The organism is Enterococcus sp. JM9B, from assembly GCF_009933265.1.
Classification (GTDB): Bacteria; Bacillota; Bacilli; order Lactobacillales; family Enterococcaceae; genus Enterococcus_C; species Enterococcus_C songbeiensis.
In genome coordinates, this window is sequence record NZ_MAEK01000038.1 from 1 (window position 1) to 85,864 (window position 85,864).

An 85,864-nucleotide genomic window follows, 5' to 3' on the forward strand; every position below is an offset into this window, starting at 1 on the left:
CCAACTTTCAAGTTTTAGTTACTGTATAGTTTAAACCGGAAACTTGCAGGAAGTAAGCACGTCCACCTTCCAGCTTTGTTCCAAAAGTTTGCTGATTCAAAACGGTTCGAATTTGAGCACCAGTCATTTCAACGATTTGCATGATATTACCAAAAGGTTGAACCGTTTGTGCCGCTCCCCAAGTAATTGAGCGGTCAGCATCGACAGCTAAATCTGCACGGACACCGCCATTATTTGTCATTGCAAAATCTGCATCAATACCATTTAATTTTGCCATAAAGACTTGACCATCTGTAATCAAATTTCCAACTGGTGATTCACCTAATTCATTTGTTGAACGAGAAATATCCTCAGCAGTTGCTGCTGTACCGATTTTTTGCTCAGTTACTTGAGCAACGATTTCATCTGCCTCTGCTACGATTGCTTCAACTTCTGCATCCGGTTCTATGGTAGGCATTACTGGATCAACTGTCGCCGTTGGTACGTCAGTAAAATCGCCCGTTTCAAGATTGATTTCTCCCTGCAGATCAATAAACGCTTTTCCTTGCGAGGTCGATTGAACGATTCGTGTTTGATCGACAACTCCATTTGTATACACATGATTATGTCCGGCAAAAAATGCATCCACACTATTTCCTGGATAAATATTTTTTACCTTCTGCATAATCGTTGCGGCTTCACCAACCACACCGTTTTCGCCAGATTGTTCAGAAGCAGTATGAGAAAGGACAACGATTGCATCTATATTTTTTTCTTCTTGCAATTCTTTCGCATATTTAGCGATTGTCTCCGCTGGATCAAGGAAGTCATAATTTATGTGGTGCTCCCGCAAAACTAAATTTGGAATCTCCGTTGTTACCACACCGATAAAAGCAATTTCAGCACTTTCATCCCCAGTACCCACGGTTTTAATACTATAAGGTTGCCAACCAAAAGGAATCGCCCCAGTATTTTTTTCAACAACATTGGCAATAGCCAAATCGAAGCCGCCCTTTAAAATTTCAGGCCCATGCTCCTCATTATAATCGTAGACGATCGGATAAAAATTATCCTCTGCTGTGGGAGCTTGTCCCAATAAAATTCGATTGAATTCAGCTAGGCCTTCATCAAATTCATGGTTTCCCAGTGTCCCAACATCAAAATTCATTTGATTCAAGATTCGCATCGTTGGTTGGTCCTGCAATAGACCTGAGTTGGCAGGACTTGCGCCCACCATATCACCGGATTGAACTCTCAGTGTTGTAGCATTTGTTTTATCTGTTTGAAAGGCAGTTTCTGCAGCCTTTAAATGGCTAGCTAACAACGCTGCGGTTCCAGCACCAGAATGGCTTCCAGAACCTAGATGAGCTGTACCTGTCGTGCTTAACGCACCATGAAAATCATTGATTCCTAAAAGTTGTACTGGAATCGTCGTTTCCTCAGCACGTTTTTCTTTCTCAATATTTCCTGTTTCTGCTTGAGAAATTGATTCTTCAGTTGTTTCTTCTGTACTCGTTGATTCAACAGTTGTATTTTCACTTATACTCGTATCTGTTGATTCTGTTGGAACATCTGTCGCAATTTCACTTGTTGCGGTTTCCCCCGTCTCACTTGTCGCAACTGTTGCAACCGTGGAGTCAACCGTCTCAGCTATGGCGATCGTATTAGGAACCGTAACTCCTGCTAAGATGACTAGTGTTAACAAACTTCTACCAATCAGACGAATCTTTTTCATTTCATTACCTACCTTCCATTATTTTAACCCCCTATTGAAAAGGCTATCAATAATTTCATATAAGGTCAATATAATTATTAAAAACGATAAAACTTTTATTTTTATGTCCATTTTATAAACAAAAAAAACAGTCTGAAATAAATCAGACTGTTTAATCTTTGTTATATTTACGCAATAATCGCTCCGTTAGGCATCCCTTTTGGTGCTTCGACGATTGCTAAATTTCCTGCTTCATCTTCGGCGGATAAAATCATGCCTTGGCTGACTTGTCCTCGCATTTTTCGTGGTTTCAAGTTGGCAACAATCACGACCTTTTTACCAATCAATGCAGCTGGATCACTATAAAATTCAGCGATTCCCGATAGAATTTGGCGATCTTGTTTATCTCCGGCATTTAAACGGAATTGCAGCAGCTTATCTGCACCTTTGACTTTTTGGCAGTCAATGACTTCTGCAACTTTTAATTCGATTTTGTCAAAATCATCGTATTTGATTTCTTTTTTGGTTGAAACCAGTTCAGTTTCTTCAGGGTTCCACTTCACAGTGGCTTCCTCGGTTTGAACACCTTCAGACATTTTTTTCTGAATAAATTCTACTTCCGTCTCGATATCAAGACGAGGGAAAATCGGCGTTCCTTTACCTACGACTTTGGTTCCACTTGGGAATTCGCCAAAATGCAGTTCTTGCAAATTCATTGCTTCCACATCTAGTCCCAGTTGTTCAAAGATTTTCGCCGGTGTTTCTGTCATGATTGGTTGCAATAAAATCGCAACGATCCGTAAGCTTTCTGCTAAATGGACCATCACACTGTTTAACTCTCCGCGTTTTTCTTCGTCTTTTGCAAGAATCCAAGGTTGTGTTTCATCAATGTATTTATTGGCTCTGGAAATCAACGTCCAAACCTCGCTTAAAGCTGTATTGAACTCCATTTTTTCCATTGCTTGGTGGTAACGTCCGATCACGTTAGCGGCAGTTGTCGATAATTCACTATCAAATGCCGTCACTTTTGATGCATAATCCGGCACGGTGCCTTCACAATATTTGTTAATCATGGCAATCGTTCGGTTTAGAAGATTTCCTAAATCATTTGCCAAATCATAATTTACCCGGGAAACAAAATCTTCAGGGGTAAACACGCCATCACTGCCAAAAGGAACTGCCCGTAAAAGATAATAACGTAACGCATCAAGTCCGTAGCGTTCTACCAACATTTCAGGATAGACAACGTTACCTTTTGATTTCGACATTTTGCCGTCTTTCATCAATAACCAGCCATGACCGTAAATTTTCTTTGGCAATGGCAAGTCTAATGCCATTAGCATGATTGGCCAATAAATCGTGTGGAAACGCACAATTTCTTTTCCGACCATATGCACATCTGCCGGCCAATATTTCTGGAACAGGCTATCGTCATCCGAGCCGTAGCCCAATGCTGTAATATAGTTGGATAACGCATCGATCCATACATAAACGATATGTCGTGGATCAGATTTTACCGGGATTCCCCATGTAAAGGTCGTCCGAGAAACGGCTAAATCTTCTAATCCAGGTTTGATAAAATTATTGATCATTTCATTCTTGCGGGATTCTGGTTGAATGAATTCTGGGTGTTCGTCATAATAGGCCAGTAAACGATCTGCATATTTGCTCATACGGAAGAAATAGGATTCTTCTTTGACTAATTCTACTTCATGTCCACTTGGCGCTTTTCCGCCGATTACGTTGCCTTCTTCGTCTCGATAAACTTCAGCCAATTGGGTTTCAGTGAAAAATTCTTCATCTGATACAGAGTACCAGCCTTCGTATTCCCCAAGATAAATGTCCCCTTGTTCCAATAACTGGTCAAAAATCTTTTGAACTGCTTTTTGGTGGTAATCATCCGTCGTGCGAATAAATTTATCATAGCTGATATCAAGGGTTTTCCATAATTTTTGAATATCGGCAGCCATTTTATCCACGTATTCTTGTGGTTTGACCCCTAATTCCTCAGATTTTTTTTCGATTTTTTGGCCGTGTTCGTCGACCCCTGTTAAATAAAATACATCAAAGCCCATTAAACGCTTATACCGAGCAACTGCATCACAGGCAATCGTTGTATAAGAGTTTCCAATGTGTAATTTGCCACTTGGATAGTAAATCGGCGTCGTAATATAAAAAGTATCTTTTTCAGCCACGGGCGTGTTTCCTCCTTCTCACTACTGTGAATATGTTCTTTGATAGTATACCATAAATTAGGTTTTGTTTAAGAATTTTCCGCCAAATTGCGAATTCTTTCCCCTTTGTTTCCTGCATGCCGCTAGATATTTGGTATAATAAAAAAAGATCAAAACAAAGGAAGTTGTCTATGACAAAAAAACATCGAAATTTTCTTATCGGCATTCTGATTCTTTCTATTCTCCACCTGATTTTTTGTACTTTTTATCAGCGACTCTACGGCTACTTTAATCTTCATCAAGGTGTGCAAGGCTTTGTCACACTCACACAGATTCTTCGAGTTCTTTTTTTGGGAGCTATCGGTATCGGCGGCTTTCTCAGCTTGCGGGAACAAGTGAAAAAAGCGATTCCTTTTTATTTGGCATTTTTTCTCTTTAACTTGATTTTGCCATTTATTTTTCGCTGAACGGTTTGTTTTTTTTCTATGCGTGCTACAATAAGAATGAGCAATCAAAACAAGCGAGGTGCCATTTATGAAACACTTTTCTTCCAAAGCTGAAGAAAAAATATATTTTGAACAACAGGCAAGCGAAGAAGAGTTTCTTCGCTGGTACAAGCAGCAAGAACAGCCAGAATATGAAAAACCTGCCTTAACGGTAGATATGGTATTGATGTGTTACAACAAGGAAGAAGATCAGATCAAAACCTTGTTGATTCAACGAAAAAGTCATCCATATAAAAACTCATGGGCTTTGCCGGGGGGCTTTGTCGAAGCAAATGAATCGACTGGCGAAAGCGTCATTCGGGAAACCAAAGAAGAAACCGGCGTGGTGATTTCCAATCATAATATCGAACAACTGCACACCTTCAGTCGACCAGACCGTGACCCTCGTGGTTGGGTGGTGACCGTCAGCTATTTGGCTTTCATTGGAGAAGAGCCTTTGAGTGCCGGTGACGATGCCGCAGAAGTCCGTTGGTTTACGTTGGAACGCAAACGCAACAATATCCATTTGACTAACGGAGATGTCGAGATTATCTTGGATCTGCAAACCGGGACCTCTTATGGTCGTGACACACTGGCTTTTGACCACAGCGAGATTATCTTGAAGGCCTTCAACCGGATTGCAAACAAGATGGAGCATGAACCCCTTGTGCTGCAAGTTTTGGGAGATTCTTTCACCATCACCGAAGCACGGAAAGTTTTTGCTAAATTTTTAGGTATGGATTTCAAAACCATTGACCATTCCAACTTTAAAAAAGCAATGCTGCAATATTTTGATGAAATTGGTGAACGTCCGGTGGGAATTGGTCGTCCTTCCAAAATTTATCGTCTAAAAGAATCGATTATTCCTGAAGAGGGATAAAAGAAACCCAGAGTCATCCATTGGCTTTTCAGCCTTGGAACGCTGGGTTTGTTTTTGGTTTATCATAATTAGTGAGCAATGATTCCTAGAAACAAAAATTTTTGCAAATTTTTTCTATGGCCTAGGCGATCCCTGGAGCCCCTTCCAGTTCTTACTTTCTTTTCTTCAACTGCTTGGTCCTTCACTGAGGAGCATTGTTTTGCCATACCACGTGCTTTTGTACTTTATTTTTTGGATAAAGTGCAGCCAGTCTGATTCGCTAAAAAGGCCTTTTTCTTCCATCTGACAAAGATTAGTCACGTGAATCACATCATATTGCCGAATAATGCCAATCGATAATTCATCAAGATAGGCTTTTTTTCGATCATAATAACGAGTATAAAGAGTGGCAACTTTGTGTTTTTGCTTTTGATAATTCTTTGCATCAGACAAATGGACCTTTCGCTTCTGAGCAGCCTTTGCCCGAGTAGCCAATTTCTTCTCTGCTTTTTTCAAACGAATCTGATCATTTTCTGATAAGAAAATAGGAACATCAAAGGAAAGCTCAGAGGATTCAACCAGTGTTTCCGGTGAAAAGTGCAGCTGGATGACTTGATTGGTTTGAGGCAGTGGTTCGATTTTTTCTTCGCAGAGGATCGACACATAAAATTCCTGACCATTTTTAGCAGAAATGGTGGCAGACTTGATATGACCGTAGACCCTTCGATGGATATTGACAGGAATTAAGGTTTTTAGCTTAGGGAGCTTTAGTTTTCCTTCCTGAAAATAAATCGTGTGCTGCTGATTATTTGTTCGATACGACTGCCAAACGCTTCTTTTGGTTTTCAGCTTGGGATAGCCGGCACGCCCCTCATAATAATTACGAAAGGCTCGCTCCAAATTCATCTGAGCATTTGCCAAGGCAAGGCTATCGGTCTTCTTTAAAAAAGGAAAGTCTTCTTTTAATTTAGCCGGCGTTAATTTCCCGGAGGACTGCTCAATATGCCGCTGCTTTAATAGCATGTTATAAGTAAAGCGAACACAGCCAAAAGTTTCAATAAAAAATTGTCGCTGTTCGTCCGTTGGGTAGAGTCGAAATTTATAAGCTTTTAAAACGCACATCTATCCAAACACCCCTTTAACTTGCGACAGAACTGCCTTCTTTCTTTTTCTGTAATTTCTTTTGGTAGAAGGCGATTTCGTCTTCTGTACAATAAATGTAGTGTCCCTCTTCGATCTCATGCATTCCACGAACCCGTCCATCCTCTGGTTCTGACTGATATTTGATTCGTGTGCGAGTGCGTTCATACTCAGGATCAGGCAATGGAATCGCAGATAATAGACTTTCTGTATAAGGATGGACACCGTGATGGTAGATGGCATCACTCGTACCGACTTCCAATAATTTGCCATGGTGCATCACGCCGATTCGATCACTAATGTGTTTCACCATGGATAAATCATGGGCGATAAACAGATAGGTCAAATTTTGTTCTGCTTGCAAATCCTGCAGTAGATTTACCACTTGGGCTTGGATTGATACGTCCAAAGCCGAAATAGGTTCGTCACAGATAATGAATTTGGGTTTGACAGCTAACGCCCGAGCAATGCCGATCCGTTGCCGTTGCCCGCCAGAAAATTCATGGGGGTAACGGGTACCGTGACTGGGATTTAAGCCCACAATCTTCAACAGTTCATCTACGCGGTTATTTCGTTCCGTGTCAGAGGCTGCCAACCCATTGATGTCGATTCCTTCTGCAATGATATCGCGAACCTTCATCCGAGGATTCAGTGAAGCATAGGGATCTTGGAAAATCATCTGCACGTCTCGACGAAATTCTTTCAACGCCGCTTTGCCTTTGATTTTAGTGACATCCACACCGTCAAAATCAACTTCACCGCCTGTAGGTTCGTTCAGTCGAATGATTGTGCGTCCAGTCGTTGATTTTCCACTACCGGATTCACCCACCAAACCAAACGTTTCTCCTTCATAAATATGGAAGCTGATATCATCAACGGCTTTTACTTCGTCTTTGCGACCAACGTTAAAATATTGTTTCAGGCCGTCCACTTTTAATAAGACTTTTTTCACCGGGCTTCCCTCCTTTATTTCTATTTAATGTCCTTAATTTACTTTGTTCCATTAGATGATTGGAATGACGGCTTAAGCTGTTTCATTGGCTTGCTTGGAACGGAATTTTTCCCAACGAATTTGGATTTCTTTTGGTGGCACTACTTTTGGTGCTTGTGGTGCCAAAAGCCACGTTGCCGCTTTATGGGTCGGTGATACCTCAAAAAATGGTGGCGCTTGCTGGGTATCAATTTTCAACGCATATTCGTTCCGAGGATAAAATGCATCCCCTGTTGGCGGCTTCAATAAATCTGGCGGAGAACCGGGAATGGCATACAATCGATCGCCGGTTCCTTCCAACGTTGGCATGGAACCTAAAAGTCCCCATGTATACGGATGTTGCGGATTATAGAAGATTTCTTCTGCTGTTCCAACTTCAATGATTCTTCCCCCATACATAACTGCCACCCGATCAGCCACATTTGCCACAACACCAAGGTCATGGGTGATAAAAATAATTGAGGTATTGATTTTTTGTTGGATATCCTTCAATAATTCTAAAATTTGAGCCTGAATCGTTACATCTAGTGCTGTAGTTGGCTCATCGGCAATCAGAACTTTCGGGTAACAAATCAGCGCAATGGCAATCACAATCCGTTGTCGTTGTCCACCAGAGAATTGGTGGGGATAATTCTTTAACCGTTTTTCTGCATCTGGAATTCCGACAAGTTTCAATAGTTCCAGCGCTGAAGCCATCGCTTCTTTTTTCGATACTTTGTTGTGGATTCGCAAAGACTCTGCCACTTGTTTGCCGATTGTCATAGTCGGATCAAGAGAAGTCATTGGATCTTGAAAAATCATCGCGATCTCTTTTCCGCGGATTTTTTGCATTTCCTTTTCAGACTTATGCACCAAGTCTTCTCCTTCAAATAAGATCGACCCATTATCAATGTTGGCGTTGCTTGCCAACAAACGCATGATCGTCCGTGTTGTCACGGACTTGCCGCTACCGGATTCTCCAACGATTGCTAAGGTCTCTCCTTCATTCAAATCAAAACTGACGTTACGAATCGCCCGAACTTTTCCGGCGTAAGTATCAAATGAAATTTCTAAATCTTTTACTTCTAGTGCTTTTTTCATAGTCCTCACTCCTTCATTTTCGGATCAAAGGCATCCCGCAAGCCATCAGCCAACAGGTTAAAACCAATCATGATCACAGACAGTGTCACTGCCGGAATCCATAATAGATAAGGTAAATATTGGAAGGTTTTGTAGCCATCACTCAACATCATTCCTAGAGAAGCTGAAGGTGGTGTCAAACCTAAACCGATAAAACTTAGGAAAGCTTCAAAGAAAATCGCTGTCGGAATACTGAACATCATCTGAACGATGATCACGCTGGAAATATTAGGCAGAATATGTTTAAAGGCAATTTTGACATTGCTTTCTCCCAGTGTTTTTGCTGCTAAAACAAATTCCTGATCCTTCAGCTTCATGGTCTGTGCCCGTACAATCCGTGCCATAGGAATCCAGTTGGTGATTGCCATTGCCGCTACAATCGACATGAACCCCGGTTTGAACATAACCAGCATCAAAATCATTACAACCAGATTAGGAATCCCGGAAAGGACTTCAAGGAAACGTTGCATCAAGTTGTCTGTAGTGCCGCCTTTTAATCCAGAAATCAAACCGTAGCTGACACCAATCACGATATCAAACATTGCCGCTACAAAAGCAATCAACAATGAAATTCGTGTTCCCATGAATAAGCGACTCAAAACGTCCCGACCTAAACCATCTGTACCAAAAAAGAAATTTACATTGTCCGGTACTTTCGCTTGCGCATATTTGTCGACTAATTCTCCGCCCACCATTGCTTTTCCGTTCAAACCATCAATATCGATTCCCGGAATTCGAGGGGGCAAATTAATATAGCTCACATTTTGCTTCGTCGGATTGTGGGGAGAAACAAAAATTGTTACAAAAGCGATCAGAATAATGATGCCAAGTAGCGACATGGAGAAAACAGCCGCTTTGTTTTTTCTCAAACGCCGCCATGAATCCTGTAAAAAGGTCAATGAAGGAGCCGCGATCGCTTCCCGTTCTTTTACGGTATCTTTTTGCAACAATTCAAAGTCTGTTGCGGGAATTTTTGCGATTTCCGAGTAGTTTTTTGATACTTCCATCAGCCTCTGCTCCCTTCTGAAACGCGGATCCGTGGATCAACGATGCCATATAAAATATCGACGATTAAAATGACTACGATTAACATACCAGAATACATTAGTGTAACTGCCATAATCGTTGGGTAATCATTCGTGGTGATCGATTTTACAAATTGTTCTCCGATTCCCGGAATAGCAAAGATGTTTTCAACAACCAAAGAACCAGTCATCAAACCAACTGCCAAAGGTCCTAATAATGTCAGTAATGGAATTAAACTATTCCGCAAGCCATGCTTGAAGGCAATTTCCCAACGCCCCAGCCCTTTCGCGCGAGCCAATTCGACGAAGTCACTGTGCATAACTTCCACCATTTCTGTTCGAATAAAGCGGGCAGAATCGGCTAATGGCGACATGGCTAACGCGATGGTTGGTAAAATCGTATAGGCAAAGCCTTCCCATTTTGCGATTGGCAACATATGCAACTGAATTGCAAACACATATTGTAATAAAACTGCAAATACGAAGTTTGGAATCGAACGACCCAAAATTGCCACTAGGGTTGCTAACGTATCTGCCCAGGAATTTTGTTTCATTGCTGAAATCGTTCCTAAAATAATACCGAACAATGTTCCAAAGATGATGGCCTGCATCCCTAATTGCAAGGAAGGTCCAATTCGATTAGCCAATAAAGCGGCAACCGGTTGATTTTTAAATTGGAAGGAAATACCAAAATCAAATTGCACCAAATTTTGTAAATAAATGCCATATTGAACCAATACTGGTTTGTCTAAACCAACTTGCTTATTCAGCAACTCGATGGTCTCAGGGCTTAACCGTTCCGCATTGGTATACGGTGTGCCCGGCAGTAATTTCATTAAGAAAAAAGTTACTGTTGCAATCAGCCACAAGGTGATCACACCGAAAAGCAGACGTTTTAGAAAGTATTTAATAAAACTGTTCACTATTTTTCCCCCTACTCTTTCTTGTCTTTGACTTTCTTTGCTGGTTTCGCTACATTATATAAGAATAAACTTTAAGGAGCCTATTTATGAATAAACGCAACTTACCCTATATTCTATCCCTTTTAGGAATCGCCGCCATCTTATTGTGGCATTTTCTTCAAAAAAGTTTTACGCTTATCCAGCTTTCTGATTCTCTCTTTTTAGTGGGACTGCCTTTTTTGATTGTCGGCAGTTTGTTATGGGTTTTTTCTTCTGGCTTCTTCGACACCTTTCAACGCTCGATGCATGAAGCCTTTGGAAGAAGACAAAAGAAAAAATCTAACTTCATGCCGCTTTCACAAGTCGGCGCTCATGCCTATCGTTTTTGGCTGATTATCGCAGGGAGTTTAATTGGACTTTCCATTCTCCTGCTTTTAATCCATTATTTATAGGTTGAACAAAACAAAGTCCGGGGCATTAATCGATCGTTGATTAATGTCCCGACTTTTTTTCAAGTTCAAACTCTTACTTTTATTCTTCTACATAAGTCCATTTGTAATCCCATGAAGCGCCGGCACCGTGGTGAACGATTCCTTTGATTTTCGGATTAACCAAGTGTCCTTCTGCTTTTTGATAAACTGGAAGTACGCCCATTTCATCCATGATGATTTGGTTTGCATCCAGCATATTTTGCCAACGTTTTGCTGGATCTCCCGCATTTGTTGAAGAGGATTCTTTGACAGCGGCATCGTATTTTGCGTTGCTCCATTGGCCACGGTTGTATGAATTTCCCGTTACGAACAAGTCAGTAAAGCTGCTTGGATCAGAATAATCAGCTGCCCAACCACCTAATACGACATCGAAATCACCAGAATTTGAACGATCCAATCGAACAGAGAACGGTACAGGTGTTGGTGTGACTTTGACACCATCCAATGTTTCTTCCCATACATTTTGTAGGTATTCGATTACTTTCTTCGATGAATCATCATCAGAAGCCATCAATTCGAATTCTAAGGAGTCGATTCCTAATTCTTTTTTCGCTTTTTCCCAATATTCTTTGGCTTTGTCAGCATCAAAGGAAACCAATGTACCGGCATCTTCGGTGAAGTCTTTCCCGGTTTCAGGATTTTTAGCCAAGTCTACCGGAATCAAACTAGTGGAAACAACAGAACCGTCACCCAAGACTTTGTCCACCAATGCATCACGATCGATTGCATAAGAGAACGCTTTTCTCAAGTTCGCATTGTTGAATGGGGAATCTTCATCCCGTTGATTGAATTCCGCATATGTTGTACGTGCTTCTTTTGCTGAATAGAACGCTTCGTCATTTGCATTTTGTTGTGCTAATTCACCAGTCAAGATAACGTCATCTGCTTGACCATCTTTAAATAGGTTCAAGCTAGTGGAAGATTCTTTCACAACACTGACGTTGATTTGATCTAATTTTACAGAATCTTTATCCCAATAATGATCGTTCTTCTTGTAAACCCAATCCGTATCAGAACCCGGACCATCAAATTCTTCTAAAGTAAATGGACCATTATAAACTGCTTTGTCACTGGCAGAAGCATATTCTTTGCCGTTTTCTTCTACAACCGCTTGGCTTTGTGGGAAGAAAGAAGCAAAGGCCAACAAGTAATCAAAGTAAGGTGTGGTTTTTGCCAAAGTGATTTCCAATTCATAGTCACTTACAGCTTTGATTCCTAATTCAGATGGGTCTTTCTTGCCGGCTGTGATTTCTGCCGCATTTTTTACAGGTTCGTAAAGATACGCATATTCAGAGGCGGTTTTGGGATCAACTGTCCGTTGCCAGCCATAGACGTAATCTGCTGCGGTAACGTTCTCGCCATTAGACCATTTAGCGTCTTCACGCAATTTTACTTTGTACGTTAAACCGTCTTCGCTGACTTCTGCCAGTTCGGTTGCCCCGGCAGGAATGGGTTGATTGTCTTCATCAATACGGTAAAGACCTTCATACACATTGTTCAACGCGGTAAAACTAATTGTGTCAGTAGCTACTGATAAATCAGCGGTAGGCATTTCTTGTGGTACGACCAAGTTAAAAACTTGTTTACTGCCTCCTTTGCCTGAATCGCCCGCTGCTGCACTGTCATCTGTGGATTTGCCGCCACCATAACATCCAGCAAGAACGAAACCGCAGACTGCTACGATGCCCAATAACGATTTCTTTTTCATTTGCGTTACCCCTTTAGTTTGTAATTTTCAGAAAATTTAGCAACTTCTGAAGTTGAATAGAATTTTAATTAATAATTATTAAAAAAGCAATAGCAATTTCATCATTTTCGCATAAAAAAACAGTAAATTATCATTATTCTGATAATTTACACACCTTTAGAAAGCGCTCTTATTGGTGATATATCTCAACTTCTTTATTCAAGTGATTTCTTTTTAAATAATTTCACTTTTTTTGAAAAAATCGCCAGATTTCAGAATTTTTCTCATTTAATTAGATAATCATGGCAGAATTTAATTAAATTCAAAAAACAAAAAAATCCTTTATCCGCAAAGCAGATAAAGGATTTTTTCACTCAATCTTGTTTTTATCAACAAACAAAAATGAGATAACTTTCATTGTAAGTGTAACTTTCTGAGAACTACCAGATAAGAAACAGTTCTATTTCTTTTCAAATTTCATTTCCTTGATTTTATGAGGGAGAATTTTCATTTTCCGGTTCGGCAATTCGTTTTGCCATTAAAATATCTGGTTTGTTCCAGCCATTGGCATCTGGGATAACACCCACAATCTGATAGCCTTGTTTTTCATAAAATTCAAAGGGATGATTTTTTAAATTTTTGATTTGACTGAGGGCTTGAAACGTATCTTGATACAAATCCAGCTCACTCAATGAAGTGGCATGATTTTCATCATCTGTTCCCAGATACATCGTGATACCACCATGAGAAGCAACTTCTTTTTCTAAGAAATCCACCAAACGCATACCGATTTTTCGTCGACGATAGGCATCTCCAACGACTAACGGATGCAGCTCCCATCCTGTATGATCGTATTGTGGAATTGCGCCGATAAAGCCAATCAACATATCCTCTTCCAGCGCCGCGACTGCCAAACGTTCTTCTGCTAACAAGGCGTTGATCTGCGATTCCTCCCTATATTCCTCCGGCCAAGTTTTTTTCAACAGGTCCGCCAACTGATCCCGCATGACCACATCTTCTCGATCAAATTCTGTAATAATCAAAGCAATCGCCTCCCGTTCTTATCGATTCTACCAGTCATTCAAAAAAAATGTTACTGATTTGCTTTTTGAAAAAACAGCAGGCACAAAAAAACAATCCCACCCCATGAAAAGGGGCGGATTGCTCAGATTGACTTTGGGTTATACAGCAGCTTCTTTTTTCATCTGTTTGCTGCGTAATTGTCCGCAGGCAGCATCGATGTCTGTCCCATGTTCCTTACGAATAACACAGTTGATCCCATTCTTTTTAAGAATGTCATAAAACTTCAGCACGTCCGCTTTTTTACTGCGGGAATACTGATCGTGCTCACTGACTGGATTATACGGAATCAGATTGACGTAAACCAGTTTTTTCTTGTCTCTTAGCAAGTTTGCTAATTGTTGGGCATGATCTGGTCGGTCGTTCACATTTTGTAACATGATGTATTCAAAGGTGATTCGACGATTGGTTTTTGCCAAATAGAAATCAACGGCTTCCATCAATTTTTCAATTGGAAAACTGCGATTGATCCGCATCATAGAAGTCCGCACTTCATTGTTTGGTGCATGAAGTGAAATCGCCAAGTTGACCTGCAACCCGTTTTCAGCAAATTCTTTGATTTTTGGTGCTAAACCGCTGGTAGAAACTGTGATATGCCGTGCACCGATTGCTAAGCCTTTCGCATCATTGATGATGTGCAGGAACTTCATTACGTTGTCGTAATTGTCAAAAGGTTCTCCGATTCCCATCACAACAACATGAGAAACTCGATTTTCTGATTCCTGTAAATCAAAATAATGCTGTACCATCATGACTTGCGCCACGATTTCACCAGCAGTTAAATCTCGTTGCTTTTTCAGCAGACCACTGGCACAAAACGTACAGCCGATATTGCAGCCAACTTGTGTGGTCACACAAACAGACATCCCGTATTCTTGTCGCATCAGCACGGTTTCGATCATGTGTTTGTCTTGCAATTCAAAAAGGTATTTGACAGTCCCGTCTTTTGCTTCTTGAACGATGGTTTGATTTAATGGATTAATGACAAAATTATCCGTCAGTTTTTGAATCAAATCTTTAGAAAGATTCGTCATTTCTGAGAAATCCATCACGCGTTTTTCATAGAGCCATTCCCATAACTGATTGCCGCGGAATTTCTTTTCTTGGTTTTCCTCCAGCCATTGGATCACTTCTTCTTTTGTCAGACCATAGATTGATGGTTTATTCACAAATTGTCCCTCATTTCACGAACTTCGCTACATACTATACCTGATTCCCTCAGTGATTGCAACCGGTCAAAAACGACAAAAACTCCTTTGAACCAATAAAATACGGCTCAAAGGAGTTTTCTTAGTGTTGGACACTTGCATAAACTTTTTTAAAGTAAAAATGACGGGCAAACAGGTAATAAATCAGCTGAATGACGATAAACAGTCCTAAGACCATCAGTCCTTCTTTTTGCATCCCCATATTAAAAATGTGGTACATCGCAGTCAGAGCCACACCGCCATGAATAACCGACACAATAATCGGCGTAAAGAACAAAATTCCCACCTGTTGGCTGATCATCTTCTTTAATTCTTTTTTCGTCAAACCGATTTTATAAATCATCGCAAATTTTTCGGTATCTTTTGCTAAATCACTATATAGTCGGAAATACAAAAAGCTGCCGGCAGAAATGAAGAAAATCACTCCGATAAACACGCCCACAAACAAAATAGGTGCGTAGGAATCGATCACGGTTTGTACGATATAGGTTTTTGCCATCACATAAGTTTCCGATTCCTTTGTCAACGCTTCTCCGAACTTGATCAGAGCTTCACGGGAGGTGTTTTTCGGTTGCCAAACGATCCGTTTTGTTTCTTCCATTTTACTAAAGTTTGTTCCATCTGGTACGACATACGTTGGGAGATAGGTCGCCACCAAATTGGTTTTCTCTTTTCTCTCAACTTGCAGCTTTTGCGTGCCGATCGTCACCGTTTTCGCTGTGGTTGTTTGAGCATCCATTTGCGCTTGTTGACTTGCCGGTGTGAGAGAAACTGCTTTTTTTACAGAAATGGTCTCTTCATCCAGCAACGTTGCTAATTTATTGTAATCCGTCTCCGTTAAAAACTGTTTGTCATCCATCGAATAAATCGTGGTTTCCACTTTATCAGCGGTGATTTTTTTCTCAGAAAGTAGAGTGTCAATTTTTTCGGCTTGTTTTTGTACTACTGGGGCTTTGTCCATTACTTCCAATTCATAGGGCTGCTCTTCAATAGCGCCCAACAAAATCTTTTCTACCCCATAGAGTGTGCCAATTGCAGCAAAGGCTACTGTTGAGATCATGGCAACTAAAATAAAAGAGCGGGCATTATCTTTCATCCGAAAAGACAAGTCAGAAAAGACAATCATATTGGTTTTCTTCCAAAATAATTTCGTGTTCTTCTTTAATCCTTCAATAATCATGACACTGGCTTGATTGAAAAAGAGACTGGTTCCCACAATAACCACTGCCACAACCGGCAATGTCGCCATGATTACTCCGACACCCGGTACCAACAAGGCTACGGCATAACCGATTCCAATCAGTAGAAGACCAAGAATCGCTTTAATTTTTGAAAATTTGATCACACCTTTGCCCAAATCTCCCGCCTGTAACAGCTCTTGCACGCTCATTTTTGGCAAGCGTGTCCGAATCAAGAAAGAGATCACAACGAACAAAAGGGCAAATGCCGCAACGGTAATTAAAATCGACTGCGTTGGAAAATATAAACTAAAATCCAGATGCATCATTTTATTTGCCAATAAAATAATAAGTTGGGTAAAGCCGATTCCAATAAGACTTCCAAAAATCGTGGCAAAAAAACCAATCACTAAATTCTCAATAAAGATCATGTTCTTCAACTGCTTGGGACTCATCCCTTGAATCATCATCAGACCAAACTCTTTTTTCCGAGACTGAATGAACACATCCATCGAGTAGAAAACAAAGAGAAAAGCAAAAAGATAGATAATGATGGCCGCCGTCAACATCCCCATGTCTGCCCGTTTGTCTAACGAACCGTTAACAATGGCGGGATGATTTGCCAAGGCAGTAAAAGCAAAGAAGACCATCACCGATACAGTGGTACTTAAAAAATAGGCCAAATATAAATGCTTGTTGCGAATCGTATTGCGAAAGACAAATTGATTAAAATTCATTTTCGACCTCCTCCACATGGGCCAGGTCGGCAATGATGCGGTCATAAAAATTCTTCTGCTGATCGTCGTTGCGAATTTCTCGTACGAGTCCGCCATCCTTGATGAAAATGATTCGCTTGCAATAGCTGGCTGCCAATGGATCATGGGTCACCATCAAAATCGTTGCTTTTTCTTTTTCATTTAATTGTCGCAGCAAACGCATCACATCTTTTGAAGATTTTGTATCAAGATTTCCCGTTGGTTCATCGGCTAAAACTAGATTAGGTCGATGAATCATCGCCCGTGCGACGGCGACCCGCTGTTGTTGTCCGCCAGAAATTTCCGGGATTCGTTTTTTCAATAAATCAGAAATTCCTAAACGCTGTGCGACTTCTTGCGCAGCCCGCTGCATTACCGCAACCTTTTCACCATCTAATGTTAAAGGCAGCACAATGTTTTCTTCTACGGTTAACGTCGGCATCAAATTGAAATTTTGGAAAACAAAGCCCAACTCTTTTCGGCGAAATTTTGCAATTTGCTCTTGATTCATCTCATGGGGATTCTTGCCGTTCAATTCAATACTTCCAGAAGTTGGATTATCGATTGTTGCCAACAGGTTCAATAAGGTGGATTTTCCCGATCCGGAGGGTCCCATGATTCCTACGAATTCGCCATCTTCAACCGTTAAGTCAATTCCTTTTAATGCTTCATATTTTATGGAGGTGCCATAAACTTTTCTCAGATTTTTTACTTGTAACATATCGTCGCTCCTATTCCTTATTTGACTCTAGTCTACCGAAAAGATTAACTACTGACCATTCATCCAGATAACAACGGTCTAACAATTTTGTTATATCCTTTTATAGTGACTTAAAATGTCTGCTTCTCTTATCCTATCCTGTCTTTTCATTAAAAACATCCGACTTTCGTCTGAAAAAAAGACGTTGCCATTTTTGACAACGTCTTGCAGTATTTGCGATTTACTGTGGTTCCAAAGGATCGGTACTTTCTTCCAGTTCTGGTTCAAGCAAAACTTTTCGAGGTTTACTACCTTCTGAAGGACCAACCACACCATGAGCTTCTAATTCATCCACCAACCGAGCTGCACGGTTGTAGCCCACTCGAAAGCGTCGTTGCAGCAAAGAAACGCTGGCAGTCTGCATATCCACTACTAGAGCTTTTGCCTGATTGTAGAGTTCATCTTGAGGTTGTTGATTTGGACCGGCTGATTCTTCCGTAATCATCATTTTTTCTTCATAGTTTGCCCCTTGCTGATTGGTGATGAATTCAACCACTCGTTCCACCTCGTGATCAGAAATAAAGGCGCCCTGTACCCGAATCGGTTTATTTTCTCCCATCGGCAGATACAGCATGTCTCCACGACCAAGTAATTTTTCCGCACCGTTGCTGTCGATAATCGTTCGAGAATCAACACCGCTGGAAACAGCAAAAGCGATTCGCGAGGGAACATTGGCTTTGATGATTCCCGTAATAACGTCGACACTTGGACGTTGCGTTGCTAAAATCATGTGGATACCCGCCGCCCGTGCCATTTGTGCCAAACGAATAATTGCATCTTCCACTTCATTGCTGGCAACCATCATCAAATCTGCCAATTCATCAACGATGACAACAATAAAAGGTAGAATTGGACGATTTTCGCCATCTTCAAGATTTTTTTCAATGACCAATTCATTGTATCCAGTAATGTTTCGGACGCCCGTAGCTGCAAATTTTTCGTAACGTTCTTCCATTTCTTTTACGACTTTTTGCAATGCTTGTGCCGCTTTCCGAGGATTCGTCACAACCGGAGTCAATAAATGGGGGATGCCATTGTAAACATTCAGTTCCACCATTTTAGGGTCGATCATCATCAATTTCACTTCATGGGGTTTTGCCTGCATCAAAATACTGGTGATAATTCCGTTGATTGCGACTGACTTCCCGCTCCCAGTTGATCCGGCAATCAGCAAGTGAGGCATTTTCGTCAGATCGGCTGTTTGTACTCGCCCGGAAATATCCCTACCCAATGGAACTTCCAACAATTTATCTGGATGTAGCGGTTGAGCATCAATAACTTCTCTAAAGGAAACCGTGCTGACAGTACTGTTTGGTACTTCAATCCCAATCAATGATTTTCCGGGAATTGGCGCTTCCATCCGCACATCTTTTGCCGCCAGTGCTAATGCGATATCATCTGTTAAACTGACAATTTTGCTGACTTTTACCCCGACAGCCGGTTGTACTTCAAATTTTGTTACGGCTGGGCCCAAGCTGGCTTTGACAACTTTGGCATCCACGCCAAAACTTTTGAAGGTTGTTTCCAACACACCGATATTGCGTTCGATTTTTGAATATTCATCACTTTGATCAGTGGCAGGGATTGTATCCAACAAGACTGCTGTCGGCAACTCATAATCCTGATCTTCTGCCTCTTCAGAAATTTCAAAATCCAAATCTTCTCCGTCATCTTCCGGAACTTCAGTTGTCGGCTCTGCTTTTGTTTCTGCTTTCGTTTCTGCCGGAATATTTTGCTGAAAGCTGTCGATGGGAACAAAACTTAATTGCTCCGGTTCAGCAAGTGGTTCACTTTCTTCCGGCTCCTCCGCCAATGGACGGACTTGATTTTTTTCGTTTTCTTTCATTTCAGCGAGAACTTTTTCCCGCTCTGCCGCAATTTTGGCTTCTTTTTCTGCTTTCTTAGCCGCTTTTTTCTCTTCTCGTTGAGCTTTTTTCTCCGGGTCCTCTGCTAAAAGCTGTTGCAACCGGTCGCTTAACCCTTGCAAGCCATCAATAACTTGATGACCGCTCATCATACTGAATAAGAACCCGCCGACCGCTAGTAAAATCACTGCAATCAGATAGCTTCCCACTTGCGAGACCAAAAAATAGCTACCTTGATATAAAAGAGCCCCAACCAGTCCACCGCCAACATTTTGGCTTACTTGATTGATTCGCAAGTCACTGAGCAATGCCTGCCAAGTCGTTTGAAAAATATTTGGGTCACTGCTTTGTAATTTACTGAATAGATGGGCATGTAAAAGAAGCAAAATGCCCAAATAAAAAACCACTCCCCCAAAAAAGCGCCGATAATTCGTAATCTTTGCTTCCGTCGTTCGCAACATCAACCATACCCCATACCCTGCCAACGCAAGGCATAACAATGGATACGTATTGCCACCAATCAACCGAAACCCGTTTGCGACCAATGTCCCTAAAAATCCTAATTTAAATAAACCAAAGCCAGCCAACAGAACAAAGACCAGACCTAGTAAAATCATAATCAACTTTTCCTGCTGCTGCATTTGCTTTTTCGTTTTTCTTTTTTTCTGGCGTTTCTTTTGTGCCATTTCACCGATCCCTCATTTCATCACTTCCCATTATACAAAAAAAAAGAGGCGAACAAAAGTTTTGTTTTTTGATTTGAGCCGTTTGAAATGCAGACACTATTCAATAAGAAGAAAAAAGAAGACAGCTTTCACTGCCTCCTGTCTATTCCTATTGCTCACTTCACCGAAACATCTTCTCCAAACCATTTTTCAGAAATTTTGGCAAATTCGCCATTTTCCTGTAATTCCTTGAGCCCTTCGTTGACTTTATCTGCAAGTTTTTTGTCATCCTTACGCATACCGACTGCAAAATCTTCGCTTTCAAATGGTCCTTCTGTGATGGTGTAGTCTTCTAATTGGTCCTTTTGTGTCAGGTAATAATTTGCATAGACTTTATCAATCAACAAGCCATCAATTCGTCCAGTTTCCAAATCGATGAAGGCTTCATTAAAGCTTGCATAAAGGACTGCATCGTTGTCTTTCACCAAATCTTTCAAGACTTCTGGTTGATCTGTAAACAAGCTATAACCGGAAGAACCTTCCTGTGCACCTAAAGTTTTGTCTTTCATTCCGTCAAAAGTTGTGATGTTGCTTTTCTTTGGAGTGACCAGTACTTGGTCATTTTCCATATACGGATCAGAAAATAGTACTTTCTTTTCTCGTTCGGCTGTTTTACTGTAACCGTTCCAAATGAGATCAATAGTGCCATTGGATAATTCGGTTTCTTTCATCGACCAATCGATTGGTTGAAAAGTGACCTTCATATCTTCTGCTTCAAAAACGGCTTTTGCCAAATCAATATCAAAACCGACTAATTCCCCATCCTCATCTTTAAATCCCATTGGTACAAAGGTATCATCCAACCCCACAATAACTTCTTTTGAGGTATCTTTGGCTTCTTCTTTGCCTTTCCCACAGGCTGCCAAACTCAACAGACTTAACCCGACAACCAACCAGCTTGCTGCTTTACTCATTTTTTTCATTTTGTTTCCTCCTTTGTATTTGGGTTTACTTGCAATAAATTGTCTGCGATATTTTCCGCAAACGTCAAATCATGGGTTACCACGATTTGTGTCACACCTTGTTTTTTCAAATCTAAAATCAATCGTTCCACCTGTTGCCGCAGTTCAGGATCTAAGGCACTGGTGGGTTCATCGTAAGCCAATACTTTAGGGTTCATCGCCATTGCTCGTGCGATGGCTACCCGTTGCTTTTGACCGCCGGAAAGTTGAAAAGGATATTGTTCCAATAATTCTTCCAATCCTAACTGTTTTGCTAAATGCCGCGCTTTTTCGGTGTATGCTTCTTTGCTTTCCTTTAAAACCATTTTTGGTGCCAACGTGATATTTTCAACGACACTCAAATGGGGAAATAATTGAAAATCTTGAAAAACGACGCCGACAACTTGCTCCTGTTCGTTCAAAGCTGTCGGGTCAAATGCTTTGCCATCCAATAAAAACTCCCCATTATCTACCGTTTCCAAACCGGCTAATGTTCGCAGCAATGTCGTTTTTCCACCGCCGGAAGGTCCGACGATTGCGAGGATACTGCCATCGGGAATCGTCAAATTTAATTGTTCAATCACTTTTTTATTGCCAAATGCCTTTGAAATATTTTTAAGCTCTAACATGATTTTCCTCCTAACATCCTGACCGACTAACGGTAGTAATCCATTTTATTCTCAATTGTTTTCAATAATACGGTAAATACTCCGGTCATTACTAAGTAAACCAAACCAACACCTACTAAAGGCAGTAACGTGGAATCTCGTTCCATTGCGATTTTTCCCAAACGCATGACATCGGATAAGCCAAGAATATAAACCAAGGAAGTGTCTTTGACCAAATTAATAATTTCATTTCCTACTGAAGGAAACGTGATCTTTACTACTTGTGGAATGATGATTTTGGTAATGGTTTGTCCTTTGCTCAAGCGTAAAACCTGTGCGGCTTCGTATTGCCCTTTCGCAATCGACTGAATTCCCCCACGGAAAATTTCTGCAAAGTAAGCGGCATAGTTGATAACGAAAGCCAACACTGCTGCATCGAATCGATCAAAAACGATTCCCACTAATGGCAACCCGTAAAAAACAAAAATTAGTTGCAACAAAAGAGGGGTTCCCCGCATCAACCAGACATAAAGTTGTACGATAAATTTGAACGGCTGCAAATGACTCGCTAAAACAAATGCGAGAATGATCCCGATCGGAATGGCTCCTAAAAGTGTAAAAGCAAATAATTTAATGGTGATTCCTGCTCCATTTAAAATTTGCGGCATAACTGAAATTAAATACTCCATGATTTTCCCTCCAAAATTTTGCGTTTTTCCTACATTCGAAAATAAAAAAAGTCCTCTGGCATTGTGCCAGAGGACGTTCACTACGTGGTTCCACCTCAGTTCCTTCTCTTTTCGCAAAGAGAAGCTCCTGCAGTCACTGCATCACTAGTTTTGAACCCATAAAAATAAAAAATCCTTTAGTCATAAGACTAAAGGACGTAAATTACGCGGTTCCACCTTTTTTTATCAACGCTTCGCAGCGATTGATCTCAACTAGTCATCCAACAATGACTGCGGCTATAACGGGCCAACCCGGAAATTCCTACTCTTTTCAGAAATTCGACTCCAAGATGTGTTTCGCAGGAACTGTTATCTCTTTTCACCAACCAGAGACTCTCTAAAAACAAATTTACTTGCTACTCTTCTTTTCGATGTCGTATTATTAAGTTGTTAACAATTTACCTGTATTTAACCAAAATGTCAACTGTTTTTAATTTTTTTTTTGGAGGAATGTGTATGACTGCTACTGAAAAAGAAGCTTATGATTTGTTGAATCAGCTATCTATCAACTATCTTCGGGTGGATCATCCGGCAATCACCTCAGTTAAAAATGTTCCCTTTGAGCTTCCCGGACCGCAAGTCAAAAATCTTGTGCTGAAAGCAAAAAAGGGTAAAGGAGTCTATCTGGTCATTTTGCCAGATGAAAAACAAGCAAATCTGGCATTGATTGCAGAAGAATTATCTGAAAAACGTCTGTCATTTCTTTCAGAGTCAGATCTCTTCAATTTATTGAAAATTCCGGCAGGTACGGTCACCCCGTTAGCCTTGCCCCATGATCACGAACATCGCATCACCGTCGTAATTGACCGTGAGATCGACCGAGAAGATACAGTGGGGTTTCATCCAAATATCAATACCACGACATTGATGATCCAGTTTCATGATTTCGAAAAAATGCTCACTCATCTTGGCTATGAGCCGCTTTTTATCACTGTCTAAAAAATAACGCTGCACCGGTAATTGGTGCAGCGTTTTTGAATTAGTGCTTGTAGCTTAAATAATAAAATGCCGAAACAAAAATTGAACCGCCAATGATGTTTCCAAGATAAACTGGAATAAAATTACGGATGAAATCCATCCATGTTGCATGACCTTCAAAGATTGCAGCCGGAATCACAAAACAGTTTGCGACACTATGCTGAAAGCCGATCGCAACAAAAATCATTACTGGAAACCAAATCGTCAATACTTTTCCAGCAGCATCTTTGGCACCATAAGACAACCATAAAGCCAAGCCGACAAACCAGTTACAGCCAATTCCTGAGCCGATTGCTTGAATCGTTGTGACATTGATTTTGTGGTGAGCAAGATCAATTAATTGTTCTAAATAGGGACCAGAATGCGTCAGTGCCACGACATGTCCAAAGAAATAAGCAACAAAAATTCCGCCAATGACATTCGCAAAGGTGATGATCAGCCAATTTTTCAATAAATCCGCCAACCGAATTTTTTTATCCATAAAAGCGATTGCAACTGCCATCATATTCCCCGTAATCAGTTCCCCACCGCCAAGAAGTATCACCAACAACCCAATTGGAAATACCGAAGCGCCAACTAAACTTGTTAAACTGCCTAAACTTTCAGGAATTGATGCGGAAACGCGAATATATGCCAAGTACCCCAAGGAAATCATTGCGCCCCCGATAAATCCTAAAATCAGCTTTGCCCGCAATGGCTTGTGAATTTTTTTCTGTCCGTACTGAATACTCAATTCCATAATTTCTTCTGGTGTGTGCATTTGTTCATCTCTCTCCTTTATCCGTGCTTTTTTTACTTTACGATATTTGAAAAAAAAAGCAATCCCTATTTCGAAAAAACTAGTGAATTTTGTCACAATTCTCATTTTTTTTGCCCTTTATTTTTTTAAGTAAGAAATGATTGACATCCCTACCACAATTTCCGATAATGGGCTGTATTGAGAGACGCCACTTCTCGTCAATTTTCTGCTATTTATTGAAAACAAATGAACCAATAGGAAGGTTAAAATTTATTTTCACCTTCTCCACGTTGTCTAGTGGAAGGTGGATACGGCGTGAAATCAAATGAATTTTTCTGCTAAGAACAAATTCATACATTCATACGAATAAGGATGTCAGTTCCACTTTTTACAAGTGCTCTAGTGGAATGATATACGGCATGAGAATCAAATGGATTTTTCTGCTAAGAAAAATTCATACATTCATACGAATAAGGATGTCAGTTCCACTTTTTCCAAGTACTCTAGTGGAATGATATACGGCGTGAGAATCAAATGAATTTTTCTGCTAAGAAAAATTCATACATTCATACGAACAAGGATGTCAGTTCCACTTTTTCCAAGTGCTCTAGTGGAATGATATACGGCATGAGAATCAAATGAAATTTTCTGCTAAGAAAAATTCATACATTCATACGAATAAGGATGTCAGTTCCACTTTTTCCAAGTACTCTAGTGGAATGATATACGGTATGAGAATCAAATGAATTTTTCTGCTAAGAAAAATTCATACATTCATACGAATAAGGAGATGTCGGGATGACAAAAAAAATGAACAAAGCATCCTTTGCTGGCCTTTTGGTAGCAATGGGCGTGGTTTATGGGGATATTGGGACGAGTCCGTTATATGTAATGAAGGCCATCGTGGAAGAAAACGGCGGCTTGAAAAGCATTAATCCTGATTTTATTTTGGGGGCAGTTTCACTGATCTTTTGGACTCTTACACTGCTGACAACGATTAAATATGTCTTGATTGCGCTAAATGCGGATAATCATGGGGAAGGTGGGATCTTCTCTCTTTACACATTGGTACGAAAAAGCGGTAAATACATCATTGTTCCAGCCATGATCGGTGGCGCGGCGCTTTTGGCTGACGGAGTATTGACACCTGCTGTGACCGTGACAACAGCTATCGAAGGTTTGCGTGGGATTCCAAGCTTTGTCGATCGCTTTGGTATGGATCAAAATATCATCGTAATCATCACCTTGGTCATCATTCTTGTTTTGTTTGCGATTCAACGCTTTGGTACCGACTTTGTAGGAAAAGCGTTTGGTCCCATCATGTTTTTATGGTTCACGTTTCTAGGATTGGTAGGAATTATCAATTTCAGCGGAGATCTTTCAGTCATTCGGGCACTAAATCCGATTTATGCACTACGTTTGTTAACCAGTCCTGAAAATAAATTAGGGTTGTTTATTCTTGGAAATATTTTTCTGGCAACTACCGGAGCAGAGGCGTTGTACTCTGATATGGGCCATGTCGGCAAAAAAAATATTCGCATCAGTTGGCCTTACGTAAAAATTTGTCTGGTTCTGAATTATTTTGGTCAAGCGGCTTGGTTGATGAAGGCATATCAAAATCCTGAAATGCAGGCAATCGAACATCTGAATCCTTTTTTCCAAATCTTGCCTGCCGGCTGGATGGTTTTCGGCGTAATTTTTGCTACATTGGCTGCGGTCATTGCTTCTCAAGCGCTGCTTTCCGGCTCCTTTACCTTGGTATCTGAAGCCATCAAATTAAAATTATTGCCACGATTGAAAATCATGTATCCCGGAAAATCAATCGGTCAAATGTACATTCCAGCGGTCAATTTAATTTTGTGGATTGCCTGTTCCTTGATTGTTTTGACCTTCCGCACCTCTTCTCATATGGAGGCAGCCTACGGACTTTCAATTACTGTGACCATGCTGATGACGACAATTCTTTTGTATTTCTATTTGGTTCAAAGTGGTCGTTCCCGCATCTTGTCACTACTAACGACATTATTTTTCGGTTTGATTGAATCGATTTTCTTCCTATCCAGCGTGGCAAAATTTTTCCGTGGTGGTTTTGTCGCAGTTGCCATCGCCCTTGTCATTTTGGTCTTAATGACGATTTGGGAACGAGGAAATATCATTCAAGAAAAAGTTGCCGAAGAGGTCGATTTAAAAGAGTATCTTCCGCAGCTTGCGGCATTAAAGGATGACAATAGTATCCCGATTTATCAAACGAATGTCGTCTTTTTAGTGCCACGTATTGAAGGAGACATGGTGGGTCGACAATTTGTCTATTCAATTTTAGATAAGCAACCAAAACGTGCCAATGTCTATTGGTTCGTCAACGTGGAAGTCACGGATGAACCCTTTACTCAAGAATTTGAAGTTGATACAATGGGAACTGATTTTATCGTGAAGGTCAAATTTTTCCTAGGCTTTCGTAGCAAACAGGAAGTCAACGTCTATATCCGCCAGATTATCCATGATTTAATGAAAGATGGACGCTTACCAAAACAACCCCAACGTTACTCCCTGACCCCAGGTCGTGAAGTGGGTGATTTCCAATTTGTGCTGATTCAAGAAGAATTATCCAACAACACAGTGCTGGACCACTGGGAACGGCAGATCATGCAGGCAAAATTATTCATTAAAAGCCATGCCATCAGTCCCCAAAAATGGTTTGGACTTGAGTACAGTGAAGTAAAATATGAAACCATTCCATTAGTGATTGGAAAAACCCGCAAGACTCGATTAAAAGAACGAAAAGAAAAAATCTAAACAAAAAACTTCTGTCAAAAAATCTCAAAGATTTTTTAGCAGAAGTTTTTTTCTCCCTCTTCCAATCAACCCCCGTTCCTTGCAACGGGAGATTAAAGGACTATAATCGGTGACGAGGAGATGGGTTTATGTTTACCAAATTTATTGGTGCAGCATTTTTAGTTTTGGCTGTTTGGCAACTTTGGGCAACCAAACAAACGCTAGACAACACAAAGAAACAAGGAAATGAGGCAACTTCTTCCTTTTTGCTGGTCAGTCTGTGGTCAAGCATCGTCTTTGCACTTGCCGTTGCAGTTGTCGCTCTAATCACTCTCTTTGGTGGTTGGAGTTGATACAGTAAAATGACGCACAGTGCCAACGAATTTTTTCAGAAATACACCATAAAAGCGGGCCCTTATCCATTATCGATAGGAGCCCGCTTCTATTTTTTTATTGGCTTCGCAAATTACCAGAGCTATTCCTTATTTCAACTGCCATTGCCACTCATTGACTTCAGGAAGATCAACGCCATACGTCCGGATGTAATCATGATGTTTGTTCAATTGATCGGTCATTTTTTGAGCAAACTCGCCAGCCTTTTCTCCGTAGACAGCGGTTGCCGCATCTTGTGCAAGGTGGAAACGATCCAATTCAGAAAGGACCCGCATATCAAATGGTGTGGTAATATCCCCATTCTCACGATATCCGTGAATATGCACACGATGATTGTGGCGATCAAAGAATAGATCACGAATCATGCCTTCATAACCATGATAGCCAAAAATAATCGGTTTGTCTTTCGTAAAGTAGGTATCAAACGTTTCATCAGATAAGCCCCGCGGATCAATTGATGGATGACGTAATTTCAAAATGTCGACAATATTGATAAAACGAATTTTCAACGCTGGATATTCTGCATGCAAGAGAGTAATTGCTGCTAAAATTTCCAAATTAGGTTCAGTTCCAGCAGCAGCCATCACGATATCCGGCTCACTGTCTCCGTCCGTTGATGCCCAATCAATAATTTTCAAGCCATCTCGGACCAAAACCTCTGCCTCTTCCGCCGAATAAAACTGTGGACGAGGGTGTTTTGAAGAAACCACCAAATTGATTTTTTCTTCGCTGCTCAAAACTTCCGCCATCACCGCCATCAAACTATTTGCATCTGCTGGCAAATATTCTCGAACAAATTCTGCTTTCTTTTCAGCTAAATGGGTCAAAATCCCTGGATCTTGATGAGTATAGCCGTTATGATCCTGTTGAAAAACGGTTGACGTTGCTATCAAGTTCAAGGAAGGATAATGGTTTCGCCACGTTTGCTCTTTGGCTTTTCGCAACCATTTGAAATGTTGGGTAATCATGGAATCTACCACTCGCAAAAAGGCTTCATAACTAGCAAAGAATCCGTGCCGCCCGGTTAGAACGTACCCTTCCAAAAAGCCTTCTGCTTGATGTTCGGATAATTGCGAATCAATTACTCGACCAACAGGAGAAATCCATTCATCATAAGCATCGTTTTTTGCTTCCAGCCATTGGCGGTTGGTCACTTCAAAAATTTTGTTCAAACGATTGGATTTGGCTTCATCTGGCCCAAAAATCCGAAAATTATCCGGATTGGCAACAATCAAATCTTTCGCAAATTTACCAAATTCAATCATATCTTGTGCAGTGACCGCTCCCGGTGTGCGGGTATCAATGGCATGCTTTTTCCAATCCGTCACTTTCAACGGACGAGGATTTAATCCGCCATTCGTAATTGGATTCATCGCCATCCGGTAATTACCTTTTGGTGCCAATTCTTTAAGTTCTGGTTTTAATTTTCCTTCTGGTGTAAATAATTCTTCTGGTCGATAAGACTTCAGCCAATCAGTCAATGCATCAACATGTTCCATGTGTTCGGCATCAACCGGAATCGGTACTTGATGAGCACGAAAACCACCTTCGATGGGTTCGCCATCCCATTCTTTTGGTCCTGACCAGCCTTTTGGTGTTCGGACGATCAGCACAGGCCATTGAGGCATTTCTGCTTTTTCCGCCACACTGGAGCGGGCAAATTCTTGAATTTTTTTGATTTTTTCAATGGCTTTGTCTAATTTTTCTGCCATGATCGGATGAACTTTCTCCGGATCTGTTCCTTCAACAAAAAGTGGATCCCAACCCATTCCTTCAAAATATTTCCGTAAATCTGTATCTGACTTACGAGCTAAAATCGTAGGATTGGAAATTTTTCCACCATTGAGGTAAAGAATCGGCAAAATTGCCCCGTCATTCACTGGGTTGATGAATGTATTGGAAAACCAGCTTGTCGCCAACGGCCCAGTTTCTGACTCCCCGTCCCCTACGACAACTGCTGCAATAACATCAGGATTATCCAAAATTGCTCCGACACCATGAGAAATTGAATAACCTAATTCGCCACCTTCATGAATGGATCCAGGAGTTTCTGGTGCCGCATGAGATGCTACCCCACCCGGAAAGGAAAATTGTTTAAAAAGTTTCGCCAACCCTGCTTCATCTTCGGTGATTTCAGGATAAATTTCAGTGTAACTACCATCTAAATAAGCATTTGAAACCATCACTTGTCCGCCGTGTCCCGGTCCTTCGATGTAAAACATATTCAGTTTGTATTTATTGATAACTCGGTTCAAGTGGGCATAAATAAAATTTTGACCAGCAATCGTTCCCCAGTGTCCAATAGGATGGACTTTTAAATCGTCTTTTTCTACAGGACGCTTCAATAAAGGATTATCTTTCAAATATAATTGACCAACTGAAATGAAATTGGCTGCACGCCACCAAGCATCGATTTTTTCTAAATACGCGTTTGAATCATAGATCGTCGTCATAAGAAAACTCCTTCTTTCAATAAAAGTAAATTAGACTTAAACTCACAGCTATCCTACTGCTATTTTTATTAATAGTCAAATATACTTTTATTAATTATTTTCAAGTCCTTCTTTTATTATCAATGATATCCGCAGGTGTGGCAACTAATTGACTCACCGCTGATTAATTGTATGAGATGGATTTTTTCCATTTCATTTCTTTTTGTATTTTTAGATAAAAGGCTTTCAACAAACTGCACAAGAATTTCTTTTGGTTTTTGTGCACTTTGCCACTTACCTTGTGGAGCGCTTTCATTTATAGTTAACCCATAAGAAAAAGAAAAGAGGAATTTTTTATGGTACAAATGGCATTGAATCACGTGTATAAAAAATATGACAACGCAGAAAACTATTCTGTTACCGATTTCAATTTAAACATCCAAGATCGCGAATTCATCGTTTTCGTTGGTCCTTCCGGTTGTGGAAAATCAACAACTTTGCGGATGATCGCTGGATTGGAAGATATCACAGAAGGTGAATTAAGTATCGGTGAAATAGTCATGAACGATGTGGCTCCAAAAGACCGCGACATCGCCATGGTATTCCAAAACTACGCATTATATCCACATATGACCGTGTATGATAACATGGCTTTCGGACTTAAATTGCGTAAATACGACAAAGCAAATATCAAAAAACGGGTAGAAAATGCCGCTGAAATTTTAGGCTTGACTGAATATCTAGATCGTAAACCCGCAGCTTTATCTGGTGGACAACGACAACGGGTAGCTCTTGGACGTGCCATCGTGCGTGATGCAAAAGTCTTCTTGATGGATGAACCTTTATCTAACTTGGATGCAAAATTGCGTGTGGCGATGCGTGCTGAAATCGCTAAATTACACCAACGTTTGGAAACAACAACAATTTACGTTACCCATGACCAAACAGAAGCAATGACCATGGCTGACCGGATTGTTATCATGAAAGACGGCTTTATCCAACAAATCGGCACACCACAACAAGTTTACGATACACCAGTAAATGTTTTCGTTGCCGGCTTTATCGGATCACCTGCAATGAACTTCTTTAACGTAACACTAAATCAAGGCGTTATCACAGACGGTTTTGGTTTGAAATTACGTATTCCTGAAGGAAAAAATAAAGTCCTAGTTGAAAAAGGCTATGAAGGCAAACAAATTATCTTTGGTATTCGTCCAGAAGATATCCATAGCGAACAAATCGCTATTGAAGCTTCACCAGAAGCAACAGTAAACGCTCAAGTCGTCGTTTCTGAATTGCTTGGTGCTGAATCCATGTTGTATACAAAAACTGGCGAAACAGAGTTTGTTTCTAAAGTTGACGCTCGAGATTTCCATAAACCAGGCGAAAACATCAACTTGGCATTCAATATTAGTAAAGGTCACTTCTTCGACAAAGAAACAGAACTAGTGATCAAGCTTCCTTAATCCGCTCCCCCTTTTTTCCATATATATCCTAGTAAGAAAGCCCAATGCTAATTCAGCATTGGGCTTTCTCTCTTTGTATAATTGATTCATTCTAATATTCCAACTGTTTCAAGCGGACCAAAGCAATTTTAGGCTGCTTTCTTTTCAATTTATACAAAGTGAGTAGCTGTTTATTTATCGCTGTGTCTTCCTTTGTTACACCTTTAAAACTTCCAAGCAAGTGATTCAACACCGGCTCAACAAGTGTCGCGCTTCCCTGAGTGCCTAATTCTACTCCCATACGTGCCTCATCACTTAACTGTTGCTGGAATAATTGATGGATCCTATCGGCTAAATCTCCGGTAATTAAGATCTCATCTGATTGTCTCCTTAACGCCTGCAACAGCTCATCATTTTTACTAACAACCACTTGTTCCATTGCCAGCACCTCCCATAAAAACAGCTTCTTTTACGCTAGTATACTCTATGTACTAAACGCTTTCAAAGCGTAGAAAAAAACGTCAGCAAGTTCGCTGACGTTTAAGAAAAATCGATTATTTACTTTCTTTGTAGCTTTCAGTGAATTCTTTAATCATTGTGTCGCCACCGCTGTTGCGGAAGTTTTCAACCGCCTTGTCGAAACCGTCCATGTCGATGTCACCCATCATATATTTATAGTAGGCATCTTCTATTCCTTCGATCAGGGTTGACCATTGTGTATCATAAGTTTCTGAAGTCAATGGTTGTGCTGGATTCGTAATAGCAAATTCTTCGTTTTCGGCAATTTTTTTGTTTGCTAAGTTGGCATAAGAATCGGTTGATTTAAAGGTCGTTACCAATTCAGACGGGCGAGAAGAAGAAAATGGTTGTACTTCTTGTTGCCATTTCGTCGTATCGATTTGCTCGTAGGCTTCATCATCGGTAATTTGGAAATGTTCCCCTTCAACCCCTTGTGTCATCAGCGTATAAGGCTCTTCATCCATCAAATCGTTGATGAACTGCAAAACAACTTTTAAATCTTCTTCTGATTTTACTTGTTGTTTTGGAATTGATAGCCATCCGCCCATACCATCGTTGGTATCAGATAGAATTCGACGTTCTACGTCACCATACGTCATGTCATTGATCAATTCCCATTCCATATGTTCTTGATCGGTTCCTTTAGCATCGTTTACATAGTTGCGGACTTCCTGCAATCCGGAAATAACGATTCCGCCTTTTCCTTGAACAATATAATCTTTTTGATCATTTTTCGCCATAACGGTAAAGTCAGAGTTCATCCAGCCGTTTTCATAAATATCACGGAACCATTCCATCGATTCTTTGTATTCAGGTTGCATGAAGGATGGAATGACTTCTTCCTCTTCTGTCACAGTGAAATGATTGCCGGCGCCAAAGTACCCAGTCAATGAACGGAAACCAACATTGAAGGATTCATTTCGCTCAACAAAACCGACAGTATCTTTTTGTCCGTTACCATCAGGATCGTTTTCGGTGAAGGCTTGCGCCACTTCCCGCAATTCATCCAATGTTTTTGGTGTTTCCAAACCTAAGTTTTCCAACCAGTCTTTTCTTACTAAAACTCCATAACGGGCAATCGGTTTTTGGAAAGGCACACCGTAAATATGTCCCTTGATTCGTGATGCTTCCAATCGATCTTCAGAAATATTTGCTAAATTCGGATAATCTTTCAAATAAGGTTCAACATCCCAGAACATGCCGGAACCTAACGCATTTCGAACAGTAGTACTAGAGATTTGTGTTAATGAAACAATGTCTGATAAGGAATTAGATGCTAAGGCTGCATTGATTCGTTCATCTTTTGATGCATCTGGAACCCAGTTAAATTCAATATCTACGCCGGTATATTCCTCCAATTTATTTTCGATATCACCGGCCGGAGGTGTTGGTGTATGTAGCATGGCCATCCATGAAACAGAATCTTTTGTGCTTCCTTCCGAATCTTTTCCACTTGCTTCATTTCCTGAATTTCCGCTGCAGCCTGCTAAAACTAGACTAGCTAGAAGTAACCCGCCCAAAGCTTTGCCCCAATTTTTTTTCTTTAACATATTTCTTCGCTCCTTTAGAATGAATTATTATTTCGAACACCTTTGACAGCGCATTCAATTACACTAAAAATGGTACACTTCTATTTAGAATAAGTCGATAATCAATTCTTAACATGATGAAATCGCTTTATTCATTGGTTTATTCCCTGTTCTATGTGCTCAATGATAAGAATTGATTATCCTTTTCCATCCGATTAAAATAACTATTTATTCGCTGTCATTCCCGTGATAGTCAAAAAAGTCAAAGTCAGCAAAACAACCAGCTTTTTTGTCCATATCATGAACAGCAATTCCTACAAAATTTCCGGTAAACCCACCGGCAAGAAATAACAAGTCCTGTACTTCATTAAGAGGCAGCCAATTATTTTTCTGATTTTCCCGATAATAGAATTTTCCGGTCGGACCATTGACGGATACTTTTAAGCAAGTTGTTGCCTCTGTTAATGGTATAGCTGTTTCAGATACATGGCATTCGCCATTTTCACAACGCATGAAACGCAACACTTTCCCCTGATTCTCCTCGTAAGTCACATACGCATATAAATAGTTGGTATCATTTAAATAAAGGAGCAAGCCTGCCATTTGATTGAAAGTTTGCGGCTCGAAATCGACTCGGGTCTTTGCTTCGAAGGCAAAATCTTTTTGTCGAATTGCTAAAATATGGTGGTCAAATAACGATTGTGGCGATTCGCCGGCAGATAGGCGTAAATAACCTGGTCGGCTTTGAAGGTCACACCATGTCTCTTCCGCCAAAATCCGTAAAGTGTTCCACTCTTTTTTTAATTTTCCGCTAAAATTATCAGAAAAATCCGTTTGAATTTTTTGCGTGACGGGTTCTGCTGTTTCGATTGTAGTGGTAAGCTCTGGTGCATTTTTCCCACTGGCTAAACGTAACCAACCCTCTTTTGTCCAAACGACTTCTTGGATTGCTGTCTCTCTGCCAAGAATCGCCGCACCCAGCAGTGGACGGGTAGTCAAGTAAGCCATGTACCATTTTCCTTGGGGCGTTTGGATGATACTGCCGTGTCCAGAACATTGTAACGGTGAATCCGGTTTGTCGCTGGCTGTCAGCATGGGATAGTCAGGATCAACTTCATACGGACCTGTGAGTGTTTTCGAACGACATACTGTAACAGAATGATCTTTCCCGGTTCCGCCTTCTGCTGTAATCAAATAATAATAGTCGCCGTAACGATAAAGATGCGGTGCCTCTGTTTTTGCCAATGGTGTCCCATCAAAAATTTTGTGTACGGGACCAACTAGACAAGCTTTTTTTGCATCGTATTCTTGTAAAACAATCCCCGCTGATTTATTCCCAGTGGTCATTCGATAATCCCAAATTTCATTTAACAGCCATTTTTTCCCGTTATTATCATGAAACAAGGAAGGATCAAATCCGCTGCTGTTTAAATAAATTGGTGTCTGCCAAGGACCATGGATACTGGGTGCGGTAATCAAATAATTATGGCAATCTTTGAAGGGGCGACGGGTACTTTTGACATCCGTATAAATACAATAAAACAGTCCATCGCAATAACTGATCTGCGGTGCCCAAATGCTGCCGTTTTGCGGATTGCCCTGCAACTCCACCTGGTCGGTCAAAATATCTGTTTCATGTTCCCAATTAACCAGATCTTTAGAAGTGTACACTCGAATTCCCGGCAGCCATTCGAAAGATGAAACGGCTAAATAATACGTGTCCTCCACCCGTAAAATATTCGGATCAGGATTGAACCCACGCAGAATGGGGTTCTTGATTGTTGTTTGTACCATTGAGAGTATCCTTTCTGAAAAAACATAATATTGAACTTACAAAGAATAAAAAGGCAAAAGGAAAAGCCAGTAATTGACTCCCAATCAATGCGGCAAGTCCTGCAATGAAATAGCAAATTCCCGCTAATTTCGGGTATTTATTTTTTGTGATGAACAAACTGGCTGCCGCTCCTACGAATAGGACTACGACAATGGTTATGGCAAACCAGGCTCCCAGCGTTTTAAATAATAGAATGCCCTCATCGACAGAAAGATTTTTTACTACCTCACTGAAAACCGGTTGAAAAATTTTTTGATAGCTTTCTGTGGATAACTGGTTCATGACGACGGAAAATCCTCCCAGAAAAAGTGTCACTAACACCATCCCGACGATTCCCAATCCCTTTTCGATTTTACGATTCATCTTGTTTGTCCTCCTTAGATTTGAAGGTAATCCATGCTGCTCTTTTCGGGGAAGCTTCATACCAGCAATTTTCTTCTGCATAACGACTGGTCAGCCGTTGTTCCGGTTTGTTCCAGTCCTCCCACCCCTCTTGCGCTAATTTTTTATCAAAAAAACAATGGGAAAAGCGGGTTGCTGCGTGCGGCCGCCACGGACGACCTAAAAAGTAAGGTTGCTCACCCACTACAACGCAGTTTTCAAAAACAAATCCCGGTTGTCCTTTACAAGTGGAAGCTGCGGTCAAATAATTGGACGTGTCGGAATCCACACGTTTCAGCGATTTTAACAGGCAGTGCATAAACTGTCCGTTGCCACCGCCAAAAATAAAATCAACTGTGCCCTCAATCTCACACTGGATAAACCGCGTCTGTTGCTGCTCATAAATTTTTTCTCGCCATGGACTTTGAAGTGGTCGTCCATGTTTATCGCTTTCCGGCAAGGGGCCTAGACAAAGGGTGTCCTGATGTCCTTGCAGGTGACAATTTTCCACCGTGATTTTCGTGCCTTCAAGATAAAGAGCAACGGCTTGTCCGACACATTCACCGGGACCTGCGGCATTTCGAATCGTCAAATTTTTTAGAAGAATTTCTTCCCCATTTACGAAAAAAGTTGCTGTTTGAAAAGTACCTAACGGCTTATCGTTTGCATCTTTTTGCCTTGCGGAAAGTTTGCCTTCAATGATGACTTCCCCCAAACCGATCACCTGGATTTCTTTCCCATACAGTCGTGGTGTTTCCTGATAAATTCCCGGCAATAGATAAAAAATCGTATGGGAATGTGCTTTTTGAAAAGCTGCTGTGATTGTTGGATAATCACAAAAAGCTGCTGATCCAATATATTTCGTTGTTACAGCCATTTTCGGAAAAAGTGCTTCCATGCTTCTCGCATCTCCTTTGTTTCCTGATGTCCTCCCGTTAACTGCAAGGATTGCCAATTTGGCAGCACGCCATTGGCAGCATAGGCTTCCTTCAACTGGTCATCTAAAAATGCGACTCCTTTTGCCGGACACATGCGATCTTCCCGCCCCACGATGCTTAATCGCGGACGGGGAAGGATCAGCCGTTGAATATCAATCGTTTGAAAGGCCGTTAAAATTCCCGGCAAATAATAATAAAAGCCATGATGATCCAATCCCCGCTGCTCGATCAATGCCACCAAATCAACCTGTCCAGCAAGATCCACGCAACAGGTGATTCGCTGATCAATTGCACTCAACCACCAGCTCATTAATCCCCCCATCGACAGCCCAATCGTGCCGACCCGGGTTTCATCAACTTCCGGTCGTTGCAGCAAATACGTCAAAAACTGTTGGTTATCAAACAGGCGCATGCCCCAGAGTGTGTGACCTTTGACCAGAAATTCCTTGAACCATTCACTTTCTTTTTTTCCTTGTCGCTCACCAAACCCCCACATATCAATGCACCCTACGGCATAACCTTCGTCAATCAAGGTTTCCAAAAAAGAAGTCGGTTGCAGATACGCACTACTGTGAAGCAGCTCGTTTTTTCCCCGTGTAAAATCTCCTCCATGAGAATGGTTGAACAGTACAAGAGGTGCCGCTTTTTTCTGATTAGGATAGGCGAAATAGGCAGGTACGGTCTCTACTGTATTCAACGTCAGTTGCAGTGTTTCTAACGTATACGTTTCAAAAACCTGTTTTTCCAATCGTTGCGCTTTAGGTTCTACCGTCAGCGGTGTTCCCAAAAATGCCACGAGTTTTTCTCTAGTTGTCAACCGTCACGCCTTCTTCATAAACGATTGGTTCGCCGTTTTCACGGCAATGAACAATTTCGATTTCCTGACTGTTTTCGATGTGGAATGCCGGACCTTCACAGCCCTCCATCGTTACTCGGTCAAACAAAATATTTTTGCTGCAACCAAGGTAAAAGCCTTGTTTCGTCATATCCTCAATTCCCGTCATCATCGCCGGACGGCCTGGAATTGCTTGTTGCGCCATAGACAAATGAATGTTGTGGAAAGTAATGTCTTCAATAAATTGTTCAGCCAGTCCATAGATAAATCCAGCGGAAGCGTGAACATTTCTTGCAGTGATATCGGCAAAATGAATTCGACGGAACATGGGTGTTTCTTCCGTGATTGGATACGGATTTTTATCCCATACATATTTTTCTTTGCCTCGAGGACCGCAGAAATAATACAAGTTCAAAATAAAAGGACAGATGACATTGTCCATGACAATATTGCTTACTTGGATATCTTCAACGATTCCCCCACGACCCCGTCGAGATTTTAACCGTATGCCACGATCGGTTTCTTGAAACACACAATTACTGATGGTGACATTGCGGATATCTCCGCTCATTTCACTACCTAAAACCACACCGCCATGACCATGGACCATCGTACAGTTTGTGATAGTGATGTTTTCACAGGAAACCCGTTGTGCCGTATCCTCGGTCCCTGCCTTGATCGCAATACAATCGTCACCGACATCGATGCTGCAATTGCTGATGCGGACATTTTTGCAAGATTCCGGATCGATTCCATCTGTATTCGAGGAATCAGCTGGATTTTTGATGCTGAGGTTGTCAATGGTGATATTTTCCGAAAGAATCGGATTGATCGTCCAGCTTGGTGAATCGATTGCTTGAAAATCCTTCAAGGTAATTCGTTCACAGGAATCAAAACTAATCAGTTTTGGACGAGGATAGCGCAGACTTTCCCGCTCATTTCGAAACACGTGCCACCATTTCTGTCCATTACCATCTAAAGTTCCAAAGCCAGTGACCGCAATATTGCGGGCATTTTCTGCATAAAGACAAGAAGCATATACTTCCTGCTTCACGCCTTCCCATCGAGAAGTTACTACTGGATAATCTGCTTGATCGTCCGAAAATACCAGCACTGCACCGTTCATCAAATGCAGCTCGATATTGTCTTTTAAGAAAAGAGCACCGGTATAAAATCTTCCCGCCGGTACACTGACCCGACCGCCACCTTGTGCGGCAGTGTGATCAATTGCCTGCTGGATTGCTTTTGTGACCAGCGTTCCATCTGTTGTTGCACCAAAATCTGTAATCTTTGTTTGTACCATTTTTCAAGCCTCCAATTATTGATTCAATGGTTCCATAACTACTGTTGCTTGTAAGAATGCCCCATAGCCTTTGAAATCGTTGGTGATGATCGGTTCACTGATGTAATAGACGAAAGAACCATCTCGTTTGTCCTCGCCTCCTAAACCGGCGACTTCACAATTGCGGATCAAATTAATCCAGCCTTCTTCCGTATAAAAAACAAATTCATCCACTAGACCTTGATAACTTTTTTCAACAAAGTCCCGCCAGTTTTCTTCAAGCAAGCCAGCCTTCAATGCTTTTGCTGCTGCATAAACAATCATGCTGGAAGCAGAGGCTTCTAAATAATTGCCGTGTCGTGCTCCTTGATCCAAAACCTGATACCACGTATGGGTTTGTTTGTCCTGTACTTTTTGCAATGCAGTCAAACAATCAATAAACATGGTTTGCAGTTTTGCTTGTTGTTCTCCTTCTAAAAGAGTCATCGTATCTGCTAGCGCCATCATGAACCAACCCATTGAACGTCCCCAGAAATTCGGTGATACACCAGTTTTGGGATCTGCCCAAAATTGTTCTTTCTTTTCATCCCAGGCATGATAAAGCAGCCCGGAGGTTTCATCTAGTGTGTGGCGATAGCACAGCTCAAACTGCTTGATAACATCTTCCATACCTTCTCCATTTTTAAAGGTCAGTAGATATTCTGCGTAAAAAGGGGCTCCCATGTATAAACCATCTAACCACATTTGGTATGGATAGATTTTTTTATGCCAAAATCCTCCCTCTGAGGTACGAGGCATATGTTGCAATTGGTCAAATAAGGTATCCAATGCTTTTTTGTACTTTTCTGCTCCGGTTTCTTGATACAGCAGGAACAATAATTTGCCGTTATTGACGTAATCAATATTCATAGATTCATAGGAATAGTTTTTGATGCTGCCATCTTCCTGGATGAAAAAATCCATGGTCTCTTGAATGTAGTTAAAATACTTTTCCTCTTTAGTTTGCTGATAGGCCGCCTGAATCCCTTTTAAGACAACCCCAAAGTCATAAGACCATTTACCGTGATAGCGTTTGACCTCCGGCAGTGATGGATAGCGTTCCATGGTTGTTTTTAGTGCAACTTCTGATAATTTCACCTTGTTCCCTCCATTAATAAATCTGTGTGCTTTGTTTATATTTCTGTTGGTACTTCCTCTGGTTCCATGAATCCTTCCAAAATCAATTTTCCGGCTATGCCTAAAATAAAGCCTGCTCCACCTACACCAAAAAGAAAAACGACTGCCGGTGCGGTTCTTGCTAAAAGTACATACCCACCAAGAATAACGGTCCAGCTGATGATGGTGTAATGCAAATACCCCAATCCCAACAAAGCTGCTCCCCGCAAAACTTCCCAAATCTTTTTAAAACTTGTCGCTGCCATGACAGTAAAAACATGCGTCAGTGAAAATAAAACCACCACCAGAATCACAACATTTGCCGCCTGCAAGTACCACTGAGTCAATGAAAACAAATTGACCCACAAAATACCGAATACAGCTAAATAGATCCAACTGATTACCACGGATTGACGAAAGCGTTCTTTGTAAAAACGCCAGAAACTTTTTGTTACCGGCAAAGCTTCTTTCAACCGCAACCAGCGGTCATAGTATTTCATCATGGCATAGGTTGCCGGACCAATGCCGAAAAAAAACAATCCCAGTAAAGTAAACACCAGCCACAATAGATTCAAATAGGCAACTTTTAAAATCCCGATTAACACATCGTTCATTTTATTGATTTTTTCGAGGGTCATTTTGTGTCACCTTTCTTAATAAACGCCGTCTTCGCCGACTTTTTTCGCTAATTTATTTGCCATAACTACGAGGAGCAGTCCGACTAAACCTTTAAACAAACCAACTGCTGTGGAATAGCTCAGCTGTCCATTTTGAATACCGGCTGTGTACACATAGGTATCAAAAATTTGTGCTACTTCTCTGTTCATTGAATTCATTAATAGGAACATATGCTCAAATCCAAGCTCCAGCACATCTCCGATTTTTAGAATCAGCAAGGTAACAATTGTTGGTCGGATACAAGGCAATGTGATGTGCCACATTTTCCGTAATTTTCCGGCACCGTCCATTTCAGCTGCTTCATACAATTGTTCATCTACATTTGTGATGGCTGCTAAGTACACGATTGTCCCCCAACCAGCGCCCTTCCACATTTGTTGGAAGATATACATCGGCCGCAACCACGTTTGGCTTGTTAGGAAGGAAATTCGTTCGCCGCCAAGTGCTTCAATTAAGTTGTTGATCACGCCGCCTTCAGTTGTCAGTAACACATAAAAAATCGAAACAACGATTACCCATGACATAAAATGAGGCAAATAGATGATTGTTTGAATGCCTTTTTTCAATTTTTCTTGGCGCAATTCATTCAACATCAATGCCAAAATGATAGGGAAAGGAAAAGAAAATGCGATATTCAAACCAAAGACAGCCAGCGTGTTTTGCATCAGTAAACGGAAAGTGTCTTCCGTGAATAACCGCATAAAATGTTTAACACCGACAAAAGGACTCCCCATGACTCCTAAAAATGGTTGATAATCTTGAAAAGCAATGACAAGTCCGGTCATAGGAATATATTTGAAAATAACAAAATATAACACACCGGGTAGGACCATCGCATACAACCATTTATTGGTTCGTATCTGCGCCCATTTCTTTTTTCGTGCACGAATTTTTTCTTGTTTTTTTGTTTGTTCAATCACAACGGATGTTTCCACAATGATTTCCTCCATTTCTTTCTTTATTGATAGTCCTAGCATACGTTGTGATGGTTCATTACGTATATAATCATCTCATTACAAATGTAACCGCATTCACTCTTTTTCCAAAAGAAACCTTGTTATAACACAGATTTTTCGTGTTTTTTTCTTTCGGCTGAAAACTGACGGTCTTTTCTTCATTTCAGCATCTGTAAAGGTGATTATATACGTCATGAAAGGGGGATGCTAAAGTCAATTTGTAAACGTTTTATTACTTTAAAAAGAATTTGGAGGTTCTTAATATGGAAACAACAATAAAAAAGAAGATTCGCGTTTCAACTAGTGAAAAAATCGTGCAGGGCTTAATTATCGCCTTCCTAGTTATTTTTTCTCTTATGTGTTTACTGCCCTTTTTGAACATCTTGGCTAGTTCTTTCGCAACAGCAGGAGAAATCTCAACTCGTCCTTTCATCCTGATCCCGCGAACCTTTACCTTGGATGCCTATCGCTACATTCTTTCTACACCTACGATTTTTAAAAGTATCGGCGTATCCCTTTTCGTCACAGTGGTGGGGACTTTTGTCAGCATGGTTCTAACTTCATTTATGGCCTATGCACTCTCTCGTAGATACCTGCACGGCAGAAAAATTATCAACTTTATGGTAGTCTTCACGATGCTTTTCAGCGGTGGTATGATTCCGATGTTTATTTTGGTGCAACAATTAGGATTGATTGATTCTCTGTGGTCCTTGATTTTACCGGGAGCAATTAGTGCCTACAACATGATTATCATGCGAAACTTCTTCCAAGGAATTCCAGACAGTTTGGAAGAATCCGCAAAAATGGACGGCTGTACCGACTGGGGCGTGTTCTTCCGAATCATTTTGCCTTTATCTCTGCCATCTATTGCTACTATCTCTTTGTTTTACGCAGTCACTTACTGGAACACCTATCAAGGAGCCATTCTCTACATCACCAGCTCTGACAAATGGCCGATCCAAGTATTGTTGCGACAGATTGTCATCGTCTCTAGCGGAATGAACGCCGATGCTTCCGGCTTTGATGTCGTTCCTCCTGCACAATCCGTAAAAATGGCTGTCATCATGCTGGCTACTTTGCCAATGCTGATCGTTTATCCTTTTGTACAACGCTATTTTGTCAAAGGAGTAATGATCGGTTCCGTCAAAGGATAAATCAATTGAAAAGGTTGTGGTGTCACGCGGGTGACATCACAACCTTTTTTATGCTTTAAACTGTTTGCGATACTCGCCTGGCGTCATACATTCCCGTTTTTTAAAGAAACGGATAAAGTTTTGCGGATTGTTGTATTGGAGTTTCTCGGATAATTCTTTGATGGTGTAATTCGTGTTGATAAGCCAATCCTTAGCAACAGATAGCCGATAATTTTGCAAGTAATCCCCGAAGTTGGACTGCATTTCTTTTTTAAACACACTGCTTAAATAATTGGGATTGTAATGAAGCTGATCGGCAATGATGTCTAAAGATATTTCTTGATCATATTGCTGATGAACGATGTGAACCATTTTTTGCGACAGGGAACGAATCTCCCGGTCTGTCTTATCCTGAATTGTTGACACGATAGGCAAAATCAATGCGTGGTAAATCAATCCTTTGATTTTTTCAGGATTGTCATTATTCAGCACATCTAAGTAAATCCGATGATTATTTTGGAAAACTTCGGCATCTGCGCCTAAAAGCTGTCCTAGTTGAATGATATTGTTTACCAATCGTAACAAGGCCGTCTCAATAGTAATAGGTGTATGATTGGCAGAAAAAATACTGGTAATCACGGTTGAAAATGCCTGATCGATCCCTGTCTGGTCACCGGCCCGCATCGCATCGTTTAGCAGCAATTCTTCGTCCACCGGATATTTCACAACCGAGTTTGCATCCAACTGTGGAGCAATCTCATCATAAAAAATCAATGCCTCTGCTCCCAGATTGATTCGAAAATGCAGTGCCTCCTTCGCATTGTCGACTGCTTGTTTGCTTTCTTCCAATGACGCATAAACCTGTGAAATACCAAAACTGATTTTTATTTTCAGGTAGTCTTTGGCGGCTTTTCGAATCGCCTGACAGTAAGTGATAATCTGACGCTTCCACTGCTCTTCTGAAATTTGTAAAATCGTTGCTTGAGTGTCATTATTCAACACAATGGGCAAAAAGCGCTCGGATGCCGGTAGAATTTCTCCTACGACTTTTTCCAAAGCTAAAAGTAGAATATCTCTTGTGCTTTCTTGTCGTCCACCCAAATCATCGATTTGAATCAGCAACGTGACAAATTCTTTTCCCTCCGAATAACCAAATTGTGCCAAACGTCGAGGAATATCCGCCACCGCCACTTGATTACGAAATAGGTTGAGGATAAATAGAGTTTCCAGCTCGGGTTGTTGGGTCTTGAGTTTGTTGGTCATGCCTTCGTTTTGCACGACAATTTCTTCAATCCCTCCAAGAATCTGATTGATTTCTGCTTTTCGTCCGCCGGGTGTTCGCGGGACTTCCAAACGATCCCGAATTTCCCGCAAAGGTCGAGCTGCTTGGTTAGCTACCAGATAGGAAACAAACACCAGCAAAATGAGAACCACAAAAGTAATTGCAACTAAACCAATCACCAGATTTCTAATTGCGCCTGTCACCTGCTGATGGGTCAGTCGGGAAACATAGACCCACTGGTTGTAATCAGATTTGCTGTACAGGTAAATATCTCCGGCTTCATCACTAAAAGTTCCATTTTTATCCGTTGTCTGATTAAGAATCTGCTGCTGTTTTTTCGACAGACTTTCTTTATTGGCAAATAACTGCTGCCCATCATACGTGTAAATATCAAGCAGCTGTTCCTGTGAGCCTGTCAGTAATTGATTGATGGTCGTTTTAGGAATTGTCACTCGTCCCACCGCAGAACGGCTGGTTTTAAAAATCGGCAAAGAAATAAACATCTGAATACTTTTTTTCTTCGGCTGCCAAAAAAGATAGGAAGAACTGTCCCGCGTCATTTGATCGATTTCATTTTTTTCTTCCTCCGTCAAAAATGCCAGCGAGCCATTGGCGATCCGCCAAGATTGTTCAAGACTGATCAATTCATAGGAGGCGTTTTCAATTCCCATCACACTAATATAGGCAAGCTGAGAAGTGACTTCACGAACATCTGTGTAGCTGCGGTAAGTGAGGGGTTTGGCGATAATTTTTTGAAAATTGCTGGTGGTACTATATGTAGAGAAAGAATATTCAACGGTTTTTACCTTTTGTTCTATGTTGTTTTTGATTTGCTGAAGGTTACTGGCTCGATCTTCAATTAAATTTTCTTGAATTGTCTGGTAGGTTTTCTGGTAGGTGTAAATACTGAAGCTGATGATCATCAACATTCCTACAAGAAAAACCGGGATAAAAATACTATAAAAAAAACCGGAATGATTAAATCTTTGCCTTATTTTCATCGACAGACTCCTTTACTTTTTACTGGGAATTAAATAATCATTTTCTCATCTCATTCATTCTATCATATTGAAACAATATCACAAGGTCTTTTTTATATAATCATTTTAACGTGTGCATCATTGTTGTATTGACATTTTACTCATTTCACTATATGCTATTTTTGTACAGAGAGGAGCGTCACAAAATGGTTACTATCAAAGATATCGCAAAAATTGCCGGCGTTTCTCACACGACCGTTTCACGAGCATTAAATAACAGTTCGTTGATTCGTCCCGAAACGAAAGAAAAAATACATAAAATCGCAGAGGAATTAAATTATGTGCCCAACGTCAATGCAAAAAGTTTGGTGACGCAGCGTTCCTTTATGATTGGGCTGTTTTTTTCCTCTCTGGAACATGGAACCAGTGATAGTTTTTTAGTAGAAGTTATTAAAGGCATCAATTCCGTTTTGCCGGATCAATACAATCTTTCCGTCAAAGGGATCGATACCCTTAAAAATTTTGATTTTCTTTCACTGCAACGTTTTGACGGGGTCATCGTTATGAGCCAAACTGATCAAGATGATCAATTTATTACGGCACTGCAAACAGCCGCAATTCCGTTTGTCATTTTGAACCGTCAGGCAGACCCGAAAGATTTTGTTAGTGTCACCAGCAACGATCGCCAAGGAGTCCTCCAAGGAATGGAGTATGCCATTGCTCGAGGAATTCGTGAAATTGGTTTTATCGAAGGCAAAAAAGGCTTTCGTTCCACCATTGAACGAAAAAAAGGCTATCTTGATAGTTTAGCGGCACACATGATTCCGTTTCGTCCAGAATGGGTTGCAGTCGGTGATTACAGTATCGAAAGCGGACGCATCGCCTGCGAAAAGCTGCTGCAGCTTTCTCAAGTACCAAAATTAATTTTTTGCTCCAATGATGATATGGCCATCGGGGCTCTAAAAGCTTGCCATGCCCATGGATTACATGTACCGGAGGATATTTCCTTGATGGGATTTGATGGGATTCCTTTTACCCACTACACCTCTCCGGCACTGACAACCATTCGCAAACCAGTGATGAAAATCAGTCAGGCGGGCACTCAAGCGTTGTTGCATTTGATCCAAAAAGAAGTCGTTCAAGAAAAACAAATTTTGATTGACACCTCATTAGAAATACGTGATTCCGTTATTTAGCCCCTTCGAACTTGGAAGGGGAAAAAATATAAATTTGATGTTAACGTGTGCAGACAGGAGGAACTTATGAAACAATTAAACAAGCAGTATCAAGAATTTACTTTTTATCCAGAAAAGGTCATTCAATTTGGTGAAGGCAACTTTATGCGGGGCTTTTTTGATTGGCAATTGCAGCAAATGAACAAAGCCGGACACTTCAACGGGAGTGCCGTTGTGGTTCAGCCTATCAATCAGGGATTAGGTACTCTGCTGGAAAAACAAGACAATTTGTATACGGTCATTTTGGAAGGGCTTTTAGAAGGAGAAATTGTTAATACATCTGAGATTATTACCACCGTTAATCGGGTCATCAATCCTTACCAAGAATGGCAAGCTTATTTAGATCTTGCGGAAAATGATGCATTGGAATTTATCGTTTCTAATACAACTGAAGCGGGAATTGCTTTTGACGAAACCGATCAGTTGACGGATCAGCCGCCAAAAAGTTTCCCGGCAAAATTAACTGCCCTGCTTTTCCGCCGCTACCAGTTAGGAAAAAAAGGGTTTACGATTATTCCTTGCGAGTTGATCAACCGTAACGGAGAAAAATTACGACAAATCATTCAACAATATATCGCTTTGTGGGAGTTGGAAAAAGATTTTTCTGAATGGTTGGAAAATGAAAATACTTTTTGCTGCAGCTTAGTGGATCGAATCGTTCCCGGTTATCCTCGTGATCGAGCGGCAGAATTAAATGCACAGCATGGCTACGAAGACCAGCTGATGGTCAAAGCAGAACCCTTTTTGTTATGGGTAATCGAAGGTCCTGCCTCCTTAAAGGAATCCCTGCCATTAGCTAAGGCGGGCTTAAATGTTGTCGTTACGGAAGACATGACGCCTTATCGGGAAAGAAAAGTCCATTTGCTGAACGGTCCTCACACTGCAATGGTGCCTCTTGGGTTATTGGCAGGTTTGGAAACCGTTGAAGAAGTGATGCAGGATGCTGATTTCTCCGTTTTTATCGATCAGCTTTTTGACACACAACTGATTCCAATGTTGGATTTACCTAAAGAAGAATTGGAAGTTTATGCAGCACAAATCAAAGAACGCTTTAAAAATCCTTTTGTCCGTCATGAACTGACTTCAATTGCGTTAAACAGCGTTTCAAAATTTACTGCACGACTGTTGCCAATCCTGCTTCGTTACCAAAAACAAACACAAACCTTGCCAACTGGAATCGTGGCGGCTTTAAGCGCCCTGTTCGTTTGCTACCGAGGAGATGGTCCAAAGCCTCAAGACGATGCCCATGTTTTAGCATTGTTTAAACAGGCCTTTAGTGAAGCCTCCGATCCAGTCGAATTTTTATTGCAGCAATCTGATTTATGGCAGCAGGATTTAAGCCAAGTTCCTGCATTGTCTGAAACGATTCGTCAAATGATGACCGTCATTGATACTTCCGGCAGTCGAGTTTTAGTTCAGGAATTAAATAAAAATGTAGGAGAAAACGTATGGAAACAACCTCAGTTTCAACATTAACCCAAAAAGCCGATCTGCTAAAACTGCATGATCGGGACAATGTGGCCGTTGCTTTACATCCCATCGAAAAAGGCAGCGAAATGACCATCAATCAACAGACTCTCATTGCCAACCAAGATATCCCTCAAGGGCATAAAATCGCACTAAATGTCATCCAGCCCAATGAAAATATCGTAAAGTACGGCTACCCAATCGGGCACGCCACGGAATTAATCCAACAAGGCGATTGGTTGCATACTCACAATGTTAAAACCAATCTTTCCGGTGAGCTGGACTATTACTATGAACCAGATTTGCATCCAACTACCTATCCCAAAAAAAATTTAACCTTTAAAGGGTATCGGCGGGCAAATGGAAAAGTTGGTATTCGTAATGATTTGCTGATTGTTCCCACTGTTGGCTGTATCAATGGCATGGCAGAATTGATTTTGCAGGAATTCAAACGGCGGCATTCGGATTTTGGTCCATTTGATAATCTGACAATTTTAAAACACCCCTATGGCTGTTCCCAACTTGGACAGGACCATCAAAATACCCGGACTGTTTTGATTGATGCCGTGAAGCACCCTAACGCCGGCGCTGTTTTAGTGTTTGGTTTGGGCTGTGAAAACAATACGATTCCTGAATTTAAGAAAAAATTAGGCGCTTTTGATCCTGCCCGTGTAAAATTTTTAGTCGCCCAAGAAGTCGAAGATGAAATTGAAGCCGGTGTGGTGTTATTAGAAGAATTATTACTGGCTTGCAGTGACGATCACCGAGAAGAAATTTCTTTAAGTGAATTGAATGTCGGCTTAAAATGCGGCGGTTCTGACGGCTTCTCTGGAATCACCGCCAATCCGTTGCTGGGAGCTTTTTCTGATTTTCTAGTGACACAAGGCGGCAGTACCGTCTTGACGGAAGTACCGGAAATGTTTGGTGCTGAGCAAGTCTTAATGGCTCGAGCAGAAAACCAAGAAGTTTTTGATCAGATTGTTCATTTGATTAACGACTTTAAGAGCTATTTTCTTTCTTATGGCGAACCTGTTTACGAAAATCCGTCACCAGGAAACAAAGCTGGGGGAATCACGACATTGGAAGATAAATCGCTGGGCTGTACGCAAAAATCCGGTACTTCCGCTGTTGTGGATGTTCTGCATTATGGCGACAAAATTAAAAAAAGCGGCTTAAGTTTATTGGAAGGTCCCGGCAATGATTTGGTTGCGGCTTCCGCTTTGGCTTCTGCCGACTGTCATCTTGTTTTGTTTACCACGGGTCGGGGCACTCCTTTTGGTGCCTATGTCCCAACGATGAAAATCGCCACCAACACCGATATTTATCAACGTAAAACCCATTGGATGGACTTCAATGCTGGTCAGCTTTTGGAAAAACCGATGACTGAAGTTTTAGATGACTTTATCGCAAAAATCATTGCGGTAGCCAGTGGCGAAACTACCCGAAACGAAGAGAATGATGTCCGGGAAGTCGCAATTTTCAAAAACGGCGTTACCTTATAATCACCAACTGGCTTCCCCCAGTCCTACATTTTCACAGACAAAAAAATAGTCCGACTATTTTTATCAGAAAGAAGGAAAAAACATGTTTTTAGCAGATGATTTTTTATTAAGTACCGATTGGGCAAAGAAATTGTTTCACGATCACGCAAAAAAAATGCCGATCATTGATTACCATTGCCATTTAGAACCAAAAGAAATTTATGAAAACCAAAATTTCAAAAATCTGACAGAAGCCTGGCTTGGTGGCGATCACTACAAATGGCGGCTCATGCGGGCTTGCGGCGTCAGCGAACACTTAATCACCGGTAACGCCACCGATTACGAAAAATTCATGGCGTGGTGTCAAACCGTGCCAAAAATTATCGGCAATCCTCTGTACAGTTGGACCCACTTGGAGCTGAAACGCTTTTTTGGAATCGATTTGCTGGTCAATGAAAAAAATGCCCCGGAAATTTGGGAAAAGGCCAATGAACAACTGGCATCCCCTGCCTTTCGACGTCGCAACATCATCGCCAACAGTCAGGTAAAAATCGTTTGTACCACAGATGATCCCGTTGACGATCTAGTTTTTCATAAAAAGCTGGCTGAAGAAGAAAATCGTTTCACGGTTTTACCGACCTTCCGACCAGATAAAGCCTTAAATATCACCAAACCAGATTTTGCTGAGTATATTCAACGATTAGCCGATGTTTGTGCTGCCGAAATCACAACCTTTAGTGAACTAATCACTTGCTTAATTAAACGAATCGATTATTTTCACGAATTTGGCTGTCGGTTGTCGGATCATGCGTTGGACGTGCTGACTTATCAGCAGGCAGATGAAGACACGTTGACAAAAATTTTGCAAAAAGCTTTGAGACACAAACAATTAACGCCGGAAGAAGAAGCTTGTTATCGGACAGAAACGCTGGTTCGTCTATTCCAAGCCTACCATCAACATGGTTGGACCATGCAACTACATATTCATGCGTACCGTAATTGCAATACAGCGATGCTTGCCCAATTAGGGCCGGATACCGGTTATGATGGCATCAACGATCTTTCCCTAACCATTCCGTTGCAAAAATTATTGGACCGTGCGGAACAGACAGATCAATTGCCACAAACGATTTTGTATTCCTTAAATCCAAATGATTACCCTGTACTGGTGGCATTAATGGGCTGCTTCCAAAAAGAAACTGCCGGCAAACTGCAGCTGGGCTCCGGCTGGTGGTACAATGACACCAGAGCTGGTATGCGGGACCAATTGACCCAATTTGCTGATGGCAGTGCGCTACAAAACTTTGTAGGTATGCTGACAGACTCCCGTAGTTTTCTTTCCTATACCCGTCATGAATATTTCCGTCGGGTCCTTTGTGAATTTATCGGTGAAATCGTCACTCGTGGTGAAGCACCGGAAGATGAAGAACTTTTAGGAAACTTAGTGGAAGCCATCAGTTACCACAACGCTGCCAACTACTTTCATTTTTAATCGAAGAAGGCGAAGCAATGAAATTGTTTATTGACCACTTAGAAAAAGACCCAAGCTTTCAAAAGCCCAAAGAAACCAGTTTGCATTTGTGCTACCACGACGAAGAAAAACGCAACTGTCTGTTGATTTTCCCCGGTGGTGGTTACGAGCATCTTGCAATCAAAAAAGAAGGCACCACCATTAGTAAATGGGGACAAACGCAGGAATGGCATACCGCAATCTTGACCTATCAGCTTGATCCTTTCATTCCCAGCCACGTAGTAGAGGAAGTGGCTGATGTGATGGCACAATTACGTACTGATCCAAAAATCGACAAGATTGTCGCCGTTGGCTTTTCTGCCGGCGGCCATCTTGCTGGTCTCATAGGAATGATTGGAGAGAAAAAACCTGATGGACTGCTTTTGGCCTATCCGGTTACCTTTGTCAACGGCTCTTTTGCCCACGAAGGAAGTGCCCGGCAATTTTATGGTGATCCTCTGATGAAAAAAGATTACTCCTTGAATCAGTTAGTTACCTCAAAGACGCCCCCTTGCTTTATTTGGCACACGGTCACCGACCAAGCCGTTCCAGTAGAAAACAGTTTGTCTCTTGCCACTGCGTTAAGCAACCACAACATTTCTTACGAGCTGCATTTATTTCCAACCGGTCCCCATGGATTAGGGATGGATGATCCTACCCACCCTTCCTATCAATGGGTACATCTAGCCGAAACATGGCTGCGACAATTCTAGTCTTTTCTTAAAACATTTTCTAGGGAGGAACCCATGACTCAAATTTTTATTGCTGGTGATTCCACCGCAGCACAAAAAATCCCCGAAAAGCGACCGGAAACCGGTTGGGGAGAAAAACTGGGCGATTTTTTCACCTCTGAAATAACTATCAAAAACCATGCCCAAAACGGACGGAGTACCAAATCATTTCTTGCTGAAGGACGCTTGAAAACCATTGAAAAAGAAATTCAGACAGGTGACTATCTCTTGATTCAATTTGGACATAATGATCAAAAAGAGGATCCCACTCGAGGAACGAACCCTTTCGATACGTATCAGAAAAATTTACAGCTTTTTGCCGATGTTACCCGAAAAAAACGGGCAACACCGATTTTTTTGACTTCGATTACCCGCCGAATGTATCTGCCAAATGGCACACTTGATCCACTGACACTTGGTGATTACCCGGAAGCCATGAAACAACTAGCGCTGGAACAAAGAATTTTATTGTTGGATCTTTTTACTAAATCTCAAGAAAGTCTCCGGCAAAAAAAACAAGATGAAACAAAGAAACTTTATCTTCACGGTACACCTGGTGAATTTTCGACTTATCCAGAAGGTGTTCAGGACAATACCCATTTAAACGAAGCCGGAGCAGAATGGATTGCTCAGTTGGTGGTCGATGAGTTACAAAAAACGGATTGTCCCTTAAAAGAAAGTCTAAAAAGGAGAAGCCATGTCTACATTTAATCTGGGGATTCGTGCCCATGATCTTGTTGCATCAACCCCTGCGGAACTGGTCACTAAATTAAAAACGTATCAACTAAAAAATATCCACTTTGCCCCAAAGAAATCCTTTCCCAATTTAGTGCCTGATTTATCCAAACTTACCGAAGAAACTGCCCGCTTTTTAGGAGATACCTTTGCACAAGAAGAAGTCAAACTTTCCGTTTTAGGCTGTTACGTCAATATTTCTTCCCGTGATAAAAAAATTCGGCAACAGGCAGTTGACCAATTCAAGCACCACCTGCAATTGGCAGCAGCCTTTCATGCACCTTTGGTTGGGACAGAAACCGGTAGTGTCACACAAGGCTATACTGTAGAAAATTTTACCGAAGAAGCCTACGTTGCTGCTCGAGAATCTGTGATTGAAATGGTCAAAACGGCAGAAAATCTCCAAGTGATGGTGGGAATCGAAGCCGGACTAAACCATCCATTATACACCAGTCAATTAGCAAAACGCTTAGTGGAGGAAGTGCAATCTCCCAACCTGCGAATCATTTTCGATCCGGCTAATTTGATGCGTCCAGATAATTACTTGCAACAGGAACGGGTGATTGCCGAGGCATTGGAAGATTTACAGGATGTCATCGAAGTTGTCCACTTAAAAGATTTTCAAGCCATAGACAATAAAATCAAGATTGTACCAGTGGGAACCGGGCGCATGGATTATACAGAAGTCCTGCGGTTTTTAAAACATCAGCGTCCTGCTATGTTTGCCAGTTTGGAAGCAACCACAGAAGATCATCTCCCCTATGCGCTGGAAATACTGCGACGACACTATGATGTTTTATAAGAGGGCTTTCGTCTGATGAATCCTGTTCAAAAAAGTTTCGAAAATAATACTGCTGATCCTTTTAAAACACTCCTTTACCTTTATAAAGGAAACTATCCTAAATTAGCGCTGTCCGGCGGATTGTTTCTAATCAAACACATTCCAGCTTGGGTGATGCCTCTTGCCATCGCCAATGTAATCAATGCCGCAATTGCTCCAGACGGCAAGTTGCAAACCATCTACATCAATGCCTTGGTAATGCTTTTTTTAGTCGGGCAAAATATTTTTTCGAATTATTTTCATATCAAATTTCAAAGCCTCTCCATTCGGCAAGTGGAGGCAAATTTGCGGGCAGCCTTGATCGAAAAATTGCAGGAATTGTCGATTATTTACCAAAAGGAGCTCCAATCCGGTCAGCTGCAGTCAAAAATCATGCGGGATGTCGAAGCGGTCCAAACCCTCTCCTCCCAAATTTTTTCCAGTAGTCTGAATATCTTGATCAATTTAGTGGTGGCATTGGCGATTACTTTGTACAAAAGCCCCATCGTTTTTCTCTTCTTTTTATTGACCGTACCGATTGCAGCATTAATTATTGTTTTTTTTCGTAAGCGAATTAAAAAACAAAATAGTGACTTTCGACAGGAAATGGAACACACCTCTGCTAAAGTAGTCGAAGCCATCGAATTAGCGCCAATCGTGCGGGCACACGCCTTAGAGACTACTGAAATGCAACGCTTGGGAAATCATTTTCAAGCAATTTATCAAAAAGGATTCTCTCTGGATATTTTGCAATCGACATTTGGTTCTGTCAGTTGGGCAAGTTTTCAGGCCTTCCAACTGCTCTGTTTGGTTTTTACCGGCTCAATGGCGCTGCAAGGCAGAATTCCGGCAGGAGATGTCGTATTGTATCAAACCTATTTCACAACAGTCGTCAATTCCGTCTCCAGCTTGATTACTTTGATTCCCACCATTTCAAAGGGAATGGAATCGGTTCGTTCAATTGGGGAAATTTTGACTTCAGGTGAAATCGAAACTTACCGCGGCAAACAAAAAGTTGCGAGGGTTTCTGGTGCCTTTACCTTTCAGCAAGTCGGTTATTCCTATCCGCTTTCCCCTCAGCCAGTTTTAGAACAGTTGAGCTTTACCGTAAAGGCGGGTGAGACGATTGCCTTAGTCGGTGAATCTGGTTCCGGAAAATCAACGATTTTAAGTTTATTGATTGGTTTTATTCAACCTTCCGAAGGGCGATTACTTTTAGATGGACAGGAAATGAACAAATTAGACCTGCGTTCTTATCGGCGCTTCATTGCCGTCGTTTTGCAAAATACGATTTTATTTTCAGGAACCATCCAAGAAAATCTGACCTACGGGTTAAAAAATATCTCCCCAAAACAAATTGAAACCGCCTTAAAAACTGCAAATTTATGGGAAGTAGTTTTACAACTCCCCCATGGCTTGCATACACAGATTGGGGAGCACGGTGACAAACTTTCTGGTGGACAGCGGCAACGTTTGGCAATTGCCCGCGCATTGCTTCGTTCTCCTCAAATTATTTTCATGGACGAAGCAACTTCTGCTTTGGACAATCTTTCGGAAAAGAAAATCCAAACAGCCTTAAACAAATTAACTAAAGGTAAAACGACGTTTATTGCTGCCCATCGCCTGTCAACGATTCGTGACGCCGACAAAATTGCAGTCATCAAAAACGGTAGCTGTCATGAATTTGGCACCTTTGAAGAATTAATGGCACAAAAAGGACTGTTTTATCAGCAATTTCAATCTCAAATTAACTAAAAAAGCAGTTGTTCCCATCAATCGGTAGGAACAACTGCTTTTTTAGTCTATTTCTTCTCCATAGCGGCTTTTAAAGCAGCGGCTAAAGGACTTTCTTCCGGCTCTGCCTGTTGGTTGATTTTTTTCAATAGGCGACGTTCTTCTTGCTTGCTGACTTTTTTGTTGCGCTCTTTTTTATCAGGAATTTTTTCCGTGATAGAGCAGAATTTGCATTTAAAGAAAGAACCGTTTTTCCCCTCAATGATTTCCATTTTTTTATGGCATTGCGGGCAACGATGATTGGATAGCTTAGGCTCTTTGCGGCGGCGATAGCTGCATTCACTATTGGAACACACATAAATCTTGCCGTCTCGGGTATTTTTTTCTTTCAAAAAGGAACCACATTCCGGACATTTCTTTTGAGTCAAAGAAAAATCCTGGTAGGTGCTGTCACTTTGTTTGATTTCTTTCACTAATTGTTGGGTATCTTTTTCAATTTGCTGCAAAAATTTCTGACTGGAATAACTGCCTTTGGCGATCAATTCCAGTTCCTTTTCCCATTTTGCCGTCAATTCCGGCGTGACCAGAGAAGGATTGACTAAAGATAGGAGTTGTTTGCCTTTTGGCGAGACTGTCAGATTGCTGTTGTTTCGTTCCATCAATTCCGATTTGATTAATTTTTCAATGATTTCCGCCCGTGTAGCCGGCGTGCCAAGATTGAATTTTTCCATTTTTGCTAAAAGCGTACCTTCATTCAATGGTTTTGGCGGTGAAGTCAATTCTTTTTTGATGGCAAAATTCGGTTTGATTCGCTGCCCTTCCTGCCAATCCACCGAGTGTTCTTTGACGGTTTCTATCTTCCATCCGGCTTCGATCACAGTGTTATTGGTAAAAAGAAAGTTTTCTTTTCCAAAAGATACCGTTACTTTTTGTTGTTTCCGTTTATGATTTGCCGCAAACAGCATCAAAAAGCGCTGTACAATCATCGTGTAGATACGTTGTTCATCGGTTGATAATTTTTCATAGCGGGGGCGCTGCTCGGTAGGCAACAACGCATGGTGATCTGAAACTTTGCTGTTGTTGAACACTTTTTGCTGAACGACCCGTGGATTTTTAAGGTATTGTTTGACTTCCGGCGCAAAATCACTAACCGCCTGCAAACGTTCCTGCATCGTATCTTTCATGTCTTCTGTCAAATACTTGCTGTCTGTTCGTGGATAGGTCACGATTTTATGGATTTCATACAAACTTTGGACCAGTGACAAGGTTTTTTTCGCAGAATAGCCGTAACGAGAATTAGCTTCTCGTTGAATCTCTGTCAAGTCATACGGCAATGGTGCAGCTTCCGTTTTGACTTTCTCTTCCACCGTTTCTACATGACCATTTTGTTGACTCATTTGATTTCCCAATTGTTGTGCAGTTTCCCGTTCTTTTAATTGGTAGGGATTTTTTTGCACCATGCGCGCCGTTTCATCCCCTACCGCTAATTCGATAACATAATAGGTTTGTGGACGAAAGGATTCGATTTGTTTTTCTTGCTCCCGCACCAATGCCAAGGTCGGTGTCTGCACCCGACCGGCACTTAAATTGTCTTGATATTTCACTGTCAACGCCCGCGTCACATTCAAGCCTACGAGCCAATCTGCCTTGGCACGGGCAATTGCTGACTGGTACAATGTATCGTAGTTTTTTGCCGGAGCAAGCTTGCGAAAGCCTTCCTTGATGGCTTTGTCGGTTTGCGAAGAAATCCATAACCGCTTGACCGGTTTATCAAAACGCACCCACTCTAAAATCCAACGAGCAACCAATTCCCCTTCCCGTCCAGCATCGGTGGCGATTACAGCTTCACTAACATCTTTTCGCTGTGCCAATTGTTTGATGGCTTTTAACTGATGCCCGGTTTTTGGTAATGGTTTGATACCCAACTGTTTAGGAATCATCGGCAATGTTTCCATTTGCCAAGTTTGCCAGTCTTTGTTTAAATCTTCCGGCATTTTTAAACCTAATAAATGACCAAGGGCCCAAGTCACAATAACATTGGGTCCCTCATAATAGTTTTTGTATTTTTGATTAGCGCCCAATACCTTGCTTAGGTCTTTGGCAACGCTTGGCTTTTCCGCTAGAATTAATTGTTTCATAAAATTCCTTTCCGCTTTCCTTTGCTACTGGTTGATAATCCTTTAAAAGAGCCAAGCCGGTATACTGTTGCAAATAATCATCGCATTCTTCACACCAGCGTTCGTCTCCTTCATTCCAAAAAGCAAAGAGATAATTTTGTTTGCCATTTACTTGGCTGAATTGATCCTTTTGGAGATACCATTCATGCTCAAAAAAAGCCTGGGCTTCTTCAAAGGTCGCAAAAGATGCTTCTCTGACAATATCCTTGCGCCAATCCTCGAAAAACCACCATGGTTCATTGTCTCCATACATCATGATTACTTGATACATTTCATCGCTCCCCGTTTGTTTTACGAGTTCATCTTACTCACTAACATTTCTATAAGCAAGAAATGTGCCTTACTTACAAAAATTCCTTGCGATTCTCTTAATTTTTTCCTACAAAGAATAGTTTACCATAATTTTGAGACTTGCCGGAAAGAAAATTCTGATTTATGCTATAAAGGCAGAAATTTAAGAAAGAAGGCTTTTTTTTGATCAACAAAATTAAATACCAGTTGTATCGTCCGCGGGCTGTTTGGGAAAAAAATCTGCAGGTTTTGTGGTTTGGTACATTTATGGCAGGAATCGGCTTTAGTCTTGTCATGCCCTTCATGTCGCTGTACATAGATACTTTAGGTCATTTTTCCAATCAGGAATTAAATTTTTGGAGCGGCATCACTTTTTCTTCCACGTTTTTAGTCACCACAATCATCTCTCCTTGGTGGGGCAAATTAGCCGATCAAAAAGGACGTAAGTTGATGCTGCTACGGGCATCTTTAGGAATGGCTGTGGTAATCGGTTTAATGGGCTTTGTTACTTCAGTATATCAATTGGTTGCGTTGCGTTTTTTGCAAGGAATTTTTCTGGCTACATCAGCAATGCCACTGCTTTGGTTGCCACCGGGACACCACGAGAAAAAAGCGGGCAAGTGCTGGGAACGTTGGCAACCGGCTCCGTTACTGGAACATTGCTGGGTCCTCTTTTAGGAGGAATCACTGCTTCGGCATTCGGGTATCGTCCAACTTTTTTCATCACATCGAGCATTTTATTCATTGTTTTTCTGCTCAGTTTGTTTATGGTTCATGAAGAATTTACCCCGGTAGAAAAAAAGGACATGCAACCGGCAAAAGCAATTTTAAAAAATCTCAAGTACCCCCATGTCATTATCGGTATGTTTATCACTACAATGATTATTCAAGCTTCAAATAATTCCATCAGTCCGATTATCAGTTTATACATTCGACAATTACTCCACGGACACGGAAACGTCACCTTAATCAGCGGAGTGATCGCATCAATTCCCGGTATTGCTACGTTGATTGCGGCTCCACGCTTCGGGCGATTAGGAGATCGAATCGGCAGTGAGCGTATCTTGGCAATCGGATTATTGATGGCGATGGTGGTCTATCTGCCAATGGCGATTGTTACGAACGTTTGGCAATTGGCGGGGTTGCGCTTTTTGATTGGCATTTCTGATGCCTGCTTGCTGCCGGCCGTCCAGTCCTTAATTACTAAATATTCTCCTCACCAAGCTGCCGGTCGAATTTTCAGCTACAATCAATCCTTTCAAGCTACCGGAAATGTCGTTGGTCCCCTGATTGGTTCCTCCGTTTCCAGTATGCTGGGCTATCGTGGGGTTTTCGTTTCCACTTCCTTATTGGTGTTAGCCAACTTTTTATTGGTTCGACACAATACTGCGGAAATCAAAAAAGAGACTGGTGCTGTTTCATCTACCGAAGCAGAAGACGATTTATCAGAAGACAAAAGAGAAATGATTGAGCATCACTAAAAAAAACGTTCCAGAATTTAAGATTCTGGAACGTTTTTCTACTTACACATATTGCAATACTTTTTCTGCTTGGTAGGCGTGATCAATCAACCCGCCGCCTAAACATTCCATGCCATCGTAAAATACAACAGCTTGTCCCGGAGTAATTGCTCGTACAGGTTCGTCGAAAATCACTTCCGCCCGATCGCCTTTAAGTAAACGAACAGTCACAGGAACATCTTGTTGACGGTAACGGAATTTAGCCGTGCACTTAAATTCTGTTTCCTTTGCTCCGTTAGTAGTGAAATGAATTTCGCTGGCATCCAAACGATCCGCGTACAATGCTGGATGATGGAAACCTTGACCCACATACAAAGTATTCGTCGCCAAATCTTTTCCTACCACAAACCAAGGTTCGTGGGAGGCACCGCCACCACCGATTCCAAGGCCTTGACGTTGTCCGATGGTATAATACATCAACCCATCGTGATCGCCTTTTTCTTCCCCATCAAGGGTAATCATCTTGCCTTTTTTAGCAGGCAGGTAGTTGCTTAAAAATTGTTTGAAATTCTTTTCACCGATGAAACAAACGCCTGTAGAATCTTTTTTCTTTGCGGTTGCTAAACCCGCCCGTTCCGCAATTGCTCGAACTTCTGATTTTTCCATTCCTCCAAGAGGAAACATGGTTTTACTTAATTGTTCTTGAGACAATTGACTTAAAAAATAGGTTTGATCTTTGTTTTGATCCACGCCACGGAGCATATGCACCACGCCGTTTTCATCTGTTTCGACTTGTGCATAGTGACCTGTCGCAACATAATCTGCACCTAATTCCAACGCATAGTCCAAAAAGGCTTTGAATTTGATTTCTTTGTTGCACATTACGTCTGGATTTGGGGTTCTACCGGCACGATATTCTGCTAGAAAATACTCAAATACCCGATCCCAATATTCTTTTTCGAAATTCACCGAGTAATAAGGAATTCCGATTTGTGCCGCAACTTTGGCTACATCTTTGTAGTCTTCCGTTGCCGTACACACACCATTTTCATCCGTGTCGTCCCAATTTTTCATAAAAATTCCTACGACATCGTACCCTTGCTCTTTCAGCAAAAGGGCCGTTACCGACGAGTCTACCCCGCCGCTCATGCCGACAACCACACGTGTTTGGCTGTTTGCCATGTTCTCACCATCATTTCAATCTAGATTCCGAAAACTCTACGATTTGAAGGTCGCAACTTTTCAGTATCTGCCATTATACAACAGAACGGTGAGAAATTCACTTGTTGAAGATTTTCTTTGGATATTTTTAGAAAGCAGGAAGCATTTCTCAGCGTAATTTCGCCAACTCTGCTGCTTTTTCCGCAGCAATCTGATCGATTTGATTCTCAGAAATCGGTGTTCCAAAAGGCATTTTTTCCGGTAAAAAATCCAGCTCCGGTGCATCTACGCCAACATTTATATTTTCTGGAATCGGCACACTGTAATGATGGATATGGCCATGAAGATTGCGAATATTTTTGGTGGTTCCCAACAACATCGGGTAATGGGTCAAATAATATTGGTGGTGATTGAACTTCAATAATACACCCACATCTTCAAAGGCAAATTTATTTTCACCTGTACTTGTTTTCGGATCATTTTCAGCCAAATACTTAAAAAAATCCCGTGTATCATGATTTCCTTTGATAAAAACGATTTTTCCCCGCAACTGGCTGAGGATTGATAAAATTTCTGGAAAACCCGCCTCATAGTTTGGATGCATGGCGACATCGCCAAGATGATAGACTGTATCTTTATCCTCCACCACCAAATTCCAATTGTGAATCATCGTTTCGTGCATTTTTTCCGTTGTTTTAAACAAACGGGGAGCAAAATCGTTTTTTCCTAAAAGCGAGTCGTGAAAATAATGGGTATCACCGGTAAAAAATTTCATCGCTTTTTCCTCCTATAACACAGCAAGAGGCTGTTTTGTCGTAGGTTTTGGAAAGGCAGCATCTATTTTTTGCCATTCCGCTTCTGTCAGCTCCAATTCTGCTGCCTGCAAATTATCCAATACATGTTCCTTATTGGAAGATTGTGGAATAGCAATCGTTTGGTTGTCTCGCAAGGTCCAGGCAAGTAACAGTTGGAAAACAGAGCATTGATGTGCCTGCGCAATTTCCAGGAGAACCGGATTTTTTTGGAAATCATTCCCCAAACTGTCTCCTTGAGCGATTGGAGAATAAGCAATCAACGGTAGCTTTTTTTCTCGCATCCATGGCGAAAGATCAAATTCAATCCCACGACTGCCCAGATTGTACAGCACTTCATTGGTCAGGCAGTTTTTCCCTTCAGGAATCTGCCAGAGTTCCTCCATATCTGCCACATCAAAATTAGAAACACCCCAGCGCAAAATCTTTCCGGCTTTTTGGGCTTGTTCCATTGCCGCAACCGTTTCTGCCAAAGGAATTTCTCCTGTCCAATGAAGCAAATACAAATCCAAATAATCAGTATTCAAACGTTGCAAGGTTGCCTCCAAATGATTGGGTAGCTTTTGCAATGAGGCATTCCAAGGATAAATCTTTGAAATCAGATACAACTCTTTTCGATTGAAGGGCTGAATGGCTTCTCCCACCAAGCGTTCTGAATTGCCTTCCCCATACATTTCTGCCGTATCAATAATCGTTGCGCCTTGTGCCAGACCCGTTTGCAGGGCTTCGATCTCTGCTGCTCGTTTGTTTTTTTGATCTCCCATGTGCCACGTTCCTAGCCCAATCGGTAAATGCGGTGTCCCGTTCAATAGGATTCTCTTCATTTTTTATCACCTCAGTTTAAGTATACGGTAGGGGACAAATTCAAACAAATAATCCTCCCTAAAAATGAAAGCAAAAAAACAGCTCCAAGAAATTTCTCAGAACTGCTTCGTCTTATGCTTTTTCAAATAATCCCCGGCTGATAAAACCGTCCATCAGGAAATAAAATTTTTCCTGCAGCATTTTATGACTCTCATCTTTAAAAATATTGACGGCCTTCAATCCGTTGGAAGTCGTTATCGACATCTTTAAAGTCTTGATATCTTCGGAAACCGTGATTTTCAGCTTTAAGCCTTCCTTGCTTTGCGGTGTTGCTTCTAGCGGACGGATCAATTGAAAATTGCCACCGTTCGTTTCTGTAAAACCATTGTCTCGCAACGTGTAACGCTTGGCAGAAGGATTGATTCGGTAAGAAATATCTGCTCCTAAAACTGTCGCTTTTTCTTGGAATGCCATTTTTTCACCTCAAATTAGTAGTCTTTCCTCTAATTATAAAAGTTTTATAACAGATTTGCCAGCCCAACTCTAAAAAAGAAAAATTATTTGGATGCAGAAACAGTATTTGCCAACAGCGCAGCAAATTCTGCAACAGCTTCTTTGGTGTTGCCCAAGCCAAAACTGATTCGAATCGATTGATGGATTGCCATCGAGTCAGTACCATACATTGCTTCTAACACATGGGAAGGCTCCACGTTTCCTGCGGTACATGCTGAACCGGTAGAAATCGCCGCCCCTTTCAAATCCAGTTTCATCAGTAATAAATCATTGGCAATTTCCGGAAAAGTCAGGTTCCATACATGAGGCAATTTGTGTTCTTCGTCTCCGTTGATTTGATAGGTAATCTTTTTTTCATCCAATGCTTGAAAAAGAAGTGCCACAAAAGCATGATACTTTTCTGCGTTTTCCTTTTGTTTTTCAGGCGTCAAAATTTCCACGGCCTTTGCCATACCACCGATTCCCACCAGATTCTCGGTACCTGCACGACGTTTTTCTTCCTGCTCTCCTCCATGAAGATAAGAAGGAATATTGATACCGTCTTTCTTGAATAAAAAGCCGACCCCTTTTGGTCCGTTGATTTTGTGGGCGGAGATACTTAGCAGATCAACCCCATCTTCATAGGGATGCAGCGGAATTTTTCCATACGCCTGCACAGCATCTGTATGGAAAATAGCTGGATGATCTTTTAACAGCTCGCCAATTTCTTTGATTGGCAGCAAATTACCCGTCTCATTGTTAGCGTACATGACTGAAACTAAAATCGTATCTTCCCGCAATGCTTTTTCCAACTCTGATACATAAAGCTGCCCTTTTTCATCGACAGGTAAATAGGTGACCTCAAAGCCCTGCGTTTCCAAAAAGCGCATGGCTTCCAACACCGCTGGATGCTCAATCGCTGTCGTAATCAAATGTCTACCTTGTTCTTTTCGTGCATAGGCCGTGCTAATGATTGCTGTGTTATCCCCTTCCGTTCCACCACTGTTAAAAATAATTTCATGGGGTTTAACGGTCAAACTATTCGCAATAATCTGCCGAAAATTTTCCAATTGTTCGTGGGCTTGCCGACCATAATTGTGAATACTTGAAGGGTTGCCAAAGACATCCTGCATCAGCCGGCTCATTTCCGTAACAACTTCCGGATGCATCGGTGTCGTCGCCGCATGATCTAAATAAATGTGTTCCATTGCCTTCACCTTTTCTTTTTTTACTAGGCACATTCTAGCACAGAATGGACGGGAAACCAAAGATCAACCAACTTTTCAAACGATTCTTCCTTTTTTTCAACTTGAGCTGTTTGCTGCATAACTCACCACGGCTCGCCAGTATCTGTCGATCGGTATAAACAGTTATGACCTAAATCGTAGAATTTAGATAGACTCAGGGAAACTCGTTTTAAAACTTTATCTTTTGGTTGATTGTTTTGTAAAAAAAGACAAGGAATCTAAGAAAACTTATGCAGCTTTCTTAGATTCCTTAATTAACAATGATTTAATTTATCGAGCTTTAAACATCTTTAATAATCAAATTGACGATAATAACGGCGAATATCAAGCGGATGACAATTCAATTTTTCCACATGTGCATCAATTCGTTGAGTAACACAATGCATTAGTAAAAATGATAACACTCTTCCTCTATATTTCTCACTGATTCCTTCTACAGGATAATCCTTGGAATCGATTAGGGTATAATCCCCACAAATCCGTGGAAGTAAATTAGCTACTCGTTCAGATAAAGGACGTTGTTCATCTTCACCTAAAAATACTGTAACCGGCGTCGTTTCATCAACGATTTCTAATGTTCCATGGAGAAATTCAGCTGCATGAATTGATTTTGAACGAAGCCAACTTTGTTCTTCCCAATAGCACATCGCATATGAGTACACAGCTCCCCATTGATTCCCTGCTCCAATAAAATAATGCATAGAATCATGGCGATGTTTTTCAGCAAATTCTTGTCCAAACTTATCTGCCTGCTTTTCTGCTTCAACTAAACCAACAGCCAAATGATTATCTAATTCTTCATAATATTCTTCATAGTCTTCAAATTCATTATTATTCTTCATCAATCGATCTGCAACCATAAAAAACTTAATTTGCTCTGTGCCTGGTGCTGGATAGGTGATGACATAATCACATATTTCAGCAAGTTGGCTACCTTCTGCATCAACAAAGCCTAGTAGTGTAGCACCGACTTTTTCAATTTCCTTTGCTGCTTTAACAACTTCTTGGGTTGTCCCGGTAACTGAAGATAAAATAACTAATGATTTATTCGTCAAGCGTTGATTCCCAGTAGTATAATATTCAGCTGCATGTTGTACATAAACAGGTAAGTTACTTTTTCCATTAATATACGTTACTGCCTGCATCGCAGAAGCATAGGTTCCGCCAATACCTAAATAATAAATATTATCAAAACCCTTTTTATATACCTCGTCAACAATTTTTTCGACATTTGAACGTAATTCTAAAGCACCTTGGATATCCTTGATTTGTTTTTCTTCATTAAATTTTAGCATCTTTTATCTCTCCTTTTTATACACCTAATACGCCAAAATAAGTTAATACGATTCCGATAAATGTTGCACCGATAATTTGCCACAAAACATTTACATTCTTTTTATTTAAATAATAGAAAATAAATAAAGCAGCTAAACTCAGTATTCCTGGCATTACACCATCTAGAATACTTTGCATTGTCTCGGTCGATTCTCCAGTACCTATTTTTATATCCATATTGATATAAACCATACTACTTGTCATGGCGCCAATAACCATAACTCCTAAAATTGAGGCAGCATTTTTAAATGTATCCATCATTCCAGACTTTTCAATCTTATCTAGATACCCGATACCTAATTTGTAACCAAAAATCGCACCGTAATATCTTAGAACATAACCTGGAATATTATAAATCAGTAAAAATAGAATTGGACCGAGTACATTGCCGCTTTTTGCAAGTGAAGCAGCTAATCCTGTGGCGATGACTCGAATAGTTCCGATGAATATTGAATCTCCAATACCTGACAATGGTCCCATCAGAGCGGTTTTGATAGAATTAATGGACGATTCGTCAAAATTTTCTGTCGTTGCTTTTGTTTCCTCCATAGATGCAACAACACCACCAATAAATGGTACAACTTGCGGCGTACAATTAAAAAATTCCATATGTCTTTGTAGCCCTTTAACATATTCGTCCTTGTTATCTCCGTACAGCTTTTTCATTAATGGTGCCATCATATGAGCAAAAGCCAAGTGCATTTGTCTTTCATAAGTCCAGCCAAATTCCATCGGTAACGATCTCCACATAATGTTGATCAAATCTTTTTTAGTTACTTTCTTCTCATTGTTAGAAGTCGTCATCATCCAATACCTCCCCGTCTGTTGCTATAGGTTGCTGTGTATTTGCTTTGTTATTGTACATAATAAATACAAGAATTAACCCAAAAAGTGCTACTCCAAGTACTGGTACTTTCAAATACGAAGACAATAAAAATCCTAAAAAGAAATACGGCAAAATTGATTTATTCAAAATCATTTGTAATAGTATTGCAAACCCAATCGCCGGAAGTAAATTTGCAGAAACTTCAAGACCGTCAATAATTGGTTGTGGAATCATATCCAAAACTTGCTCGATTCTTGTACTTCCTAAGTAATAACCCACAAAACAAAGTACTCCTCGACGGAAACATTCTATTAAACCTACTGACCACAGTGCACCAGTAATTCCCCCTGCTTTCCCTTCCTCTGCATACCTATCCCCCACATGTGCGATCATCGGAAATACGATACTTAACAAGTTTCCTATAGCAAGAGACAGCATAGCAATTGGCATGGCAATAGTTACAGCAGCACCGATTCCCTTTCCAAGGCTTATTGCAAATGCTGTTCCAAGAACTCCACCAACAATGACATCCGGTGGAAGATATGCACCTACAGATACAGCTCCCATAAAAATAAGTTCTAAGGAAGCACCAATAATTATCCCTTGAGTAAAATCACCTAAAATCAGTCCTACTAATGGTCCCATGATAATCGGTCTATTTAGCAAATTAGACCCTATCGCAAAATCCATTGGTCCAAGAAATCCAACTAAGCCAATTAATAATGCTGTTGTTAAATTACTCATTTTCATTCCTCCTATTTATTTTTTTTATTGCATTCATCACATTTTTATCTACAGCTTTAGGATTCAAAAAATAGGTTGAATTTGCAAATTCAAAGGTGAAATAACCTTGATATGAATTTTTTTCAAACTCTCGCAAATCGCTTTCCATATTCCTCGTTCCATCCCCCCAAGCTAAATGGCCAGTTGGATTTCCATCAACAAAATGGCAATGGATGATTCTTTCTTTGAAGGTTTCAAAATATTGATTAATTGTTTCATGAGAACGTGCCATAGCTCCTAAATCCAAATTAATAAATAGGTTTGGATGGTCTACAACTTTTAAATACGCAACTAATTCATTAATTGTATTCACTAGGTGAGATTCCTCAGGTTGCAGCGCTTCTAGTGTCATTTTTACTCCTCTTAGCTCTGCATACTCCACCAATTCTCGCATTAAATCAGTCGACCGCTTCCATGCCTCAGAAGGATTCTCTGAATAGAAATCCCAACCAGAATTCATAGATACTATTGGACTTTCCAGTTCATTAGCTGCATCAATGGCATTTTTAAAATAATTTCTGGCTTTATTTATCAATTCGGGAGTTTTTGCCGCTAAACTATAGGGTTTGGGATTACTTTGTTCAGGAGTCAAACAGATAATATTTAATTCATTACTTACAAACTTCTTTTTAAAATCTTTTACATTTTGGTAATGTAAATTATCAATTTCAAAATGATGGGTACAAGTCCATAATTCAAAATTTTCAATTTCATTTTCTTTTAACGACTGAAAGAAATATTCAATCGGATAATTACGATAATAGTAATTCATTCCGGAGAATTTTGATTTATCAATCATACTCTCACCTCACATCTTTATAGAGTAGCAATTTATCGCTAGGAACTTGTCTGATTTCTACTTTTTTCCCAAGAGAAACTAATTCATCTAATAAGTTTAATTCTTTCGAAGTAACATTGATTGCCTTTGAAATATTTTTAGTATCTTCTCTTACTTTCGTTCCTCCCAAGTTGATTTCTGTTATATCTGGACAATTTTTTGCTATACGATACGCATCCTCCACTGATTCAACGACAATAAATAATTTATATTTATCTGTTACACCACTTTCTAGGGCAGCAATTGAATCTTCAATATTTTTAATAACCAATTTTACTCCCTGTGGCTTTGCTAACTTTATCGTTGTTTTTCGAAGATCATTCGTGGGTACATCATCATTTGCAATTAAAATACAATCGGCACCTAAATTTTGTGTCCATGAAAAGGCAACTTGTCCGTGTAACAAACGGTGATCTACTCGTGTCAATAAAATCATCTATTTTTCCTCCCTAAAAATCTTCTTCTTTTATTTCTTTTTGAATACTTTCATTACAAAATTGAATAGATTTCTTTGCGCTATCTAACGCTTGTTGAATAACTATTGTAATCGTACCAGTCGATTCAAGTTGAGTAACTAACTCAACTAAAAATGGTAAGTTTAATCCAGCAATCAAATAAAAATTAGGATTCTCAATATAACGTAAAAACTCGTTATTCACACTACCACCAAAAATATCTGTAACTATGATAATTTCATTTTTCTGATTTTCAGCTATTAATTCAGCAACTGATCGAGTTAAATCAAAAGTTTCCTCCAAGTAACAATCCAAAGCACTAATATTTTTATTTTTTCCACAAATTAATTCTAATGAACTTAAAATTCCTGATGCAAATTTCCCATGAGAAGCTAAAACTACTTTTCTCTCCAATACTGTTCACCTCACTTACACCCTAATAAACGCAAAAAGCGTGCCAAACTTAGTGGCACGCTTTCAACAATTATTAGAACTCACTATTTACTTCCGTTAATTCAGTCTTTCCAAAAAGAACATCATAAATATAAAACAATTCATAATCCGGTAATCGGACACTGTAAACCTTTTCCACGACACTAAATGCATCCTTTATCTCCGATAGCTCTTTTTCATGACACTTATGGTGAGTGTCACGACCAGTGTATGAATCAATGGGAACATTTCGAATAAGACGTTCAATCATACAACTTACATGTACATAAAGTGCAAGTTTTCGATCGTTCCTGATTTGAATATTCCATAGCTCTTCTAATCGCTTCATAAATAATTCGATTTGTACGATTACCTTTTCAGTATCCAAAATCGTCACAGATTGGATAACTTGATCCAAAGAAAAGTTTCGAATCATTTGATTATTAAAATAAGTAGAATCTTCTTTGTTCAAATCATTTTTAACCCAAGTTAGCAGTATTTCTGTCCCTTTTCCAGAAATTAATCTTTCCAATGAAATAAAAGGAACCCCTTTATGTCTTGGATTGTCTGTACCAATTATTCCAATGATGTCATATGGTTCAAACATTTTTTCGAATTCAGTTGGATTAGTTAATTGTTTATATTCACAAGGAATAATTTTAATCTCTAAATTGCTTGGCATACTTTTTTCTAAAAGATTACTTATTTGCACAGCTGTTCCAATTCCTGTTGAACAAGTGGTTATCAAAACTTTTTCTTTGTCTAATTCAGGAAGAATAATTTCCCATCTATTTTTATGAACCTTTTCTACAAGTGTTGGAATTTCCGTGATATTATTTCTTTTCTGTATTACTTCACCTACTGCAATGGCTAATCCGGTCGTTACATTATTCATGATGGCAATTGGGGCTTTGATATCTTTAGGAAAGTATTGATAAATTTCTTTCAGTGAACCCATGTCAAATAAGATCATCAAACCATTGGATATATCATTTTTTTCGATATAATGAGTAATATTTTCTGCTATTTTTTTAGGAGTTACATCTAAAGGCATATCAAAAGACTGAAAAATCAACTCATTCAATAAACGATTCGCTACATTCGCAATGCTACTAGCAGTCGCATAACCATGCGCTACAATAATAGCTTTTGGATGGGCATTTTCTTTAGAATACCCTGAATTGTTAATATAAATTGAAAGAATAATCCGGTCCATACTTGATAATTCAATATCCAGCGTATTTTTTACCAAAACTAAAATCTGTTCAGCATATTGATAACTATTAGGAAATCTGTGTCTGATATCTGCTAATAATTGTTCAATCAGAAGAATTTTTTCTTGTTCTTCTGGGACCCAGTCGACATCTCGCCTTTGAAAAAGATAATGACTGATTGCATATACAATACTTCCATTAAAACTAATTTGAAACGAATTCTCGATTGTTTCCAACATTTGTCGTACATGTTGAGTAATAAACAACATCATATTATGTTGTCCATCTTTTTGAACATCAAATAATAAATGATCAAAAAGACGTTCGATTTCTTTTGAAAGTTTGGGAGCTGATAACTCTAAACGCCGATCATTTTTTACATATTCTAAAAGAATTTTTTCATAAATTTGTACAATCCATTTCAATTCAGGTTCGTTTTCTTCAAGTAGAGTCTCAAATTCTTTACTCCCATCAATTATAATTGGAGCTAACATACCCGATTCATAAATTTCTTTGGTTGATGATAACAGGTATGTTGGAATCATATGGATAGTTATAGCTATTTCTTTTTTACTTTGAGAATTTGCAAAACTTTTGGCTACAATAATTTTTATAAGATTTTTTAATTCTCCGACATTTCCTTTATACTTCCGATTCATTAAAATATTGATTACCTTAGGTGAAATCGACATCTTTTTCCCAATTATTTTTTGTTCCTGATAAAAAGACTGTAGAATCAACTGCTTTCTTTCTGATTGTGTTCGTTCATTAAGCGCTGGAATTGGTATTTGAACAGGAATTCTTCTTAAAAATGTGGTTAAAAATGTACTGGTGCTATCTTCCGTTGTAGCAAATGCTAAACGACAATGAATTTTGATTGATTGGGTACTGTCACCAACTCGATGTATTACCCCGTTATCTAGATAGGTAAAAAGCTTTTCTTGACCTTCTGCACTCAATCGATGGACCTCATCAAGAAATAATAATCCTCCATCTGCAGCTTCAAATGCACCTTTTTGATCTTCCGTTGCACCTGTAAAAGCGCCTTTGACATGACCAAAAAGGCTGCTAGTTAAAAGTTCCGGATTATCTGCATACTGAGCACAATTAACAGTAACAAGAGGTGCCTCAGCTTCTAAGACATCATTTGCTATACAGTATTGATGAAATAGTGTTATCAAAAAAGATTTACCTGTACCACTAGCCCCAGAAAGGAATACTGGCAATCCACCATTAGGATACAGAGCAGCCATTTTCAGCTGTTCAATTGTATAAGATAAACTTCCGTGACTTCCGATAACACTCGAAAAAAAATCCTTTTTTTTATCAAAAAACGGCTTTTCTTCAGCTATTTCATTCAAATTTTGATAAATACTTTTTTCCAATGGGTAATTCTGATTCTCAAAAATACTCTTAGAAAAAAAATAAACGGGACGAGTATTTACTTTTACTAATACTCCCTCTTCTACAAGCTGATTTAAATGATGACTTACTGTATTTCTCTTTACATTAAATTTTTCAGCAATATTTTTCGCAGTAAAAATATCGCTTACATTACTAGTATCAAAAAAGGAAGTTTGATTTTTTATATATCTCAATAAGTCTTCTCTCAACAACTGAATACCTCCTACTCATTATCACTATAATAGCTGATTTTTTTTAGAATTCTATTAAATTTATGATTTCATTAAAAAATTCTATGTATTAAAAAAGATAGATAAACCTGTTCCGTTTATCTATCTTCATTTAAACTATTCAAAAGTCAAAAAATAAGAAACAAAATCTAATCTCACTGATAATCCTTTTTCTCCAATTTGAACAATGGACTCATTGGGGTGTTTTCATGGATGCGTTTGACTGCTTCTCCCATCAATTGTGCGCAGGTAACATACGTCAATTTCTCCGGATGGCGTTCGTCCGCCGTCCAACAGGAATCGGTGACGCAGATGTCTGCGATTGGTGCTTGGTCAAGTGTTGCTTTTGCGGTTTCTGAAAGCAATGCGTGAGAAGCACAGGCATAGACTTCTTTTCCGCCGGCTGCCTTTAATAATTCTGCGGCTTTTGCCATTGTTTCACCGGTATTCAAAATATCGTCTACCATGATACAATTTTTCCCTTGAACATCCCCGATAACATAGCCTTCGCTTTCTTCGGTTTCTTCCTGATCAACAATTGCGATCGTCGTGTCCAGATATTCTGCCAAACTACGGGCACGCTGCACACCAGAATTTTTTGGCGAAACCACCACGTAATCATCCCCCGTCATACCCCGTTTGCGATAATAATGGGCAAAAAGCGGCATGGTAAACAAATTATCTACCGGAATATCAAAAAATCCTTGTACTTGCACGGTATGCAGATCCAATGTTAGCACACGGGTAGCACCGGCTTCCACGATCATATTGGCAATCAGTTTAGCCGTAATCGGTTCATGGGGTTTAGCGGTCCGGTCTTGTCTGGCGTAAGCATAATAAGGCAACACCACATTGATGGTTTTGGCGCTGGCACGCTTCATTGCATCAATCATAATTAACAATTCCATGTAATAATCATTCACAGGCTTGTTCGTTGCTTGAATCAAATACACATGGGCGCCCCGCACACTTTCTTCAATACTGATGGAAATTTCGCCATCACTGAATTGTTTGATAGAGCAGCGACCTAAAGTTGTTCCGAACACTTTTGCGATTTTTTCTGCAAGGGGACGATTGCCATTCAAACTAAAAATTTTCAATGAATCGTCTTGATATTTCTCAACCATTTTTGCCTCCAAAAAGTTTTTTGTCCTCAGTGAGAAACCACTGATTGTGTTTGCTTCGACAAATCTCGTTTCACTTCTGCTTATTCTACCATACTTTTCATGAAATTTTTATAACGGGAGCGAAATTGTTCCATTGATCCAAGCAGCAGGAATGACTTTGCGATGGTCTCCCCAATTATCATGGACTTTGAAAAAACGCTGACCATCTTCCGTTTCCAAATAAGCATAGGCAACCACCCAATGATTACCGTAACTGCTGCCTAACCCTCTCATCAAACCCAAAATGACCGGACGGCCTTGATCGATTCGTTTCGTTGCCCGGTGCCAACCTCCCAGCATGGTTGTTCGTGCCCGATAAGGCAGTTTGTAAAAATCAAAATAGCGAGACAATCCATACCCGACTTGGATCGGCAAAGTTGGCAATCCATGAGGCTGAATCAGTAAGTGCAAAATATCAATCAACGATTTCGAAGTTTGGGCATTTTTATTCCGAAGATTTGCTGGAATAATCTTTTCATCAACATAATCTTGATAATAAGCTAAAAAAACCGCGGCTGCATAAGTACCACAAAGATAACCACTAGGCGTCATCCAACGACGATACCGAGAAAAACGTTCTTCGGGTATTCCTATCCATTCATTTGTTGTCATTGTTTTCCCTCGTTTCTCATTTGATCGTACCCTTTTCAAATAGAAAATTTCATAAACGATTGGCCATTCTACTTTTGAAAAAACAGCGTTAACATCTTCCTCATTATAACGAAAAACCGCAAAATCTGCTATTCGGACTCATTTGATAAAAATTTTTTTGATTTTTGTTATACTACAAGAAACATCACTAAAGGAGATTTATCCAATGAACTACGCCATTTTTCTGCGGGGAATCAATACGGGGGGCTTGACCATTAAAATGAGCGAGCTGAAAACCGTCTTACAGCCCCTAGCTTTTGAAAAAATACAAACAATTTTAGCCACCGGGAACCTTTTGATCCAAACAACCTTACCGGCAGATGCCGCACTGCAACAAGTCATTGACTGTTTGAGCGCTCATTTTCAAACGCCGATTTCTGGATTGATTCGCACAGAAAGTGAAGTCCGAGAATTGCTTCATGACATTGTCACAGACGTCCCTGCAACCCACAATCAAATGGTTCTCTTCACTAACGCCGAGCTATATCCTGAATTAGTGGCTGAATTTGAAATCTTTCCTCACGATGCCCATGAATGTCTCAAAAAAACAAGTGGGTATGACCTACTTTGGGTCGTCAAAAAAGGGGAAACCACCAAAAATTTTGGCGGGAAAGTTTTGGGAAAAGCAAAATACAAACCTTTGCTGACTTCTCGAAATCTGACGACCATCAAAAAAATTGTTGCTGCATTTGATAATTTTTAGAAAATTCTCAAAAAAGCATTCATTTCCTTTGTTAAATTACCAAAGGTGTACGATAATAGAGAAAACACGGAACCGATTTGCAGTAATCCAGTAGATCGACTCAAAAAAATTTATGCGCTACGAAGGAGTAACCAGAATGACAGATTTAGTTAAAACAGATTTTTATGATCATGTAAATGGCGAATGGGTCAAAACGGCTGAAATTCCTGTCGATAAACCAGCTACCGGCGGTTTTCAGGATCTGGTCCAAGACATCGAACAATTATTGATGGCAGAATTTGCCGAAATGGCTACAGGAACCAAAGAAATCCCTGCCGGACGTATGAAAGATGCGATTGAATTTTATAAACTTGCCAACGATTATGAGACCCGCAACAAATTAGGCGTTGAACCAGTCAAACCGTTATTGGCAAAGGTTGCTGCCTTAAATTCACTTGAGGAATTAAATCAGCAATTTCCAGAATGGGTGCTGGAAGGAATGCCGTTGCCTTTTGCTTTGGACGTTGACCAAGATATGAAAGATACACAAACCAACGTGGTTTACGCATATCCAGCATCCACGTTCTTACCTGACAAAACCTATTATGAAGAAAATCATCCCCAAGGACCTGAATTATTAAAAGTCTTTTCTGAAATGACCGTCAGTATTCTAGAAAAATTTGGCAAAACCAACGAAGAAGCAGCTGCAATCGTTGCTGATGCTTTGGCCTTTGACCGTTCAATTGTTCCCCATGTCCGCAGCTCGGAAGAAAATGCCGATTACAGCAAAAATTATAATCCAAAAAGTATTGCCGAGTTTGCTGCCTATTCGAAAGAACTTGATTTAAAAAAATTAGTCAATGACCTCGTTCACGACACACCTGGAGAAATCATTGTCACCGAACCAGAATACTTTGCTGCATTTCAACAAATCGTTAATCCCGAAACCTTTGCTTTGCTGAAAAATTGGCTTTTGGTTCAAGTCAGCCTTTCTTATACCAGCATTTTAAGCGAAGACTTACGTCAGCTTGGCAGTACTTACAGCCGCTATCTTTCAGGAATCGATGAAGCGGCCCCTCAACAAAAAGCGGCGTATTATTTAGCTACCAATCGCTTTAGCCAAGTAGTAGGTGACTATTACGGCAAAAAATATTTTGGAGAAAAGGCGAAGCAAGATGTGGAACACATGGTAGAAGCCATGATTGCAATCTATCAAAATCGGTTGAAAAACAATACTTGGCTAAGTGAAAATACACGGGAAAAAGCGGTGGTTAAACTGGGGACATTGGGAATCCAAGTTGGCTATCCGGAACGAATTCCTGAACTTTACGATGCCTTCATCACAAAACCGGCAGAAGACGGCGGTACGTTAGTGGAAAATGCGCGCTTTTTTAGCCGTTTGGTCAGAGAAGACAATTTCAGCCGTTTCCATAAACCAGTAGATCGCAAAGAATGGGAAATGAGCGCTGCAACAGTCAATGCATATTACCATCCCTTCAAAAATATTATCGTCTTTCCAGCAGCAATCCTACAAGCACCATTTTATAGCTTGGAGCAATCCTCCAGTGCCAACTATGGTGGAATCGGTGCGGTAATCGCCCATGAAATTTCCCACGCCTTTGATAATAATGGCGCAAAATTTGACGAATTCGGAAATTTGAATAATTGGTGGACAAAAGAAGATTTGACCCACTTTGAAGATCTTTCCAAAGCCATGATTGCTGAATTTGACGGCATCTCTTTTGCTGGGGGGAAAGTCAATGGAACCTTGACCGTTTCAGAAAATATTGCAGATGCGGGCGGTCTAAGCTGTGCATTAGAAGCTGCAAAAAAAGAAGCAGATGTTTCTTTGGAAGACTTCTTTACCAATTGGGCAAAAATTTGGCGGACCAAAGCACGGGAACAATACCAACAATTGTTGTTGTCCATTGATGTCCATGCACCAGCCAAATTACGGGCCAACGTTCAAGTGAAAAATTTGGATGACTTTTACACTACCTTCAATATTACAGAAGAGGATGCCATGTATCTGTCTCCAGAAAAACGGGTCCACATCTGGTAAACCATTGCTTTACAAAAAAGTGCCGCAGGAAATTCCAACATTTCCTGCAGCACTTTTTTATTATTGTTTCATCGCCTTTTTGATCATCTCTGCCAATGAAGAAAATTGCGAATGGTCGTTGACCACTTGATCCGCTTCTTCCTTTTTCTTAGGGTTTTGCAAAAAAGCAGGTAGTTGACTCGCATGTTGAATGCCAAGTTTTCCTAATAAATCATCCAATTGACTAAAATCTGTGTACTTTTTCAAAAAATTATTGTTCAGTAAATTTCCTAAATCAATGTTTTCCTTTTGCAAGTCAGAAATAATCCCGGTGATATCGGACATATCAAAGCCATCTTTTAAGCGATCAAGAATACTCATTTTGATTCCCCCTTTTCTTTTAAGTATACGGGAGAAAAACGATTTTCTCGAAAATAATGCTTAGACTAATCAATGATCTCAGCGCCAAGAGTTTGCGCAAAATGCCGCAAAGCCCACTCATGACCGACTGGATCAAAGCTGGCAACCGCCTCTTTAAAAATATGCAGTTGATAACCTAAGTTATAGGCGTCCACGGCAGTATGCAGCACACAAATATCTGTACAAACACCGGTTAAATAAAGATCGGTAATGCCCCGTTCCCGCAAGCGAATATCTAAATCCGTCCCGCTGAAAGCAGAATAATGCCGTTTATCGATCCAATAAACCTGTTCCTTGTTTTCTTCATAAACCTCAGCCAATTTCCCGTAAAGTTGCCGTCCACTTGTACCAATCACATTGTGTGGCGGAAACAAATGGTTTTCAGGATGATACTTGTCTGTAGGATCATGGGCATCGATGGCAAAAACAACAAACGCCTGCTGGCGGATAAATTCTTGGGTTCGAGCAACGAGGGTGCCTTCAATTGCCTGCCCAGCAGCTCCGGTGGTCAATTTTCCATCTGTCGCAACAAAATCATAGGTATAATCAATCGAAAGTAACGCCTTCATTGCAATTCCTCCTAAAAAATTTTTTTCGTCTTGTTTCTTGCCCCACTGGTCACATTTTTTCGTTAAATTATTTCAACTGCTTCACAAAATCAATCACTAATTCGGCAGAACGTTTGCCGGCTTCTTCAATAAATTCATCAAAACTTTGAGTGGCTTCGTGATCGGCGGTATCGCTGATTGCCCGCAACACTAAAAAGGGAATATTAAATTGCTGTGCCGTTTGAGCGATCGCAGCCCCTTCCATTTCACACGCCAATGCATCTGGAAAGATCGATAAAATCTGCTTGATTTTCTCTGGATGATCCACAAAACTGTCTCCTGTCACAATCAGTCCTTTTTTTACCCGCTGCTGTCTTGCCTCTGCAACTTTAGTCATTTCAGCAATCAAATAGCGGCTGGCTTCAAAATACAGAGGCATTCCGCCTGGCAGTTGCCCAAGCTCATACCCAAATCCAGTGACATCGACATCAAAGTAAGCCAATTTTTCAGAAACAACTAAATCTCCTACGGCTAACCCTTGACCGATTCCGCCGGCAGAGCCTGTGTTGATTACCATATTTACTCCGTACTGCTGAATCAGCAGGCTGGTGGTGATTGATGCAGCCACCTTGCCGATGCCGGAGCGAACAACGATCACTTCATGAGGTCCTAAGGTTCCTGAAATAAACAAAGCATTCGCCCGTTCCCAAAAAATTGGTACCTCCAATTTTTCCCGTAGTCCCTTGATTTCCTCTTCCATTGCTCCGATAATCCCGATTTTCATTCTGTCCTTCTCCTCCGTCTTCTCGATTTTCCTAAAATAAAAAGACCAGCAACATGACAACTACCAATAGTAAAAAAACAATGATGATAGCTTTCATCAAAAAATTGTTCCATTCACGGGATTTTTGTTTTTCCCCCGTTCGTGTTTTGGTAACTGGTTTATTTTTTTTGTTTTCCTTGCGATAAAAATTTGAGATTTCCTTCTCTTCTTTTTTGTACTCTTTTGCCGCCTGTTTGCTGGTTTTTTGTGGCTGAGGTGTTTCCTCTGTTTCCAGTTCCCGTCGTTTGCGTAATTCCGTGCGGGTAATCAAGGGCTCTTTTGGCATCGTTTTATTTCCCCCTTAATTGTTCAAGTTCCCAGTATTGAACAGCAAAAAGTGTTTTGGCATCACAAATTTGTTCCTCGGCAATCGCCTGCTTGGCTTCATCCAAAGTCAAAAAGTATAATTCCAGCACTTCATCTTCATCTTGCGGTAAAGGATTCGCAATCTTTGTTAAACCTTGTGCGTGATAAAGATGCAGCAGCTCATCGGCAAATCCCGGTGATACATACATCGCCGCCACAGGTACCATTTTTTCCGCACGATAGCCGGTCTCTTCTTCCAATTCCCGTCTTCCAGTCTCTTCAGGATGAGCGCCTTCTCCCGGATCAATTTTCCCAGCTGGAATTTCCAGAATCACCCGTTCCAACGGTTTACGGAATTGTTTGACAAAAAGCATTTTCTCATCAATGATGGCAATAATTCCTACGCCGCCGGGATGAAAAACCAATTCCCGCTTTGCTGTCTCGCCATTGGGAAGTTGCACCTCGTCCACCGCAACATCGATAATTTTTCCGTTAAAAATTTCTGTTCGCTTGATCGTTTTTTCTTCAAAATCTTCAAAGGAAAGCATTCTTTTCCCTACTTTCTATTGTTTCGTTTGCTTGTAGTATACCTAATTTTTCCGTTCATTGCGTTACATTTTACCATAAAGGTTATGATTTTCCTAAATTGAAAAAATCAATCCCTAGTCTGATTTTTTTCTTTCAGCTTACATGCTAAAATGAGAATGTAAAGTTGATAAGAGAGAAACTACTCAACTATTGTTTAGGAGGGTTAGAGAATGAGAAAAAGAATACTTAGTGTATTCGCTGTAATCGGTATCGTGATCGGTATTCGTTTTATCTTTCGTGCCACAGATGGCGGGATCGGCTTTTTCCCAGGTATTTTGATCATCGCCGGAATTTTATTGATTCTTTTCGGTTTAAGAGGAAAACATAAAGTGGTGAAAAAAGAAGAATTGCCTGTGCTTTCTAAAGAAAAGGAAGCTCATTACCTTAAAAATGGCATGAGCGAAAGCGAGATCGCTTTTTTCCGGGAAACAATGAATCAATCCAAACAGCAGATCGAACAGTTGCAAGTCAACCTCAACAACAATGCCAAGTTAAAGGCAATCGATCTGCGGCATGACACATTGCGGGCGGCAAAGGCGCTTTTCAAAGAATTAGTAAAGGAACCACAAAAACTGCATTCAGCCAGTCACTTCCTTTACACGCATTTGCCAAACATGGTGGATCTTACCAATAAATTTATCGAGATTAACGGCCATGAAATCAAAAGCAAAGAAACCTACGACAAAATCGAGGAAAGTTCCCAGATTATCGATCAGATGGCAGCCTTGATTAGTCAAGACTACCAACAGTTTGTCGCTGATGACTTAGATGACATCGATGTCGAGCTTTCGATTGCCAAACAAAGCCTAAAACGAGATAATAGTTAAAAGCAAAAAATCTAGCAAACCGCTAGATTTTTTTCGAATGAAAAATAAAAAAACTAAAAAAATTCCAATACTCTTAGGAGGAGAAGTAATGACTGAACAATTACCACAGACAAAAGATGTCGATACAACCCTAGATGATTTACTGAACAATCCCTTTTCCACTCCAATCGGTACCTTGACAGAAACCCAGCAGACTGAAATCAACGCCTTAAAAGAGCAGCAAAAAGCCAATCGTCTGATTGATAAATTGCCGCCAGAACGACAAGCACAGGCACAAGAATTAGCCACAAAGATTGATGCAACAGATCAACAAGCTGTGATTACTTACGGCGCTGTTGCTCAAGAAAAGCTCAGCTCCTTTTCACAGTCTATGCTAAACCACGTTCAGGCCTCTGATATTGGTCCTGTGGGGGATTCATTGACTGAGTTGATGTATCGACTACAAGAAGCCAATCCGGACGAATTGCGTGCAGGAGAAGGCAATATTTTCCAACGGGTGTTTGGCAAGGTCAAGCAATCCATTTATGAAATCACAGCAAAATACCAAAAAATCGGTGCCCAAATTGATAAAATCGCCGTAAAATTAGAAAAAGAAAAAGACGGCCTCTTAAAAGATAATCTGATGTTGGAACAGCTTTACCATAAAAACAAAGATTATTTCGACGCTTTGAATATTTATATTGCCGCCGGTGAATTGAAACTGGAAGAACTGCAAACCAAAATTATTCCTGAAGCGATGCAAAAGGCCCGAGAATCCGGAGATCAAATGGATGCGCAAATCGCCAACGATTATACGCAGTTTCTTGATCGTTTAGATAAACGGACCCATGATTTGCGGCTGGCTCGTCAAGTAACAATCCAGCAAGCACCGCAAATCCGTCTAATCCAAAATACCAATCAGGCTTTAGCAGAAAAAATTCAGGCATCCATCAATACAGCCATTCCTTTGTGGAAAAACCAAGTAGTCATCGCCTTGACCTTGCTTCGTCAAAAAGATGCCGTGACGGCTCAACGACAAGTTTCAGAAACGACAAATGACTTATTGAAGAAAAATTCTGAAATGTTGAAGGTTTCTGCCATTGAAACGGCCAAAGAAAACGAACGGGGATTGGTCGACATTGAAACCTTACAAAAAACGCAAAATGACCTTGTAGAAACCATTCAAGAAACCCTGCGTATCCAAAAAGAAGGAAAAGAAAAACGCCGGGCAGCTGAAATTGAGCTTGGCAATATGGAAGAAGATTTAAAACAAAAATTACTCGACATGACTTCAAACCACAATTAACCGCAAAAAAAGGATCGGTTTCTCTTTCAATAGAGAAACCGATCCTTTTTTTATTTATTCAACGAACTATTTTTATAACCATACAAGAAATAAATCAGCAGGCCGATCACAGTGGTAATACCGAAGATCAACCAAGTCGTGCTATTCAATCGAGACATCAGAAAAAGACACGTCAGAATCGACAAGATTGGCAACAGCGGAACCAGCGGCATTTTGAATTCTCCCGGTTTGGGTTGTCCCATCATTTTCCGCAATTTTAAAATCCCCAACGAAACCATAATCAAATAGGCCAAGGCAACGATGTTCGTCAATTCAGCTAAAATTTGCAAAGGAAATGCTGCGGCAAAAAATAATGCGACCACTCCAGCAGCCATCGTCGCATTTTTCGGCGTCCGATGTTTTGGATCAATTTTTTGCATGAATTTTGGCAGCAAGCCATCTTTACTGATGGCATAAAGCAATCGTGCCAGTGAATACATCATGGAAATCGTCACTGTCAACAAGGTCAAGATGGCTCCCACTGAAATCACCGAACCAACAAAGCCATGATCCACATAGCGCATCGCAAATGCAACCGGGTCTTTGATTCCCAATTCAGTATAAGGAACGATTCCTGTCAAAATCAGCGTTACAACGATGTATAACAACGTGGCAATCGCAATCGAACCGATAATACCTTTTGGTACATCTTTTTGCGGGTCTTTTACTTCTTCAGCCGCCATCGCCACCGCATCAAAACCCAAAAAGGCAAAAAATACTAAGGCTGCACCGTCAAATACCCCGGAAAAACCAAATGGCATAAAGGGCTGCCAATTTTCCGGCTGAACAAAGAACACACCAAACCCGACGAATAACGCAATAATACCAAATTTGACATAAACCATCAGATTATTTAAACGCAGAGCTTTTTTCGCTTCTTGACTGACCCAAAAAGTCACAAAAACAATAACCAGTGCCGCAATTAAATCGATATAAGTGCCATTTTCAGCGTTGTAGCCTGCAGTCAAGGCTTGCGGCAATTCGACTCCAAAGCTGGCGAGAAAGCCCTGCACATAGCCGGACCAACCGGATGCTACCGAGGAAACTGCCAGCAAAAATTCACACATTAAAAACCAGCCGGTCATCCACGCTGCGAACTCCCCAAATACCACGTAAATATACGCATAGGGTCCACCTAAGACCGGGACTCGTGAAGCAAATTCAGCAAAACTCAGACCAGATAAGCCAACAACGATTGCTGCTAACACAAACGAAAGCGTCAATGCGGGGCCAGCCATATCTGACGAAGCAACACCTGTTACGACAAAAATTCCGGTACCGATGATCGCACCGATTCCCAACATGATCAAATCCTTGATTTTAAGGTTCCGTTTCATGTGGCTCTGCTGTTCGATTTTGATTTCCTTTTTTCTGAAAAGATCCATAGCACCCTCCAATTAAGTAAGGCGAACTTTTTTAAGACGCCTTCATGTATCCTAAAAGAATACCACCAAAAATAACAAAAAGGCAACCTAAAACTACATAAATCATTTCTTTTTTGGTCTTTCGTTCTCCCAGCAAGAAAATCCCGCCTAAAGTAGAGATAATAATTCCCATTTGAGATAAGGAGAAGCCGACAGCCAATCCAACAACTTGGACCGTCATCAGCATGCATACGTTTCCGATTCCCCACAGCAAGCCAGAAGTCGTATTACGCCAAACAAATTTATCATATTGGATTTTACGAAGCGTGAATAACACAGCCCCCAATAACATTCCGATACTTTGCGGTAAAATGATCGCAATTGGATCAATCTTCGCCCAAGTAATCAAAATCGTGTACAATCCGAAACCAATTGTTGAAATAACTAAAACACGAAATCCTTTCCCAAAATCCAGCATCTTATTACTGCTTTGAATTTGACTATTGGGGTCACGGCGAGAAGTCAGGTACGCCCCAATCACTAAGAAAGCCAGCGCGATCACTCCAAGAATATAATCCCGAGTTTGTGTCCATTCTCTAAAGAATACCGCTCCAGCGATTGTGTTCAGCATCAATTGCATACCGGTGGACAATGGTAGTCCTACCGAAACACCCATATACTGCATCGCATGAAACTGTCCGTTTTGTCCGACACACCAGAATAGACCGGATAAAATACCAATAAAAAAGATCCAAAGTGATACTGTCGGTTGATTGATTGCAAAAATGACTAACGCAAAAACAAAGGCACCGATGGTCATTCCCAACGTTTGCTGGTTAGCATTGCCCCCCATTTTTCCACTGACCAAACCGATACTTCCCCATGCAAACATAGGGATCAAAGCGATAATTAGTTCCATAATATTCTCCTTTTTTAAAAGATACCCCGCTAGTGTATCAGCGAAAACGTTTGCTAGACAAGAAAAAAATCATGCCGCCGCATGATTTTTTATTTTTGCTCCTGAAAAAAGGATAACACCGGAAAAAACAAGTTCATGGTCGTGCCTTGCCCAACCGTAGAAGTGGCTGTTAATTCCACACCCAATTGTTCCGCCAAATTTTTTGCCAAATACAGACCCAACCCTGTTGAATGAGTCTCGCTATATCGTCCATTGCTGCCAGTAAAGCCTTTATCAAAAATCCGCCGCAAATCTTCCTCAGGGATGCCAATACCATTGTCCTTCATCTGCAACGTGATGCCCTGCTGTTCCTTTTTCAACAAAATAAGCACTTTCCCATTTGTTGGTGTGTATTTCAACGCATTGGTCAAAAGTTGGCGAAAAATAAAGCCGATCCACTTTGCATCTGTCAAAACGGTCTGATCTTCCCCTTCCACAGAAAAATGGATATTTTTTTGAATAAAGTAATTTGCCTGACTGCGGATGATTGGCTGAATAATTTCCTTTAACGATGATTCCTGAATCAGATAATCCTTGGAAAAACTGTCTAATCGGGCATAGTACAAGACTTGTTCCACATATTCATCGATTTTTGCCAATTCATTTTCCAATTGCATGTATTTGTCATCAGGGATATCAAATTCAATCGACCGCAACAAAAGTTGAGATGCTGCCAAAGGTACCTTGATTTCATGGACCCAGGAATCAATGTAATCCTTTTGTTCCTGCTGATTGACAACGACCTGCTGCATCGCTTCTTGATGCTCCCGAATCAGTTGGTTGATGTAACGCTGTTGCACTTTTTCTTCTTCGGTGCGGGCACCCGTCAAATAATTTTGCATGGTGCTTTCTCCATCTGCACTTTGCATTTTTTTCCACCAGCGTTTCTTATACAAATAATCCCCCGCCAAAAAAGAAGCCAAAACCAAGGCTTCCAACAACGCCAGATAAAGGAGCGTACCCCAATCCACTTGCAAATTAGGTGCCAACCATAAAACAAAAGCAGTCAATAAAACGAAGACCACCCAGCCGACAAATAGCAGCCAGCGATCTTTTAGATAGTTTTTTATATGCATAAGTCACCTCTACGGAACAATATAGCCTTGCCCAACCTTTGTTTCAATATATCCAGCAACTCCAGCTTGTTCGATTTTCCGCCGCAAGCGATTGATATTCACCGTCAGGGTATTATCATCCACAAAGCGCTCGTCATCCCATAAAGCCCGCAATAATTTTTCTCGGGAAAGAATCTTGCCGTGATTTTTCATCAGGATATACAACAAACGGTATTCATTTTTACTCAAATCGATCACTTCTTCATTGACAGTCACACTGCTGTTGTCGACATTCAGCGTCAACTCCTTATGAATCAGCGTTTCACTGCTGTTTTGAGCATAATTGTAGGATCGGCGCAATAACGCATTGATTTTGGCAATCAACACATCAATCTCAAAGGGTTTAGTAACAAAATCATCTGCCCCCATGTTCATCGCCATAATCATATCCATGTTGGTATTGCGGCTGGAAATAAAAATAATCGGTACTTTTGACACTTCACGGATCTTTTGACACCAGTAATAGCCATCAAAAATCGGTAAATTAATGTCTAACAAGATCAGCTGTGGCTCTTCCGCTTCAAAATCTGTAAAGACTTTTTCAAAATCTGTCGTTCCAAAGGTTTCAAACTGCCATTTTCCCAATTCTTCCATAATAAGCTGACGAATAACGCTCTCGTCTTCCACGATCATGATTTTTGCCATTTTTTCGACTCTCCTTGCCATTTGTTTAAGGGTAACAAATTTTTTTGAAGAACACCAATCTCTGCTTGCTTTTTTATAAAAAGTTCAAAAAAAGCGCCTACAATCCTGCAGACGCTTGTACTAAGATTTTATTCTATCACCAAGATGCCTTCTTCAAAAATCTTTCCCAAGAATAAAAAGACACCATCTGCCAGCAGTAAGCTCATATTTACCCCAAAGTAAATCGATAACCGCTCCAGCCAATCCCGCTTTGGACGATACTTCAAATAGAGAAAGACCAAAAAATTTACCCCATACGTAAAAATCGTCAAACCAATAATCACATCAACAATCATCTAACCACCTGTTTCTACACTTGTTATTCTTATCATGCACCTTAATGCAAACGATGTCAATTTAATTTTGAAAGCAGTTTCTCCTGATCTACTTCTGGAAATTGTTCCAGAAATTCCTGCAATTTTCGCAAGATAAGCGACAGCTTTCCTGCAACATCATTTTCCACTTGCAGTACCAATAAAGGCTCATGCAAACTCATTCGTAAAAGAAACCAGCCATTGCCAAAAGGTTCCCCGAAACGAATCCGAATCCCTTCTTCATTTTCTGAATCGATATGCCAGCCAGATTGCTTCCAACTTCCTAATTGTTCGATAACTTTTTCTCCCAATTGATGATAATCTACGGCTTTTAATGGAAAACGAACCTCCACGGTTTCAGCTGGCTGCTGCAATTCTTGAATCAAAGTGTCCAGTGTTTGTCCTTGATTTTTTAAATCAGGAAGCAGCATCAATAGTTTAGCAATCACGTAAGCACCGTCATCTAAAAAATAGTTTTCTTTAAATGCTGCGTGTCCACTAGTTTCAATTGCTAATTGGGAGTCGATTCCCTGTTCATTCAATTGAATCGCTTTATTGATTACGTTACGGTAACCGGAAATATAGCGCACTTGCTTGCCACCTGCGTTTTCGATAAACCTTCGTAAATGATCGGAAGTGGGGGAATTAGTGACGATACTGGTTCCCGGATGCTCTTTTAAAATAATTTTGCTTAACACTGCAATCAAATTGTTGCGGTTTAGCGCCTGCCCGCTGGCGGTCACTACCGCCGCACGATCCACATCCGTATCAAAAATAATTCCTAAATCTGCTTGATTTGCTAAAACAGCCTCCTTGATGCTGGCCATTGCCTCAGCATTATCCGGATTGGGAATATGATTCGGAAACATTCCATCTGGCGTTAGAAACTGTGAGCCCGTTGTATCCGCTCCTAATTCTTGTAAAATCTTCACAAAAAAACCGCCAGCACCATTTCCGGCATCTACCACAATTTTCCAGCCAAGCAATGGTTGTTTCTCCCCAATGCTCCGCCGAATTTTTTCAAGCAGATCTGCCGAATATTTTGGCAGTAACTGTGCTTGTTTGACGATTCCCACCTGTCCGTTTTCGTTGACCTGCGGATGAGTCAAAATCACTTGAATGTCTTCTTTTTCTGCGCCTCCCGATCTTGTAAATAGCTTTGCGCCATTATAATAAAAAGGCAAATGGCTGGCTGTCAGCATGATTGCAGCATCACAGTCAAATTCAGGGTAGCGGGTACTCATAAACATCGCCGGCGTAGTCGCCAGCTGAAAATCAATGACTTGGATTCCCTGCAAAACCAATTGCTGCACCAAAGCTGCCTTCAAATCATCCCCACTGATTCGACTGTCTTGTCCGATACCAAGCATCAGCTTTCCAGCTAGGTATTTTTCTTCATCGTTTTTTCGCAGCCAATAAACGATTCCATTGGCAATTTGAGTCATTGCCTCAGGTGTCAAAGTTGCTGGAAATTCTTCCGTGGCAATGGCAACGCCGCGAATATCCGATCCATTTCTCAAAACTGTCAATGCTTCTTCCATTTTATCGCCCCAATTCTCATTTGTTGTAATCGCTTTATATGAAGTATAACAAACTACTTCCCAAAAAGCAGTCCTTTTTAAGTATTTTTTACTTAAAAGAGCTGAAAAAAAATCCCTCATACAAGAGGGACTTCGATTATTTAGGTTCTATAATATTTAGTGT

General features: G+C 40.6%; 76 protein-coding genes, 1 pseudogene and 1 other annotated feature. Of the genes and pseudogenes, 21 read left to right on the top strand and 56 right to left on the bottom strand.

Annotated features, from left to right (window positions below; all coding sequences use genetic code 11):
* Positions 1 to 7: 7 nt before the first annotated feature.
* A complete protein-coding gene (locus BAU16_RS12170; protein WP_161527177.1) occupies positions 8 to 1,714 on the bottom strand; it encodes a bifunctional metallophosphatase/5'-nucleotidase in 1,707 nt (568 codons plus the stop codon).
* 167 nt (positions 1,715 to 1,881) lie between these two features.
* Entirely contained in the window at positions 1,882 to 3,888 is a 2,007-nt protein-coding gene (metG, locus tag BAU16_RS12175) for a methionine--tRNA ligase (protein ID WP_048603877.1), read from the bottom strand.
* Between the two features lie 170 nt (positions 3,889 to 4,058).
* Here metG and BAU16_RS12180 point away from each other — a divergent pair, with 170 nt between their 5' ends.
* A complete protein-coding gene (locus BAU16_RS12180; RefSeq protein WP_137605620.1) occupies positions 4,059 to 4,334 on the top strand; it encodes a hypothetical protein in 276 nt (91 codons plus the stop codon).
* Positions 4,335 to 4,401: 67 nt separating this feature from the next.
* The gene (locus tag BAU16_RS12185) at positions 4,402 to 5,232 is read left to right on the top strand and encodes an NUDIX hydrolase (RefSeq protein WP_048603875.1); all 831 of its coding nucleotides are present in this window, start codon (positions 4,402 to 4,404) and stop codon (positions 5,230 to 5,232) included.
* Positions 5,233 to 5,397: 165 nt separating this feature from the next.
* Here the strand turns inward: BAU16_RS12185 and BAU16_RS12190 are convergent, their stop codons facing one another.
* The 5 genes from BAU16_RS12190 to opp3b all read right to left on the bottom strand — a co-directional run bounded on the left by BAU16_RS12190 (position 5,398) and on the right by opp3b (position 10,409).
* Positions 5,398 to 6,333, bottom strand: coding sequence for an RNA-guided endonuclease InsQ/TnpB family protein (locus BAU16_RS12190; RefSeq protein ID WP_161527178.1), 936 nt, complete (start codon positions 6,331 to 6,333; stop codon positions 5,398 to 5,400).
* Positions 6,334 to 6,349: 16 nt separating this feature from the next.
* Positions 6,350 to 7,303: an ABC transporter ATP-binding protein gene (locus BAU16_RS12195; RefSeq protein ID WP_137605622.1), complete on the bottom strand. Its 954-nt coding sequence runs from the start codon at positions 7,301 to 7,303 to the stop codon at positions 6,350 to 6,352.
* A gap of 72 nt (positions 7,304 to 7,375) precedes the next feature.
* A complete protein-coding gene (locus BAU16_RS12200; RefSeq protein WP_048603872.1) occupies positions 7,376 to 8,422 on the bottom strand; it encodes an ABC transporter ATP-binding protein in 1,047 nt (348 codons plus the stop codon).
* Positions 8,423 to 8,427: 5 nt separating this feature from the next.
* The gene (locus BAU16_RS12205; protein ID WP_048603871.1) at positions 8,428 to 9,468 is read right to left on the bottom strand and encodes an ABC transporter permease; all 1,041 of its coding nucleotides are present in this window, start codon (positions 9,466 to 9,468) and stop codon (positions 8,428 to 8,430) included.
* A complete protein-coding gene (gene opp3b / locus BAU16_RS12210) occupies positions 9,468 to 10,409 on the bottom strand; it encodes an oligopeptide ABC transporter permease (protein ID WP_048603870.1) in 942 nt (313 codons plus the stop codon). Before opp3b ends, BAU16_RS12205 begins: the two co-directional genes overlap by 1 nt.
* An 86-nt stretch (positions 10,410 to 10,495) precedes the next feature.
* Here opp3b and BAU16_RS12215 point away from each other — a divergent pair, with 86 nt between their 5' ends.
* Positions 10,496 to 10,840: a DUF3899 domain-containing protein gene (locus tag BAU16_RS12215; protein WP_137605623.1), complete on the top strand. Its 345-nt coding sequence runs from the start codon at positions 10,496 to 10,498 to the stop codon at positions 10,838 to 10,840.
* Between the two features lie 79 nt (positions 10,841 to 10,919).
* On the opposite strand, the gene BAU16_RS12220 is transcribed toward BAU16_RS12215, so the two are convergent.
* The 9 genes from BAU16_RS12220 to BAU16_RS12260 form a co-directional block, all read right to left on the bottom strand.
* Positions 10,920 to 12,587: a peptide ABC transporter substrate-binding protein gene (locus BAU16_RS12220; protein WP_137605624.1), complete on the bottom strand. Its 1,668-nt coding sequence runs from the start codon at positions 12,585 to 12,587 to the stop codon at positions 10,920 to 10,922.
* A 470-nt stretch (positions 12,588 to 13,057) separates the two neighbouring features.
* Complete coding sequence (locus BAU16_RS12225) at positions 13,058 to 13,609, bottom strand: aminoglycoside 6'-N-acetyltransferase (RefSeq protein ID WP_048603867.1); 552 nt, start codon at positions 13,607 to 13,609, stop codon at positions 13,058 to 13,060.
* 138 nt (positions 13,610 to 13,747) lie between these two features.
* Entirely contained in the window at positions 13,748 to 14,815 is a 1,068-nt protein-coding gene (rlmN, locus tag BAU16_RS12230) for a 23S rRNA (adenine(2503)-C(2))-methyltransferase RlmN (RefSeq protein ID WP_137605625.1), read from the bottom strand.
* A gap of 121 nt (positions 14,816 to 14,936) precedes the next feature.
* Positions 14,937 to 16,769, bottom strand: a complete 1,833-nt coding sequence (locus BAU16_RS12235; protein WP_161527179.1) for an ABC transporter permease — start codon at positions 16,767 to 16,769, stop codon at positions 14,937 to 14,939.
* Positions 16,759 to 17,508, bottom strand: a complete 750-nt coding sequence (locus tag BAU16_RS12240; protein WP_048603864.1) for an ABC transporter ATP-binding protein — start codon at positions 17,506 to 17,508, stop codon at positions 16,759 to 16,761. The genes BAU16_RS12235 and BAU16_RS12240 overlap by 11 nt, the downstream gene beginning before the upstream one ends.
* A gap of 220 nt (positions 17,509 to 17,728) precedes the next feature.
* The gene (locus BAU16_RS12245; RefSeq protein ID WP_137605627.1) at positions 17,729 to 20,098 is read right to left on the bottom strand and encodes an FtsK/SpoIIIE family DNA translocase; all 2,370 of its coding nucleotides are present in this window, start codon (positions 20,096 to 20,098) and stop codon (positions 17,729 to 17,731) included.
* Positions 20,099 to 20,253: 155 nt separating this feature from the next.
* Complete coding sequence (locus BAU16_RS12250; protein ID WP_371851518.1) at positions 20,254 to 21,051, bottom strand: amino acid ABC transporter substrate-binding protein; 798 nt, start codon at positions 21,049 to 21,051, stop codon at positions 20,254 to 20,256.
* A gap of 5 nt (positions 21,052 to 21,056) precedes the next feature.
* Entirely contained in the window at positions 21,057 to 21,707 is a 651-nt protein-coding gene (locus BAU16_RS12255; RefSeq protein ID WP_137605629.1) for an amino acid ABC transporter ATP-binding protein, read from the bottom strand.
* A 26-nt stretch (positions 21,708 to 21,733) separates the two neighbouring features.
* Entirely contained in the window at positions 21,734 to 22,375 is a 642-nt protein-coding gene (locus BAU16_RS12260) for an amino acid ABC transporter permease (protein WP_048604181.1), read from the bottom strand.
* A 188-nt stretch (positions 22,376 to 22,563) separates the two neighbouring features.
* Positions 22,564 to 22,795, bottom strand: a binding site (T-box leader).
* Between the two features lie 75 nt (positions 22,796 to 22,870).
* On the opposite strand from BAU16_RS12260, the gene BAU16_RS12265 reads away from it, so the two are divergent.
* Entirely contained in the window at positions 22,871 to 23,353 is a 483-nt protein-coding gene (locus tag BAU16_RS12265; RefSeq protein WP_137605630.1) for a YbaK/EbsC family protein, read from the top strand.
* A gap of 40 nt (positions 23,354 to 23,393) precedes the next feature.
* Here BAU16_RS12265 and BAU16_RS12270 read toward each other — a convergent pair whose 3' ends face one another.
* Complete coding sequence (locus BAU16_RS12270) at positions 23,394 to 24,152, bottom strand: formate/nitrite transporter family protein (protein ID WP_137605631.1); 759 nt, start codon at positions 24,150 to 24,152, stop codon at positions 23,394 to 23,396.
* Positions 24,153 to 24,929: 777 nt separating this feature from the next.
* Here BAU16_RS12270 and BAU16_RS12275 point away from each other — a divergent pair.
* Positions 24,930 to 26,924, top strand: coding sequence for a KUP/HAK/KT family potassium transporter (locus BAU16_RS12275; RefSeq protein WP_137605632.1), 1,995 nt, complete (start codon positions 24,930 to 24,932; stop codon positions 26,922 to 26,924).
* Between the two features lie 128 nt (positions 26,925 to 27,052).
* Positions 27,053 to 27,256, top strand: coding sequence for a hypothetical protein (locus BAU16_RS12280; RefSeq protein WP_137605633.1), 204 nt, complete (start codon positions 27,053 to 27,055; stop codon positions 27,254 to 27,256).
* A gap of 129 nt (positions 27,257 to 27,385) precedes the next feature.
* On the opposite strand, the gene BAU16_RS12285 is transcribed toward BAU16_RS12280, so the two are convergent.
* Complete coding sequence (locus BAU16_RS12285) at positions 27,386 to 29,749, bottom strand: phosphoketolase family protein (protein ID WP_137605634.1); 2,364 nt, start codon at positions 29,747 to 29,749, stop codon at positions 27,386 to 27,388.
* A gap of 335 nt (positions 29,750 to 30,084) precedes the next feature.
* On the opposite strand from BAU16_RS12285, the gene BAU16_RS12290 reads away from it, so the two are divergent.
* Positions 30,085 to 31,194 carry an ABC transporter ATP-binding protein gene (locus BAU16_RS12290; protein ID WP_161527180.1) on the top strand — a complete coding sequence of 370 codons (1,110 nt, stop codon included), beginning with the start codon at positions 30,085 to 30,087 and terminating at the stop codon, positions 31,192 to 31,194.
* A 91-nt stretch (positions 31,195 to 31,285) separates the two neighbouring features.
* Here BAU16_RS12290 and BAU16_RS12295 read toward each other — a convergent pair whose 3' ends face one another.
* From BAU16_RS12295 to BAU16_RS12340, 10 genes are all read right to left on the bottom strand, one after another.
* On the bottom strand, positions 31,286 to 31,612 hold the full coding sequence (locus BAU16_RS12295; RefSeq protein ID WP_048603856.1) for a hypothetical protein: 327 nt from the start codon (positions 31,610 to 31,612) through the stop codon (positions 31,286 to 31,288).
* Positions 31,613 to 31,727: 115 nt separating this feature from the next.
* On the bottom strand, positions 31,728 to 33,242 hold the full coding sequence (locus BAU16_RS12300; RefSeq protein WP_048603855.1) for an extracellular solute-binding protein: 1,515 nt from the start codon (positions 33,240 to 33,242) through the stop codon (positions 31,728 to 31,730).
* A 207-nt stretch (positions 33,243 to 33,449) separates the two neighbouring features.
* On the bottom strand, positions 33,450 to 35,015 hold the full coding sequence (locus BAU16_RS12305; protein WP_048603854.1) for a glycoside hydrolase family 43 protein: 1,566 nt from the start codon (positions 35,013 to 35,015) through the stop codon (positions 33,450 to 33,452).
* Complete coding sequence (locus BAU16_RS12310; RefSeq protein WP_048603853.1) at positions 34,966 to 35,418, bottom strand: DUF4064 domain-containing protein; 453 nt, start codon at positions 35,416 to 35,418, stop codon at positions 34,966 to 34,968. The genes BAU16_RS12305 and BAU16_RS12310 overlap by 50 nt, the downstream gene beginning before the upstream one ends.
* Entirely contained in the window at positions 35,408 to 36,334 is a 927-nt protein-coding gene (locus BAU16_RS12315; protein WP_048603852.1) for a pectinesterase family protein, read from the bottom strand. Before BAU16_RS12315 ends, BAU16_RS12310 begins: the two co-directional genes overlap by 11 nt.
* The gene (locus tag BAU16_RS12320; protein WP_161527181.1) at positions 36,304 to 37,191 is read right to left on the bottom strand and encodes a dienelactone hydrolase family protein; all 888 of its coding nucleotides are present in this window, start codon (positions 37,189 to 37,191) and stop codon (positions 36,304 to 36,306) included. Before BAU16_RS12320 ends, BAU16_RS12315 begins: the two co-directional genes overlap by 31 nt.
* Positions 37,181 to 38,512: a glycoside hydrolase family 28 protein gene (locus BAU16_RS12325; protein WP_161527182.1), complete on the bottom strand. Its 1,332-nt coding sequence runs from the start codon at positions 38,510 to 38,512 to the stop codon at positions 37,181 to 37,183. The genes BAU16_RS12320 and BAU16_RS12325 overlap by 11 nt, the downstream gene beginning before the upstream one ends.
* A 15-nt stretch (positions 38,513 to 38,527) precedes the next feature.
* Positions 38,528 to 39,595 carry a glycoside hydrolase family 88/105 protein gene (locus BAU16_RS12330; RefSeq protein WP_161527188.1) on the bottom strand — a complete coding sequence of 356 codons (1,068 nt, stop codon included), beginning with the start codon at positions 39,593 to 39,595 and terminating at the stop codon, positions 38,528 to 38,530.
* A 68-nt stretch (positions 39,596 to 39,663) separates the two neighbouring features.
* Positions 39,664 to 40,284: a YesL family protein gene (locus tag BAU16_RS12335; RefSeq protein ID WP_161527183.1), complete on the bottom strand. Its 621-nt coding sequence runs from the start codon at positions 40,282 to 40,284 to the stop codon at positions 39,664 to 39,666.
* A 15-nt stretch (positions 40,285 to 40,299) separates the two neighbouring features.
* Entirely contained in the window at positions 40,300 to 41,274 is a 975-nt protein-coding gene (locus BAU16_RS12340; protein ID WP_048603848.1) for an ABC transporter permease, read from the bottom strand.
* Positions 41,275 to 41,543: 269 nt separating this feature from the next.
* On the opposite strand from BAU16_RS12340, the gene BAU16_RS12345 reads away from it, so the two are divergent.
* Positions 41,544 to 42,434 carry a carbohydrate ABC transporter permease gene (locus tag BAU16_RS12345; RefSeq protein ID WP_048603847.1) on the top strand — a complete coding sequence of 297 codons (891 nt, stop codon included), beginning with the start codon at positions 41,544 to 41,546 and terminating at the stop codon, positions 42,432 to 42,434.
* Between the two features lie 48 nt (positions 42,435 to 42,482).
* On the opposite strand, the gene BAU16_RS12350 is transcribed toward BAU16_RS12345, so the two are convergent.
* Positions 42,483 to 44,696 carry a helix-turn-helix domain-containing protein gene (locus BAU16_RS12350; protein WP_137605641.1) on the bottom strand — a complete coding sequence of 738 codons (2,214 nt, stop codon included), beginning with the start codon at positions 44,694 to 44,696 and terminating at the stop codon, positions 42,483 to 42,485.
* 185 nt (positions 44,697 to 44,881) lie between these two features.
* Here BAU16_RS12350 and BAU16_RS12355 point away from each other — a divergent pair, with 185 nt between their 5' ends.
* From BAU16_RS12355 to BAU16_RS12390, 8 genes are all read left to right on the top strand, one after another.
* Positions 44,882 to 45,871, top strand: coding sequence for a LacI family DNA-binding transcriptional regulator (locus BAU16_RS12355; protein ID WP_137605642.1), 990 nt, complete (start codon positions 44,882 to 44,884; stop codon positions 45,869 to 45,871).
* A gap of 66 nt (positions 45,872 to 45,937) precedes the next feature.
* On the top strand, positions 45,938 to 47,386 hold the full coding sequence (locus tag BAU16_RS12360; protein ID WP_137605643.1) for a tagaturonate reductase: 1,449 nt from the start codon (positions 45,938 to 45,940) through the stop codon (positions 47,384 to 47,386).
* The gene (locus tag BAU16_RS12365; RefSeq protein ID WP_137605644.1) at positions 47,359 to 48,879 is read left to right on the top strand and encodes a UxaA family hydrolase; all 1,521 of its coding nucleotides are present in this window, start codon (positions 47,359 to 47,361) and stop codon (positions 48,877 to 48,879) included. The genes BAU16_RS12360 and BAU16_RS12365 overlap by 28 nt, the downstream gene beginning before the upstream one ends.
* 82 nt (positions 48,880 to 48,961) lie before the next feature.
* Positions 48,962 to 50,350, top strand: coding sequence for a glucuronate isomerase (gene uxaC, locus BAU16_RS12370; RefSeq protein ID WP_048603842.1), 1,389 nt, complete (start codon positions 48,962 to 48,964; stop codon positions 50,348 to 50,350).
* Between the two features lie 17 nt (positions 50,351 to 50,367).
* Complete coding sequence (locus tag BAU16_RS12375; RefSeq protein WP_137605645.1) at positions 50,368 to 51,081, top strand: alpha/beta hydrolase; 714 nt, start codon at positions 50,368 to 50,370, stop codon at positions 51,079 to 51,081.
* Between the two features lie 33 nt (positions 51,082 to 51,114).
* Entirely contained in the window at positions 51,115 to 51,810 is a 696-nt protein-coding gene (locus BAU16_RS12380) for a rhamnogalacturonan acetylesterase (protein ID WP_137605646.1), read from the top strand.
* A complete protein-coding gene (locus BAU16_RS12385; RefSeq protein WP_137605647.1) occupies positions 51,797 to 52,636 on the top strand; it encodes a sugar phosphate isomerase/epimerase family protein in 840 nt (279 codons plus the stop codon). Before BAU16_RS12380 ends, BAU16_RS12385 begins: the two co-directional genes overlap by 14 nt.
* Before the next feature lie 12 nt (positions 52,637 to 52,648).
* Positions 52,649 to 54,409: an ABC transporter ATP-binding protein gene (locus tag BAU16_RS12390; RefSeq protein ID WP_137605648.1), complete on the top strand. Its 1,761-nt coding sequence runs from the start codon at positions 52,649 to 52,651 to the stop codon at positions 54,407 to 54,409.
* A gap of 47 nt (positions 54,410 to 54,456) precedes the next feature.
* On the opposite strand, the gene BAU16_RS12395 is transcribed toward BAU16_RS12390, so the two are convergent.
* Positions 54,457 to 56,526: a DNA topoisomerase III gene (locus tag BAU16_RS12395; RefSeq protein ID WP_137605649.1), complete on the bottom strand. Its 2,070-nt coding sequence runs from the start codon at positions 56,524 to 56,526 to the stop codon at positions 54,457 to 54,459.
* Entirely contained in the window at positions 56,459 to 56,836 is a 378-nt protein-coding gene (locus tag BAU16_RS12400) for a DUF1033 family protein (protein ID WP_048603836.1), read from the bottom strand. The genes BAU16_RS12395 and BAU16_RS12400 overlap by 68 nt, the downstream gene beginning before the upstream one ends.
* Before the next feature lie 206 nt (positions 56,837 to 57,042).
* Here BAU16_RS12400 and BAU16_RS12405 point away from each other — a divergent pair.
* Positions 57,043 to 58,337: pseudogene (locus BAU16_RS12405) on the top strand (multidrug efflux MFS transporter).
* Between the two features lie 42 nt (positions 58,338 to 58,379).
* On the opposite strand, the gene mnmA reads toward BAU16_RS12405, so the two are convergent.
* The 14 genes from mnmA to BAU16_RS12475 all read right to left on the bottom strand — a co-directional run bounded on the left by mnmA (position 58,380) and on the right by BAU16_RS12475 (position 72,127).
* Positions 58,380 to 59,498: a tRNA 2-thiouridine(34) synthase MnmA gene (gene mnmA / locus BAU16_RS12410; protein ID WP_137605872.1), complete on the bottom strand. Its 1,119-nt coding sequence runs from the start codon at positions 59,496 to 59,498 to the stop codon at positions 58,380 to 58,382.
* Between the two features lie 148 nt (positions 59,499 to 59,646).
* Entirely contained in the window at positions 59,647 to 60,252 is a 606-nt protein-coding gene (locus BAU16_RS12415) for a metallophosphoesterase (RefSeq protein WP_161527184.1), read from the bottom strand.
* Between the two features lie 12 nt (positions 60,253 to 60,264).
* A complete protein-coding gene (locus BAU16_RS12420) occupies positions 60,265 to 61,113 on the bottom strand; it encodes an aldo/keto reductase (protein ID WP_161527185.1) in 849 nt (282 codons plus the stop codon).
* A gap of 112 nt (positions 61,114 to 61,225) precedes the next feature.
* The gene (locus tag BAU16_RS12425; RefSeq protein ID WP_137605875.1) at positions 61,226 to 61,567 is read right to left on the bottom strand and encodes a DUF1831 domain-containing protein; all 342 of its coding nucleotides are present in this window, start codon (positions 61,565 to 61,567) and stop codon (positions 61,226 to 61,228) included.
* An 83-nt stretch (positions 61,568 to 61,650) separates the two neighbouring features.
* Positions 61,651 to 62,793, bottom strand: coding sequence for a cysteine desulfurase family protein (locus tag BAU16_RS12430; RefSeq protein WP_161527186.1), 1,143 nt, complete (start codon positions 62,791 to 62,793; stop codon positions 61,651 to 61,653).
* Between the two features lie 329 nt (positions 62,794 to 63,122).
* The gene (locus BAU16_RS12435; RefSeq protein ID WP_048603829.1) at positions 63,123 to 64,127 is read right to left on the bottom strand and encodes an SIS domain-containing protein; all 1,005 of its coding nucleotides are present in this window, start codon (positions 64,125 to 64,127) and stop codon (positions 63,123 to 63,125) included.
* Between the two features lie 16 nt (positions 64,128 to 64,143).
* Positions 64,144 to 64,974 (bottom strand): PTS system mannose/fructose/sorbose family transporter subunit IID, encoded by an 831-nt coding sequence (locus BAU16_RS12440; protein ID WP_137605877.1) that lies wholly within the window; start codon positions 64,972 to 64,974, stop codon positions 64,144 to 64,146.
* Positions 64,958 to 65,737, bottom strand: a complete 780-nt coding sequence (locus tag BAU16_RS12445; protein WP_048603827.1) for a PTS mannose/fructose/sorbose/N-acetylgalactosamine transporter subunit IIC — start codon at positions 65,735 to 65,737, stop codon at positions 64,958 to 64,960. The genes BAU16_RS12440 and BAU16_RS12445 overlap by 17 nt, the downstream gene beginning before the upstream one ends.
* A complete protein-coding gene (locus BAU16_RS12450; RefSeq protein WP_137605878.1) occupies positions 65,730 to 66,575 on the bottom strand; it encodes a sugar phosphate isomerase/epimerase family protein in 846 nt (281 codons plus the stop codon). The genes BAU16_RS12445 and BAU16_RS12450 overlap by 8 nt, the downstream gene beginning before the upstream one ends.
* A 4-nt stretch (positions 66,576 to 66,579) precedes the next feature.
* Complete coding sequence (locus tag BAU16_RS12455; protein WP_048603825.1) at positions 66,580 to 67,050, bottom strand: PTS sugar transporter subunit IIB; 471 nt, start codon at positions 67,048 to 67,050, stop codon at positions 66,580 to 66,582.
* A gap of 13 nt (positions 67,051 to 67,063) precedes the next feature.
* Entirely contained in the window at positions 67,064 to 67,483 is a 420-nt protein-coding gene (locus tag BAU16_RS12460) for a PTS sugar transporter subunit IIA (protein WP_137605879.1), read from the bottom strand.
* Between the two features lie 73 nt (positions 67,484 to 67,556).
* Positions 67,557 to 70,331, bottom strand: a complete 2,775-nt coding sequence (locus BAU16_RS12465; RefSeq protein ID WP_137605880.1) for a sigma 54-interacting transcriptional regulator — start codon at positions 70,329 to 70,331, stop codon at positions 67,557 to 67,559.
* Positions 70,332 to 70,504: 173 nt separating this feature from the next.
* Positions 70,505 to 71,476, bottom strand: a complete 972-nt coding sequence (locus BAU16_RS12470) for a ribose-phosphate diphosphokinase (RefSeq protein ID WP_048603822.1) — start codon at positions 71,474 to 71,476, stop codon at positions 70,505 to 70,507.
* 108 nt (positions 71,477 to 71,584) lie between these two features.
* Positions 71,585 to 72,127 carry a hypothetical protein gene (locus BAU16_RS12475; protein WP_048603821.1) on the bottom strand — a complete coding sequence of 181 codons (543 nt, stop codon included), beginning with the start codon at positions 72,125 to 72,127 and terminating at the stop codon, positions 71,585 to 71,587.
* A 205-nt stretch (positions 72,128 to 72,332) separates the two neighbouring features.
* On the opposite strand from BAU16_RS12475, the gene BAU16_RS12480 reads away from it, so the two are divergent.
* Complete coding sequence (locus BAU16_RS12480; protein ID WP_137605881.1) at positions 72,333 to 72,869, top strand: DUF1697 domain-containing protein; 537 nt, start codon at positions 72,333 to 72,335, stop codon at positions 72,867 to 72,869.
* A gap of 136 nt (positions 72,870 to 73,005) precedes the next feature.
* Positions 73,006 to 74,910 (top strand): M13 family metallopeptidase, encoded by a 1,905-nt coding sequence (locus tag BAU16_RS12485; RefSeq protein ID WP_137605882.1) that lies wholly within the window; start codon positions 73,006 to 73,008, stop codon positions 74,908 to 74,910.
* Positions 74,911 to 74,970: 60 nt separating this feature from the next.
* On the opposite strand, the gene BAU16_RS12490 is transcribed toward BAU16_RS12485, so the two are convergent.
* The 5 genes from BAU16_RS12490 to BAU16_RS12510 all read right to left on the bottom strand — a co-directional run bounded on the left by BAU16_RS12490 (position 74,971) and on the right by BAU16_RS12510 (position 77,534).
* Positions 74,971 to 75,270 carry a hypothetical protein gene (locus BAU16_RS12490; protein WP_048603818.1) on the bottom strand — a complete coding sequence of 100 codons (300 nt, stop codon included), beginning with the start codon at positions 75,268 to 75,270 and terminating at the stop codon, positions 74,971 to 74,973.
* A 65-nt stretch (positions 75,271 to 75,335) separates the two neighbouring features.
* Positions 75,336 to 75,878, bottom strand: a complete 543-nt coding sequence (locus tag BAU16_RS12495) for a cysteine hydrolase family protein (protein ID WP_161527187.1) — start codon at positions 75,876 to 75,878, stop codon at positions 75,336 to 75,338.
* A 67-nt stretch (positions 75,879 to 75,945) separates the two neighbouring features.
* Entirely contained in the window at positions 75,946 to 76,641 is a 696-nt protein-coding gene (locus BAU16_RS12500) for a 5'-methylthioadenosine/adenosylhomocysteine nucleosidase (protein WP_137605884.1), read from the bottom strand.
* 31 nt (positions 76,642 to 76,672) lie between these two features.
* Positions 76,673 to 76,966, bottom strand: coding sequence for a cell wall synthase accessory phosphoprotein MacP (gene macP / locus BAU16_RS12505; protein ID WP_048603815.1), 294 nt, complete (start codon positions 76,964 to 76,966; stop codon positions 76,673 to 76,675).
* Between the two features lie 4 nt (positions 76,967 to 76,970).
* Positions 76,971 to 77,534, bottom strand: coding sequence for an NUDIX hydrolase (locus BAU16_RS12510; protein WP_048603814.1), 564 nt, complete (start codon positions 77,532 to 77,534; stop codon positions 76,971 to 76,973).
* Positions 77,535 to 77,744: 210 nt separating this feature from the next.
* Between BAU16_RS12510 and BAU16_RS12515 the strand changes: the two genes are divergently transcribed.
* Positions 77,745 to 78,401: a 5-bromo-4-chloroindolyl phosphate hydrolysis family protein gene (locus BAU16_RS12515; RefSeq protein ID WP_048603813.1), complete on the top strand. Its 657-nt coding sequence runs from the start codon at positions 77,745 to 77,747 to the stop codon at positions 78,399 to 78,401.
* Positions 78,402 to 78,489: 88 nt separating this feature from the next.
* Positions 78,490 to 79,686 carry a toxic anion resistance protein gene (locus BAU16_RS12520; RefSeq protein ID WP_048603812.1) on the top strand — a complete coding sequence of 399 codons (1,197 nt, stop codon included), beginning with the start codon at positions 78,490 to 78,492 and terminating at the stop codon, positions 79,684 to 79,686.
* A gap of 50 nt (positions 79,687 to 79,736) precedes the next feature.
* Here BAU16_RS12520 and BAU16_RS12525 read toward each other — a convergent pair whose 3' ends face one another.
* The 6 genes from BAU16_RS12525 to BAU16_RS12550 all read right to left on the bottom strand — a co-directional run bounded on the left by BAU16_RS12525 (position 79,737) and on the right by BAU16_RS12550 (position 85,701).
* The gene (locus BAU16_RS12525) at positions 79,737 to 81,110 is read right to left on the bottom strand and encodes an amino acid permease (protein ID WP_048603811.1); all 1,374 of its coding nucleotides are present in this window, start codon (positions 81,108 to 81,110) and stop codon (positions 79,737 to 79,739) included.
* 31 nt (positions 81,111 to 81,141) lie between these two features.
* Positions 81,142 to 82,008: a GRP family sugar transporter gene (locus BAU16_RS12530; protein ID WP_048603810.1), complete on the bottom strand. Its 867-nt coding sequence runs from the start codon at positions 82,006 to 82,008 to the stop codon at positions 81,142 to 81,144.
* Positions 82,009 to 82,097: 89 nt separating this feature from the next.
* A complete protein-coding gene (gene sapS / locus BAU16_RS12535) occupies positions 82,098 to 83,123 on the bottom strand; it encodes a two-component system sensor histidine kinase SapS (RefSeq protein WP_137605885.1) in 1,026 nt (341 codons plus the stop codon).
* Positions 83,124 to 83,132: 9 nt separating this feature from the next.
* A complete protein-coding gene (gene sapR / locus BAU16_RS12540) occupies positions 83,133 to 83,807 on the bottom strand; it encodes a two-component system response regulator SapR (RefSeq protein ID WP_048603808.1) in 675 nt (224 codons plus the stop codon).
* A 128-nt stretch (positions 83,808 to 83,935) separates the two neighbouring features.
* A complete protein-coding gene (locus BAU16_RS12545) occupies positions 83,936 to 84,142 on the bottom strand; it encodes a hypothetical protein (RefSeq protein ID WP_048603807.1) in 207 nt (68 codons plus the stop codon).
* A gap of 56 nt (positions 84,143 to 84,198) precedes the next feature.
* Positions 84,199 to 85,701, bottom strand: coding sequence for a phosphomannomutase/phosphoglucomutase (locus BAU16_RS12550; protein WP_137605886.1), 1,503 nt, complete (start codon positions 85,699 to 85,701; stop codon positions 84,199 to 84,201).
* Between the last annotated feature and the right edge of the window lie 163 nt (positions 85,702 to 85,864).

Bases quoted from the DNA above. Each gene is read 5' to 3' on its own strand.
- BAU16_RS12290 (WP_161527180.1), top strand. From the start codon at position 30,085: ATGGTACAAATGGCATTGAATCACGTGTATAAAAAATATGACAACGCA.
- BAU16_RS12545 (WP_048603807.1), bottom strand. From the start codon at position 84,142: ATGATTGTTGATGTGATTATTGGTTTGACGATTTTTACGTATGGGGTA.
- BAU16_RS12260 (WP_048604181.1), bottom strand. From the start codon at position 22,375: ATGGAGTATTTAATTTCAGTTATGCCGCAAATTTTAAATGGAGCAGGA.
- BAU16_RS12340 (WP_048603848.1), bottom strand. From the start codon at position 41,274: ATGGAGGAAATCATTGTGGAAACATCCGTTGTGATTGAACAAACAAAA.
- BAU16_RS12525 (WP_048603811.1), bottom strand. From the start codon at position 81,110: ATGGATCTTTTCAGAAAAAAGGAAATCAAAATCGAACAGCAGAGCCAC.
- BAU16_RS12400 (WP_048603836.1), bottom strand. From the start codon at position 56,836: ATGTATCAAGTAATCATGATGTATGGAGACAATGAACCATGGTGGTTT.
- mnmA (WP_137605872.1), bottom strand. From the start codon at position 59,498: ATGGCAAACAGCCAAACACGTGTGGTTGTCGGCATGAGCGGCGGGGTA.
- BAU16_RS12335 (WP_161527183.1), bottom strand. From the start codon at position 40,284: ATGACCCTCGAAAAAATCAATAAAATGAACGATGTGTTAATCGGGATT.
- BAU16_RS12550 (WP_137605886.1), bottom strand. From the start codon at position 85,701: ATGGAAGAAGCATTGACAGTTTTGAGAAATGGATCGGATATTCGCGGC.
- sapR (WP_048603808.1), bottom strand. From the start codon at position 83,807: ATGGCAAAAATCATGATCGTGGAAGACGAGAGCGTTATTCGTCAGCTT.
- BAU16_RS12330 (WP_161527188.1), bottom strand. From the start codon at position 39,595: ATGGAACGCTATCCATCACTGCCGGAGGTCAAACGCTATCACGGTAAA.
- BAU16_RS12245 (WP_137605627.1), bottom strand. From the start codon at position 20,098: ATGGCACAAAAGAAACGCCAGAAAAAAAGAAAAACGAAAAAGCAAATG.
- BAU16_RS12445 (WP_048603827.1), bottom strand. From the start codon at position 65,737: ATGAGTAATTTAACAACAGCATTATTAATTGGCTTAGTTGGATTTCTT.
- BAU16_RS12500 (WP_137605884.1), bottom strand. From the start codon at position 76,641: ATGAAAATCGGGATTATCGGAGCAATGGAAGAGGAAATCAAGGGACTA.
- BAU16_RS12220 (WP_137605624.1), bottom strand. From the start codon at position 12,587: ATGAAAAAGAAATCGTTATTGGGCATCGTAGCAGTCTGCGGTTTCGTT.
- BAU16_RS12180 (WP_137605620.1), top strand. From the start codon at position 4,059: ATGACAAAAAAACATCGAAATTTTCTTATCGGCATTCTGATTCTTTCT.
- BAU16_RS12495 (WP_161527187.1), bottom strand. From the start codon at position 75,878: ATGAAGGCGTTACTTTCGATTGATTATACCTATGATTTTGTTGCGACA.
- BAU16_RS12395 (WP_137605649.1), bottom strand. From the start codon at position 56,526: ATGAAACAATTAATTCTAGCGGAAAAGCCAAGCGTTGCCAAAGACCTA.
- macP (WP_048603815.1), bottom strand. From the start codon at position 76,966: ATGCCAAAAGAGCCCTTGATTACCCGCACGGAATTACGCAAACGACGG.
- BAU16_RS12360 (WP_137605643.1), top strand. From the start codon at position 45,938: ATGAAACAATTAAACAAGCAGTATCAAGAATTTACTTTTTATCCAGAA.
- BAU16_RS12200 (WP_048603872.1), bottom strand. From the start codon at position 8,422: ATGAAAAAAGCACTAGAAGTAAAAGATTTAGAAATTTCATTTGATACT.
- uxaC (WP_048603842.1), top strand. From the start codon at position 48,962: ATGTTTTTAGCAGATGATTTTTTATTAAGTACCGATTGGGCAAAGAAA.
- BAU16_RS12365 (WP_137605644.1), top strand. From the start codon at position 47,359: ATGGAAACAACCTCAGTTTCAACATTAACCCAAAAAGCCGATCTGCTA.
- BAU16_RS12475 (WP_048603821.1), bottom strand. From the start codon at position 72,127: ATGACAACAAATGAATGGATAGGAATACCCGAAGAACGTTTTTCTCGG.
- BAU16_RS12345 (WP_048603847.1), top strand. From the start codon at position 41,544: ATGGAAACAACAATAAAAAAGAAGATTCGCGTTTCAACTAGTGAAAAA.
- BAU16_RS12350 (WP_137605641.1), bottom strand. From the start codon at position 44,696: ATGAAAATAAGGCAAAGATTTAATCATTCCGGTTTTTTTTATAGTATT.
- BAU16_RS12295 (WP_048603856.1), bottom strand. From the start codon at position 31,612: ATGGAACAAGTGGTTGTTAGTAAAAATGATGAGCTGTTGCAGGCGTTA.
- BAU16_RS12265 (WP_137605630.1), top strand. From the start codon at position 22,871: ATGACTGCTACTGAAAAAGAAGCTTATGATTTGTTGAATCAGCTATCT.
- BAU16_RS12325 (WP_161527182.1), bottom strand. From the start codon at position 38,512: ATGGTACAAACAAAGATTACAGATTTTGGTGCAACAACAGATGGAACG.
- BAU16_RS12415 (WP_161527184.1), bottom strand. From the start codon at position 60,252: ATGAAATTTTTTACCGGTGATACCCATTATTTTCACGACTCGCTTTTA.
- BAU16_RS12185 (WP_048603875.1), top strand. From the start codon at position 4,402: ATGAAACACTTTTCTTCCAAAGCTGAAGAAAAAATATATTTTGAACAA.
- BAU16_RS12510 (WP_048603814.1), bottom strand. From the start codon at position 77,534: ATGCTTTCCTTTGAAGATTTTGAAGAAAAAACGATCAAGCGAACAGAA.
- BAU16_RS12280 (WP_137605633.1), top strand. From the start codon at position 27,053: ATGTTTACCAAATTTATTGGTGCAGCATTTTTAGTTTTGGCTGTTTGG.
- BAU16_RS12190 (WP_161527178.1), bottom strand. From the start codon at position 6,333: ATGTGCGTTTTAAAAGCTTATAAATTTCGACTCTACCCAACGGACGAA.
- BAU16_RS12420 (WP_161527185.1), bottom strand. From the start codon at position 61,113: ATGAAGAGAATCCTATTGAACGGGACACCGCATTTACCGATTGGGCTA.
- BAU16_RS12440 (WP_137605877.1), bottom strand. From the start codon at position 64,974: ATGATGACGACTTCTAACAATGAGAAGAAAGTAACTAAAAAAGATTTG.
- BAU16_RS12435 (WP_048603829.1), bottom strand. From the start codon at position 64,127: ATGCTAAAATTTAATGAAGAAAAACAAATCAAGGATATCCAAGGTGCT.
- BAU16_RS12300 (WP_048603855.1), bottom strand. From the start codon at position 33,242: ATGTTAAAGAAAAAAAATTGGGGCAAAGCTTTGGGCGGGTTACTTCTA.
- BAU16_RS12310 (WP_048603853.1), bottom strand. From the start codon at position 35,418: ATGAATCGTAAAATCGAAAAGGGATTGGGAATCGTCGGGATGGTGTTA.
- BAU16_RS12430 (WP_161527186.1), bottom strand. From the start codon at position 62,793: ATGGAACACATTTATTTAGATCATGCGGCGACGACACCGATGCATCCG.
- BAU16_RS12480 (WP_137605881.1), top strand. From the start codon at position 72,333: ATGAACTACGCCATTTTTCTGCGGGGAATCAATACGGGGGGCTTGACC.
- BAU16_RS12520 (WP_048603812.1), top strand. From the start codon at position 78,490: ATGACTGAACAATTACCACAGACAAAAGATGTCGATACAACCCTAGAT.
- BAU16_RS12305 (WP_048603854.1), bottom strand. From the start codon at position 35,015: ATGGTACAAACAACAATCAAGAACCCCATTCTGCGTGGGTTCAATCCT.
- BAU16_RS12285 (WP_137605634.1), bottom strand. From the start codon at position 29,749: ATGACGACGATCTATGATTCAAACGCGTATTTAGAAAAAATCGATGCT.
- BAU16_RS12275 (WP_137605632.1), top strand. From the start codon at position 24,930: ATGACAAAAAAAATGAACAAAGCATCCTTTGCTGGCCTTTTGGTAGCA.
- BAU16_RS12455 (WP_048603825.1), bottom strand. From the start codon at position 67,050: ATGATTTTATTGACACGAGTAGATCACCGTTTGTTACACGGACAAGTT.
- BAU16_RS12170 (WP_161527177.1), bottom strand. From the start codon at position 1,714: ATGAAAAAGATTCGTCTGATTGGTAGAAGTTTGTTAACACTAGTCATC.
- BAU16_RS12235 (WP_161527179.1), bottom strand. From the start codon at position 16,769: ATGAATTTTAATCAATTTGTCTTTCGCAATACGATTCGCAACAAGCAT.
- BAU16_RS12215 (WP_137605623.1), top strand. From the start codon at position 10,496: ATGAATAAACGCAACTTACCCTATATTCTATCCCTTTTAGGAATCGCC.
- BAU16_RS12250 (WP_371851518.1), bottom strand. From the start codon at position 21,051: ATGAGTAAAGCAGCAAGCTGGTTGGTTGTCGGGTTAAGTCTGTTGAGT.
- BAU16_RS12425 (WP_137605875.1), bottom strand. From the start codon at position 61,567: ATGGCATTCCAAGAAAAAGCGACAGTTTTAGGAGCAGATATTTCTTAC.
- BAU16_RS12315 (WP_048603852.1), bottom strand. From the start codon at position 36,334: ATGGAAGCACTTTTTCCGAAAATGGCTGTAACAACGAAATATATTGGA.
- BAU16_RS12450 (WP_137605878.1), bottom strand. From the start codon at position 66,575: ATGATTGATAAATCAAAATTCTCCGGAATGAATTACTATTATCGTAAT.
- BAU16_RS12255 (WP_137605629.1), bottom strand. From the start codon at position 21,707: ATGTTAGAGCTTAAAAATATTTCAAAGGCATTTGGCAATAAAAAAGTG.
- BAU16_RS12240 (WP_048603864.1), bottom strand. From the start codon at position 17,508: ATGTTACAAGTAAAAAATCTGAGAAAAGTTTATGGCACCTCCATAAAA.
- sapS (WP_137605885.1), bottom strand. From the start codon at position 83,123: ATGCATATAAAAAACTATCTAAAAGATCGCTGGCTGCTATTTGTCGGC.
- BAU16_RS12485 (WP_137605882.1), top strand. From the start codon at position 73,006: ATGACAGATTTAGTTAAAACAGATTTTTATGATCATGTAAATGGCGAA.
- BAU16_RS12355 (WP_137605642.1), top strand. From the start codon at position 44,882: ATGGTTACTATCAAAGATATCGCAAAAATTGCCGGCGTTTCTCACACG.
- BAU16_RS12380 (WP_137605646.1), top strand. From the start codon at position 51,115: ATGACTCAAATTTTTATTGCTGGTGATTCCACCGCAGCACAAAAAATC.
- BAU16_RS12270 (WP_137605631.1), bottom strand. From the start codon at position 24,152: ATGCACACACCAGAAGAAATTATGGAATTGAGTATTCAGTACGGACAG.
- BAU16_RS12470 (WP_048603822.1), bottom strand. From the start codon at position 71,476: ATGGTTGAGAAATATCAAGACGATTCATTGAAAATTTTTAGTTTGAAT.
- BAU16_RS12375 (WP_137605645.1), top strand. From the start codon at position 50,368: ATGAAATTGTTTATTGACCACTTAGAAAAAGACCCAAGCTTTCAAAAG.
- BAU16_RS12515 (WP_048603813.1), top strand. From the start codon at position 77,745: ATGAGAAAAAGAATACTTAGTGTATTCGCTGTAATCGGTATCGTGATC.
- BAU16_RS12530 (WP_048603810.1), bottom strand. From the start codon at position 82,008: ATGGAACTAATTATCGCTTTGATCCCTATGTTTGCATGGGGAAGTATC.
- BAU16_RS12490 (WP_048603818.1), bottom strand. From the start codon at position 75,270: ATGAGTATTCTTGATCGCTTAAAAGATGGCTTTGATATGTCCGATATC.
- BAU16_RS12385 (WP_137605647.1), top strand. From the start codon at position 51,797: ATGTCTACATTTAATCTGGGGATTCGTGCCCATGATCTTGTTGCATCA.
- BAU16_RS12205 (WP_048603871.1), bottom strand. From the start codon at position 9,468: ATGGAAGTATCAAAAAACTACTCGGAAATCGCAAAAATTCCCGCAACA.